The 112,943-nt window shown below is 61.4% G+C and carries 108 protein-coding genes and 1 other RNA gene (1 of these 109 running past the window's edge); 41 read left to right on the plus strand and 68 right to left on the minus strand.

The genetic code is table 11. From position 1 onward, the window contains the following. Positions 1 to 159: 159 nt before the first annotated feature. The gene (locus CKW25_RS19880; RefSeq protein WP_095081801.1) at positions 160 to 597 is read right to left on the minus strand and encodes a DUF4399 domain-containing protein; all 438 of its coding nucleotides are present in this window, start codon (positions 595 to 597) and stop codon (positions 160 to 162) included. A 132-nt stretch (positions 598 to 729) separates the two neighbouring features. Between CKW25_RS19880 and CKW25_RS19885 the strand changes: the two genes are divergently transcribed. Further along, the gene (locus CKW25_RS19885; RefSeq protein ID WP_095081802.1) at positions 730 to 1,503 is read left to right on the plus strand and encodes a transporter substrate-binding domain-containing protein; all 774 of its coding nucleotides are present in this window, start codon (positions 730 to 732) and stop codon (positions 1,501 to 1,503) included. Between the two features lie 168 nt (positions 1,504 to 1,671). Here CKW25_RS19885 and CKW25_RS19890 read toward each other — a convergent pair whose 3' ends face one another. Both CKW25_RS19890 and CKW25_RS19895 read right to left on the minus strand, forming a co-directional pair. Next, positions 1,672 to 2,157, minus strand: coding sequence for a DUF523 domain-containing protein (locus CKW25_RS19890; protein ID WP_095081804.1), 486 nt, complete (start codon positions 2,155 to 2,157; stop codon positions 1,672 to 1,674). Between the two features lie 2 nt (positions 2,158 to 2,159). Beyond that, positions 2,160 to 2,792, minus strand: coding sequence for a 2OG-Fe(II) oxygenase (locus tag CKW25_RS19895; RefSeq protein WP_172736580.1), 633 nt, complete (start codon positions 2,790 to 2,792; stop codon positions 2,160 to 2,162). Between the two features lie 132 nt (positions 2,793 to 2,924). On the opposite strand from CKW25_RS19895, the gene CKW25_RS19900 reads away from it, so the two are divergent. Continuing rightward, on the plus strand, positions 2,925 to 3,677 hold the full coding sequence (locus CKW25_RS19900; protein WP_095081807.1) for a DUF2059 domain-containing protein: 753 nt from the start codon (positions 2,925 to 2,927) through the stop codon (positions 3,675 to 3,677). Positions 3,678 to 3,721: 44 nt separating this feature from the next. Here CKW25_RS19900 and CKW25_RS19905 read toward each other — a convergent pair whose 3' ends face one another. Continuing rightward, entirely contained in the window at positions 3,722 to 4,669 is a 948-nt protein-coding gene (locus CKW25_RS19905) for an alpha/beta hydrolase (RefSeq protein ID WP_095081808.1), read from the minus strand. A gap of 109 nt (positions 4,670 to 4,778) precedes the next feature. On the opposite strand from CKW25_RS19905, the gene CKW25_RS19910 reads away from it, so the two are divergent. Together CKW25_RS19910 and CKW25_RS19915 are read left to right on the plus strand one after the other, a co-directional pair. Then, positions 4,779 to 5,357 carry a DUF6436 domain-containing protein gene (locus tag CKW25_RS19910; RefSeq protein WP_095081809.1) on the plus strand — a complete coding sequence of 193 codons (579 nt, stop codon included), beginning with the start codon at positions 4,779 to 4,781 and terminating at the stop codon, positions 5,355 to 5,357. Positions 5,358 to 5,460: 103 nt separating this feature from the next. Then, the gene (locus CKW25_RS19915) at positions 5,461 to 7,872 is read left to right on the plus strand and encodes a penicillin acylase family protein (protein WP_095081810.1); all 2,412 of its coding nucleotides are present in this window, start codon (positions 5,461 to 5,463) and stop codon (positions 7,870 to 7,872) included. 102 nt (positions 7,873 to 7,974) lie between these two features. Here the strand turns inward: CKW25_RS19915 and CKW25_RS19920 are convergent, their stop codons facing one another. The 8 genes from CKW25_RS19920 to CKW25_RS19955 all read right to left on the minus strand — a co-directional run bounded on the left by CKW25_RS19920 (position 7,975) and on the right by CKW25_RS19955 (position 17,169). Then, positions 7,975 to 8,865, minus strand: coding sequence for an ABC transporter permease subunit (locus CKW25_RS19920; RefSeq protein ID WP_095081811.1), 891 nt, complete (start codon positions 8,863 to 8,865; stop codon positions 7,975 to 7,977). Continuing rightward, a complete protein-coding gene (locus CKW25_RS19925) occupies positions 8,862 to 9,743 on the minus strand; it encodes an ABC transporter permease subunit (RefSeq protein WP_172736582.1) in 882 nt (293 codons plus the stop codon). Before CKW25_RS19925 ends, CKW25_RS19920 begins: the two co-directional genes overlap by 4 nt. 35 nt (positions 9,744 to 9,778) lie before the next feature. Further along, the gene (locus CKW25_RS19930) at positions 9,779 to 10,921 is read right to left on the minus strand and encodes an ABC transporter ATP-binding protein (RefSeq protein ID WP_095081814.1); all 1,143 of its coding nucleotides are present in this window, start codon (positions 10,919 to 10,921) and stop codon (positions 9,779 to 9,781) included. A 74-nt stretch (positions 10,922 to 10,995) separates the two neighbouring features. After that, positions 10,996 to 12,090, minus strand: coding sequence for a polyamine ABC transporter substrate-binding protein (locus CKW25_RS19935; RefSeq protein ID WP_095081815.1), 1,095 nt, complete (start codon positions 12,088 to 12,090; stop codon positions 10,996 to 10,998). 187 nt (positions 12,091 to 12,277) lie between these two features. After that, positions 12,278 to 13,390, minus strand: a complete 1,113-nt coding sequence (locus CKW25_RS19940) for a polyamine ABC transporter substrate-binding protein (RefSeq protein WP_095081816.1) — start codon at positions 13,388 to 13,390, stop codon at positions 12,278 to 12,280. Positions 13,391 to 13,562: 172 nt separating this feature from the next. Further along, a complete protein-coding gene (locus CKW25_RS19945; protein ID WP_095081818.1) occupies positions 13,563 to 14,927 on the minus strand; it encodes an aspartate aminotransferase family protein in 1,365 nt (454 codons plus the stop codon). Positions 14,928 to 14,980: 53 nt separating this feature from the next. Then, positions 14,981 to 16,339 (minus strand): glutamine synthetase family protein, encoded by a 1,359-nt coding sequence (locus CKW25_RS19950; protein ID WP_095081819.1) that lies wholly within the window; start codon positions 16,337 to 16,339, stop codon positions 14,981 to 14,983. Positions 16,340 to 16,377: 38 nt separating this feature from the next. Then, the gene (locus tag CKW25_RS19955; RefSeq protein WP_095081820.1) at positions 16,378 to 17,169 is read right to left on the minus strand and encodes a gamma-glutamyl-gamma-aminobutyrate hydrolase family protein; all 792 of its coding nucleotides are present in this window, start codon (positions 17,167 to 17,169) and stop codon (positions 16,378 to 16,380) included. Positions 17,170 to 17,447: 278 nt separating this feature from the next. Here CKW25_RS19955 and CKW25_RS19960 point away from each other — a divergent pair, with 278 nt between their 5' ends. The 3 genes from CKW25_RS19960 (at position 17,448) to CKW25_RS19970 (ending at position 20,518) form a co-directional block, all read left to right on the plus strand. Next, positions 17,448 to 18,824 carry a glutamine synthetase family protein gene (locus CKW25_RS19960; protein WP_095081821.1) on the plus strand — a complete coding sequence of 459 codons (1,377 nt, stop codon included), beginning with the start codon at positions 17,448 to 17,450 and terminating at the stop codon, positions 18,822 to 18,824. Positions 18,825 to 19,035: 211 nt separating this feature from the next. Beyond that, the gene (locus CKW25_RS19965) at positions 19,036 to 19,788 is read left to right on the plus strand and encodes a carbonic anhydrase (protein WP_095081823.1); all 753 of its coding nucleotides are present in this window, start codon (positions 19,036 to 19,038) and stop codon (positions 19,786 to 19,788) included. 91 nt (positions 19,789 to 19,879) lie between these two features. After that, positions 19,880 to 20,518: a TetR/AcrR family transcriptional regulator gene (locus CKW25_RS19970; protein WP_095081824.1), complete on the plus strand. Its 639-nt coding sequence runs from the start codon at positions 19,880 to 19,882 to the stop codon at positions 20,516 to 20,518. A 197-nt stretch (positions 20,519 to 20,715) separates the two neighbouring features. Here CKW25_RS19970 and CKW25_RS19975 read toward each other — a convergent pair whose 3' ends face one another. The 10 genes from CKW25_RS19975 to argE all read right to left on the minus strand — a co-directional run bounded on the left by CKW25_RS19975 (position 20,716) and on the right by argE (position 31,236). Continuing rightward, positions 20,716 to 20,931 carry a molybdopterin-binding protein gene (locus tag CKW25_RS19975; protein ID WP_003213899.1) on the minus strand — a complete coding sequence of 72 codons (216 nt, stop codon included), beginning with the start codon at positions 20,929 to 20,931 and terminating at the stop codon, positions 20,716 to 20,718. Positions 20,932 to 20,965: 34 nt separating this feature from the next. Then, on the minus strand, positions 20,966 to 21,772 hold the full coding sequence (ssuB, locus tag CKW25_RS19980; RefSeq protein ID WP_095081826.1) for an aliphatic sulfonates ABC transporter ATP-binding protein: 807 nt from the start codon (positions 21,770 to 21,772) through the stop codon (positions 20,966 to 20,968). Further along, complete coding sequence (gene ssuC, locus CKW25_RS19985; RefSeq protein WP_095081827.1) at positions 21,769 to 22,557, minus strand: aliphatic sulfonate ABC transporter permease SsuC; 789 nt, start codon at positions 22,555 to 22,557, stop codon at positions 21,769 to 21,771. The genes ssuB and ssuC overlap by 4 nt, the downstream gene beginning before the upstream one ends. An 8-nt stretch (positions 22,558 to 22,565) precedes the next feature. After that, on the minus strand, positions 22,566 to 23,714 hold the full coding sequence (gene ssuD / locus CKW25_RS19990; RefSeq protein ID WP_095081828.1) for an FMNH2-dependent alkanesulfonate monooxygenase: 1,149 nt from the start codon (positions 23,712 to 23,714) through the stop codon (positions 22,566 to 22,568). A 25-nt stretch (positions 23,715 to 23,739) separates the two neighbouring features. Next, a complete protein-coding gene (locus CKW25_RS19995) occupies positions 23,740 to 24,705 on the minus strand; it encodes a sulfonate ABC transporter substrate-binding protein (RefSeq protein WP_095081829.1) in 966 nt (321 codons plus the stop codon). 91 nt (positions 24,706 to 24,796) lie between these two features. Further along, complete coding sequence (gene ssuE, locus CKW25_RS20000; protein ID WP_095081831.1) at positions 24,797 to 25,390, minus strand: NADPH-dependent FMN reductase; 594 nt, start codon at positions 25,388 to 25,390, stop codon at positions 24,797 to 24,799. 479 nt (positions 25,391 to 25,869) lie between these two features. After that, positions 25,870 to 26,508: a peroxiredoxin gene (locus CKW25_RS20005; protein ID WP_095081832.1), complete on the minus strand. Its 639-nt coding sequence runs from the start codon at positions 26,506 to 26,508 to the stop codon at positions 25,870 to 25,872. A 283-nt stretch (positions 26,509 to 26,791) separates the two neighbouring features. Beyond that, complete coding sequence (locus CKW25_RS20010) at positions 26,792 to 28,159, minus strand: OprD family porin (RefSeq protein ID WP_095081833.1); 1,368 nt, start codon at positions 28,157 to 28,159, stop codon at positions 26,792 to 26,794. Positions 28,160 to 28,655: 496 nt separating this feature from the next. After that, on the minus strand, positions 28,656 to 29,954 hold the full coding sequence (argA, locus tag CKW25_RS20015; RefSeq protein WP_095081835.1) for an amino-acid N-acetyltransferase: 1,299 nt from the start codon (positions 29,952 to 29,954) through the stop codon (positions 28,656 to 28,658). A gap of 133 nt (positions 29,955 to 30,087) precedes the next feature. After that, positions 30,088 to 31,236: an acetylornithine deacetylase gene (gene argE, locus CKW25_RS20020; protein ID WP_095081836.1), complete on the minus strand. Its 1,149-nt coding sequence runs from the start codon at positions 31,234 to 31,236 to the stop codon at positions 30,088 to 30,090. 156 nt (positions 31,237 to 31,392) lie between these two features. Between argE and CKW25_RS20025 the strand changes: the two genes are divergently transcribed. Next, the gene (locus CKW25_RS20025) at positions 31,393 to 32,760 is read left to right on the plus strand and encodes an inorganic triphosphatase (RefSeq protein ID WP_095081837.1); all 1,368 of its coding nucleotides are present in this window, start codon (positions 31,393 to 31,395) and stop codon (positions 32,758 to 32,760) included. Between the two features lie 52 nt (positions 32,761 to 32,812). On the opposite strand, the gene CKW25_RS20030 is transcribed toward CKW25_RS20025, so the two are convergent. Continuing rightward, positions 32,813 to 33,283, minus strand: coding sequence for an Lrp/AsnC family transcriptional regulator (locus tag CKW25_RS20030; protein ID WP_095081839.1), 471 nt, complete (start codon positions 33,281 to 33,283; stop codon positions 32,813 to 32,815). 125 nt (positions 33,284 to 33,408) lie between these two features. Here CKW25_RS20030 and CKW25_RS20035 point away from each other — a divergent pair, with 125 nt between their 5' ends. The 5 genes from CKW25_RS20035 (at position 33,409) to CKW25_RS20055 (ending at position 37,505) form a co-directional block, all read left to right on the plus strand. After that, positions 33,409 to 33,747 carry a hypothetical protein gene (locus CKW25_RS20035; protein WP_095081840.1) on the plus strand — a complete coding sequence of 113 codons (339 nt, stop codon included), beginning with the start codon at positions 33,409 to 33,411 and terminating at the stop codon, positions 33,745 to 33,747. A 141-nt stretch (positions 33,748 to 33,888) separates the two neighbouring features. Beyond that, on the plus strand, positions 33,889 to 35,670 hold the full coding sequence (locus CKW25_RS20040) for a GspE/PulE family protein (RefSeq protein ID WP_095081841.1): 1,782 nt from the start codon (positions 33,889 to 33,891) through the stop codon (positions 35,668 to 35,670). Between the two features lie 70 nt (positions 35,671 to 35,740). Further along, positions 35,741 to 36,661 (plus strand): SPFH domain-containing protein, encoded by a 921-nt coding sequence (locus tag CKW25_RS20045; protein ID WP_095081842.1) that lies wholly within the window; start codon positions 35,741 to 35,743, stop codon positions 36,659 to 36,661. 10 nt (positions 36,662 to 36,671) lie between these two features. Further along, on the plus strand, positions 36,672 to 37,121 hold the full coding sequence (locus CKW25_RS20050; protein WP_095081844.1) for an NfeD family protein: 450 nt from the start codon (positions 36,672 to 36,674) through the stop codon (positions 37,119 to 37,121). A 66-nt stretch (positions 37,122 to 37,187) separates the two neighbouring features. Further along, entirely contained in the window at positions 37,188 to 37,505 is a 318-nt protein-coding gene (locus CKW25_RS20055; RefSeq protein WP_095081845.1) for a DUF2388 domain-containing protein, read from the plus strand. Between the two features lie 226 nt (positions 37,506 to 37,731). Here CKW25_RS20055 and gcvP read toward each other — a convergent pair whose 3' ends face one another. Further along, complete coding sequence (gene gcvP / locus CKW25_RS20060; RefSeq protein WP_095081846.1) at positions 37,732 to 40,605, minus strand: aminomethyl-transferring glycine dehydrogenase; 2,874 nt, start codon at positions 40,603 to 40,605, stop codon at positions 37,732 to 37,734. A gap of 157 nt (positions 40,606 to 40,762) precedes the next feature. Here gcvP and CKW25_RS20065 point away from each other — a divergent pair, with 157 nt between their 5' ends. After that, the gene (locus CKW25_RS20065) at positions 40,763 to 41,905 is read left to right on the plus strand and encodes a DegT/DnrJ/EryC1/StrS aminotransferase family protein (RefSeq protein WP_095081847.1); all 1,143 of its coding nucleotides are present in this window, start codon (positions 40,763 to 40,765) and stop codon (positions 41,903 to 41,905) included. 421 nt (positions 41,906 to 42,326) lie between these two features. Here the strand turns inward: CKW25_RS20065 and gcvH are convergent, their stop codons facing one another. From gcvH to CKW25_RS20105, 8 genes are all read right to left on the minus strand, one after another. Next, complete coding sequence (gcvH, locus tag CKW25_RS20070; protein ID WP_095081849.1) at positions 42,327 to 42,710, minus strand: glycine cleavage system protein GcvH; 384 nt, start codon at positions 42,708 to 42,710, stop codon at positions 42,327 to 42,329. A 49-nt stretch (positions 42,711 to 42,759) separates the two neighbouring features. Then, positions 42,760 to 43,842 carry a glycine cleavage system aminomethyltransferase GcvT gene (gene gcvT, locus CKW25_RS20075; RefSeq protein ID WP_095081851.1) on the minus strand — a complete coding sequence of 361 codons (1,083 nt, stop codon included), beginning with the start codon at positions 43,840 to 43,842 and terminating at the stop codon, positions 42,760 to 42,762. A 155-nt stretch (positions 43,843 to 43,997) separates the two neighbouring features. After that, complete coding sequence (locus tag CKW25_RS20080; protein ID WP_095081852.1) at positions 43,998 to 45,614, minus strand: iron ABC transporter permease; 1,617 nt, start codon at positions 45,612 to 45,614, stop codon at positions 43,998 to 44,000. 229 nt (positions 45,615 to 45,843) lie between these two features. Beyond that, positions 45,844 to 46,845 (minus strand): extracellular solute-binding protein, encoded by a 1,002-nt coding sequence (locus CKW25_RS20085; protein WP_095081854.1) that lies wholly within the window; start codon positions 46,843 to 46,845, stop codon positions 45,844 to 45,846. Positions 46,846 to 47,010: 165 nt separating this feature from the next. Continuing rightward, entirely contained in the window at positions 47,011 to 48,228 is a 1,218-nt protein-coding gene (locus CKW25_RS20090) for a 2-octaprenyl-3-methyl-6-methoxy-1,4-benzoquinol hydroxylase (RefSeq protein ID WP_172736584.1), read from the minus strand. A gap of 55 nt (positions 48,229 to 48,283) precedes the next feature. Continuing rightward, positions 48,284 to 49,471, minus strand: coding sequence for a 2-octaprenyl-6-methoxyphenyl hydroxylase (gene ubiH, locus CKW25_RS20095; RefSeq protein WP_095081856.1), 1,188 nt, complete (start codon positions 49,469 to 49,471; stop codon positions 48,284 to 48,286). Further along, on the minus strand, positions 49,468 to 50,802 hold the full coding sequence (gene pepP / locus CKW25_RS20100) for a Xaa-Pro aminopeptidase (RefSeq protein WP_095081858.1): 1,335 nt from the start codon (positions 50,800 to 50,802) through the stop codon (positions 49,468 to 49,470). Before pepP ends, ubiH begins: the two co-directional genes overlap by 4 nt. 28 nt (positions 50,803 to 50,830) lie before the next feature. Then, entirely contained in the window at positions 50,831 to 51,385 is a 555-nt protein-coding gene (locus CKW25_RS20105) for a YecA family protein (RefSeq protein WP_095081859.1), read from the minus strand. A 127-nt stretch (positions 51,386 to 51,512) separates the two neighbouring features. Between CKW25_RS20105 and CKW25_RS20110 the strand changes: the two genes are divergently transcribed. From CKW25_RS20110 to CKW25_RS20125, 4 genes are all read left to right on the plus strand, one after another. Continuing rightward, positions 51,513 to 51,722 carry a TIGR02449 family protein gene (locus tag CKW25_RS20110; protein ID WP_007982902.1) on the plus strand — a complete coding sequence of 70 codons (210 nt, stop codon included), beginning with the start codon at positions 51,513 to 51,515 and terminating at the stop codon, positions 51,720 to 51,722. Beyond that, a complete protein-coding gene (locus CKW25_RS20115; RefSeq protein WP_095081860.1) occupies positions 51,719 to 52,036 on the plus strand; it encodes a cell division protein ZapA in 318 nt (105 codons plus the stop codon). Before CKW25_RS20110 ends, CKW25_RS20115 begins: the two co-directional genes overlap by 4 nt. Positions 52,037 to 52,066: 30 nt before the next feature. Then, positions 52,067 to 52,245, plus strand: a non-coding RNA gene (ssrS, locus tag CKW25_RS20120) — 6S RNA. 87 nt (positions 52,246 to 52,332) lie between these two features. Further along, the gene (locus CKW25_RS20125) at positions 52,333 to 52,971 is read left to right on the plus strand and encodes a 5-formyltetrahydrofolate cyclo-ligase (RefSeq protein ID WP_095082001.1); all 639 of its coding nucleotides are present in this window, start codon (positions 52,333 to 52,335) and stop codon (positions 52,969 to 52,971) included. Between the two features lie 3 nt (positions 52,972 to 52,974). On the opposite strand, the gene CKW25_RS26690 is transcribed toward CKW25_RS20125, so the two are convergent. Further along, the gene (locus tag CKW25_RS26690) at positions 52,975 to 53,121 is read right to left on the minus strand and encodes a hypothetical protein (RefSeq protein ID WP_095081861.1); all 147 of its coding nucleotides are present in this window, start codon (positions 53,119 to 53,121) and stop codon (positions 52,975 to 52,977) included. Positions 53,122 to 53,318: 197 nt separating this feature from the next. On the opposite strand from CKW25_RS26690, the gene CKW25_RS20135 reads away from it, so the two are divergent. Then, complete coding sequence (locus CKW25_RS20135; RefSeq protein ID WP_095081863.1) at positions 53,319 to 53,771, plus strand: EVE domain-containing protein; 453 nt, start codon at positions 53,319 to 53,321, stop codon at positions 53,769 to 53,771. A gap of 46 nt (positions 53,772 to 53,817) precedes the next feature. Here CKW25_RS20135 and CKW25_RS20140 read toward each other — a convergent pair whose 3' ends face one another. Next, positions 53,818 to 54,225 (minus strand): flagellar basal body-associated protein FliL, encoded by a 408-nt coding sequence (locus tag CKW25_RS20140; protein WP_095081864.1) that lies wholly within the window; start codon positions 54,223 to 54,225, stop codon positions 53,818 to 53,820. Between the two features lie 158 nt (positions 54,226 to 54,383). Between CKW25_RS20140 and CKW25_RS20145 the strand changes: the two genes are divergently transcribed. Then, positions 54,384 to 55,361 carry an NADPH:quinone oxidoreductase family protein gene (locus CKW25_RS20145; protein WP_095081865.1) on the plus strand — a complete coding sequence of 326 codons (978 nt, stop codon included), beginning with the start codon at positions 54,384 to 54,386 and terminating at the stop codon, positions 55,359 to 55,361. A gap of 399 nt (positions 55,362 to 55,760) precedes the next feature. Continuing rightward, complete coding sequence (gene glpT, locus CKW25_RS20150) at positions 55,761 to 57,110, plus strand: glycerol-3-phosphate transporter (protein ID WP_095081867.1); 1,350 nt, start codon at positions 55,761 to 55,763, stop codon at positions 57,108 to 57,110. Here glpT and CKW25_RS20155 read toward each other — a convergent pair. The 5 genes from CKW25_RS20155 to trxA form a co-directional block, all read right to left on the minus strand. Further along, positions 57,086 to 57,754, minus strand: coding sequence for a gamma-glutamylcyclotransferase (locus CKW25_RS20155; RefSeq protein ID WP_095081868.1), 669 nt, complete (start codon positions 57,752 to 57,754; stop codon positions 57,086 to 57,088). The genes glpT and CKW25_RS20155 overlap by 25 nt on opposite strands. A gap of 246 nt (positions 57,755 to 58,000) precedes the next feature. Beyond that, positions 58,001 to 58,969: a CDP-6-deoxy-delta-3,4-glucoseen reductase gene (locus CKW25_RS20160; RefSeq protein WP_095081869.1), complete on the minus strand. Its 969-nt coding sequence runs from the start codon at positions 58,967 to 58,969 to the stop codon at positions 58,001 to 58,003. Continuing rightward, positions 58,969 to 60,435 carry a 4-hydroxy-3-polyprenylbenzoate decarboxylase gene (ubiD, locus tag CKW25_RS20165; RefSeq protein WP_095081871.1) on the minus strand — a complete coding sequence of 489 codons (1,467 nt, stop codon included), beginning with the start codon at positions 60,433 to 60,435 and terminating at the stop codon, positions 58,969 to 58,971. The genes CKW25_RS20160 and ubiD overlap by 1 nt, the downstream gene beginning before the upstream one ends. A 143-nt stretch (positions 60,436 to 60,578) precedes the next feature. Beyond that, on the minus strand, positions 60,579 to 61,838 hold the full coding sequence (gene rho, locus CKW25_RS20170) for a transcription termination factor Rho (RefSeq protein ID WP_020295939.1): 1,260 nt from the start codon (positions 61,836 to 61,838) through the stop codon (positions 60,579 to 60,581). 248 nt (positions 61,839 to 62,086) lie between these two features. Further along, positions 62,087 to 62,416, minus strand: a complete 330-nt coding sequence (gene trxA / locus CKW25_RS20175; RefSeq protein WP_003206727.1) for a thioredoxin TrxA — start codon at positions 62,414 to 62,416, stop codon at positions 62,087 to 62,089. A gap of 242 nt (positions 62,417 to 62,658) precedes the next feature. Between trxA and ppx the strand changes: the two genes are divergently transcribed. Beyond that, positions 62,659 to 64,161: an exopolyphosphatase gene (gene ppx, locus CKW25_RS20180; RefSeq protein ID WP_095081872.1), complete on the plus strand. Its 1,503-nt coding sequence runs from the start codon at positions 62,659 to 62,661 to the stop codon at positions 64,159 to 64,161. 55 nt (positions 64,162 to 64,216) lie between these two features. Here the strand turns inward: ppx and ppk1 are convergent, their stop codons facing one another. Both ppk1 and hemB read right to left on the minus strand, forming a co-directional pair. Continuing rightward, entirely contained in the window at positions 64,217 to 66,442 is a 2,226-nt protein-coding gene (ppk1, locus tag CKW25_RS20185; RefSeq protein WP_095081873.1) for a polyphosphate kinase 1, read from the minus strand. Between the two features lie 18 nt (positions 66,443 to 66,460). Then, positions 66,461 to 67,474, minus strand: a complete 1,014-nt coding sequence (gene hemB / locus CKW25_RS20190) for a porphobilinogen synthase (RefSeq protein WP_095081875.1) — start codon at positions 67,472 to 67,474, stop codon at positions 66,461 to 66,463. Between the two features lie 207 nt (positions 67,475 to 67,681). On the opposite strand from hemB, the gene CKW25_RS20195 reads away from it, so the two are divergent. Beyond that, positions 67,682 to 68,314 (plus strand): DedA family protein, encoded by a 633-nt coding sequence (locus CKW25_RS20195; RefSeq protein WP_095081876.1) that lies wholly within the window; start codon positions 67,682 to 67,684, stop codon positions 68,312 to 68,314. On the opposite strand, the gene CKW25_RS20200 is transcribed toward CKW25_RS20195, so the two are convergent. Continuing rightward, positions 68,295 to 69,530: a sterol desaturase family protein gene (locus CKW25_RS20200; protein ID WP_095081878.1), complete on the minus strand. Its 1,236-nt coding sequence runs from the start codon at positions 69,528 to 69,530 to the stop codon at positions 68,295 to 68,297. The two genes, CKW25_RS20195 and CKW25_RS20200, sit on opposite strands and share 20 nt — an antisense overlap. Positions 69,531 to 69,645: 115 nt before the next feature. Here CKW25_RS20200 and elbB point away from each other — a divergent pair, with 115 nt between their 5' ends. Beyond that, on the plus strand, positions 69,646 to 70,314 hold the full coding sequence (gene elbB / locus CKW25_RS20205; RefSeq protein WP_095081879.1) for an isoprenoid biosynthesis glyoxalase ElbB: 669 nt from the start codon (positions 69,646 to 69,648) through the stop codon (positions 70,312 to 70,314). Between the two features lie 131 nt (positions 70,315 to 70,445). Here the strand turns inward: elbB and CKW25_RS20210 are convergent, their stop codons facing one another. The 5 genes from CKW25_RS20210 to CKW25_RS20230 form a co-directional block, all read right to left on the minus strand. Beyond that, entirely contained in the window at positions 70,446 to 70,901 is a 456-nt protein-coding gene (locus CKW25_RS20210) for a YaiI/YqxD family protein (RefSeq protein ID WP_095081881.1), read from the minus strand. Positions 70,902 to 71,033: 132 nt separating this feature from the next. Then, positions 71,034 to 72,932, minus strand: coding sequence for an FTR1 family protein (locus CKW25_RS20215; RefSeq protein WP_095081882.1), 1,899 nt, complete (start codon positions 72,930 to 72,932; stop codon positions 71,034 to 71,036). Positions 72,933 to 73,080: 148 nt separating this feature from the next. Then, positions 73,081 to 73,713, minus strand: coding sequence for a LysE family transporter (locus tag CKW25_RS20220; RefSeq protein WP_095081885.1), 633 nt, complete (start codon positions 73,711 to 73,713; stop codon positions 73,081 to 73,083). Positions 73,714 to 73,828: 115 nt separating this feature from the next. Further along, the gene (locus CKW25_RS20225) at positions 73,829 to 74,410 is read right to left on the minus strand and encodes a mechanosensitive ion channel family protein (protein WP_095081887.1); all 582 of its coding nucleotides are present in this window, start codon (positions 74,408 to 74,410) and stop codon (positions 73,829 to 73,831) included. Beyond that, positions 74,410 to 76,320, minus strand: coding sequence for an ATP-binding cassette domain-containing protein (locus tag CKW25_RS20230; protein ID WP_095081889.1), 1,911 nt, complete (start codon positions 76,318 to 76,320; stop codon positions 74,410 to 74,412). The genes CKW25_RS20225 and CKW25_RS20230 overlap by 1 nt, the downstream gene beginning before the upstream one ends. A gap of 50 nt (positions 76,321 to 76,370) precedes the next feature. On the opposite strand from CKW25_RS20230, the gene CKW25_RS20235 reads away from it, so the two are divergent. Next, positions 76,371 to 76,835: a TIGR02444 family protein gene (locus tag CKW25_RS20235; RefSeq protein ID WP_095081891.1), complete on the plus strand. Its 465-nt coding sequence runs from the start codon at positions 76,371 to 76,373 to the stop codon at positions 76,833 to 76,835. Here the strand turns inward: CKW25_RS20235 and CKW25_RS20240 are convergent. Then, positions 76,832 to 77,719, minus strand: coding sequence for an AlgP family protein (locus CKW25_RS20240; protein ID WP_143497380.1), 888 nt, complete (start codon positions 77,717 to 77,719; stop codon positions 76,832 to 76,834). The genes CKW25_RS20235 and CKW25_RS20240 overlap by 4 nt on opposite strands. Positions 77,720 to 77,911: 192 nt before the next feature. Between CKW25_RS20240 and CKW25_RS20245 the strand changes: the two genes are divergently transcribed. After that, on the plus strand, positions 77,912 to 78,577 hold the full coding sequence (locus tag CKW25_RS20245; protein WP_095081893.1) for an FKBP-type peptidyl-prolyl cis-trans isomerase: 666 nt from the start codon (positions 77,912 to 77,914) through the stop codon (positions 78,575 to 78,577). 66 nt (positions 78,578 to 78,643) lie between these two features. On the opposite strand, the gene rsd is transcribed toward CKW25_RS20245, so the two are convergent. From rsd to CKW25_RS20280, 7 genes are all read right to left on the minus strand, one after another. Continuing rightward, a complete protein-coding gene (gene rsd / locus CKW25_RS20250) occupies positions 78,644 to 79,102 on the minus strand; it encodes a sigma D regulator (protein ID WP_095081895.1) in 459 nt (152 codons plus the stop codon). Between the two features lie 178 nt (positions 79,103 to 79,280). Continuing rightward, positions 79,281 to 79,832 carry a disulfide bond formation protein B gene (locus CKW25_RS20255; RefSeq protein WP_095081897.1) on the minus strand — a complete coding sequence of 184 codons (552 nt, stop codon included), beginning with the start codon at positions 79,830 to 79,832 and terminating at the stop codon, positions 79,281 to 79,283. A 229-nt stretch (positions 79,833 to 80,061) separates the two neighbouring features. Beyond that, a complete protein-coding gene (locus CKW25_RS20260) occupies positions 80,062 to 81,300 on the minus strand; it encodes a heme biosynthesis protein HemY (protein ID WP_095081898.1) in 1,239 nt (412 codons plus the stop codon). Next, positions 81,297 to 82,436: a uroporphyrinogen-III C-methyltransferase gene (locus CKW25_RS20265; RefSeq protein ID WP_095081900.1), complete on the minus strand. Its 1,140-nt coding sequence runs from the start codon at positions 82,434 to 82,436 to the stop codon at positions 81,297 to 81,299. Before CKW25_RS20265 ends, CKW25_RS20260 begins: the two co-directional genes overlap by 4 nt. A gap of 16 nt (positions 82,437 to 82,452) precedes the next feature. Further along, entirely contained in the window at positions 82,453 to 83,217 is a 765-nt protein-coding gene (locus tag CKW25_RS20270; RefSeq protein WP_095081902.1) for a uroporphyrinogen-III synthase, read from the minus strand. Then, positions 83,214 to 84,155, minus strand: coding sequence for a hydroxymethylbilane synthase (hemC, locus tag CKW25_RS20275; RefSeq protein WP_095081907.1), 942 nt, complete (start codon positions 84,153 to 84,155; stop codon positions 83,214 to 83,216). The genes CKW25_RS20270 and hemC overlap by 4 nt, the downstream gene beginning before the upstream one ends. Positions 84,156 to 84,293: 138 nt before the next feature. Then, positions 84,294 to 85,040 carry a LytTR family DNA-binding domain-containing protein gene (locus tag CKW25_RS20280; RefSeq protein ID WP_095081910.1) on the minus strand — a complete coding sequence of 249 codons (747 nt, stop codon included), beginning with the start codon at positions 85,038 to 85,040 and terminating at the stop codon, positions 84,294 to 84,296. Between the two features lie 477 nt (positions 85,041 to 85,517). Here CKW25_RS20280 and argH point away from each other — a divergent pair, with 477 nt between their 5' ends. After that, a complete protein-coding gene (gene argH / locus CKW25_RS20285; RefSeq protein ID WP_095081912.1) occupies positions 85,518 to 86,912 on the plus strand; it encodes an argininosuccinate lyase in 1,395 nt (464 codons plus the stop codon). Positions 86,913 to 86,978: 66 nt separating this feature from the next. On the opposite strand, the gene CKW25_RS20290 is transcribed toward argH, so the two are convergent. Then, positions 86,979 to 87,638, minus strand: a complete 660-nt coding sequence (locus tag CKW25_RS20290) for a glutathione S-transferase (protein ID WP_095081914.1) — start codon at positions 87,636 to 87,638, stop codon at positions 86,979 to 86,981. 127 nt (positions 87,639 to 87,765) lie between these two features. Between CKW25_RS20290 and CKW25_RS20295 the strand changes: the two genes are divergently transcribed. From CKW25_RS20295 to CKW25_RS20305, 3 genes are all read left to right on the plus strand, one after another. After that, complete coding sequence (locus CKW25_RS20295; protein ID WP_095081917.1) at positions 87,766 to 88,065, plus strand: hypothetical protein; 300 nt, start codon at positions 87,766 to 87,768, stop codon at positions 88,063 to 88,065. 179 nt (positions 88,066 to 88,244) lie between these two features. After that, positions 88,245 to 88,490, plus strand: a complete 246-nt coding sequence (locus CKW25_RS20300) for a TIGR02647 family protein (RefSeq protein WP_095081919.1) — start codon at positions 88,245 to 88,247, stop codon at positions 88,488 to 88,490. 183 nt (positions 88,491 to 88,673) lie between these two features. Continuing rightward, a complete protein-coding gene (locus CKW25_RS20305; protein WP_095081921.1) occupies positions 88,674 to 91,523 on the plus strand; it encodes a class I adenylate cyclase in 2,850 nt (949 codons plus the stop codon). Between the two features lie 7 nt (positions 91,524 to 91,530). Here CKW25_RS20305 and rnk read toward each other — a convergent pair whose 3' ends face one another. The 3 genes from rnk to cyaY form a co-directional block, all read right to left on the minus strand. Then, entirely contained in the window at positions 91,531 to 91,941 is a 411-nt protein-coding gene (gene rnk / locus CKW25_RS20310; protein WP_095081924.1) for a nucleoside diphosphate kinase regulator, read from the minus strand. A 152-nt stretch (positions 91,942 to 92,093) separates the two neighbouring features. Beyond that, positions 92,094 to 92,312 carry a DUF1289 domain-containing protein gene (locus tag CKW25_RS20315; protein ID WP_095081927.1) on the minus strand — a complete coding sequence of 73 codons (219 nt, stop codon included), beginning with the start codon at positions 92,310 to 92,312 and terminating at the stop codon, positions 92,094 to 92,096. 4 nt (positions 92,313 to 92,316) lie between these two features. Then, entirely contained in the window at positions 92,317 to 92,649 is a 333-nt protein-coding gene (gene cyaY / locus CKW25_RS20320; protein WP_095081928.1) for an iron donor protein CyaY, read from the minus strand. Positions 92,650 to 92,889: 240 nt separating this feature from the next. On the opposite strand from cyaY, the gene CKW25_RS20325 reads away from it, so the two are divergent. Genes CKW25_RS20325 through CKW25_RS20350 form a run of 6 tightly spaced genes read left to right on the plus strand, consistent with a single transcriptional unit; the run spans position 92,890 to position 97,512 of the window. Further along, positions 92,890 to 93,084 (plus strand): lipoprotein, encoded by a 195-nt coding sequence (locus tag CKW25_RS20325; RefSeq protein WP_095081930.1) that lies wholly within the window; start codon positions 92,890 to 92,892, stop codon positions 93,082 to 93,084. A 9-nt stretch (positions 93,085 to 93,093) separates the two neighbouring features. After that, the gene (lysA, locus tag CKW25_RS20330) at positions 93,094 to 94,341 is read left to right on the plus strand and encodes a diaminopimelate decarboxylase (protein ID WP_095081932.1); all 1,248 of its coding nucleotides are present in this window, start codon (positions 93,094 to 93,096) and stop codon (positions 94,339 to 94,341) included. 4 nt (positions 94,342 to 94,345) lie between these two features. Then, positions 94,346 to 95,176: a diaminopimelate epimerase gene (dapF, locus tag CKW25_RS20335; RefSeq protein WP_095081934.1), complete on the plus strand. Its 831-nt coding sequence runs from the start codon at positions 94,346 to 94,348 to the stop codon at positions 95,174 to 95,176. Between the two features lie 13 nt (positions 95,177 to 95,189). Further along, complete coding sequence (locus tag CKW25_RS20340) at positions 95,190 to 95,909, plus strand: DUF484 family protein (protein ID WP_095081936.1); 720 nt, start codon at positions 95,190 to 95,192, stop codon at positions 95,907 to 95,909. 2 nt (positions 95,910 to 95,911) lie between these two features. Next, a complete protein-coding gene (xerC, locus tag CKW25_RS20345) occupies positions 95,912 to 96,811 on the plus strand; it encodes a tyrosine recombinase XerC (RefSeq protein ID WP_095081938.1) in 900 nt (299 codons plus the stop codon). Then, a complete protein-coding gene (locus tag CKW25_RS20350) occupies positions 96,808 to 97,512 on the plus strand; it encodes an HAD family hydrolase (RefSeq protein WP_095081940.1) in 705 nt (234 codons plus the stop codon). The genes xerC and CKW25_RS20350 overlap by 4 nt, the downstream gene beginning before the upstream one ends. Positions 97,513 to 97,748: 236 nt before the next feature. On the opposite strand, the gene sutA is transcribed toward CKW25_RS20350, so the two are convergent. From sutA to glnK, 4 genes are all read right to left on the minus strand, one after another. Beyond that, positions 97,749 to 98,075 (minus strand): transcriptional regulator SutA, encoded by a 327-nt coding sequence (gene sutA, locus CKW25_RS20355; RefSeq protein ID WP_095081942.1) that lies wholly within the window; start codon positions 98,073 to 98,075, stop codon positions 97,749 to 97,751. A gap of 102 nt (positions 98,076 to 98,177) precedes the next feature. Continuing rightward, entirely contained in the window at positions 98,178 to 98,603 is a 426-nt protein-coding gene (locus CKW25_RS20360) for a secondary thiamine-phosphate synthase enzyme YjbQ (protein WP_095081944.1), read from the minus strand. Positions 98,604 to 98,815: 212 nt separating this feature from the next. Then, positions 98,816 to 100,153 (minus strand): ammonium transporter, encoded by a 1,338-nt coding sequence (locus CKW25_RS20365; RefSeq protein ID WP_095081946.1) that lies wholly within the window; start codon positions 100,151 to 100,153, stop codon positions 98,816 to 98,818. Positions 100,154 to 100,187: 34 nt separating this feature from the next. Further along, the gene (glnK, locus tag CKW25_RS20370) at positions 100,188 to 100,526 is read right to left on the minus strand and encodes a P-II family nitrogen regulator (RefSeq protein ID WP_002555808.1); all 339 of its coding nucleotides are present in this window, start codon (positions 100,524 to 100,526) and stop codon (positions 100,188 to 100,190) included. Positions 100,527 to 100,941: 415 nt separating this feature from the next. Here glnK and CKW25_RS20375 point away from each other — a divergent pair, with 415 nt between their 5' ends. After that, positions 100,942 to 101,202: an accessory factor UbiK family protein gene (locus tag CKW25_RS20375; RefSeq protein WP_095081948.1), complete on the plus strand. Its 261-nt coding sequence runs from the start codon at positions 100,942 to 100,944 to the stop codon at positions 101,200 to 101,202. Between the two features lie 245 nt (positions 101,203 to 101,447). Continuing rightward, positions 101,448 to 102,941, plus strand: coding sequence for a YifB family Mg chelatase-like AAA ATPase (locus tag CKW25_RS20380; RefSeq protein ID WP_095081950.1), 1,494 nt, complete (start codon positions 101,448 to 101,450; stop codon positions 102,939 to 102,941). A 13-nt stretch (positions 102,942 to 102,954) separates the two neighbouring features. On the opposite strand, the gene CKW25_RS20385 is transcribed toward CKW25_RS20380, so the two are convergent. Then, positions 102,955 to 103,875, minus strand: coding sequence for a LysR substrate-binding domain-containing protein (locus tag CKW25_RS20385; RefSeq protein ID WP_095081952.1), 921 nt, complete (start codon positions 103,873 to 103,875; stop codon positions 102,955 to 102,957). Positions 103,876 to 104,033: 158 nt separating this feature from the next. Between CKW25_RS20385 and CKW25_RS20390 the strand changes: the two genes are divergently transcribed. Further along, positions 104,034 to 105,431 (plus strand): NorM family multidrug efflux MATE transporter, encoded by a 1,398-nt coding sequence (locus tag CKW25_RS20390; RefSeq protein WP_095082003.1) that lies wholly within the window; start codon positions 104,034 to 104,036, stop codon positions 105,429 to 105,431. A gap of 60 nt (positions 105,432 to 105,491) precedes the next feature. Here the strand turns inward: CKW25_RS20390 and CKW25_RS20395 are convergent, their stop codons facing one another. Continuing rightward, complete coding sequence (locus CKW25_RS20395; protein WP_095081954.1) at positions 105,492 to 107,165, minus strand: bifunctional diguanylate cyclase/phosphodiesterase; 1,674 nt, start codon at positions 107,163 to 107,165, stop codon at positions 105,492 to 105,494. A gap of 265 nt (positions 107,166 to 107,430) precedes the next feature. Between CKW25_RS20395 and rep the strand changes: the two genes are divergently transcribed. Both rep and CKW25_RS20405 read left to right on the plus strand, forming a co-directional pair. Further along, a complete protein-coding gene (gene rep / locus CKW25_RS20400; RefSeq protein WP_095081956.1) occupies positions 107,431 to 109,440 on the plus strand; it encodes a DNA helicase Rep in 2,010 nt (669 codons plus the stop codon). A gap of 71 nt (positions 109,441 to 109,511) precedes the next feature. Next, the gene (locus tag CKW25_RS20405; RefSeq protein WP_095081958.1) at positions 109,512 to 110,084 is read left to right on the plus strand and encodes a xanthine phosphoribosyltransferase; all 573 of its coding nucleotides are present in this window, start codon (positions 109,512 to 109,514) and stop codon (positions 110,082 to 110,084) included. A 165-nt stretch (positions 110,085 to 110,249) separates the two neighbouring features. On the opposite strand, the gene CKW25_RS20410 is transcribed toward CKW25_RS20405, so the two are convergent. The 3 genes from CKW25_RS20410 to CKW25_RS20420 all read right to left on the minus strand — a co-directional run. Beyond that, a complete protein-coding gene (locus tag CKW25_RS20410) occupies positions 110,250 to 112,172 on the minus strand; it encodes an acetyl-CoA hydrolase/transferase C-terminal domain-containing protein (RefSeq protein ID WP_095081960.1) in 1,923 nt (640 codons plus the stop codon). Positions 112,173 to 112,305: 133 nt separating this feature from the next. Further along, on the minus strand, positions 112,306 to 112,719 hold the full coding sequence (locus tag CKW25_RS20415; RefSeq protein ID WP_095081962.1) for a cytochrome c5 family protein: 414 nt from the start codon (positions 112,717 to 112,719) through the stop codon (positions 112,306 to 112,308). 182 nt (positions 112,720 to 112,901) lie between these two features. Next, positions 112,902 to 112,943, minus strand: partial view of a cupin domain-containing protein gene (locus tag CKW25_RS20420; RefSeq protein ID WP_019694258.1) — the 3' end only. It continues 507 nt past the right edge of the window; only the last 42 of its 549 coding nucleotides appear in the window; its start codon lies beyond the right edge, outside the window — the gene reads right to left on this strand; it ends in the stop codon at positions 112,902 to 112,904.

Raw genomic sequence — 112,943 nt, forward strand, 5'->3', positions numbered from 1 at the left:
ACCCGTGGCGAGGGAGCTTGCTCCCGCTGGGCTGCGTAGCAGCCCAAAAACAGGGCCGCTTTGCGCCCCAGCGGGAGCAAGCTCCCTCGCCACGGGTTTCGTGTTCGGCTTTATTTCTCTTAACTGATCGGCATTAGCCCCCATCGGGGCTCCCTTTTTTTATTTCACCGTGACGGTGATTTTTTCCGAAAGGATCGGCGGGTCGAACGGCATGTGGTTCTTGTCCCCCAACTCCAGTTGCAAGGTGTGCTTGCCAGGCGCCAGGGTCACTTCGGTCTCGGTCTGGGCCTTGCCGAAGTGGATGTGCTGGGCGTCCGCCGGAATCGGCAGGTTCTCGGCTGGCAGCTTGTCGACATCGATCAGCAAATGGTGGTGCCCGGTGTGAGGGGTTTGATCACCCGCCGGAGCCAGGGAAATGTCACTGACACCGAACTTGACTTTAAAGGTCTTGGCCACGGTATCGCCGTTGACCGGGGTGACGATAAATACTTGCGCGTCCTGCGGTGCCTGAGTGCGTGGGATATCCGCCGCACTGGCCAGCATCGAAGCACTGAGCATCAAACCCGCCAGGGCTGCACGAGACAAAAAGGTTTTCATTCTTTTCTCCATTTTTCCGCTTAATCTCTACGAATGGGACAACTTCGTAGCAATTCGTTGTCGAAGGACCTCAACACCATAGCAAAGCGAGCCGCAACAGCGCGTCGCCTATAAATAAATCAAGGAGTGACCATGCGTTTTCTGCCTGGCCTGATCATGTTGCTACCCCTTCTGAGCCCTTTGGCTCACGCCGAACTGATCGATGAAGTCAATGACCGCGGGGAGCTGCGCATTGCACTTGAAGCCAATACGCCACCGTTCAACTTCAAGGAAGACGGCAAGCTGACCGGTTTCGAAGTCGAACTCGGCCAACTGCTGGCCAGCGAGCTGGATGTGCGCGCCGATTTCGTCGTCACCGATTCCACCGACCTGCTGCCGGGTGTTGAAAGCGGCAAGTACGACGTCGCGATCAATCACATAGCACTGACCCCGGAACTCAAGGATCGTTTCGACTTCAGCGAACCTTATAGCTATTCGAGTGCACAATTGATCGTGCGCGAGGAAGAACAGCGCCCGCTCGGCTCATTGCTGGCACTCAAGGGACAGGCCCTGGGCGTTGCGCAAGGCAGTCAGTTCGTCGATCAGGCACGTAGCGTCGAGGGCATTGACCTGCGCAGCTACCCCGACGCGCAACAGCCGCTCAAGGACGTGGCGGGAAAACAGCTCGACGCGGCCATCAGTGATCGCCTGCTGATTCCCTACGCCATTCGCGACAGCCGCTTGCCCGTCAAGGAAGGGGCCAGGGTCGGTCCGACCTTGAGCCTGGCGATTCCGTTTCAAAAGGGTAACCCGGCCTTCCAGGCCGGCATCGACCGAGCGTTGCAACGGATCAAGGCAGACGGCCGGCTGATGAAACTGTCGCAGAAGTGGTTCGGCATGGACGCAAGCCAGCCGCCAAAACTGTAAGAGCTCGAGTTCCTCCCCTGTGGCGAGGGAGCTTGCTCCCGCTGGGTCGCGTAGCGACCCTGAAACCTGCAATCGAGCTCTGTCAGGCACATCTCGCTCAATGGTTTTTGCGACTGCTACGCAGTCGAACGGGAGCAAGCTCCCTCGCCACAGGTTTTGTGCCTGGCGTCAATCCAGCTTCGCCAGTGCAGCCGCCGCCTCGGCCAGTTGCAACTCGCTGAACACCCGCACGCCATGCCGGGTCAACAAGGCTGCGGTGACCCCCTCGCCGCTGACCTTGACCCCGCTGAAGGTCCCGTCATAGGTCAGCAGGTTGCCGCAGGATGGGCTGTTGGCCTTGAGCACGGCAATACGGATGCCGTGCTGTTGCACCAACTCCAGTGCCTGGCGCGCGCCCGACAGGAACGCGTCACTGACGTCCTCGCCCTCAGTCGTGATCACTCGGGCCGTACCCTCGAGCACCTGGACACCCTGGCCGCCAGGAATCTCCGCCGCTGCCCGAGGCGTCGGCAAGCCGCCGGCGACTTCCGGGCACAAGGCAATCACCCGACCTTCGGCGATCCACTGCTCCAGTTGATTGAACGGCCCGCTGGCGCCGCCGTCGTAACGAACGCGGTGCCCCAGCAGACAACGACTCACAAGGATTTTTTGCATGATCAGAACGGCTCGTTGCCCCGCCGGCGAAACCAGCCGGTCAATGACAGGCGTTCGCGGGTCGCGGGCAGGACTTCATGGGGCACTTCGCCTGACAGGAACACCACCAGGCAGCCACCCGTGGGTACCACATCATGCCCGGCGTCCTCCTCCAGGTACATCCGCAACTGGCCGCCATGCTCCGGCAACCAGGCGTCATTGAGGTAGATCACCGCCGAGACCATGCGCCGGTCGTCGTCGCGAAAGCGGTCGACATGCTTGAGGTAGAACGCCCCGGGCGGGTACAGGGCGAAATGGCTTTCGAAATCCTCAAGGCCCAGGAACAGGCCGCGGTTCAATGCCTCGCGCAGGCTGTCCATCAAGCCCAGATAGTGGTCGCAGGCCTCGGCTTGCCCGGGCTCCAGCCACTGAATGTGATCGCCACGGATACCTTCGCGAATCTCCGAGAACGGCCCGCGCCCTACGGCAGCCGGCGCCAGTTCACCCTCGGCCGCACGCTTGCGGCATTCAGCCGCCAGCTCGGTGGTCAGCCCCTGAGGCAGGAAAATATTCTGCTGCGACCAGCCGCGCGCAGCCAGGTCGTCAACGATACGTAACAGCAGCGGGTGATCAGAGGGTATGTGCATGGCGCGCATAGTATTCCTGCGCCAGAAAATCCGACAGCACCGCATAGCGGAGGATCGTCGGATAAGCCGACGATCCTGATACGAATTCTCGACAACCTGTGTCTGGCCCCGGAGAATAGTCGCCTGCCGACAGGAGTCCTTATGCGCCGTTTGCTTTTTTCACTGTTGATGCTCTGCACTTTTCCCGCCTGGGCAGACGGCCACGACCAGTTATACAAGGTCGCCGGCTGGCCAGAACAGCGCGCGCATTTTAACGATGCCCTGACCGCCGCCCAGCAGCGCTACCAAAGCAGCTTGCCGCCTGCGGTATTCCAGGCCCTGGTCAATAACAGCAATCAACGCTTTGCGCCGCAGGCCATGGATCGCCGTGCCGAAGCGCAACTGCGCAAAAACCTCCCGGATCCGAAACCGGCGTTGAGCTTCTTCCAGTCACCGCTGGGGCGCAAGATCATTACCGCCGAGTTGCTCGCGACCCGCCGCGACCAGTTGGCGAAAAACGCCAAGGGCCTGCCGAAAATGGAAGCCAGCGACACCCGCCAGTTGATCATCGGGCACTTGGCCCAGGCCCTGCCTGCGCGCGAAGCCGGTGCCGAAGTCAGCCTGGCAATCGCCGGCGTGGCGGCGGACAGCCTGAGCCAGATGATCCCCGGCCTGCTCGGCGGCAGTCAGGCCCAAGGCATGTTGAACGGCCAGCGCCAGCGCTTGATGGAGCAAATTGGCAGCGACCTGAACAACACCTTGCTCTACGTGTATCGCGACCTGTCCGATCCTGAGCTTGAAGAGTTCGCCACGTTCGCCGAGTCGCCACAAGGCAAGGCTTACTATCAGGCGGCACTGGCGGCGATTCGCGCGGGGTTGGCAGTGGGCCAGAGCACCTCGAGCCTCAACCCGTAATCTTCGGTGCCCGGACGATCGCTGTCGGCGAATTGCAACAGGTGCTAGCGATTCCAGCCCTTCATCCGCTTGGTCAGAAACCCGAAATACTCCTGGCGCAACGCCTGGGTTTCGTTCGCCAGATGATGGCGGGCCGCGGGCAGCTTCAACACCTGCGGGCGTTCGAATTTGCCTGCCAGTACCTCAAGGTTGTGCTGCCAATCCACCGTCATGTCTGACTGCCCCTGCACGATCAACGGCGTGCGACTGCTGCGTGGGGCGGCTTCGATGCGTTTGATCCAGCGCGCCAGCGCCCCGACCCAGGCGGTCGGCAAGCGTTGCGGCTGCAGCGGGTCGGCCTGCAGGAAGGGCAAGAACGTCGGGTCGTTGGAGTTCTCGCTGAAGCGTCGGGCGATGCCTTTGACGAATGGCTTAAGCAGGTAATAACTGAACTGCGACCAGCCCCAGGCCCGTGGCCGCACCAGGGGCGACAGCAGAATTACCTGGCCCTGGGCCGGACTGTTCGCGCCCTGATTGAGCACATGATCGATCACGATCGCCCCGCCGGTACTCTGCCCGCACAGATGCCACGGCTGTGGCAGGTCAACGGATCGCGCCTCGGCGAACACCCCTTGCAACGTGTCCTGGTACTCGGCGAAATCCCGGATGCTGGCACGCTCGCCACTGGACAGTCCGTGCCCCGGCAGGTCGCAAGCGATCACGGCAAAACCCTGATCCAGTGCCCACTCGATCACATGCCGGTACAGCCCGGTGTGATCGTAGAAGCCGTGGAACAGAAACAACGTCGCCTTCGCCCCCTCGGGCCACCAGAGCTGGCTGACCAGTTCATAACCGTCCACCTCGAAACGGCCCAGCCCCGTGCGCAGCGTGCGCCCCGGAAAATCCAGCCCGTAGAAATGCTGGTAGGCCCGGGCCTCCACCGACAGCGGCTGCGCCTGTGCCAGGGGCCGCAGGCTGGCGCGCAGGTGATCGGGATCGAAGGTGGCAGGCATGGCGGGTTTCCAGGCAAAGCGCGGGGCGCGAAACAGACTTTATGGGCCTGCGATATTCATCTGTCGCGGCAAGCATGGCAAGCTACGCCACCTTCAAGGATGGTTTCGTATGCGCCCGAACTCCCGCACGACATTGCTTGCCGCCCTGCTCACCCTGATATGCGCCGGCGTGCTGTGGGCGGCGTACGACTGGTTTCAGGGGCGCTACCTGCGGGCATTCAGCTCGCACACGGCGGTGTTTTCCGGCGATCCCTTGCGCCTTCCCGAGCACCTGGCCGGCCCCGGCGCGATTCGCGTCGTGCACTTCTGGGACCCGGCGTGCCCATGTAACGTCGGCAATCAACAACACTTGGCCGAGCTGCTGACGCACTACGCACCCCAAGGCGTGCAGTTCTACGCGATCCAGAAGCCCGGCAGCCAGGGGCAGTTGCCCAGCACCCTGAGCGGCCTGAAAACCCTGGAAATCCTCCCAGGCTCGGAACAGATCCCCGCCAGCCCGGCGGTGGCGATCTGGGATCGCAGCGGCAAACTGGCGTACTTCGGGCCTTACAGCGAAGGCCTGACGTGCAACTCGAACAACAGTTTTATCGAACCCATCCTGCAAGCCCTCAGCGAAGACCGTCCCGTCAGCGCCACCCACACCCTGGCGGTGGGCTGCTATTGCCCATGGGCCAGTGAACCGCAGTAGGGCATTCAGGACTTTTCAAGGTAGGTGATGCCCGACGCACAAGGTCTGTGCTAAATGTGATCGCCTTGGCTGGCGGCACCCATAAAAAGAACAAGGAGTTCCCATGAAACGCGTCCTGACCCTACTGGCTGCATTGCTTGCGGCCCTCATCGTCGGCGCTGGCTGGTACGTGTACAGCAAGCTGCCTTCGCGTCAGGGCCAGGTGCAGTTGCAGCACCTGGAGGGGTCGGTGACGGTGCGTTACGACGAGCGCGGCGTGCCGCACATTCGCGCCGAAAGCGAACTCGACCTGTACCGCACCCTCGGCTATGTGCAGGCCCAGGACCGACTGTTCCAGATGGAAGCCATGCGCCGCCTGTCCCGGGGCGAACTGGCCGAAGTCCTCGGCCCCAAGCTGCTCGACACCGACAAGCTGTTTCGCAGCCTGCGCATCCGTGAGCGCGCCGACAGCTATGTGGCCGCGCTCGACAAGCAATCCCCGGCGTGGAAGGCCCTGCAAGCCTACCTGGACGGGATCAACCAGTATCAGGACACTCACGCCGCACCGGTGGAGTTCGACGTGCTGGGCATCCACAAGCGCCCGTTCACCGCGCAGGACAGCGTCAGCGTCGCCGGCTACATGGCCTACAGCTTTGCCGCGGCCTTTCGCACCGAACCGGTAATGACCTACGTGCGTGATCAGTTGGGCCACGACTACCTGAATATCTTCGACCTAGACTGGCAGCCCAAGGGCGTGCTGGCCCAGCAGCACACCCCCAATGCTCCAGCCCTCAGCGCCAGTGACTGGCAAGACCTCAACGCCATTGCCCGCCTGAGCGAGCAAGCGCTGGCCGACAACGGCCTGCCGCAATTCGAAGGCAGCAACGCCTGGGTGATTGCCGGCAACCACACCAAGAGTGGCAAGCCCTTGCTGGCCGGCGACCCGCACATTCGCTTCTCGACGCCGGCGGTGTGGTACGAAGCCCAGCTGTCGGCGCCGGGCCTGGAGCTCTACGGCCACCATCAGGCGCTGGTGCCCTTCGCATTCCTGGGTCACAACCTGGACTTCGGCTGGAGCCTGACGATGTTCCAGAACGACGACCTCGACCTGATCGCCGAGAAGGTCAACCCGGACAACCCCAATCAGGTCTGGTACCGCGACAAGTGGGTCGACCTGGTCACGACCGAGCAGCAGATTGCCGTGAAGGGCCAGGCGCCGGTCAACTTCACCCTGCGTCAGTCGCCCCACGGGCCGATCATCAACGACGTGCTCGGCGCCAACGCCGGCAAGACCCCGATCGCCATGTGGTGGGCGTTCCTCGACACCCAGAACCCGATCCTCGAAGGCTTCTACCAGCTCAATCGCGCCGACACCCTGGCCAAGGCCCGCGCCGCGTCCGCCAAGGTCCAGGCACCCGGGTTGAACATCGTCTGGGCCAACGCCAAGGGCGATATCGGCTGGTGGGCCGCGGCACAACTGCCCAAGCGTCCGGCCGGGGTCAAGCCAGGCTTCATCCTCGACGGCAGCACCCACCAGGCCGACAAAGAAGGCTTCTACCCGTTCAGCGCCAACCCGCAGGAAGAAAACCCGGCGCGCGGCTACATCGTCTCGGCCAACTTCCAGCCGGTCTCGCCGACAGGCATGGAGATTCCCGGCTACTACAACCTGGCCGACCGTGGCCAGCAACTCAACCTGCAGCTCAGCGACAAGAACCTGAAGTGGGACATCGACGCCACCCAGAAACTGCAACTGGGCACCACCACGGGCTACGGCCCTCGCCTCCTGGCGCCGTTGTTGCCGGTATTGCGTGAAGTGGTCAGCGACCCGCAAGAGCGCGAATGGGTGGAACAACTGGCACTGTGGAAAGGCGATTACCCGCTGGAGTCCGTCAGCGCCACGCTGTTCAACCAGTTGCTGTTCAACCTGGCCGACGGCGCACTGCACGATGAACTCGGCAACAGCTTTTTCGACACCCTGCTCTCGACCCGGGTGATCGATGCCGCACTGCCACGGTTGGCCGCGAACGCGGATTCACCGTGGTGGGACAACCGCGCCACACCGGTCAGGGAAACCCGTGCCGACGTGGTCAAGGCCGCCTGGAATGCCAGCCTGGCGCACCTGAAAACCACCCTCGGCCCGGATGCCTCCCAATGGCAATGGGGCAAGGCCCATACCCTGACCCATAACCATCCGCTGGGCACGCAAAAGCCCTTGGAGCGCATCTTCGACGTCGGCCCGTTCGAGGCCCCCGGCACTCATGAGGTGCCGAACAACCTCTCGGCCAAGATCGGACCCGCGCCGTGGCCCGTGACCTACGGCCCATCGACCCGACGCATCATCGACTTCGCCGACCCCGCCCACGGCCTGACCATCAACCCGGTCGGCCAAAGCGGCGTGCCGTTCGACCCGCACTACGCCGACCAGGCCGAAGCCTATGTCGAAGGCATCTACCATCAAGCGCACTACAGCGAAGAGGAAGTGACCGCCAATACCCGCAGCACCTTGAAACTGCTGCCGGCGCGGGGCGTGCAGTAACGACTGAAAACCTGCAATCCCATGGCATCGGATACACCAAACCGCAGACGTAAAAAAACCTCGCGCCCGATACCGGGAGCGAGGTTTTTTTGTACAGCGGGCTTAAGCCGCTTCCGGCGCCTGGGCCCGGCGCACGTCCGGTTGCTTCCAGGAGTCGGCGGCACTTTCCTCGATGGCTTGCTGGATCGCACGCTTGCGGTTTTCTTCGGCGCGACGGCTGAAGAACCACACCAGGAAGGTCACGATCGATACCGCCAGCAGGATCAGGCTGGCCACGGCGTTGATCTCGGGCTTCACGCCCAGGCGCACCGCCGAGAACACTTCCATCGGCAGGGTGGTGGAACCCGGGCCGGAGACGAAGCTGGCGAGCACCAGGTCATCCAGGGACAACGCAAAGGACATCATGCCGCCCGCCGCCAACGATGGCGCGATCATCGGGATGGTGATCAGGAAGAACACCTTCCACGGCTTCGCGCCCAGGTCCATGGCCGCCTCTTCGATGGACAGGTCCAGCTCGCGCAACCGCGCCGACACCACCACCGCCACATAGGCGGCACAGAACGTGGTGTGGGCAATCCAGATGGTGACGATGCCGCGTTCCTGCGGCCAGCCGATCATCTGCGCCATGGCCACGAACAGCAGCAACAGCGACAGACCGGTGATCACTTCCGGCATTACCAGCGGCGCGGTGACCAGGCCACCAAACAGCGTACGGCCCTTGAAGTGGGTAATCCGGGTCAGCACGAAGGCGGCCAGGGTGCCCAGCGCCACCGCTGCAATCGCGGTGTAGCAGGCGATTTCCAGCGAGCGCACCACCGAGCCCATCAGCTGGGAGTTGTCCAGCAGGCCGACGTACCACTTGATCGACCAGCCGCCCCAGACCGTTACCAGCTTCGAGGCGTTGAACGAGTAGATCACCAGGATCAGCATCGGCAGGTAGATGAACAACAGGCCCAACACCAGCATCAGGCTGGAGAAACGAAAGCGCTTCATTCTCTACCCTCCATTTCCTTGGCCTGACTGCGGTTGAACAGAATGATCGGCACAATCAGGATTGCCAGCATCACCACAGCCAAGGCAGACGCCACCGGCCAGTCACGGTTATTGAAGAACTCTTGCCAGAGCACTTTACCGATCATCAGGGTTTCCGGACCGCCCAGCAGTTCAGGGATCACGAACTCACCCACCACCGGGATGAACACCAGCATGGCGCCTGCGATGATGCCGTTTTTCGACAGCGGCACGGTGATCTTCCAGAAGCTGTTGAAGGTGCTCGACCCCAGGTCGGAGGCCGCTTCCAGCAGGCTGGTATCGTGCTTCACCAGGTTGGCGTACAACGGCAGGATCATGAACGGCAGGTAGGAGTACACCACGCCGATATAGACCGCCAGGTTGGTGTTGAGGATCTGCAGCGGTTCGTCGATCCAGCCCATGGTCATCAGGAAGCCATTGAGCAGCCCGTTGTTGCTGAGGATGCCCATCCACGCGTACACGCGGATCAGGATCGCGGTCCAGGTCGGCATCATGATCAGCAGCACCAGCACGGTCTGCATTTCCTTGCGCGCACTGGCAATGGCATAGGCCATCGGGTAGCCGATCAGCAAACAGAGGATGGTGCTGATCAGCGCCATCTTCAACGAGCCGAGGTAAGCGGCGATGTACAGCTCATCCTCGCTGAGCATCACGTAGTTGCCGAGGTTGAGCAGCAGCTGCAGCTTCTGCTCAACGTAGCTGTAGATCTCGGTGTACGGTGGAATGGCCACGTCCGCTTCGGCGAAGCTGATCTTCAACACGATGAAGAACGGCAACATGAAGAACAGGAACAGCCAGAGGAACGGAACCCCGATGACCAGCTGACGGCCACCGGGAATTATTCGACTGAGTCGGCGCTTGAGCTTTCGCATGTTCATGAGCGCAGTACCACGCCGCTGTCGTCTTCCCACCAGACGTAGACCTGGTCGCCCCAGGTCGGACGCTGCCCGCGACGTTCGGCGTTGGCCACGAACGACTGCACCAGCTTGCCGCTCGGCAGCTCGACGTAGAACACCGAGTGGCCACCCAGGTAGGCAATGTCATGCACCTTGCCGCTCGACCAGTTGTGTTCGCAGGTCGGCATTTCGGCGGTGACCAGCAGTTTTTCCGGGCGAATCGCGTAGGTCACCGACTTGTCCTGCACCGAGGTGCTGATGCCGTGCCCCACGTAGATGTTGCGATCCAGGTCCTTGCAGGTGATCAGCGCATGGCCCTCGGCGTCGTCCACCACTTCACCTTCGAAGATGTTGACGTTGCCGATGAATTCGCAGACCAGGCGGCTGGTAGGGGTTTCATAGATGTCGATCGGGCTGCCGATCTGGGCGATCCAGCCAAGGTGCATGATCGCGATGCGCTCGGCCATGGTCATGGCCTCTTCCTGGTCGTGGGTCACCATGACGCAGGTCACGCCCACGCGCTCGATGATCTCCACCAGTTCCAGCTGCATCTGCGAACGCAGTTTCTTGTCCAGCGCACCCATCGGTTCGTCGAGCAGCAACAGCTTCGGGCGCTTGGCCAGGGAGCGGGCCAGGGCCACACGCTGGCGCTGGCCGCCGGAGAGCTGGTGCGGCTTGCGCTTGGCGTACTGGCTCATCTGCACCAGCTTGAGCATCTCGGTCACGCGGGCGTCGACCTCGGCCGTCGGGATCTTGTCCTGCTTGAGGCCGAAGGCAATGTTCTGCGCCACCGTCATGTGCGGGAACAGGGCGTAGGACTGGAACATCATGTTGATCGGCCGCTCGTACGGCGGCATGTCCGTGATGTCCACGCCGTCGAGGAAAATGCGTCCCTCCGTAGGCCGTTCGAACCCTGCGAGCATGCGCAGCAAGGTCGATTTGCCCGATCCCGAACCGCCGAGCAGGGCGAAGATCTCGCCTTTCTTGATTTCCAGGGACACATCGTCCACGGCAATCGTCTCGTCGAACTTCTTCGTGACCCGGTCGATTTTGACCAGCACCTGCTTAGGTGTCTGGTCGCCCTCGAGGGCTTTCTTATAGGCGCCGGAGGCAACTGCCATTTACGAAACTCCCAACAAAAAGAGTGCAGTTCGCCCAATACGGGCGAAACCTTGGATAGGTTGAGCCTTTGTCACTATTTACCCGACTTGACCTTGGTCCAGCTGCGGGTCATCAAGCGTTGAATGTTCGGTGGCAGCTCGACCGACACGTAGGTCTTGTCGAGGACCACTTGCGGCGGATACACCGACTCGTCTTCGCGAATCGACTGATCCATCAGCTTGTCCGACGCAGGGTTCGGGTTGGCATAGCCGACGTAATCGCTGACCTGGGCAATCACCTCAGGCTTGAGCAAGTAGTTGATGAACGCATTGGCTTGCTTGACGTTGGACGAGTCCTTGGGGATCGCCAGCATGTCGAACCACAACGCGCCGCCTTCTTTCGGAATCGAGTACGCGATGTTCACGCCCTTGCCGGCTTCGGCTGCACGCGCCTTGGCCTGGAAGATGTCGCCGGAGAAACCGATCGCCACGCAAATATCGCCGTTGGCCAGGTCCGCAATGTATTTGGAGGAGTGGAAGTAGGTCACGTAAGGCCGTACCGCGAGCAGCTTGGCTTCCGCTTTCTTGTAATCCTCAGGGTTGGTGCTGTTGGCATTCAGGCCCATGTAGTTGAGGACCGTCGGCATCATTTCATCGGCGGAGTCCAGGAAGGCTACACCACAGCTTTGCAGCTTCTTGATGTTTTCCGGCTCGAACAGCACGCCCCAGGAGTCGATCTTGTCGACGCCCAGTACGGCCTTGACCTTGTCGACGTTGTAACCGATGCCGTTGGTGCCCCACAGGTACGGCACGGCATACAGGTTGCCCGGGTCGTTCTGTTCCAGGCGCTTGAGCAGCACCGGATCAAGATTGGCGTAGTTGGGCAACTGCGACTTGTCGAGTTTCTGGAATGCCCCGGCCTTGATCTGTTTGCCCAGGAAGTGGTTGGACGGCACGACCACGTCATAACCGGTACGCCCGGCCAGCAACTTGCCTTCCAGGGTTTCATTGGAGTCAAACACGTCATACACCGGCTTGATGCCCGTGGCTTTTTCGAAGTCCGCCAGGGTGTTTTCGCCGATGTAGTCCGACCAGTTATAAATATGCACGGTGGGTGCGGCTTGCACACTGACGGCGAGTGTCAGGCCGGCGCCAACCAGCATGGCTTTGCGAAACAAAGAAATAGGCAAGTGATGGTCCTCTTAAATAGTTGGGCCAAAGTTGCCCAGCGTTACATGACAGCCGTGGCTGCCCGGCAACAAAACCGGCGCGCAACTTACCCTCGATAAACCGATCCAGCAAAACTTTCTGTCATTTAATTGTTCCTGCTGCCGCCGTCAGCACGACGACGGCAACAGGACAGTACTTCAAATCGGCTTATTTACCGGATTTGATCTTGGTCCAGCTGCGGGTCATGATCCGCTGGGTAGCGGCCGGCAAGTCGGCAATCGCATACAGCTTGGCCAGTACATCCGCCGGTGGATAAACACCCGGGTCGCTGGTGATGTCTTTGTCGACCAGTGCCGTGGCTGCCGCGTTACCGTTCGGGAAACGTACGGCATTGGTGATTTCAGCCATGATTTCCGGCTTCATCAGGAAGGTCATGAACTTGTAGGCACCCTCGACGTTCTCGGCATCCTTGGGGATGGCGACCATGTCGTAGAAGCTGCCTGCACCTTCTTTCGGAATGTTGTAGCTGACCTTGACCTTGTCACCGGCTTCAGCTGCGCGGGCCTTGGCCTGGTAGATGTCGCCCGAGTAACCCACGGCCACGCAGATGTTGCCGTTGGCCAGGTCGGAGATGTACTTGGACGAGTGGAAGTAGCCCACCGAAGGACGGATCTTCAGGAACAGCGCTTCGGCTTCGGCCAGTTGTTTCTTGTCCTGGCTGTCGGTCGGATAGCCCAGGTAGTGCAACGCCACCGGGATCATCTCGGTGGGCGAGTCGAGGAAACTGATGCCACAGGATTTCAGCTTGGCCGCGTTTTCCGGCTTGAACAGCAGATCCCAGGAGTTGGTCGGTGCGTCGGCCCCCAGGGCGGCCTTGACCTTTTCGGCGTTGAAACCGATGCCGATCGAGCCCCACATGTACGGGAAGGCATGTTCGTTGCCCGGGTCGCTGACCGAGACGGCCTTGAGCAGGTCAGGGTTCAGGTTCTTCCAGTTAGGCAACTTGGACTTGTCCAGCTTCTGGTAGACGCCGGCCTTGATTTGCTTGGCCAGGAAGTTGTTCGAGGGTACGACGATGTCGTAGCCGGACTTGCCCGCCAGCAACTTGGCTTCCAGGGTCTCGTTGCTGTCGAAGACGTCGTAGACCACTTTGATGCCCGACTCGTCTTCGAACTTCTTGACGGTATCCGGTGCAATGTAGTCAGACCAGTTGTAAACGTGCAGTACCTTGTCATCAGCCTGGACCGCGCCAGCCATCAGCCCCAGCAGGGACATGGCGAGCAGTGTCTTGCCACCGAGCTTTTTACCTAGTGCCTTCATGCGTAATGCTCCAAATTGTTCTTTTTTGAACCACCTGTTCCGCGGCCGAACCCGGGCAACTGGAACTATGGCTAGTCTGGCAAGTTCAGTGGCGGTCTTTCAAGGAAAGGCCAAGCTTTCTGATCTCCCTGAGCGAAAGGGCCTACATTCCCTTTCGCTCAGAGCCTAGCACTTAGCGTTGCAATGCACTCAGGGTCAAGTCCAGGCACTGACGCGCCTTGGTCACCAGTTCGTCGATTTCCGCCGGTGTAATCACCAGGGGCGGCGAGATGATCATGGTGTCCCCCACTGCGCGCATGATCAGGCCGTTGTCGAAGCAGAACTGCCGGCAAATCATGCCGACGCCCTTACCCTCGTAACGCTTGCGCGTGGCCTTGTCCTGAACCAGTTCAATGGCACCCAACAGGCCGACGCCACGGACTTCGCCCACCAACGGGTGATCGTTCAGTTCCCGTAGACGCTTTTGCAAATACGGTGCCGTTTCTGCATGAACGCGCTCGATAATTTTCTCTTCGCGCAGAATGCGGATGTTCTCCAGCGCCACTGCCGCGGCAACCGGGTGACCGGAGTAGGTGAAGCCGTGGTTGAAGTCGCCGCCTTCGTTCAGCACCTCGACCACTTCATCGCGCACGATCAGGCCACCCATCGGGATGTAGCCGGAGGTCAGGCCCTTGGCGATGGTCATCATGTCGGGCTTGAGGTCGTAGAAATCGCTACCGAACCACTCACCCGTGCGGCCGAAACCACAGATCACTTCGTCGGCGACGAACAGGATGTCGTACTTGGCAAGGATTTCCTTGATGCGCGGCCAGTAGCTGTCTGGCGGAACGATCACGCCGCCAGCACCCTGGATCGGCTCGGCAATGAAGGCGCCGACGTTGTCGACGCCGACTTCGAGAATCTTGGCTTCCAGCTGGTTGGCCGCCCAGATACCGAACTCATCCGGTGTCATGTCGCCGCCTTCACCGAACCAGTACGGTTGCGGGATGTGCACGATGCCCGGGATCGGCAAGTCGCCCTGTTCGTGCATATAGGTCATGCCGCCCAAGCTGGCACCGGCCACGGTCGAACCGTGGTAACCGTTTTTACGGCTGATGATGACCTTCTTGTTCGGCTGGCCCTTGATCGCCCAGTAGTGGCGAACCATGCGCAGCATGGTGTCGTTGCCTTCGGAACCGGAACCGGTGAAGAACACGTGGTTCATGCCTTCCGGGGCGATGTCGGCGATGGCCTTGGCCAGTTCCAGCACCGGCGGGTGAGCGGTCTGGAAGAACAGGTTGTAGTACGGCAGCTCACGCATCTGCTTGCTGGCGGCATCGGCCAGCTCGTCGCGACCGTAACCGATGGCCACGCACCACAGGCCGGCCATGCCGTCGAGGATCTTGTTGCCTTCGCTGTCCCACAGGTAAACGCCCTTGGCGTGGGTGATGATGCGCGGGCCTTTCTCTTTAAGCTGCTTGAAGTCGCTGAACGGCGCCAGGTGGTGATCGTTGCTCAGGATTTGCCATTCACGGGTTTGCGGGTTGTGGCTGGTCATAAAGCTCTCCTAGTTAGGTGAGAGTGCGGCTTTTGAGGGCCGCACCCGGCGTATCAGACGGCGAACAACAGGAACTCCCGTTCCCACGAACTGATCACGCGCTTGAAGTTTTCATGCTCGGCCCGCTTGACCGCGACGTAGCCAGTGATGAATTTATTGCCCAGGTACTTCTCGATAGTGGCGCTGTTTTCCATGCGCTCCAGTGCGTCTTCGATGGTCAGCGGCAGACGCAGGTTGCGCCGCTCGTAACCCCGTCCAACCACGGGTGCACTTGGGTTGATGCCTTCGACCATGCCGATGTAGCCGCAGAGCAGGCTCGCGGCAATCGCCAGGTACGGGTTGGCGTCGGCGCCCGGCAGACGGTTTTCCACCCGACGGTTTTGCGGCCCGGCATCCGGCACCCGCAGGCCCACGGTACGGTTCTCTTCGCCCCACTCCACGTTCACCGGCGCCGAGGTGTCCGGCAGGAAGCGGCGGAACGAGTTGACGTTGGGCGCGAACAGCGGCAGCAACTCAGGGATGAACTTCTGCAAGCCACCGATGTGATTGAGGAACAGCTGGCTCATGGTCCCGTCTTCATTGGAGAAAACGTTCTTGCCTGTCTCGAGGTCGATGATGCTCTGGTGCAGGTGCATGGCACTGCCCGGCTCGCCGGTCATGGGTTTGGCCATGAAGGTCGCCGCCACGTTGTGCTTGAGCGCCGCTTCGCGCATGGTGCGCTTGAACACCAGGATCTGGTCGGCCAGGGACAGCGCGTCGCCATGACGGAAGTTGATTTCCATCTGCGCCGTGCCGTCTTCGTGGATCAGGGTGTCCAGATCCAGCTCTTGCAGTTCGCACCAGTCGTAGACGTCTTCGAACAATGGGTCGAATTCGTTGGCCGCTTCAATGGAGAAGGACTGGCGACCGGTTTCCGGGCGGCCGGAACGGCCAATTGGCGGTTGCAACGGGAAGTCCGGGTCTTCGCAACGCTTGGTCAGGTAAAACTCCATTTCCGGCGCCACGATTGGCTGCCAACCCCTGTCGGAATAGAGCTTGAGTACCTTTTTGAGCACGTTGCGCGGCGACAGCTCGATCGGGTTGCCTTGCTTGTCGTAGGTGTCGTGAATCACCTGGGCGGTCGGTTCGATGGCCCACGGCACGAGGAATACGGCGTTTTCGTCCGGACGGCAGATCATGTCGATGTCGGCCGGGTCGAGCAGTTCGTAATAGATGTCGTCTTCGACATAGTCGCCCGTTACTGTTTGCAGCAACACACTCTCGGGCAGGCGCATGCCTTTTTCGGCAATGAACTTGTTGGTTGGCGAAATCTTGCCACGGGTGATCCCCGTCAAGTCGCCAATCATGCATTCGACTTCTGTGATCTTGTGGTCTTTCAACCAATCGGTGAGCTGGTCGAGGTTGTTACTCATAAATGCCTCTGGGCTGGGTTTCCTGACTTCATTAAGAGTCAGGCGTTGTTTGACGCGTCCGCGTCGCGTTGTATTGCCCGCTTGCGACAGGCATCGCCAAATGCCTGGAAGATGGCAAGGTAGTGAGGGTTGGAGCTTACCTGCCATTCGGGGTGCCATTGCACCCCCAAGGCAAAAGCCTGGCCTCCCTCGATCTCTGCGTCCTTGACAGACAGCGCCTCGATCAATCCGTCGGGCGCCAACGCCTCGATTTGCAGGCCCGGCGCCAGACGTTCAACGCCCTGACCATGAATCGAATTGACTGAAATCACGCTCGGCAGGCCCAGGCCCGCAAGTACGCCACCCGGCTGGATATGCATCGGGTGGCTGGGGGCGTACTGTCCTTCCAGCGGCAGGCTGTCGTCTTCACGGTGATCCATGAAGGGACCGGCCTCGTGGACGCTCTGGTGCAGGCTGCCACCGAATGCGACGTTCATTTCCTGAAAGCCACGACAGATCCCCAGTACCGGGACGCCTGCGGCCACCGCGGCGCGAATCAGCGGCAGGGTGGTGGCATCGCGTGCAGGATCATGGGCGGTTCCCGGCGCACTCGCAGGACCGCTATAGTGAAAAGGTTCTACATTGGAAGGTGAGCCGGTAAACAGGATGCCATCCAGGCCGTCCAGAATTTCGGACGGGGACAGCAATTCCGGCAGCAACGGCACAATCACCGGCAAGCCTCTGGCTGCCGTGGCCACTGCACGAACGTACTTGTCGCCACTGATGTGATAAGCATGCAGACCGATCTGCCTGGAGCAGGCGGTGACGCCGATTAACGGCAGGCGAGACATGAAGCACCCCGGTATTATTGCTGTTATGGGTTTGAATCGAGCTTAGCCTTGTTCATTTTTTTACACAACACCCCCGTAAAAAATACAACACGGCCCGCTCAAACATGCTGTAGCAAAAGAAGTGAAAGGCATAAAAACGCCCCAAACTGCCTCAAAAATGCCATTCGAGCGCTTTTTTAGGGCAATTAAGGCCTCGCTTGACTTCGGCATGCCATTGGGGTTGACTGGAATCTGAAAAGATCAATGATTGATATTTTTAACAACAAAGGTGTTGCATCATGTCGGTACCCCCGCGTGCCGTTCAGCTTAACGAAGCGAACGCGTTCCTTAAGGAACATCCTGAGGTTCTGTACGTTGACCTTCTGATTGCGGATATGAATGGTGTGGTGCGCGGCAAGCGCATCGAACGCACCAGCCTCCACAAGGTTTACGAGAAAGGCATCAACCTGCCGGCCTCTCTATTTGCTCTGGATATCAATGGTTCGACGGTGGAAAGCACCGGCCTGGGCCTGGACATCGGCGATGCTGACCGAATCTGCTATCCAATCCCTGACACCCTGTGCAATGAGCCTTGGCAGAAGCGCCCTACCGCGCAACTGTTGATGACCATGCACGAACTCGAAGGTGAGCCATTCTTCGCCGACCCGCGTGAAGTGCTGGCCAATGTAGTGCGCAAGTTCGACGAGATGGGCCTGACCATCTGCGCCGCCTTCGAACTGGAGTTCTACCTGATCGACCAGGAGAACGTGAACGGTCGCCCGCAACCCCCTCGCTCGCCGGTTTCCGGTAAACGCCCGCACTCGACACAGGTCTACCTGATCGACGACCTCGACGAATACGTCGACTGCCTCCAGGACATCCTGGAAGGTGCGAAGGAGCAAGGCATCCCGGCCGACGCCATCGTCAAGGAAAGTGCTCCGGCGCAGTTCGAAGTGAACCTGCACCACGTTGCCGACCCGATCAAGGCCTGCGACTACGCGGTACTGCTCAAGCGTCTGATCAAAAACATCGCCTACGACCATGAGATGGACACCACCTTCATGGCCAAGCCTTACCCAGGCCAGGCGGGTAATGGTCTGCACGTCCACATCTCGATCCTTGATAAAGACGGCAAGAATATTTTTGCCAGTGAGGATCCCGAGCAGAACGCCGCACTGCGTCACGCGATCGGCGGTGTGCTCGAGACCCTACCGGCGCAGATGGCTTTCCTCTGCCCGAACGTCAACTCCTATCGTCGTTTCGGCGCACAGTTCTACGTGCCGAACTCGCCGTGCTGGGGCCTGGACAACCGCACTGTAGCGATTCGTGTGCCGACCGGTTCCTCCGATGCCGTGCGCATCGAACACCGTGTGGCCGGCGCCGATGCCAACCCGTACCTGCTGATGGCTTCGGTCCTGGCAGGCGTGCACCACGGTCTGGTCAACAAGATCGAGCCGGGTGCTCCGGTCGAAGGCAACAGCTACGAGCAGAACGAGCAAAGCCTGCCGAACAACCTGCGCGATGCACTGCGTGAGCTGGACGACAGCGAAGTCATGGCCAAGTACATCGATCCGAAATACATCGATATCTTCGTGGCCTGTAAAGAGAGCGAGCTGGAGGAGTTCGAACACTCCATCTCCGACCTCGAGTACAACTGGTACCTGCATACCGTGTAAGTGGGTTGCAGTAAAAACGAACGCCGTCAGCCTTGCAGCTGGCGGCGTTTTTTTGTGCCCGCCATCCATCGCTTGGTCTTACAGCCATTATCCGTGGATATATCTTACAAAACCGTCAGACACGGATTACATCGATTGCCTACCTGCAAGTTCACACTTCAGGCCCCCGGAATTTAACCGGTTTCCTACCTGACTGCTGAGAACAACAAGCATGACAAAACTGCTACCAGGCACAGCCATGACCCTGATCGCCGCCGGTTTGTGCGCTACCGCCTGGGCCAATACCGCCGACACTGCCGAATGGGGCTACACCGCACCCTCCGGCCCGGAAAGCTGGAGCGAACTGAAGAGCGAATTCAGACTCTGCACCTCCGGTAAAGAACAGTCGCCAATCGACATTCATGACGCGGTGAAGGCTGGAGTCGAGCCCCCAACCTTCACTTATCGCCCAAGCACAGCCGCCGTGCTGAACAACGGTCATACGATCCAGGTATCGCCGACGGACCCAGGTGGTATCACCCTGACCTCCGGTGCCTATTCGCTCGTGCAATTGCACTTCCATACGCCCAGCGAGGAAAAGATCCAGGGCCGCTCCTATCCGCTGAATGCGCATCTGGTTCATCGCAACACCGCAGGCGAACTGGCCGTTGTGGCCTTGCTGTTTGAAGAGGGCGCACATAACCCGACGCTCGAGTCGATCCTGGCAGCCATGCCAAAGGACGCGGGTGGCACGGCGACCCTGGAGACACTGAACATTGCCGATTTATTGCCCGCCACCCACAACGCCTATTCCTACATGGGTTCTCTGACTACCCCACCCTGTACTGAAGGCGTGCGCTGGAATGTGCTGACTACTGCGGTGCAGATATCCCGGGCACAACTGGAGGCTTTCCAGGCGCTGTATCCGATGAACGCACGTCCGGTCCAACCCTTGAATGGCCGGAGCGTGCAGGTCGACGGCTAAGCCACCCTGGCGGCCAAGCGGCGCAGTGGGCCTGTACAGACAAGGGGCGAGTCGCCTCGTACAATGCCCGCTGCCTTTGCAGGAGACTTCAATGACCCGGCCCGCCACTCTTCGTAAACCCCGCGCCCGCAGCCAGGCGCGAATCGATTCGATACTCGATGCCGCCCGCACACTGCTGGCCGCCGAGGGCGTGGCCAGTTTGTCGATCTACAGTGTCGCCGAGCGCGCGGAGATCCCGCCCTCCTCCGTCTACCATTTCTTCGCCAGCGTCCCGGCCCTGCTCGAAGCCTTGACGACCGACGTCCACGCCGCATTCCGCGCCTGCCTGCAAGCGCCTATCGACCACGGCACCCTCAGTGGCTGGCGTGACCTGTCGCGGCTGGTGGAACAGCGCATGCTCGCGATCTACAGCGAAGATGCCGCCGCCCGCCAACTGATCCTCGCCCAGCATGGCCTGACCGAGGTCACCCAGGCCGACCGTCAGCACGACATCGAACTGGGCGACCTGATGCACAAACTCTTCGACCACCACTTCGAACTACCGGCATTGCCCAGGGACGTCGACGTGTTTGCCCTGGCCATGGAGCTGGGCGACCGTGTTTACGCACGCTCGGTGCAGCAGCACGGGCAGATCACCCCGCGCATGGCGGAGGAAGGGATGCGGGTGTTCGATGCGTACCTTGGGTTGTATCTGCCGCCGTATTTGCCAAAGCGTGTAGTTCCAGCCTGATTTCTGTGCTGGCTTCACTGCACTCTTCGCGGGCAAGCCCGCTCCCACATTGGGCCCCCAGTAAATGTCAGGCCTGTGCGCGACGCCGCTCAAAGGCGGCAACGGGCTTGCCCGTGAAGGGCTCACCACCACACTGACTCACACGCACACAACCCCGAAGGGCTCACACCCTTCGGGGTTGCTCGTGGCGCACGCGCTTACAACTTGGCGATCGACACCTCGGTAGATTTCACGAAGGCGATGACTTCACTGCCAATCACCAACTCTAGCTCTTTGACCGAGCGCGTGGTGATCACCGAGGTGACGATGCCGGAGGCTGTCTGTACGTCGATTTCCGAGAGCACGTCGCCTTCGACGATTTCCTTGATGGTGCCTTTGAACTGGTTGCGAACGTTGATGGCCTTGATCGTCATGATGTTGATTCCTGTCGTTGGGATAAAACTGCAGTTATTGAGCCCAGCGCAATTGCGTGGGCAAGGGTGAAACAGGTTCAGGTTCCGGTGGCTGGCCAGGCAGTGACAGCACACGGTTGAGGACTTCGGTTTCCAGTGCCGCCAGTCGATGGGAGCCACGCGCCCGGGGGCGCGGCAAGTCGACGTGCAGGTCCAGGCCAATCTCGCCCTCCTCGATCAACAGCACCCGGTCGGCAATCGCCACGGCTTCACTGACGTCGTGGGTCACCAGCAACACGGTGAAGCCGTGCTGCTGCCAGAGCCGCTCGATCAGTTGCTGCATTTCAATGCGGGTCAGGGCATCCAGGGCGCCCAGCGGCTCATCCAGCAACAGCAAGCGCGGCTGGTGGATCAGCGCCCGGGCCAGGGCCACCCGTTGCTTCTGCCCGCCGGACAACGCCGCCGGCCATTCATTGGCGCGATCCGCCAACCCTACGGCATCCAGAGCGTCCAACGCTTTCTGGCGCCAGTCGCCCTTGAGGCCGAGGCCAACGTTGTCGATCACTTTCTTCCAGGGCAGCAGACGCGCTTCCTGAAACATCAGGCGGGTGTCTTCCCGCGCCTGGCTGAGCGCCGCGGATCCGGCCAACAGCTCGCCATCCGTCGGTTGATCGAGGCCGGCGAGCAAGCGCAGCAATGTGCTTTTACCGCAGCCGCTACGCCCCACCACCGCGACGAATTGACCGGCCGGAATGTGCACGTCTATGTCCCGCAGTACGTGCCGCGCACCAAAGGTCTTTTGCAGCTTGCGCACCGCCAGTGGAATCCCGCGCAGCAGGCGCGGTGGTTGCTGAGCCGTCATGCCGCACCTCCCTTGGCCACTTGATAGGCCGGATGCCAACGCAACCACACGCGTTCCAGCCCACGGGCAGCGAGGTCGGCCAGCTTGCCGAGCAGCGCATACAAAACTATCGCCAGCACCACCACATCGGTCTGCAGGAACTCCCGGGCGTTCATCGCCAGGTAACCGATACCGGAGCTGGCGGAAATGGTTTCTGCAACGATCAGGGTCAACCACATGAAGCCCAGGGCAAACCGCACCCCCACCAGAATCGACGGCAGCGCGCCCGGCAGAATCACCTGGCGGAACAGGCTGAAACCGCTCAAGCCATAACTGCGCGCCATCTCCACCAGGGCCGGGTCGACGTTGCGGATGCCGTGGTAGGTGTTGAGGTAGATCGGGAACAAGGTGCCCAGGGCCACCAGGAAAATCTTCGCCGACTCATCAATGCCGAACCACAGGATCACCAGTGGAATCAGCGCCAGGTGCGGCACGTTGCGGATCATCTGCACCGAACTGTCGAGCAGGCGCTCGCCCCACCTCGACAGCCCAGTGATGAACCCCAGCGCCAGGCCAAGGCCACCGCCGATCACGAAACCGATGCCGGCACGCCAGCCGCTGATCGCCAGGTGTTTCCAGATGTCGCCACTGCGCACCAGATCTACGCCTGCCTCGATGACCGCGCTGGGCGCCGGCAGTATCCGCGTCGACAGCCAACCCGCCGACACCGACAACTGCCATACCGCCAACAACAGCACCGGCAGTGCCCAGGGTGCGAGGCTGTGGATAAAGGTTCCCCTCTTCATGGCGCGCCTCAGCTCTGGGACACGGCTTTGGGAAGGATGTCGTTGGCTACCATTTCGCCAAACGGGCTGACGTAGCCACCGCTTTTGGGCAGCTCCGGGCGCTCGACGTCCAGGTGCGGGAACAACAAGTCGGCCACCCGGTAGGACTCCTCCAGATGGGGATAACCGGAGAAAATGAAGGTGTCGATGCCCAGCGCCGCATACTCCTTGACCCGTGCCGCCACGGTCGGACCATCGCCGACCAGCGCCGTCCCCGCCCCGCCACGCACCAGGCCCACCCCGGCCCACAGGTTCGGACTGACTTCCAGGTTGTCGCGGCTGCCGCCATGCAGGGCCGCCATGCGCTGCTGGCCCACCGAATCAAAGCGCGCCAGCGAGGCTTGAGCACGGGCAATGGTGTCGTCGTCCAGGTGGGAGATCAGGCGATCCGCCGCTTGCCAGGCTTCAGCCGTGGTTTCACGCACAATCACATGCAGGCGAATCCCAAAGCGCACGGTGCGTCCCAGCTTCGCGGCCTTGTCCCGGACCTGCTGGATTTTTTCGGCCACCGCAGCCGGCGGCTCGCCCCAGGTCAGGACCATCTCGACCTGTTCGGCGGCCAGATCCTGGGCCGCCTCCGAGGATCCTCCGAAATACAGCGGCGGACGTGGCTGCTGGATCGGCGGATAGAGCAGTTTCGCGCCCTTCACGCTGATGTGCTGACCGTCGTAGTCCACCGTCTCGCCCTCCAGCACTCGACGCCAGATCCGGGTGAATTCCACCGACGCCTGATAGCGCTCCTCGTGACTGAGGAACAAGCCATCACCGGCCAATTCTTCCGGGTCGCCCCCCGTCACCAGGTTGAACAGCGCCCGGCCACCGGACAACCGATCCAGGGTCGCGGCCTGACGCGCCGCCACCGTCGGGGAAATGATCCCGGGACGCAGCGCGACCAGAAACTTCAGGCGCTGGGTGACGGGGATCAGCGAGGCCGCCACCAGCCAGGAGTCTTCGCAGGAGCGTCCGGTGGGAATCAGCACCCCGCCAAAGCCCAGGCGATCCGCCGCCTGGGCGACTTGCTGCAGGTACCCGTGATCGACGGCGCGGGCGCCTTCGGCGGTGCCAAGGTAATGGCCGTCGCCATGGGTGGGCAGGAACCAGAAAATATTGAGGCTCATGGAGTGGTCTCCTTGGAAATTGGAATTACTGCGCGTTGGCAACAGTCGCCGGTGGTGTCCAGATCACGTCTTTGATGCTCAAGGGCTTGGGGATCAACTTGAGCTGGTAGAAGCTGTCGGCGATTTTCTGCTGCGCCGCGACGACGTCCGGGGTGACGAAGTGCGCGCCAAAGCCCTGGCGCTTCATGGAAGTCAGGGTGATGTCCGCCGGCAGGCCGATCAGTGGCGAGACCTGCCTGGTCACGTCCTCAGGGTTGGCTTTGGACCACTCGCCGATGGCGCGAACCTGCTCCACCAGGGTCTTGATCACGACCGGGTGCTGCTCGGCATAGGGCCTGGTCGCCAGATAGAACTGGTGGTTGTCGACGATGCCCTGGCCATCGCGCAGGGTGCGTGCTTGCAGTTGCTGTTCGGCAGCCGCCTGGTACGGGTCCCAGATCACCCAGGCATCGACGCTGCCGCGCTCGAAGGCGGCGCGGGCATCGGCCGGTGGCAGGAAGACGGTCTGGATGTCGGTGTACTTGAGGCCGGCGTCTTCCAGGGCGCGCACCAACAGGTAGTGCACGTTGGAGCCTTTGTTGAGCACGACCTTCTTGCCCTTGAGATCCTGCACCGACGTGATCGGGGAGTCCTTGGGCACCAGGATCGCTTCACTGTGGGGCGCGGGCGGCTCGTAGGCGACGTAGAGCAGGTCCGCGCCGGCGGCCTGGGCGAACACCGGCGGCGTTTCGCCGGTCACGCCGAAATCGATGGAGCCGACGTTCAAGCCTTCAAGCAACTGCGGGCCGCCGGGAAACTCCGTCCACTGCACGTCGACGCCTTGGGCGGCGAGGCTTTTTTCCAGGGTGCCGCGGGCTTTGAGCAGCACCAGGGTGCCGTATTTCTGATAGCCGATTCGTAAGGTCTCGGCCTGGGCTTGAGTAATGGCGCCGAAGGACACAGCCGCAGCAAACAGAGCGACCAGACCGCGACGCAAAATGACAGGGCGCATGGCGCTCTCCTTTTTGCAGTGGGGGTTATGGCTGCACCTGCTTGCCCGTTAGCGGGCGAGTAAGGCCAGTATTTCTACTTTCGGGTAAGGCTTAGATGCTCCAGCGAGCACTTAACAGACGATCATTGAGCAGGCCAGGATCCAGCGGCTTCGGCCGACGGGCCATGGCGCTGAAAAACTGCTCCAGCGCTTCATGCAGACGCTGCTCCAGTGCCGGTGTCAGCTGCGCCTGGGCGTTGCCCTGGCCGTATGCGATCTGACTGTCCTCGGCGAAGATGCCGTGGAGCATCTCCTGCGCCTTGAGCGCCGACAGCACCGGCTTGAGCGCATAATCCACCGCCAGCATATGGGCAATGCTGCCACCGGTAGCCATCGGCAATACGACCTTGTGGCTCAGGGCACGCTCGGGTAACAGGTCCAGCAGGGTTTTCAGCGCGCCGGAGAAAGACGCCTTGTAGACCGGCGTGGCAATCAACAGGCCATCGGCGTTTTCAATCTGTTGCAGCAGGTCGATCACCTTCGGGCTATCGAAGCGGGCGTGCAGCAAGTCTTCGGCCGGGAAGTCCCGTACCTGATAACTCACCACTTCCACTCCTTGTTGTTGCAACCAGCGTTGGGAGCGATCCAGCAGCACCCCGGAACGGGAGCGTTGGCTGGGACTTCCTCCGAGTGAGACGACCAGCATCGGGTTGATTCCTTGCGTGTTATGGACGATTCGCGGCTTGCGATCTCGCTTTGATTGAGGTGACCTTAACAGCTGATTTATATATCGATAAATCATATTTATTCATTTGTTTATTCTATAAAAGAATATGGTGACAGACTTTCCGCAGACCAAAAAAAGGCCGTCGAAACGGCCTGAAAACCCCTGCTTTGTGAATTGGTTCACTCTGGATCCCGTGGTGCCTTGAAAGTCGCCATCGCGGGCAGGCCAAACAATGTGTGCGTACGCACATGCAGAGCGCTTCCCGTGGCGAGCGAGCTTGCTCGCGCTGGGGTGCGCAGCAGCCCAAAATCGATCACCGGGCTTTGTCTGAAAGCCTGCGGGGCCTTGTTGGGGGCGCTTCGCACCCCAGCGCGAGCAAGCTCGCTCGCCACGGTGTACGGTGCTGTCCTACGTGGTGAGAACAAGCCATGCGGTCAAGACAGCATCCCGCTAATGAACTACCGGTTGGGCTGTGGCGTCAGGCGCAGGTAAGGCTTCACGGCGCGATAGCCTTTGGGGAAGCGTCTGTTGATTTCGTCTTCATCCTTGAGCGACGGCACGATCACCACCTCGTCACCGTCCTGCCAGTTGGCCGGCGTGGCCACCTTGTAGTGGTCGGTGAGTTGCAGAGAGTCGATCACCCGCAGGATCTCGTGGAAGTTGCGTCCGGTACTGGCCGGATAGGTGATGGTCAGCCGGACCTTTTTGCTCGGATCGATGACGAACAGCGAACGCACGGTCAGGGTGTCGTTGGCATTCGGATGGATCAGGTCGTAGAGGTCAGACACCTTGCGGTCGGCATCGGCGAGGATCGGGAAATTGACCAGGGTGTCCTGGGTTTCGTTGATGTCTTCAATCCATCGGTGGTGCGAGTCCACCGGGTCGACCGACAACGCAATGGCCTTGACCCCACGCCGGGCGAAGTCTTCCTTGAGCCTGGCGGTAAACCCCAGCTCCGTGGTGCACACCGGGGTGAAGTCCGCCGGATGGGAAAACAGCACGCCCCAGCTGTCGCCCAGCCACTCGTGGAAACGAATGGTACCGGCGCTGGAATCCTGTTCGAAATCGGGGGCGATGTCGCCCAGTCTGAGGCTCATGGTGCTGCTCCTGGTCAGTGCGTGATGAACCTACTGTGCCCGGTGTTCCAATACACTAAAAAGAATAAATAACTATCTGCTTAGATCATATGGAGATATTAAAAATCTATTCATTGGACGCGCCCGCGTGCAACGGCCACGCTGCGCCCCAGGTTCGAGAAGGCCTGAGTTGCTGTAGAGAGGGAAGCAAGGGAGGGTCTACGGGGGTAGACCTTTCTGAAACACAAAAGCCCCGCCAGGCTCACGCCTGGCGGGGCTTTTTTACAGCTGGAGAAGCGCGCTGTTACAACAGCGGAATCGAGTAGCTGACGATCAGGCGGTTTTCATCCTGGTCGCGTTGACCCGGGATGTCGTTGCGCCACATCGCGTTCTTCCAGGCCAGGCCCAGGTTTTTCAGCGGACCTTGCGGAATCACGTACGCCACGGTCAGGTCACGTTCCCACTCGCTCGCGCCAGTGGCGTTGACCTTGGTCTGGGTGGTACCCACCTTACCCGAGGTGTCGATATTGTCACCACGCAGGTAGACCACACCGGCGGTCAGGCCGGGTGCACCCAGTTTGGCGAAGTCATAGGCGTAGCGAGCTTGCCAGGTACGCTCTCCGGCACGGGCGAACTTGGAGATTTGCGAGTCAGTGGTCAGGTAAGCCGACGAGCCATCACCCTGGTTCAGCCAAGGGAAATCGCTGTCGCCGTTGCTGACCTGGTAACCGCCACCGAAGGTGTGGCCGGAAACGCTGTACAGGAACAGGCCGCTGAACAGGTTGTTGTCAACCTTGCCCTTGGTGATGCCCGTGCCGTAGTCACCGGTGGTGTAGTAGGCCGGATCATGGCCGTTGGCACCGTCATCGCCGCTGTTGAAGTAACGCAAGTCCGACTTCAATACGCCCGGACCGATCGACCAGTTGTGCACCAGGCCCAGGAAGTGTTGCTTGTAGAAGTCTTCCAGGTTGCCGTAGTAGTACTGCGCGGTCAGGTCCTTGGTGATCTTGTAGTCACCGCCGCCGTAGATGAACTTGTTGCTGTCGCGGCCCGAAGCGGTAGGGCTGTTGGCGCCCGCGATGGACAGCTCTTCGTTGTTGCTGGAGTTACGGCCTTTGGCGTGCTCGATCTGGCCACCGATCAGGGTCAGGTCCTTGATGTCGTTGGTGCTGATCTGGCCGCCCTGGAAGGTTTGCGGCAGCAGGCGACCGTCGTTGGTCACGATCACCGGCAGTTTCGGCTGCAGGGTGCCGAGCTTCAGTTCGGTCTGGGAAATCTTGGCTTTGGCTGTCAGGCCCAGGCTCGAGAAGTTATCAACGGCTTCACCGTTGGACTTGCTCGGGAACACGGTACCGCCGTACGAGGTAGCGGTCGCGCCGTTGGTGCCACCACCGGAATCCAGTTTCACGCCCAGCAGGCCGATGGCATCAAGACCAAAACCAACGGTGCCTTGGGTGTAACCCGAGGTGAAACGCAGATCGAAGCCTTGGCCCCACTCTTCGTTCTTGTTCTGTGCACCGGCAGCTTTGGTGCTGCTATCGCGGTTATCGGTGTTGATGTAGAAGTTACGCAGCCCCAGGGTGGCCTTGCTGTCTTCGATAAAACCGGCGGCGCCTGCCTGCTGCGCGACAACCCCTACGGCCACAGCCAGGGCCAAGGTGGACTTGTTCATGTTTCACTCCTCTCGTTTCTAATTTTTGTGTTTCTTTGGTCCAGGGTCTAACGCCCCGGATCCACAGCTGCGCGATTAGCGCCAGACCGTGACTGCCAAGTCAATCGTAACAAGGTGTGTCTACGACCATGGTCTAACCGCACTCATTGGGTCCGTTCAGGTTAATGAGTTTTCCATAAACCTAAAAAGAATTATTTCGTAGTTTTTCATGCGATTCGGAAATATACAAATCCATCTCAAGCAAACCGGATGCAGGGTATCGGCAATCCAATTAATTCCTAAATGGTATTTGTTTATGTTTTTTTAGATCGTTTGATGAAATCTGTCATTGATATTCGTCAAGGCCGATCAAAAAAGCGACGCCCGTTTGCCGAGCGCGCATCTTCCGGGGCAATTGTTACGGTTTATGTATCGATTCGTACTTTTCTGACATCCAGACGAACGAACGCCGCCAGCCTTCACCCTTGAGGCAAAGGCGAAGGCTGCAGCGATCCGTTCAGAGGGCTTTTTCGAAGATCTTCGAATTGCGCTGGTAGTTGTACAGCGAGGCCCGCGCCGATGGCAGGCGCTCTACGGTGCTCGGCACAAAGCCGCGCTCGCGGAACCAGTGCGCGGTGCGCGTGGTGAGGACAAACAGGGTTTTGAGCCCTTGGGCGCGAGCCCGGCTTTCGATCCGTTCCAACAGTTCATCGCCGCGACGACCGTGACGGTATTCCGGGTTCACGGCCAGGCAGGCCAGTTCACCGGCGTCCGAATCGGCGATCTGGTACAGCGCCGCACAGGCAATGATCATCCCTTCACGCTCGACCACGCTGAACTGCTCGATTTCGCGCTCCAGCACTTCACGCGAGCGGCGCACCAGAATCCCCTGCTCTTCCAGCGGACTGATCAGATCCAGCAAACCGCCAACGTCTTCGATGGCCGCCTCGCGCAGCAATTCGAATTGCTCCTGGGCCACCAGCGTACCGCCGCCGTCACGGGTGAACAGCTCGGTCAGCAGCGCACCGTTTTCGGCATAACTGACAATGTGGCTACGGCCAACACCGCCCCGGCAGGCTTCGGCGGCGGCATCCAGCAGTTCGGCCTGATAGTTGGCGCCCAGGCGCTGCAAGTGGGCCGGCACCTGTTGCGGACGCAGCTCGCGGACCAGGCGTCCGCTCTCGTCGATCAGGCCCCTCTCGGCGCCAAACAGCAGCAATTTGTCGGCCCCCAGGTCAATGGCGGCGCGGGTGGCGACGTCTTCGCAGGCCAGGTTGAAGATTTCCCCGGTGGGCGAGTAGCCCAACGGCGACAGCAGTACGATGGAGCGTTCGTCCAGCAGGCGGTTGATGCCCTTGCGGTCGACCCGGCGCACTTCACCGGTGTGGTGATAATCGACGCCTTCCAGCACGCCAATCGGCCGTGCCGTGACCAGATTGCCGCTCGCCACCCGCAGGCGCGAACCCTGCATCGGTGAGGACGCCATGTCCATCGACAGGCGGGCTTCGATGGCAATCCGCAGTTGACCCACCGCATCGATCACGCACTCCAGGGTGGCGGCATCGGTGATGCGCATCCCGTGGTGGTAGTGCGGGGTCAGGCCGCGCGCGGCGAGGCGGGTTTCGATTTGCGGGCGCGAACCGTGGACCAGCACCAGCCGCACCCCCAGGCTGTGCAGCAGCACCAGGTCGTGGACGATGTTGCCAAAGTTCGGATGCTCGACGCCGTCGCCAGGCAGCATGACGACGAACGTGCAATCGCGGTGAGCGTTGATGTAAGGGGACGCGTGACGAAGCCAGTTGACGTATTCGGGCATAACACCTGCACCTGTAATAAATAGCAGCCGAAAAAAAGACGAAGCAAGACGCACAGCGGGCTGATGGTTATCGTCGGAACAGGTTTGGCGACACGCGCGCGCTCCTCATGAATACGGGTGGATTGCCCCGGGATTAAGCCGGGACCAGGCAGTAATGTTCGATCAGTTGACGTAATAGATGCACGGTAGGCTGCAAACGTGACATTTCAAGGAATTCTCCCGGCTGGTGAGCGCAGGCGATATCGCCCGGGCCCAGCACCACGGTTTCGCAGCCAAGGCGCTGAAGATAAGGCGCTTCGGTGCCGAACGCCACTGCTTCGGCACTGTGGCCGGTCAATCGTTCGGCCACCCGCACCAATTCGCTGTCTTCGGACTGCTCGAATGGCGGCACTTCGGGGAACAGCGGCGCGTAGTCGATCTTCACCTGGTGGCGCTCGGCAATCGGCTCAAGCTTCTGCCGGATAGCCGCACGCAACGCCTGCGGGTCCATGCCCGGCAACGGTCGCAGGTCGAACTCCAGCGAGCACTGACCGCAGATCCGGTTCGGATTGTCGCCGCCGTGGATGCAGCCGAAGTTCAGCGTCGGTTGTGGCACGCCGAATTGCGGGTTATTGAACTCGCGTTGCCAGAGCAAGCGCAATCCACGCAACTCACCCATTGCATCGTGCATGGCCTCCAGCGCGCTGTGGCCCAGCCTGGGGTCAGAGGAATGGCCGCTTTGGCCAAGGATGTCGATACGTTCCATCATCACGCCCTTGTGCAGGCGGATCGGCTTGAGCCCCGTCGGCTCGCCGATCACCGCCGCCCTGCCCAACGGCCTGCCGGCCGCCGCCAGGGCCCGGGCACCGGACATCGAGCTTTCCTCGTCACAGGTGGCGAGAATCATCAGCGGTTGTTTGAACGGTTTATCCAGCAAGGGCAGCACGGCTTCGATGGCGAGGGCGAAAAAGCCCTTCATGTCACAGCTGCCCAGGCCGATCCAGCGCCCGTCGACTTCGGTCAGTTTCAGTGGGTCGGTCTGCCACAGGGCGCCATCGAATGGCACGGTGTCGCTGTGCCCGGCCAGCACCAGGCCGCCCGGGCCGGAACCGAAGCTGGCGAGCAAGTTGAATTTTCCGGGGCTGACCTGCTGGATCTCACAGGTAAAACCCAGGTCACCGAGCCAGGTGGCCAGCAGATCGATGACCGGACGGTTGGATTGGTCCAGATGGGCTTGGGTGCAACTGACGGACGGCGTGGCGATCAGTGCAGCGAACTGGTCTTTCATGGACGGCAAAGGCATCGCTGACTCCAACTCCCGAAGTGAAGTCCATCATAGAACCATCCGGTGACCGGAATAAACCGTCGCGGCGCGTAGGCCGGGTGAGTGCTGTACACTGCACGGCCTTGGCAGCCACACATTCCCCCGGCTGCGCTCCCGATCCTGGATTTTCCGGCCATGCAGAAAGAAACCGAAATCAAACTCCGCGTCAGCCGCGAAACCCTCGCCGCCCTGCGCGAGCATCCATTACTGAAGAAACGCAACAAAAGTGGCTGGGAACGCCGTGAGTTGATGAACCAGTACTTCGACACGCCAGAGCGTGACCTGGCCCTGGCCAAGGTTGCCCTGCGCCTGCGCCGTGACGGCGAAGAAGTGATTCAGACCCTCAAGACCCGCGGCCAGAGTGTCGCCGGCCTGTCCGAGCGGAACGAGCACAACTGGAACCTGCCCAAAGCCAAGCTCGACGTGAAGAAACTGGACGGCGAATGCTGGCCTGAAGAACTGGCCGAACTGGACAAAAAGACCCTCAAGCCGATCTTCACCACCGATTTCGTGCGCGAATACGCTGAAATTGCATGGGGCCGTGGCAAGGCCAAAGTCGTCATCGAAGCCGCTCTGGACCTGGGCCACGTGGTGGCGGGCAAGCAGAAGGAAGAGATCTGCGAGCTGGAACTGGAACTGCGCGAAGGCGAGCCGGCGGCGTTGCTGGAACTGGCCGCCGAGCTGGCCGCGACCCTGGCGCTGATGCCGTGTGACATCAGCAAGGCCGAACGCGGTTATCGCCTGTTCGACGCCAACAGCTACTCGCTGAGCTTGCCGGCGCCGGAACTGAGTTTCGAGATGCCACTGGACGACGCCTTCGCCGCCCTGAGCTGGCACTTGCTGGGCAGCAGCCAGCGTCTGGCCGAGCAATATCGCTTCAATGGCCACTGGCGCCTGCTGCTGGACTGGGTGGAGCACCTCGCCGAACTGCGCGCGTTGATCGCCAGCCTCGGCCAGGCGGCACCGCGCCAGTCGACCCACGACTTGCGTGTCGCACTGGATGCCCTGCTCGAAGACTGGCGTCCGCTGGTTCAAGCCGGCATGGACGATGAAGACGTGCGCAAGGCCGCGCCGGAGCAGTTCCTCGAAGAGCTCGAAGACCCACGCTGGGGCCAGTTCTCGCTGAACGCCTCGCGCTGGTTGCTGGCCCGCACCTGGACGACCGACCGCAACACCCGTGGCAATCGCCAGGGCGCCGCGCAACTGGGCAACTGGCTGCCACGCCTGCTGGGCGAAGAAGCGACCTCGCTGCAACTGCAACGCTACCAGCAACAGCCGGAAGACCTGGCCGAGCAACTGCCACGCATCGAGCGCATCCAGGCCTGGCTGCACCACGCCCGTGGCGTGCTGGACATCCCGGAAATGGACCGCCTGTACGGTGAACTGAACAAGCTGGCGCACCTGGCCAACGAGTCGATCACCGACGAGGTCCTCGATGCCCGCAAGCAGCAGGCGATTGCTGTGTACCAGAACCGCGCGTGGAAGACCTTGTTGCGTCTGTAATCAATCAACACCACCTGTGGCGAGGGAGCCAGCTCCCTCGCCATAAAAGCAATCAACGCACTACCGGCAGACTCGTCGTGGACTTGATTTCGGACAGGGCCACGATCGAGTTGACCTCCTGGATCCCCGGCACCATCGACAGCTTCTCGAAGAAGAAGCGCTCATAGGCCTCGATATCCGCCGTCACGATCCGCAGCAGAAAATCCACCGCCCCCATCAGCACATAACACTCCAGCACTTCCGGAAAACCGCGTATCGCATCGGTGAACTCGGTGAAGTTCGAACGCCCGTGGGCGTTGAGTTTGACCTCGGCGAAGATCTGCGTGTTGAGGCCGATTTTCTTGCGGTCGAGCAAGGTTACCTGCCCGCGAATCACACCCTCGTCCTTCATCCGCTGGATGCGCCGCCAGCACGGCGATTGCGATAGCCCGACCTGCTCGGCAATCTGCGCGCTGGACAGCGAAGCGTCCTCTTGCAGCAGTGCCAGAATCTTGCGGTCGTACGTATCCAGCTCGCTATGCATAAAAAAACCTTAAAATCAGTGACGGACGAATCGAACAATTCTATAAATCAGCAATAACGCCCATCATAGATAAGAAATACCCGGCACCGAATGTAAAAATTTCTCCATTGATCTGGAGAACGACCATGCCCCCGCTCGAAGCCGTCAGCCCTTGCTCCCCCCGTGCCGACGTCTGGAACGTCAACAACGCCCATTGCCGCGTGCACTACCAATTGCTCGCCGAAGCCGAACCGGACCTGCTGTGCCGGGCATTGAACCTGTTTGCGCTGCAGTTCCTGGTGCCACAAGCGGTCAACGTAGAGCGCCGGGACGACCTGCTGGCACTCGATATCGTCATGGATGGCTTGAGCTGGCACCGCGCCCAGGTGATCGCGGAAAAACTGCGTAACCTGATCAGTGTGTGCTCGGTAGACCTGCAAGCGGCCGACACACACTGGGCGCAGCCCGTGCAGGCCGCGGGCTGAAACACGCCGGCAAAATCCCGCAATGCTTGCTTGGGCAGCGGCCGAACGGTCGGTACCGACGGGGACTATTCTTGGCAATCCGTGGTCAGAGACACACCTCTCTACACCCCAGGTGCAGGATCGTTTCTCTAAGGAGTCCGGATGTCCGTTCAACTCGCCACTCAGGATCGCTGGCTGGATCTCAATGACCTGCTGCGCGACCTGGTCGCCCAGGGTTTCATCAGCCAGGACACCGCCGAACAGGCGCTCGGCGCTCGGCGCAACGCCGCCAACAGCCAACTGCACCCGCTGGAATTCCTCGCCAGCCAACACTTCGACGACCTGCACCGCCCCGGCAAGCGCCTGGACCTGGAAAGCCTGACCCTGTGGCTGTCGCAACAGGCCGGCCAGCCGTACCTGCGCATCGACCCGCTGAAAATCAACGTCGCGCACATCACCCCGCTGATGTCCTACGCCTTTGCCCAACGGCACAAGATTCTGGCCGTCGCCATCGACCGCGACGCCGTGGTGGTCGCCAGCGCACAGCCTTATGTACGCGGTTGGGAAGCCGACCTGGTGCACGTGCTGCAGCGCCCGATCAAACGCGTGGTGGCGAGCCCGACCGACATCCAGCGCTATTGCGTGGAATTTTATCGCCTGGCCAAATCGGTCAGTGGCGCCAGCCACGCCGACCAGCAGGCCAACAGCCTGGGCAACTTCGAACAGCTGCTCAAGCTCGGCGCCAGCGACCAGGAGCCGGACGCCAACGATGCGCACATCGTCAACATCGTCGACTGGCTGTTCCAGTACGCGTTCGGCCAACGCGCCAGCGATATCCACATCGAGCCCCGGCGCGAGCAAGGTACCGTGCGCTTTCGCATCGACGGTGTACTGCATAACGTCTATCAGTTCCCGCCACAGGTCACCGTGGCCATGGTCAGCCGCCTGAAAAGCCTGGGGCGAATGAATGTCGCCGAGAAACGCAAACCCCAGGACGGCCGGGTCAAGACCAGGACCCCGGACGGCGGTGAAGTGGAACTGCGGCTGTCGACACTGCCCACCGCCTTCGGGGAAAAGCTGGTCATGCGGATCTTCGACCCACAGGTGCTGCTCAAGGATTTCGACCAACTGGGGTTTTCCGTCGACGACCTGCGCCGCTGGCAGGACATGACTCGCCAGCCCAACGGCATCATTCTGGTCACCGGCCCCACCGGCTCAGGCAAGACCACCACGCTCTACACCACCCTGAAGAAACTCGCGACGCCAGAGGTCAACCTGTGCACCATCGAGGACCCGATCGAGATGGTGGAACCTGCGTTCAATCAGATGCAGGTCCAGCACAACATTGACCTGACCTTTGCCAGTGGCGTGCGCGCCCTGATGCGGCAGGATCCGGACATCATCATGATTGGCGAGATCCGTGACCTGGAAACCGCTGAGATGGCCATACAGGCGGCACTCACCGGCCACCTGGTGCTCTCGACCCTGCACACCAATGACGCCCCGGGCGCCATCAGCCGCCTGCTGGAGCTGGGCATACCGCACTACCTGATCAAGGCCACCGTGCTCGGGGTCATGGCCCAACGCCTGGTGCGAACCTTATGCCCGCACTGCAAGGCCCCCTTGAGCCTCACCGAAGACGACTGGCACACTCTGACGCGCCCCTGGCAAGCGCCCTTGCCCAGCAACGCCCAGCGCGCCGTCGGCTGCCCGGAATGCCGCGATACCGGCTATCACGGCCGCGCCGGGGTCTACGAAATCATGCCACTGACCGACGCCCTCAAAGCCCTGATCACCCCAGACACCGACCTACTGGCCATCCGTCGCCAGGCGTATCAGGACGGCATGCGCAGCCTGCGGCTGTCCGGTGCGCAGAAAGTGGCGGCGGGGCTGACGACGGTTGAAGAAGTGCTGCGGGTAACGCAACAAAGTGAACAGAAGTAATAGGTCCCAACTGGCCATCACGCCGCTACACTCAGGCCTACCCCTTCATTGACTTGAACAAGGACTTTTCATGCAGATCGGCAGTGTACTTTTGCTGTTCCTCGCCCTGGTGGTCGCCATCCTGCTCATGGGCTTCAAGGTTGTGCCCCAGGGCTATCAATGGACGGTCGAACGATTCGGCCGCTACACCACCACCCTCAACCCCGGCCTGAACGTCATCATCCCGGTGATGGACCGCATCGGGCGCAAGATCAACATGATGGAGAGCGTGCTGGACATCCCGCCGCAGGAAGTCATCACCGCCGACAACGCCACGGTGCAGATCGATGCCGTGTGCTTCTTCCAGGTGGTCAATACCGCGCAGGCCGCCTATGAGGTGAACAACCTCGAACATGCGGTACGCAACCTGCTGCAAACCAACATCCGTACCGTGCTCGGCTCGATGGAGCTGGATGCGATGCTCAGTCAGCGTGACGCCATCAACGAACGACTGCTGCGCACGGTCGACGAAGCCACCGCACCGTGGGGTATCAAGATTACCCGGATCGAGATCAAGGACATCAGCCCGCCCGCCGACCTGATGGCGGCAATGTCCGGGCAGATGAAAGCCGAGCGGATCAAGCGCGCGCAAATCCTCGAAGCCGAAGGCCTGCGAGCCTCGGCCATCCTGACCGCCGAGGGCAAGAAGCAGGCGCAGATCCTCGAAGCCGAAGGCAGCCGTCAGGCAGCGTTCCTGGAGTCCGAGGCCCGTGAACGTCAGGCCGAAGCGGAAGCCAAGGCGACCCGGGTGGTGTCCGAAGCGATTGCCACCGGCAACGTGCAGGCGGTGAACTACTTCGTCGCACAGAAGTACATCGATGCCCTGGGCCAACTGGCCTCGGCCAACAACAGCAAAGTGATCCTGATGCCGCTCGAAGCCAGCCAGATGATTGGCGCGATAGGTGGTATCGGCGAGATCGTCAAAGCCACGTTCGACAGCAAAAAGGCCTGAGGCACGCGTTATGTGGGCATTTCTACAACACCTGTCGTATTGGGACTGGCTGGCGCTGGGTACGCTCCTGCTGATCCTGGAAGTGTTCGGTGCCGGCGGTTACCTGCTGTGGATCGGGCTCGCCGCAGCGGCAGTGGGTGTGCTGACCTTTGTCATGCCCCAGCTGTCCTGGGAATTGCAGCTCCTGCTGTTCGGCGTGCTGTCGATCCTGACCGCCCTGTACTGGTGGCGCCGCCAGCACAGTGTGGTTCGGGTCAGCGATCAACCCCACCTCAACCTGCGCGGACAGGAGTTGGTCGGCAACGTCTTTGTGGTGCATGAGGCGATCGTCGACGGCCGCGGCAAGATCAAGGTGGCAGATGGTGTCTGGATCGCCAAGGGGCCTGATTCACCCACAGGCACCAGGGTTCGGGTGGTGGGTCTGGAGGGGGTGATGCTCAAGGTTGAACACGCCGATTGAAGGCACGGAACTCGTTTGGGGTAACTGCAATCAAAGCCGCCAGTTAACCCAAACTGGAGTCACCCCATGCGTTTCAAACTGGCCACTGCCACCCTCGCCATGCTGTCCCTGTCTGCAGGGTCTGCAATGGCTGATAGCTTCTGGCAGGAAGTCATTTCCTCCGGTGCGACCACTGCGTCCACCTACCTGACCTTCAAGGATCACAAGATGATCGTCGCCGCCCAGGACGATGCCGGCAGCTTTGTCGCCAGTGACGGCAACATTCGCGGGCCGTTCCTGGAGTCCGCGATGCAGAAAGTCCGCGCCGACAACCCGGGCCTGAAGGCCACCGACATGGAGTTGGCCAACGCGATCCTGGCGAAGAGCGCCGTCGCACAACAGTGATTCATTGATGCAATACAGAATGCCGCTCACATGAGCGGCATTTTTTTTCCGCTGAAATCGACTTCAGACCGTGGCGAGGGAGCTTGCTCCCGCCGGGGTGCGAAGCGCCCCCGACAGGACTATTGCAGGCTGCAGATACAACTCGGCGCCGGCTTTGGGGCTGCTGCGCAGCCCAGCGCGAGCAAGCTCGCTCGCCACAGGGCACGTGTTCGGCATCCCGTGCCATTCAGCGGTACTCATCCACCGGCACACAGGCACAGAACAGATTCCGATCGCCGTAGACGTTGTCCACCCGGTTCACCGTCGGCCAATACTTGTGGGCCCTGGTGTGCGCATCCGGGGTCACTGCCTGTTCGATACTGTAGGGCCGATCCCAGACACCGATGAGGTCCGCCAGGGTATGGGGCGCGCGTTTGAGCGGGTTGTCTTCGGCGGACCAGTTGCCGTTCTGCACCTCGGAGATTTCCGCCCGAATGCTCAGCATCGCGCCGATAAAGCGATCCAGTTCCGCCTTGGATTCGCTCTCGGTGGGTTCGACCATCAAGGTGCCCGGCACTGGAAAGGACATGGTCGGCGCGTGGAAGCCGTAATCCATCAAGCGCTTGGCCACGTCTTCTTCACTGATCCCGGTCAGCGCCTTGAGCGGTCGCAGGTCGAGGATGCATTCATGGGCTACCCGCCCGTTACGCCCGCTGAAGAGTACCGGGAACGCCCCGGACAAATGCTCTGCCAGGTAATTGGCCGAGAGGATCGCCACTTCGCTGGCATCGGCCAGTTGCGGGCCCATCATGGCGATGTACATCCAGCTGATCGGCAGAATGCTCGCACTGCCCCACGGCGCGGCGCTGACCGCGCCGTTTTGCGGGTCCGGCCCTTCAATCGGTACCACCGGGTGATTGGCCACGAAGGGCGCGAGGTGGGCGCGGACACCGATCGGTCCCATGCCCGGCCCCCCACCCCCGTGAGGAATGCAGAAGGTCTTGTGCAGGTTCATGTGGGAAACGTCGGCGCCGATGTCCGCCGGGCGCGCCAGCCCCACCTGAGCATTGAGATTGGCGCCATCCATGTACACCTGGCCGCCATGGCTGTGGATCACTTCGCAGATTTCGCTGATGCCTTCTTCGTACACGCCATGGGTCGAGGGGTACGTGGCCATCAGGCAGGCAAGCTTGTCGCCGGACTCCATCGCCTTGGCTTTCAAATCCTCGAGGTCGACGTTGCCGGCCTCGTCGCAATCGACAATCACCACCTGCATGCCGGCCATCTGCGCCGACGCCGGGTTGGTGCCGTGGGCTGAAGCCGGGATCAGACAGATGTCCCGTGAGCCCTGTTGACGGCTTTCATGGTACTTGCGGATCGCCAGCAACCCGGCGTATTCACCCTGGGCGCCAGAGTTGGGCTGCATGCAAATCGCGTCGAAACCGGTGATCGCACACAACCAACGCTCGAGCTCCTCGATCATCAACCCGTAGCCCAACGCCTGTTCCTTGGGTGCAAAGGGATGCAGGTTGGCGAATTCGGGCCAGGTGATGGGGATCATTTCGCTGGTGGCATTGAGTTTCATGGTGCAGGAGCCCAGCGGGATCATCGACTGGTTGAGCGCCAGGTCCTTGTTCTCCAGCTGCTTGAGGTAACGCAGCATCTCGGTTTCGCTGTGATGGGCATTGAACACCGGATGACGCAAATACGGCGTCGTGCGCATCAGCCCCTGGGGAATCCCGGACGGCAGCGGCTCGCTATCCAACTCGGCCACCTCCAGCCCATGATCGGCCCCGAGAAGTACATCGAACAGCTTCGCCACGGTGCTTTCATCACACCGCTCGTCGAGGCTCAAGCCGATCTGCCCGCGCCCGAGAATGCGCAGGTTGATCTGCGCGGCCTTGGCACTTTCGATGATTGCGGTCTGGCTGCCACCGACTTCCAGGGTCAGGGTGTCGAAGAACTGTGGATTGAGCCGGCTCACACCTTTGCGCTCAAGTCCCGCGGCGAGAATGCACGTCAGCCGATGGACCCGCTGCGCGATGCGCTTGAGCCCCTGCGGGCCATGGTAGACCGCGTAAAAACTGGCAATGTTGGCCAACAGCACCTGTGCGGTGCAGATGTTCGAGTTGGCCTTCTCGCGGCGAATGTGTTGTTCACGCGTTTGCAGGGCCATGCGCAGCGCGACGTTGCCGCGAGCGTCTTTCGAGACGCCGATAATCCGCCCGGGAATCGCCCGCTTGTACTCATCACGGCTGGCAAAGAACGCCGCGTGCGGACCGCCATAACCCATTGGCACGCCAAACCGCTGGGACGAGCCGAACACCACGTCCGCGCCCATTTCGCCCGGAGGAGTCAGCACCAGCAGGCTCAACAAGTCAGCTGCCACGCAGGCCAATGCCTGCTGCGCGTGCAAGTGATCGATCAGGGGGCGCAGGTCACGGATCTCGCCGTGGGTATCGGGGTACTGCAGCAGCGCACCGAACACCTGGTGCTGCTTGAGGTTATCCACTGAATCGACGATCAGTTCGAAGCCAAAGCCCTCGGCCCGGGTCCGCACCACGGAGATGGTCTGTGGATGGCAGTGTTCGTCGACGAAGAACAGATTGCTTTTCGACTTGGCCATGCGCTTGGCCAGTGCCATGGCCTCGGCCGCCGCCGTGGCTTCATCGAGCAACGATGCGTTGGCCAGCTCCAGGCCCGTCAGGTCGATGGTCAACTGCTGGAAATTGAGCAGGGCTTCGAGTCGCCCTTGGGCGATCTCCGGTTGGTACGGGGTATAGGCGGTGTACCAGCCCGGATTTTCCAGCACGTTGCGCAGGATTACCGCGGGCGTCAGGGTGCCGTGGTAGCCCATGCCGATCAGGCTGGTCCAGACCTGGTTCTGATCGGCATAACCGCGCAGTTTTGCCAGCGCGGCCTCTTCATCCAGCGCTGGCGGCAACTCCAGTTCGCGATTCAGGAGAATCCCCGGCGGTACGGTCTGCTCGATCAGCTCGATCCGGCTGCCAAGCCCCAGGCTGTCGAGCATCGCCTGCTGTTCGGCGGTGTCCGGCCCAAGGTGGCGGCGCAGAAAGACATTGGGGTCGCGTAACTGACTCAAAGTGGGCAGCTGGGACATGACGGGCTCTCTCTTGATTGGCGCTCAGCGTCGATGCGATACGGTCAAACCAGCATAGCTCTCCCTGCGCGCGGGGCATGGCGTCTTTACCGCTTACGGCTCATCATCATGGGCCGCGCGTTTCACTACCCTTCACCACTCGGGTCCACTGATCTTCATGAGCCAACTGCCTTTTTTGCCGTTTTCCAAACCTGTTATCGATGAAGCCACCATCAGCGCTGTCGGTGATGTACTGCGCTCTGGCTGGATTACCAGCGGTCCCAGGGTTCAGGCCTTCGAAGCCCAATTGTCGGAGTTTTTTGGCGGGCGCCCGGTGCGCACGTTCAACTCGGGCACCTGCACCATGGAGATCGCCCTGCGCATCGCCGGGATCGGTGCCGGTGACGAAGTGATCACCACGCCCATATCCTGGGTAGCCACTGCCAATGTCATCCTCGAAGTGGGCGCCACCCCAGTGTTTGCCGACATCGACCCGATCACCCGCAACATCGATCTGGACAGGCTCGAAGCGGCCATTACCCCGCGCACCCGGGCCATCATTCCGGTTTACCTGGCCGGATTGCCGCTGGACATGCAGCGTTTGTACGGGATCGCCAGGAAACATGGTCTGCGCGTCGTCGAAGATGCCGCCCAGGCATTGGGCTCAAGCTGGAACGGCCAACGCATTGGCGCCACGGGCGACCTGGTGTCGTTCAGCTTCCAGGCCAACAAGAACGTCACCTGCTCGGAGGGCGGTTGCCTGGTGCTGAGCAACGCGGATGAAGTGCGGCTGGCGGAGAAGTATCGCCTGCAAGGCGTGACCCGCAGCGGCTTCGATGGACTGGACGTGGATGTACTGGGCGGCAAATTCAACATGACCGATGTGGCAGCGGCCATTGGCCTGGGCCAATTCGCGCACATTGAAGCCATCACCGCTCATCGCCGTGAACTGGCTAAACATTACTTCGCCAGTTTCGGCAGCGACTTCGAGGCCAAATACGGTGCGCAACTGCCACCGGCAGACTTTACCAACAGCAACTGGCACTTGTTCCAGTTGGTGCTGCCTGAACGCAAGGACGGCAAACCGGCCCGTGCGACCTTCATGGAGCAGATGCAGGAATTGGGTGTCGGCATCGGTTACCACTACCCGCCGATCCACCTGCTGAGCCTGTACCGCGAACGCGGTTTCAAGCAAGGCATGTTCCCGGTGGCTGAACGCGTCGGACGGCTGATCGTTTCACTGCCGATGTTTTCCACCATGCGCAAGAGCGATGTCGAGCGCTCGGTAGCAGCGGTAAAAGCTGTTTTACAGGGTGCTTGATCCTGCCCGGCCCTGAAAAATACATCTGGAACGCCCATGCCCTGCATTGGGCGTTTTTTATTGCAGCAATAACCACAATTACCAATAGTTATACGTAGAGAGTACGGCGCTTATTGCTCTGCGCCAAAAACTACCCCCCAGCGCTATTTCCAACGCGTACGTCGTAACCGATGGGGAATCCCAAACGATCACTTCAACAATAGTGGCGCGTGGGTTTCTGGTGAACCGGAAAAACGCCTGGCCGCAGATGCAGTCATGTCCCTGAATGCCAGAGTGAACAACGTTCTAGCCATCGGAAGAAAACGTTAGGCCGGCCTGCATCGGGCTACAGAGGCTGTATGCACGGCGTTGAACGAAAAACACCGCGTTCCCCGGCCAGGGATACGCGGCGCTCTTGCAGAGAATTCGCTGACGGCGTTGATTATTCGCCGATAGCGTTCTTGTAGCCAGTGGGGTCGAGCAACTTGTCCAGCTCAGTGGTATCACTTGGCTCGAGCTTGAAAAACCAGCTGTCGTATGGCGCGCTGTTGACCAACTCCGGGTTGTCGGCCAACGCTTCGTTAATGGCAATGACTGTACCGGAGACTGGCGAGTAGATATCCGAAGCGGCCTTGACCGACTCGACTACACCCGCAGCATCGCCGGCGGCGAACACTTTGCCGATTTCTGGCAGCTCGACGAACACGACATCACCCAAGGCTTCCTGAGCATGGTCTGAAATCCCCACTTTCACGCCGCCATCCTCATCCAGGCGGGCCCATTCATGACTTTCGGCATAACGCAGGTCGGTTGGGATATCGCTCATGTTCTGTATCCTCAAAAAAATGGCAGCGGTCGTTGTCCGCCAGAAAAGGTTAGATCAAGGTTTTGCCATGACGCACGAAGGTCGGTTTAACCACCCGGACCGGGTACCACTTGCCACGGATTTCCACTTCTGCCCGGTCGGCGGTTGCCATCGGCACCCGTGCCAGGGCGATCGATTTGCTCAGCGTAGGAGAGAAACTACCACTGGTGATCTCCCCTTCGCCAACATCGGCGATACGCACCACCTGATGCGCACGCAAAACCCCACGCTCTTCGAGCACCAGGCCCACCAGTTTTTGTTGCACGCCAGCGGCCTGTTCGGCTTCCAGCGCGGCGCGACCGATGAACTGACGAGTGGTCGGCTCCCAGGCGATGCTCCAGGCCATGTTGGAGGCCAGCGGTGAAACATCCTGGTGAATGTCCTGGCCGTACAGGTTCATGCCGGCCTCAAGGCGCAGTGTGTCGCGGGCACCGAGGCCAATCGGCGAGATACCGGCACCCACCAGGTCGTTGAAGAATGCAGGGGCCTGATCGGCCGGCAGGGCAATCTCCAGGCCATCTTCACCGGTGTAGCCGGTACGGGCAATGAACCAGTCACCGTCGCACTGGCCTTCGAAGGGTTTGAGTTGCTGGATCAGGGCGCCACGTGACTGGGTCACCAGTTCGGCGATCTTTTGCCGGGCGTGCGGGCCTTGAATCGCCAGCATCGCCAATTCGCTGCGCTCATGCAGTTGCACGTGAAAGTCGCCGAGCTGGGCGTGCATCCAGGCCAGGTCCTGATCGCGGGTGGCGGCGTTCACCACCAGGCGGTAAGTGCCTTCCAGGCGATAGACGATCATGTCGTCGACCACCCCGCCGCGCTCATTGAGCATGGTGCTGTACAAGGCACGGCCATTGCTGTGCAGGCGTTCGACATCATTGGCCAGCAAATGCTGGAGCCAGGCCTTGGCTTGGGGGCCGCTGACATCGATCACGGTCATATGGGATACATCGAAAACCCCGCAATCGCGGCGCACCTGATGGTGTTCCTCGACCTGCGAGCCGTAATGCAGTGGCATATCCCAACCGCCAAAATCGACCATCTTCGCGCCGAGTGCGAGATGAAGGTCATACAGAGGCGTACGCTGTCCCATGGGTTTCTCCTTCCGGGCTTGGCGAAGGTGCGGACAGGCACTGCGTGAGTTAAAGCCTTGAAATATAAGGCTTTCAACCAGTTTCAGTTACCCGGTCTGAAGGACGATCCGCACCGAATGCCGCGCATTGTAGCCGCAAGGTGTAGGACTGACACCTAACCGATGCGATGAGCCGAGCGACGGATCAAGCCGATGACCGGTAACAGGCCCACCAGAATCAGGGTCAAGGCCGGCAATGAAGCCCGTGCCCACTCGCCTTCACTGGTCATTTCAAAGACCCGTACCGCCAGCGTGTCCCAGCCAAACGGGCGCATCAGCAAGGTAGCAGGCATTTCCTTGAGCACATCGACAAACACCAGCAACGCTGCACTCAAGGTGCCCGGCAGCAGCAACGGCAGATACACTTTGAAAAACAGTCGCGGTCCGCTGACCCCCAGACTGCGGGCCGCTTCAGGCAGCGACGGCCGGATCCGCGCCAGGCTGTTTTCCAGCGGCCCATAGGCCACTGCAATGAACCGCACCAGATAGGCCAGCAGCAGCGCCGACAGGCTGCCGAGCAGCAACGGCTTACCGGCACCGCCCAGCCAACCCGACAGCGGCACCACCAGTTCGCGGTCCAGGTAACTGAACGCAAGCATGATCGAGACCGCCAGCACCGAACCGGGCAACGCGTAGCCGATGTTGGCCACGCTGATCCCCGAGCGAATCGTCCGGGTCGGCGCCAGGCGCCGGGCAAACGCCAGCAACAATGCGACGCAGACCGTGATCAGCGCGGCCATGGCCCCCAGGTACAAGGTGTGCAGGATCAGCCCGGCATACCGTTCATCGAGGTCGAAACGACCGCGTTGCCAGAACCACGCCAGCAGTTGCAGCAGCGGAATCACGAACGCACAGGCAAACACCAGGCCGCACCAGGTGGTCGCGGCCAGCGCCTTGAGCCCGCGCAGGTGATAGAGCGCCTGGCCTCGCGGACGCTCATTGGTGGCCCGCACAGCCCCCCGGGCACGGCGCTCGCCATACAGCAGCAGCATCACCACCAACAGCAACAGGCTGGCCAGTTGCGCCGCGCTCGACAGGCTGAAGAAGCCGTACCAGGTCTTGTAGATCGCGGTGGTGAAAGTGTCGAAGTTGAACACCGATACCGCACCGAAATCCGCCAGCGTCTCCATCAAGGCCAGGGCCACGCCCGCGCCGATGGCCGGGCGCGCCATGGGCAGGGCCACGTGCCAGAACGCCTGCCACGGCGATTGGCCCAACACCCGTGCCGCCTCCATCAGGCCCTTGCCCTGGGCCAGGAACGCCGTGCGCGCCAGCAGGTAGACATAGGGATAGAACACCAGCACCAGCACCAGGATCACGCCACCGGTAGAGCGCACCCGTGGCAGTCGCAAGCCACTGCCCAACCATTCCCGCAGCAAGGTTTGCACCGGTCCGGAAAAATCCAGCAAGCCGACGAATACGAACGCCAGCACGTAGGCCGGGATCGCAAACGGCAGCATCAGCGCCCAATCCAGCCAGCGGCGTCCGGGGAACTCGCACAGGCTGGTCAGCCACGCCAGGCTCACCCCCAGCAGCGTGACACCCACGCCGACGCCAAGGATCAGGGTCAGGGTGTTGCCCAGCAACCGGGGCATCTGGGTGTCCCACAGGTGGGACCAGATTTGCAGGTCGACGGTTTGCCACGACAGCAGCAACACGCTCAGCGGTAGCAGGACCAACGCGGCGATGGCGAAGACCAGGGGGTACCAGCGGCGTTGGGCGGGATGGGCCAAAAAACTGTCTCTCAAATGATTGTGCCCACGCTCTGCGTGGGCACATGGCCGGTGACGCTCAGCGTCACGCTTGAAAGGGTTCGATGCCAAGCGTCTGGGGATGCGTTCCCACGCAACGTGTGGGAACGATCAACTCATATGGGGCTCGAACGCGTCCGACGCATTCGGGGTCGCCTCGCGCCCCAGCGGGAGCAAGCTCCCTCGCCACCCGCGCAGTATACCGGGTCGATCAGTTCCAGCCAGCACGGTCCATCAAGCGAATGGCTTCGGCCTGGCGCAGGCCGGCCACTTCAACCGGCAAGGTGTCGGGGATGAACTTGCCCCAGGCTTCGACTTCCGCCGATGGCTTCACGCTCGGGTTGGCCGGGAATTCCTGGTTGACGTCGGCGAAGATCTTTTGCGCGTCCGGGGTGGTCATCCATTCCACCAGGGCCTTGGCGGCTTCCGGGTGCGGTGCGTACTTGGTCAGGCCGATGCCCGACAGGTTCACGTGGACGCCACGGTCGGCCTGGTTCGGCCAGAACAGTTTGACCGGCAGGTCCGGCTTCTGCTTGTGCAGGCGACCGTAGTAGTAGGTGTTGACGATACCGACGTCGCACTGCCCGGCAGCGATGGCTTCCAGCACGGCGGTGTCATCGGAAAACACGTCAGTGGCGAGGTTGTTGACCCAGCCTTTGATGATTTCTTCGGTCTTGGCCGCGCCATGGGTTTCGATCAGGGTGGCGGTCAGCGACTGGTTGTAAACCTTCTTCGCGGTGCGCAGGCACAGCCGGCCTTCCCACTGCTTGTCCGCCAGCGCTTCGTAGGTGGTCATTTCCGAAGGTTTTACCCGCTCAGTGGAGTAGGCCAGGGTACGGGCGCGCAGGCTCAAACCGGTCCAGGCATGCGACGCGGCGCGGTATTGCAACGGGATGTTGGTGTCGATGACCTTGGAGGTAAACGGCTGCAGGATGCCCATTTGCTCGGCTTGCCACAGGTTGCCGGCATCGACGGTCAGCAGGAGGTCGGCGGTGGCGTTTTCACCTTCGGCCTTGATGCGCTGCATCAGCGGCGCTTCCTTGTCGGTGATGAACTTCACCTTCACACCGGTTTTCTCGGTGTAGGCATCGAAGACGGGCTTGATCAGCTCATCGATACGCGAGGAGTAGACCACTACCTCGTCGGCGGCCTGCGCCGCGGTACCAATCAGGGTCAGGGCAATGGCTGTCAGTAGACGCTTCGGTGCCAACATGGGAGCGGTCTCTCGATATTTGAAGTGAGTCGAAATGATAAGGACTCACATTTGCCTTCTCAACTGATCCCTCCGCGCAGGCGTTACCAAATGTTGCGCGACAGGCGTGTCGTGATGAATGTTCGTCGCCCCATCGCGAGCCTGCTCGCGATGAAGTCATTAGCCTCAAGCCTTGGCCAGCTCCGGCAGGTCACCGCTCAAGCCCAGCGCCTGGCGCACGAACAGCGCCTTGGCTTCAGGCATCTGGTCGACCACTTTCAAGCCGGTATTGCGCAACCAGCGCAACGGCAGCGGGTCGGCCTGGAACAAGCGCTCGAACCCTTCCATCGCCGCCATCAGCGCCAGGTTGTGGGGCATGCGCCGGCGCTCATAGCGACTGAGGACTTTAACGTCCGCCAGGCGCTCGCCACGACTGGCCGCTTGCAACAACACCTCAGCCAGCACCGCCGCATCGAGGAACCCCAGGTTGACGCCCTGCCCGGCCAGCGGGTGGATGGTGTGGGCCGCATCGCCGATCAGGGCCAGGCCCTCGGCCACATAGCGTTTGGCATGGCGCTGGCGCAACGGCACGCAGAGGCGCGGGTCGGCACTCAGCACCGTGCCCAGGCGGCCCTCGAAGGCACGCTCCAGCTCGTGACAGAAGCCTTGGTCATCCAGCGCCATCAAGCGCTCGGCTTCGGTCGGGGTGGTCGACCAGACGATCGAGCACCAGTCCTGCTGCCCATCACGCTCCAGGGGCAGGAACGCCAGCGGACCTTGATCGGTAAAGCGTTGCCAGGCCGTCATCTGGTGCGCCAGCGAACTGCGAACGCTGGTGACGATGGCATGATGCAGGTAATCCCACTCCCGGGTCGCGACGCCGGTCAGGCGACGCACCGCCGAGTTGGCGCCATCCGCCGCGATCACCAGCGGAGCCCGCAGCGTACGGCCGTCGGCCAGGGTCAGCAGCCAGTCATCACCGGAACGGCGCATCTGCTCCAGACGGGCATTGGCCAGCAGGCCCAGGTCGCAATCGTGCAGGCGCTCGAGCAGCGCATCCTGAACCACCCGGTTCTCGACGATATGCCCCAGGGCTTGGGCATGAACGCTGGCGGCCGAGAAATGGATCTGCCCGGTACCGCTGCCGTCCCAGACCTGCATGTCCGAGTAAGGGCTGCAGCGGCGTTTGACAACACCTTCCCACACGCCCAGGCGCTCGAGGATCCGCTGGCTGGCGGCCGACAAGGCGCTCACCCGCGGTTCGAACGGCGACTGCGCATCGAACGGCTTGACGCTCAGGGGGCTGCCATCGAGCAGCAGGACTTCCAGCCCACTGTTCTGTAACGCCAGCGCCAAGGCACTCCCGACCATTCCGGCCCCGACAATCAGCAGATCTGCGCGCATGTCCATGCTTTAAGCCTGTCTCGCTTGCGGCTTGAGCCGCACGTAAAGGGTTTTCTTAAACATCGGAACGTGTTCCCAGGCCCATGGCCTGCCGGGCGAACCAGCGTTTGGCCGGCGGCAACAGGTCCAGGCCCAACAGGCCGATGTTGCGGCCCAGGGACACCAGCGGCTGAGTGCTGCCGAACAAGCGGGTCACCTGGTCGGAGAAGCCCACGGTCAGGTTCTGGTCCAGCCGCTGGCGTTCGCGATAAGCCTGCAACGTGGCGAAATCACCCGGGGAGCCCGGGTTGGCGAGCAAGGCTTCAGCCAGCGCCTGGGCATCGCGCAACGACAGGTTGAATCCCTGGCCGGCAATCGGGTGCAGGCTGTGGGCGGCATTGCCCAGCACAGCCAGGTGCGGACGTACCTGCTCTTCGGCCTCGATCAGCGACAAGGGGTAGAGATGCCGGGCACCCACCTGCTTCAACGTGCCCAGGCGGTAGCCGAACACACTTTGCAGCTCGCTGAGGAAACTGCGTTCATCCAGGTCGGCCAGGCGTTGCGCGTCCATGCCCTGACGGGTCCAGACCAGCGCGCAGCGGTTTTCCGGCAGCGGCAACAGGGCCATCGGGCCATCATCGGTGAAGCGTTCGAAGGCCATGCCGTTGTGCGCTTCGCTCGGGGTGATGTTGGCAATCAACGCGCTCTGGTTATACGGGCGTTTCTTGACGCCGATCCCCAGTTGCTCACGCAGCCCCGAACGGCCGCCATCAGCCAATACCGCGAGGTCGCATTCAAGGCAGGTTTCATCATTGAGGGTCAGGCGATAGCCGTCTTCCAGCGGTTCCATGCGCGTGACTTCGGCCGGGCAGCGCCAGCTGATCACGTCCTTGTCCAGGCCTTGCCAGAGGCATTGGCCCAGCCAGGCGTTCTCCACCACATAACCGAGGGCCGGAACGCCCTCTTCCATGGCCGACAGCCGCGCGGTCGAAAAACGTCCACGGTCGGAAACATGGATTTGCTTGATCGGCTCGGCGCGACGGGAAATTTCCTGCCACAGGCCCAGCCGTTGATAAATCTGCCGGGCGCCAAACGACAACGCCGACGAGCGCGCGTCATAGCTGGGCTGGTAGCTGTCGCCGGGCGCAAAGGGTTCGATCAGCACGATCTTCCAGCCACGGCTCTTGGCCCCGGCCTGCAAGGCCAGCGCCAGGCTGGCACCGACCAGGCCGCCACCAATGATTGCCAGATTGACGCGACTCATGCGGCTTGGGTCCGTGCCGCGGCCATCAGGGCCTCGATTTCGGCGACCGTTTTCGGCACGCCCCGGGTCAGGATTTCACAGCCTTGTCTGGTTACCACCACGTCATCCTCGATGCGCACGCCAATGCCGCGCCATTTCTTCGCCACGTTCAGGTTGCCCGGGGCAATGTAGATGCCCGGTTCGACGGTCAAGGCCATGCCGACTTCCAGCACCCGCCATTCACCGCCGACCTTGTACTCGCCAACATCATGGACATCCATGCCCAGCCAATGGCCGGCGCGGTGCATGTAAAACGCCTTGTAGGCTTCGTTGGCGATCAACTCGTCGACATCGCCGTGCAACAGACCGAGCCGCACCAGGCCGGCCGTAATCACTTGAACCGTCGCCTCGTGCGCCTGGTTCCAGTGTTTGTTCGGTGCAATCTGGGCGAATGCGGCTTCCTGCGATGCCAGCACCAGCTCGTAGATCGCTTTCTGCTCTGCTGAAAACTTACCGTTGACCGGCCAGGTGCGGGTGATATCGCTGGCGTAGCAGTCGATCTCGCAACCGGCGTCGATCAGCACCAGGTCCCCGTCCTTGAGCAGTGCGTCATTGCTCTGGTAATGCAGGATGCAGGTGTTGCGCCCGCTGGCGACGATCGAGCCATAGGCCGGCATTTTCGCCCCGCCCTTGCGGAACTCGTAGTCGAGCTCCGCTTCCAGGCTGAACTCGTGCAAACCGGCACGGCTGGCCTGCATCGCACGGATATGCGCTTGCGCGGAAATCCGCGCGGCTTCGCGCATCACCTTCACTTCTGCCGCCGATTTATACAGGCGCATGTCATGCAGCAGATGATCCAGGGCAACGAATTCGTTCGGCGGCTGGGCACCCAGGTGCGCTTTCGAGCGGATCACGTTGATCCAGTCCATCAGGTGCCGATCGAACTCCGGGTTGCTGCCCATGGCCGAATACACCCGGTCACGGCCTTCGATCAGGCCCGGCAGGATGTCGTCGATGTCGGTAATCGGGAAGGCGTCGTCGGCACCGTACTCACGGATGGCGCCTTCCTGTCCGGCCCGCAGGCCGTCCCACAGTTCGCGTTCGGCGTTGCGCTCGCGGCAGAACAGAATGTATTCGCCATGTTCCCGGCCAGGCATCAGGACGATGACGGCCTGAGGCTCGGGAAAACCGCTGAGGTACTGAAAGTCGCTGTCCTGCCGGTAGACGTGCTCGACGTCGCGATTGCGGATCGCCACGGCGGCGGCCGGCAGGATTGCAATACTGTTGGGTTCCATCTGCGCCATCAGCGCCTTGCGGCGACGGGTGTATTCCGATTTCGGGATATGGATCATGGGCAGGTGGAGGTCCCTTGCAGGCGGATCAGTGCAGAGAAGGCTTGGCAGCGGGTGCCGCCTTGCTGGTCTCGGTGAACAGCAGCAATGGGGCAACCCGCAGGTACTCCATGACTTCCATGTAGTCGCTTTCGCCGTCGTCGGACTCTTCCAGGGCGTCTTGCACCTGAGCGATGGCCGCCAGGTCCTGCAACACTTCGCTGGCTTCGGTGCTCAGCGCGCTGCTGTCACGGCAGTTCAGGCCAAACCCGCTGAGGAAGCCCTGGCACCACTGGCCCAGTGCGGCCGCGCGCTCGGTGAGCGGCGCGTCGTCGGACGGCAGCAGCAGAACGACGGTCATGTCGTCGCCGGTCAGCTCGCCCTTGACCATCTCCTGCAAGCCGATCAGGGCGTTGCGAACGTTGTCTTGTGGTTCACCTTCGAGCAGTTCAGCGGCATCGACCAGCCAGCCGTCCACTTCGAAGCCGGCGCCGGCGCAGCTGCGACCGAGTAGCAGGCCGTGCAGTTCGGCGGGCGAGACGGGATGACCGCTGGAATTCAGCAGGGTGGCGAAGGCTTGATACGGAGAATTCTGAATGGGCATGGGCAGCTAGGCGCCAAGCGGCGCTATGTCTAGAATGAAGCCCTGTATCCTACATCGACAGACACGCCAAGACTATTAAAGGCTGACCGCCAGTTACCGCCCATCAGACAAATCCTGTGGAACACGTATGGAAGACACCGACCTGCAAGCGCTGATGGCTAGACTCGAACTGCTAATTACTCGAGTCGAGCAACTTAAGAGTCAAAACGGACTCTTACTAGCTCAGGAAAAAACCTGGCGCGAGGAACGCGCGCACCTCATTGAAAAAAACGAAATCGCCCGGCGTAAGGTCGAATCGATGATTTCGCGCCTCAAGGCCCTGGAGCAAGACTCATGAGTTCAAGCAATAGCGTCACCGTGCAGATCCTCGACAAAGAATACTCGATCATTTGCCCCCAGGAAGAGCGCAGCAATCTGGTGAGCGCCGCCCGTTACCTGGACGGCAAGATGCGCGAAATCCGCAGCAGCGGCAAAGTCATCGGGGCCGACCGCATTGCCGTGATGGCCGCGCTGAACATCACTCACGACCTGCTGCACAGCCAGGAACGACCGGACGTGCAGGCCAGCGCCTCGACCCGCGAGCAAGTGCGTGACCTGCTCGATCGCGTGGACCTGGCGCTGTCCAGCGATACGGATGTCAGCAAGGGCTGATTCCTGAGGGTGGTTGCGGTATACTCGCGCCACTCCCTGGGGTTCTTGCCAGTTGACGATGTCCCTGAGCCGATTCGCACTACCCTGGAGGTTGCACGTTGGGCTGGTGTGCATGTCCGCTAGACGGAAAGCCTTAAAGCCTACTGCATCTTCCACCTTGAACTTTCGGGTTCAAGGGCCAAGTTGACAGCGGTTCATCCGGGGAGCCTGATTCAAGCCGATGCGGGTTATTGCCGGCATCGGCTTTTTACGACGTCACCGTCCTGGTGCCCTCGACACTCGAACAGCCCATGACGATGACCGAACCTGCGCCGCTTTCCCGCCCGCAACTTCGACGCATGCTGCGCACGGCCCGCCGCGCCCTGTCGCGCAGCGAGCAACGCCAGGCCGCTCGAGGGCTATATCGGCAGTTGGCGCAACAACCACTGTTTCGTCGAGCCAGACATATTTCCCTGTACCTGCCCACCGACGGTGAAATCGATCCGCGCTTGCTGCTGCGCGAAGCACAACGCCGGGGCAAGGCGACCTACCTGCCGGTGCTCAGCGCCTGGCCGCGAACCAAAATGGTTTTCCAGCGTGTTCGCCCCGGCGAAAAGCTGCGGTCCAATCGTTTCCGCATCCCCGAGCCACGGGTCAACCCGGCCCGGCAACGCAAGGTCTGGGCGCTGGACCTGGTGTTGTTACCGTTGGTCGGTTTTGACGAAAGCGGTGGACGACTGGGGATGGGCGGCGGCTTCTATGACCGCAGCCTGGCCTATCTGGCGCGCCGCAAGAATTGGCGCAAGCCGATCCTGCTGGGGCTGGCCCATGAATGCCAGAAAGTCGAGAAATTGGCTCAAGCGAGCTGGGACGTACCCTTGCAGGCAACGGTGACTGATAGGCGATGGTATTTTGCAGACCAGGCGCCACCGAAGGCCGCGACACCTGTTAGTTGAGCATCAGCGATTGAAGGGTGGTACCTGTTGCGCGACTTCGATCGGCGCATCGGTCTTGTTCGCCCACAGGCTTTGCGCGTAACCGGTGGTCACGACGCCCAAACCGAACACAATCACCAAAACCCATAGTAAATCCGGTTTGCGTTTCATCGATTGCCCCCCTCAAGGCATATCACACACGATGTCAGCAGCGGTGTCCGTTACAGGCCGTGCTTGCCGCGTCTTGCTTAAAAGTCCGGCATTCTGCGGTAACGTGCAGCGACACGCAAACGCTGGCGCCAACCGACTGTCGGTTTGTCATAAAATGGCCGAACGACTTTCCCAGCGCCCTTTTCGGAGCATAAAAGATGGCCTATTGGCTGATGAAATCCGAGCCCGACGAGCTCTCGATCAAAGGCCTTGAACGGCTCGGCGAAGCCCGCTGGGACGGCGTTCGCAACTACCAGGCACGCAACTTCCTGCGGGCCATGGCGGTCGGCGACGAGTTTTTCTTTTACCACTCCAGCTGCCCCGAGCCCGGGATTGCCGGGATTGGCCGGATCGTCGAAGCCGCCTATCCGGATCCGACGGCGCTTGAGCCTGAAAGCCATTACTACGACCCAAAAGCCACGCCCGAAAAAAACGCCTGGAGCGCGATCAATGTCGCGCACGTCGAGACGTTTCCCCGCGTGCTCAAACTCGATTACCTCAAACAACAAACCGCACTGGCCGACATGCCGCTGGTACAGAAAGGCTCCCGGCTATCGGTGATGCCGGTGACAGCCGAACAGTGGGCGGCAGTGCTGGCCTTGCGTTCGTAAGCCACGCGGCGACTGCACACAGGCAGTCGCCGGCAAGCAACACGCCTTATTGAATGATCAGGTTGTTGAACAACAGATCCTCGACCACCGGCTTACCGGTTTCGTCGTTCATTACCTGCTGGGTCTGCTTCAAGGCTTCCTGGCGCAGCTTCTCTTTGGCTTCGGTGTTGTTCATGGTCTCGGTGGTTTGCTGAGCGAACAGCGCGACCAATTGGTTGCGGATCAACGGTTCGTTGGCCTTCACTGCCTTGGCCGCTTCATCACCCGTCACCCGTAGCGCCACGTCGGCCTTGTAGACCTTGAGTTTGGGTGTGCCATCCAGGCCGTAGTTACCCACGAACGGCGGGCTCAGGCTGATGTAGCTGACTTTCGGCGCCTCGCCCTCTTTGGCTTCTTCGGCCATCGCTGCCACAGGCAGAGACAGGGCCAGCAACAACATGATCCACGCTTTCACAATTCGCTCCTTATCCGGTTTGCGGCCCAGCATAGCGACCCACCCCGACAAGCCCAAGCGCAAAGCTTATGGCTGGCTATCAGGGCGGGGCATGCTCGTTGACCGCTTGACTCACACACCTACACTTATCGGCCATCACTCCCAAAGGAATAGCCCTGATGAAAGCCGTGCTGTGCAAAGCCTTCGGCCCCGCCGAATCGCTGGTGCTGGAAGAAGTCGCCAGTCCTGTCGCCAAGAAGAACGAAATCCTGCTGGACGTGCACGCCGCCGGGGTCAACTTTCCGGACACGCTGATCATCGAGGGCAAGTACCAGTTCAAGCCGCCCTTCCCGTTTTCCCCGGGCGGTGAGGCGGCGGGCGTGGTCAGCGCGGTCGGCGAAAAGGTCAGCCACCTCAAAGTGGGCGACCGGGTCATGGCGCTGACAGGCTGGGGCAGCTTTGCCGAGCAGGTGGCGGTGCCGGGCTACAACGTGTTGCCGATCCCGCCGTCCATGGACTTCAACACCGCCGCGGCCTTCAGCATGACCTACGGCACCTCGATGCATGCCCTGAAACAGCGTGGCCAGTTGCAACCCGGCGAGACCTTGCTGGTGCTCGGCGCGTCCGGTGGCGTGGGCCTGGCCGCCGTGGAAATCGGCAAGGCCATGGGCGCCCGGGTCATCGCCGCGGCGAGCAGCGCCGAGAAACTTGCCGTGGCCAAGGCCGCCGGTGCCGATGAGCTGATCAACTACAGCGAAAACAGCCTCAAGGACGAAATCAAGCGCCTGACCGATGGCCAGGGTGCCGACGTGATCTACGACCCGGTCGGCGGCGACCTGTTCGACCAGGCGGTTCGCGCCATCGCCTGGAACGGTCGGCTGCTGGTGGTGGGCTTTGCCAGCGGCCGCATCCCGGAACTGCCCGTGAACCTGGCCCTGCTCAAGGGCGCAGCCGTGGTGGGGGTGTTCTGGGGCTCGTTCGCCCAGCGCCAGCCACACGACAACGCGGCGAACTTCCAGCAGTTGTTCGGCTGGTTGGCCGAAGGCAAATTGAAGCCGCTGGTGTCCCAGGTGTACCCACTCGGCAATGCCGCGCAAGCCATCAACGATCTTGGCCAGCGCAAGGCGGTCGGGAAAATAGTGGTACAGGTCCGCTAGATTGCCCCAGCGACCCGAATACCGGCGGAGGATGTCCGGGTCGCTTTCTCCCCTCGCGCTATAGAGCAACTTGCGAGTTTCCGCAGGGACCACTCGTTTGTACCTGAGCGATGGATTGTCGCGCGCGTGATCGTCGCTCCGGCACTCCTTTCCCCGCTTCCGATCCAAGCGCGGGAAACGTCCCAAAGCCTCGCCCATTCTTCTACGCGTAGACCCGGTTGATGTCGGCCGAGGCAAAACACCCTACGCCGCCTACTTATATCTGAGCGACATGTTCATAAAAGAATGTGCGACTTTGTTCATTTACGCCTTTTTAGCAGATGAGAAGCAGTGCTATTTTCGGTAACGAAACTGTAACATTCGCATCCGCAGTCAAAACAAGAATTCTGGAGCTCTTGAATGTTTGCTTTCTTTCGCCCTGCCGCACATCAGGCGCCATTGCCTGAAGAAGACGTAGACAGCACGTACCGGCGCCTGCGCTGGCAAATCTTCGCCGGGATTTTCATTGGGTATGCGGGTTACTACCTGCTGCGCAAGAACTTCTCCCTGGCCATGCCCTACCTGATTGAAGAAGGCTATACCCGCGGTCAACTGGGCCTGGCGATGTCGGCGATCGCGATTTCCTATGGCCTGTCGAAGTTCCTGATGGGGCTGGTGTCCGACCGCTCCAACCCGCGTTACTTCCTGCCATTCGGCCTGCTGGTGTCGGCCGGGGTGATGTTCGTGTTCGGTTTCGCACCTTGGGCGACGTCCAGCGTGACCATGATGTTCATCCTGCTGTTCATCAACGGCTGGGCCCAGGGCATGGGCTGGCCGCCAAGCGGGCGGACCATGGTGCACTGGTGGTCGCAGAAGGAGCGCGGTGGCGTGGTGTCGGTATGGAACGTCGCGCACAACGTCGGTGGCGGCCTGATCGGCCCGTTGTTCCTGATCGGCATGGGCCTGTTCAACGACTGGCACGCGGCGTTCTACGTGCCTGCCGCCGTGGCACTGCTGGTCGCGGTGTTTGCCTTTATCGTGATGCGCGACACCCCGCAATCGATGGGCCTGCCGCCGATCGAGAAGTACAAGAACGACTACCCGCACGGCTACGATGACAGCCACGAAGAAGAATTCAGCGCCAAGGACATCTTCGTCAAATACGTGCTGCGCAACAAAATGCTGTGGTACATCGCCCTGGCCAACGTATTCGTCTACCTGCTGCGCTACGGCGTACTGGACTGGGCACCGACCTACCTCAAGGAAGCCAAGCACTTCACCGTCGACAAGACGTCCTGGGCGTACTTCCTCTACGAGTGGGCCGGCATTCCGGGCACCCTGCTCTGCGGCTGGCTGTCGGACAAGGTGTTCCGTGGCAATCGTGGCCTGACCGGCATGGTGTTCATGGCGCTGGTGACCGTCGCCACCCTGGTTTACTGGCTGAACCCGGCCGGCAACCCGACAGTCGACATGATCGCACTGGTGTCGATCGGCTTCCTGATCTATGGCCCGGTGATGCTGATCGGCCTGCAGGCGCTGGAACTCGCGCCGAAGAAAGCCGCTGGCACGGCGGCAGGCTTCACCGGTCTGTTTGGCTACCTGGGCGGCTCGGTCGCGGCCAGTGCCGCCATGGGCTACACCGTGGACCACTTCGGCTGGGATGGCGGTTTCGTGCTGCTGATCGGCGCATGCCTGCTGGCCATGGCGTTCCTCGCGCCGACCCTGTGGCACAAGCAAGTAGCCAGTCAGGGCCGTGAAGCGATCGCTTGATCCTTCGATGACCCGCAACGCTTGAGCCGCGCCTCCAGATTCCGGTCTGGCATGGCGTGGCTACGCAGGGCGTTGGCGGTCTGCTCGACATAATCGCGAGTGGTGCCGTAGCGCCCGCAAGCGTTTTCGAACACCTGGCTCAGCACGTGATCCGGCAAGTTGCCGGCATAACTGGGCAAGTGTCGCTCCAATACAAACCCCAATGCCTGAACCTTGCTGCCATCTGCCAACCGGCAGGTGAGCCAGTGCGGACGATAGGACGGCACCGGCATTTCGCGCTGCCAAAGGGCATAGAGCGAAGCCTCCAGTTGCTCTTCGGGCAGGCGGTAGGCAAAGCCACTGCACGAACCACCCCGATCCAGGCCAAACACCAGGCCCGGCAACTCCGGCGTGCCACGGTGTTCGTGGGACCACAGGTACAAGCCGCGATGGTAGCCATGCACACGTGCGCGCACCCGCTCGACCGCCGTGCATTCCGGGCGCCAGATCAATGAGCCATAAGCGAACAACCACACCGGTCCGCCCTTGTGTCGGGCCAAGGTGCTTTGCATGGAGTGAAGCAATTGCTCGTGCGTCAGTTGCGGCCCAAGATCGAGCCGCGGAGGGTACGCCAGATTCAAGAAAGCAGATTCAATGGCTGTCATGGCGAATAGCGTTCAGCTCCCCGCGGGTAAACAATTACTCAATAGAACGCACGGGCGTAACAATAAGGCACATTTGTTTCAAGGCAACTTGAGTGCCATGGCATGGTTCTGAACGGGATGCCGGAATGACATATAGCCGATCGGTATTTATCCAATTGGATGAATACCGATGGGCTATATAGAGAGTTGTAACTAAGGCGTTTCGATTAACGAATGCGGATCAAGATCGAGGCTCAAGAGCGTGGATCAAGATCGCGGCGCATATGCAAATACGTCGGCGCGCATTTGATGGGCATCCATCCCGGCGTCGACCAGCGCATCCAGCGTGCCGTAGACCATGGCGGGCGAGCCGCTGGCGTAGACGTGCAGGGCCTTGAGATCAGGGAAATCCTGGCAGACCGCCTCGTGCAACATGCCGCAGCGCCCTTCCCAGCCGCACAGGTCGCTGACGACCTGGTGCAGGAACAGGTTGGGCAGCTTCATCCACTCATCCCAGTGTTCCATCTGGTAAAAATCCTCAGGACGGCGCACGCCCCAATACAGATGCACCGGGTACTTGAAGCCTTTGGCCCGGCAATGCTCGAGCAGGCTGTGGATCTGCCCCATGCCGGTGCCTGCGGCGATCAGTACCAGCGGCCCTTCCGGCAGTTCCGCCAGGTGGGTGTCACCGAACGGCAACTGGACCCGCGCCATGCGATTGCGCTGCAACTGCTCGATCAGACGCAGTGCGCTGGCTTCGCGCGCCAGCACATGAATCTCCAGGTCGCGACCGGAATGGGGAGCCGAGGCCAGGGAAAAGGCCGATTTCTCGCCATTCTCACGTTCGATCATCAGGTACTGGCCGGCGTGATAGCGTGGCGGTTTGCCGGCCGGTGCCCGCAGGCGAACCCGCCAGGTATCCCCGCCGACGTCCTTGCACTCAATGACCTGACACGACAAGGTGCGCACCGGCAACTCTCCCAGCGCAAGGACGCCATCCCACAATACGATGCAGTCTTCCAGCGGCTCTGCAATGCAAGTGTAGAACTCGCCGTGGTCACGCACATTGCCGGACTGCTCGACCCGACCTTCGACCAACAGCGCCGCACAAACGTGGCAGTTGCCGTTACGGCAGCTCTGCGGGCATTCGTAGCCCAGGCGCCGCGCCCCATCGAGAATCCGCTCGCCGGGCAGTATCTCTAGCACTGCTCCGGACGGCTGCAAGGTTACACGCATCAATCTATTCCTAATTGATTCCAGATGGCATCGATCCGGCGTGTCACCGCCTCATCCTTGACGATTACCCGGCCCCACTCGCGGGTGGTTTCACCAGGCCACTTATGCGTGGCATCGAGTCCCATCTTCGACCCCAGGCCGGAAATCGGCGAGGCGAAGTCGAGGTAGTCGATTGGCGTGTTATCGATCATCACCGTATCGCGCTTGGGGTCCATGCGCGTGGTGATGGCCCAGATCACGTCGTTCCAGTCGCGGGCGTTGATATCGTCGTCTGTGACGATAACGAACTTGGTGTACATGAACTGTCGCAAAAACGACCAGACACCCAGCATTACCCGCTTCGCGTGGCCCGGGTACTGCTTCTTCATGGTCACGATGGCCATGCGGTACGAGCAGCCTTCGGGCGGCAGGTAGAAATCGGTGATCTCCGGGAACTGCTTTTGCAGGATCGGCACGAACACTTCGTTCAACGCCACACCGAGGATCGCCGGTTCATCCGGTGGACGGCCGGTGTAGGTGCTGTGGTAGATCGGCTTGATGCGATGGGTGATGCGCTCGACGGTGAACACCGGGAAGCTGTCGACTTCGTTGTAATAGCCGGTGTGGTCCCCGTAAGGACCTTCGTCGGCCATCTCGCCCGGATGGATCACGCCTTCCAGGATGATCTCGGCAGTGGCCGGTACTTGCAGGTCGTTGCCACGGCACTTCACCAGCTCGGTACGGTTGCCGCGCAAGAGGCCGGCGAAGGCGTACTCGGACAGGCTGTCCGGCACGGGCGTCACGGCCCCCAGAATGGTTGCCGGGTCGGCGCCCAGCGCCACGGACACCGGGAACGGCTGGCCCGGGTGCTTCTCGCACCACTCGCGGTAGTCCAGCGCGCCGCCACGGTGACTCAACCAGCGCATGATGACCTTGTTGCGGCCAATCACCTGCTGGCGATAAATGCCGAGGTTCTGCCGGTCCTTGTTCGGACCCTTGGTCACCGTCAGGCCCCAGGTGATCAGCGGGCCGACATCGCCCGGCCAGCAGGTTTGCACCGGCAGCATCGCCAGGTCGACGTCGTCGCCTTCAATGACCACTTCCTGGCAGACGGCGTCTTTGACGACCTTGGGCGCCATCGAGATGATCTTGCGGAAGATCGGCAGCTTGGACCAGGCGTCTTTCAGGCCCTTGGGCGGCTCGGGCTCCTTGAGAAAGGCCAGCAGCTTGCCAATCTCGCGCAGCTCGCTGACCGCTTCGGCCCCCATGCCCAGGGCTACGCGCTCTGGCGTGCCGAACAGGTTGCCAAGCACCGGGATGTCATAGCCGGTGGGATTCTCGAACAGCAGCGCCGGGCCTTTGGCCCGCAAGGTGCGGTCGCAGACCTCGGTCATTTCCAGCACTGGGGACACCGGAACCTGGATGCGCTTGAGTTCGCCGCGCTGTTCCAGACCGCTGATAAAGTCGCGCAAGTCGCGATACTGCATGCGTGAGCCTCGTATTGGCCGTGGCGTTCGGGGCTGGCAGTTTAGCGCCGAACCCCGGGGTTCAGAACACTGAACTGCCAGTTCATCAATAATCAGATAACAAAAAGCCGGGTTTCCCCGGCTTTTTGTTGAGCCTTGTCGACTTACTTGCGTTTCATCGACAGGAAGAACTCATCGTTGGTCTTGGTCTGTTTCAGCTTGTCGATCAGGAACTCGATGGCCGCCACTTCATCCATCGGATGCAGGAGCTTGCGCAGGATCCACATGCGCTGCAACTCGTCGTCAGCCGTCAGCAACTCTTCACGGCGGGTACCGGAACGGTTGATGTTGATGGCCGGGAAGACGCGTTTTTCAGCGATACGACGATCCAGTGGCAGCTCCATGTTGCCGGTGCCCTTGAATTCCTCGTAGATCACTTCGTCCATCTTCGAGCCGGTTTCAACCAGCGCGGTGGCGATGATGGTCAGCGAGCCGCCTTCCTCGATGTTCCGTGCAGCACCGAAGAAACGCTTTGGTTTCTCCAGGGCGTGAGCATCGACACCACCGGTCAGTACCTTGCCGGAGCTCGGGATCACGGTGTTGTAGGCACGTGCCAGACGAGTGATGGAGTCGAGCAGGATGACCACGTCTTTCTTGTGTTCAACCAGGCGCTTGGCCTTCTCGATCACCATTTCGGCAACCTGCACGTGGCGGGTTGGCGGCTCATCGAACGTCGAGGCAACCACTTCGCCGCGCACGGTGCGCTGCATTTCCGTCACTTCTTCAGGACGTTCGTCGATCAACAGCACGATCAGATGAACTTCCGGGTTGTTACGGGTGATATTGGCTGCGATGTTCTGCAGCATGATCGTTTTACCGGCCTTTGGCGGCGCAACGATCAGACCACGCTGGCCTTTGCCGATAGGTGCGCACAGGTCGATGACACGACCGGTCAGGTCTTCCGTGGAACCGTTGCCGGCTTCCATCTTCATGCGCACGGTCGGGAACAGCGGGGTCAGGTTCTCGAAGAGAATCTTGTTCTTCGCGTTCTCGGGACGATCGTAGTTGATCGTGTCGACCTTGAGCAGTGCGAAGTAACGCTCGCCTTCTTTCGGCGGGCGGATCTTGCCAACGATGGTGTCACCGGTGCGCAAGTTGAAACGACGGATCTGGCTTGGCGAGACGTAGATATCGTCCGGGCCGGCCAGGTAGGAAGCGTCCGAGGAGCGCAGGAAGCCGAAGCCGTCCTGGAGGATCTCCAGCACGCCATCACCGGAGATTTCCTCGCCGCTTTTCGCGTGCTTTTTGAGCAAGGAGAAAATCACGTCCTGCTTGCGCGAACGGGCCATATTTTCTATGCCCATCTGTTCGGCCAATTCGAGCAGTTCGGTAATCGGCTTTTGCTTGAGTTCAGTCAGATTCATATAGGAATGACGTAATCATTTATGGAGGGGGGGAAATTAAGCTTTCGGCTTAATGAGGCCGCGCCGCGGAGAAGGCGACAGGATCGCGTACTTATTCGAAAAGGAGAGCGTCGGCGACGGCTTGCAGGGGGCACTGGAGGAACCAGTGCGGGACCGAATGTAACACCTGAGTTTAGGAGCGTCTAGCCCTGAATAACGAAAAAGCCCCGCAATTTACGGGGCTTTTTGGGTGACACTTGCAACGACGCTTAGATGTTGGCGTCGAGGAAGGCAGCCAGTTGCGACTTCGACAGCGCGCCGACCTTGGTGGCTTCGACGTTGCCGTTCTTGAACAGCATCAGCGTCGGGATACCACGCACGCCGTGCTTGGCCGGGGTTTCCTGGTTCTCGTCGATGTTCAGCTTGGCAACGGTCAGCTTGCCTTTGTAGGTCTCAGCGATTTCGTCCAGGACCGGAGCGATCATCTTGCATGGACCGCACCACTCAGCCCAGTAGTCGACCAGTACAGCACCTTCGGCCTTGAGTACGTCAGCTTCGAAGCTAGCGTCGCTAACGTGTTTGATAAGATCGCTGCTCATGGAAGTCTCCAGGTTGTAAGCAAAAAAACGTGGCCCATCATAGCTGCCCTTCCCTCGTTCAGGAAGCCGCAGATGATTGAGCCTCGCTATGGCGGCCCATGACTTTGGGTATAGCTCAAGTCAAGTGATGGCGCGCCCCCTTGCCACAGAGGTTGCCTGGATCAAGGCATTCAGCGCTGCGCGTTGGCGGCGGCGGTTGATCGTGGCACGATGGGCGGGTTATCGACCGAGACCCCCAGACCATGCCCCAATCCCAAGCCAAGAATCTGTCCCTGATCGCCGCTATCGACCTGGGCTCCAACAGCTTTCATATGGTCGTGGCCAAAGCTCACCACAATGAAATCCGGATACTCGAGCGACTTGGCGAGAAGGTTCAACTGGCTGCCGGGATCGACGAAGAGCGCCAGCTCAGCGAAGAGTCCATGCAGCGCGGGCTCGACTGCCTGAAGCGCTTTGCCCAACTGATCAACGGTCTGCCCCAGGGTGCCGTGCGGATCGTGGGCACCAACGCCCTGCGCGAAGCACGCAACCGTGCCGAATTCATCCGCCGGGCCGAAGAAATCCTCGGCCACCCGGTAGAAGTCATCTCCGGCCGTGAAGAAGCACGCCTGATCTACCTGGGCGTCTCCCACACGCTCGCCGACACCCCGGGCAAGCGCCTGGTGGCCGACATTGGCGGTGGCAGCACCGAGTTCATCATCGGCCAGCGCTTTGAACCGCTGCTGCGCGAGAGCCTGCAAATGGGCTGCGTGAGCTACACCCAGCGCTATTTCAAGGACGGCAAGATCACCCCGGCCCGCTACGCCCAGGCGTACACCGCGGCACGGCTGGAGATCATGAGCATCGAACATGCCCTGCACCGCCTGACCTGGGATGAAGCCATCGGTTCCTCGGGCACTATCCGCGCCATTGGCCTGGCACTGAAAGCGGGCGGCCATGGCACCGGCGAGGTCAACGCCGAAGGGCTGGCCTGGCTCAAGCGCAAGCTGTTCAAACTCGGCGACGCCGAGAAAATCGACTTTGAAGGCATCAAGCCCGACCGTCGCGCCATCTTCCCCGCCGGCCTGGCGATTCTCGAAGCGATTTTCGACGCGCTTGAGCTGCAACGCATGGACCACTGCGAGGGCGCCCTGCGCGAAGGCGTGCTCTACGACCTGCTGGGCCGTCATCACCATGAAGACGTCCGTGAACGCACCCTGGGCTCGCTCATGGAGCGCTACCATGCCGACCTGGAGCAAGCCGCACGCGTCGAGCGCAAGGCCCTGCATGCGTTCGACCAGGTTGCAGCGGACTGGGACCTGGACGACGGTGTCTGGCGCGAATTGCTGGGCTGGGCGGCCAAGGTCCATGAAGTCGGGCTGGACATCGCTCACTACCAGTACCACAAGCACGGCGCCTACCTGATCGAGCACTCCGACCTCGCCGGCTTCTCCCGTGAAGACCAGCTGATGCTGGCACTGCTGGTGCGCGGCCACCGCCGCAATATCCCCAAGGACAAGTTCGCCGAGTTCGGCGATGACGGCATCAAGCTGATTCGCCTGTGCGTGCTCTTGCGCTTTGCGATTCTGTTTCATCACATCCGTGGCACCCAGGCGATGCCGCAGGTCACGCTGCATGCCAAGGGCGACAACCTGGATGTGCAGTTCCCGGAGCACTGGCTGGACGAAAACCAGCTGACCCAGGCCGACTTCGCACTGGAGGCCGATTGGCTGACCCGGGTGGGCGTGGTGCTGAACGTTCGCTGAAAACAAAAATGGCGATCCACACGGATCGCCATTTTTTTTGCCCGATGCCAGCGCGTTAGTTGCTGACGGTCAGGATCGGACTGCCCAATCGCTCCAGCAGGGTCGCCTGGGCGCTGCGCGGGTTCTGGTTGCCGGTCGGCGTATTGCGCACGTAACGACCGTCCGACTGCAGGCTCCAGCTGTGGGTGTTATCGGTCAGATACAGCTCCAGCTCTTTCTTGACCCGCGTGATCAGCTTCTTGCCTTCCACCGGGAAACAGGTCTCGACGCGCTTGTCGAGGTTGCGCTCCATCCAGTCGGCACTGGACAGGAACATCTGCTCTTCGCCGCCATTGAGGAAGTAGAAGACCCGCGTGTGCTCCAGGAAGCGACCGATGATCGAGCGCACATGAATATTGTGCGAAACCCCGGCGATGCCTGGGCGCAGGCAGCACATGCCACGCACCACCAGGTCGATACGCACCCCTGACTGACTGGCCTTGTACAGCGCGCGAATGATCTTCGGATCGGTCAGCGAGTTGAACTTGGCGATGATGTGCGCCGGCTTGCCCTCGACGGCGAACTGGGTTTCGCGGGCAATCATGTCGAGCATGCCCTTTTTCAGGGTAAAAGGCGCATGCAGCAGTTTTTTCATGCGCAGGGTCTTGCCCATGCCGATCAACTGGCTGAACAGCTTGCCAACGTCTTCGCACAGGGCGTCGTCGGAGGTCAGCAGGCTGTAGTCGGTGTACAGGCGGGCGTTACCGGCGTGGTAGTTGCCGGTACCCAGGTGCGCGTAACGAACAATCTCGCCGGCCTCGCGACGCAGGATCAGCATCATCTTGGCGTGGGTCTTGAAACCGACCACACCATAGATCACCACGGCACCTGCCGCTTGCAGGCGGCTGGCCAGTTGCAGGTTGGACTCTTCGTCGAACCGGGCGCGCAATTCGATCACCGCGGTGACTTCCTTGCCGTTACGCGCCGCGTCGACCAGTGCATCGACGATCTCCGAGTTCGCGCCGCTGCGGTACAGGGTCTGACGGACCGCCAGCACATGGGGGTCTTTCGCGGCCTGGCGCAGCAGGTCGACCACCGGCGTGAACGACTCGAACGGGTGCAGCAGCAAGATGTCCTGCTTGCTGACCACGCTGAAAACGTTCTCGCTGTTTTGCAGCAGTTTCGGGATCTGCGGGGTAAACGGCGTGTATTGCAGCTCCGGATGGCTATCCAGCCCGGTGATGCTGAACAGGCGCGTCAGGTTGACCGGGCCATTGACCTGATACAACTCGGTCTCGCTCAGGTTGAACTGCTTGAGCAGGTAGTCGGACAGGTGTTTCGGGCAGGTGTCGGCCACTTCCAGGCGCACCGCGTCCCCGTAGCGACGGGAGAACAGTTCGCCGCGCAGGGCGCGCGCCAGGTCTTCGACGTCTTCGGTGTCCACCGCCAGGTCGGCGTTCCGGGTCAGGCGGAACTGGTAGCAGCCCTTGACCTTCATGCCCTGGAACAGGTCATCGGCGTGCGCGTGGATCATCGACGACAGGAACACATAGTTGTCGCCCGTGCCGCCGACTTCTTCCGGCACCTTGATGACACGTGGCAGCAGCCGTGGCGCCGGGATGATCGCCAGGCCGGAATCGCGACCGAAGGCATCGATACCTTCAAGCTCGACGATGAAGTTCAGGCTTTTGTTCACCAGCAACGGGAACGGGTGCGTCGGGTCGAGGCCGATCGGGGTAATGATCGGGGCAATCTCGTCGCGGAAGTAGCGGCGCACCCAGGTCTTGATCTTGGTGGTCCAATGGCGCCGACGAATGAAGCGCACCTGATGCTTTTCCAGCTCCGGCAACAGGATGTCGTTGAGGATCGCGTACTGGCGATCAACCTGGCCATGCACCAGGTCGCTGATGCGTGCCAGTGCCTGATGCGGTTGCAGGCCATCGGCACCCGCCTGTTCACGGGCGAAGGTGATCTGTTTTTTCAGCCCGGCCACACGAATCTCGAAGAACTCGTCCAGGTTGCTGGAGAAGATCAACAGGAACTTCAGCCGCTCCAGCAATGGATAGGACTCGTCCAGCGCCTGTTCCAGCACGCGGATGTTGAACTGCAGTTGCGACAGCTCGCGATGGATGTACAGGCTGCTGTCATCCAGACCGGGAACAGCGATCGCCGGTACCACGGGCGCCACGTCGACCACCACCGCAGGCGGAGCAGGCTCCAGCTCCAGCGGGGGTTCGACGACTGGCTCGACCACGGGTTGAGCTTCTTTTACGGCAACTTCAGTGAGGCCTTCGGTATTCATCGAGTGTTCCTGGGAGGGCTATTTTTGCTCTCGTAACAATTGGGCGGCACGTACGGCAAAGTAAGTGAGGATGCCATCAGCACCGGCACGTTTAAAAGCGGTCAGGGACTCAAGAATAACCCCTTCGCTCAACCAGCCATTCTGGATTGCCGCCATGTGCATGGCGTATTCACCGCTGACCTGATAGACAAAGGTCGGCACTTTGAATTCTTCTTTGACCCGGTAAAGAATGTCCAGGTATGGCATGCCAGGCTTGACCATGACCATATCCGCACCTTCTGACAAGTCGCTAGCCACTTCGTGCAACGCTTCGTTGCCGTTGGCCGGGTCCATTTGATAGGACGCCTTGTTCGCCTTGCCCAGGTTCAGCGCCGAACCGACGGCATCGCGGAACGGGCCGTAGTAGGCACTGGCGTACTTGGCCGAGTAGGCCATGATTCGCACGTTGACATGACCTGCCAGCTCCAGCGCTTCACGGATGGCCTGGATGCGGCCGTCCATCATGTCCGACGGGGCGACCACCTGGGCACCGGCAGCGGCATGGGACAGGGCTTGCTTGACCAGTGCATCGACGGTGATGTCGTTCTGCACGTAGCCTTCTTCATCCAGAATACCGTCCTGGCCGTGAGTGGTGAACGGATCCAGCGCAACGTCGGTGATCACCCCCAGCTCCGGGAAACGTGCACGCAGGGCACGCGTGGCGCGCTGGGCGATGCCGTCCGGGTTCCAGGCTTGCGCCGCGTCGAGGGACTTGAGTTCGGTCGGCGTCACCGGAAACAGGGCGACGGCCGGAATACCCAGCTCGACCCAACCGGCCGCCTCTTCCAGCAACAGGTCGATGGTCAGGCGCTCGACGCCAGGCATCGAGGCCACCGCTTCGCGACGGTTCTCACCGTCCAGCACAAATACCGGCAGAATCAGGTCATTGGTGCTCAGCACGTTTTCACGTACCAGACGACGCGAAAACTCGTCACGACGATTGCGACGCAGGCGGGTTGCAGGAAACAAACGGTTGGCGGGGGTAAAGCTCACGACAGACTCCTGAGCCCGCATTGGCAGGCGAGCGTGACAGTTATAAGCATCCATTATGACCAACAGATTACAGTTATGTGCACCCCCGTGACCGGTAGTCGCATCCATTGTCCTTGTAGGAAATGTTCACGTCGAGACACATTTGGATACTTTCCTCCATGGGCCTGAAGGGTTAGGCTGCGCGTTCATTTCGCCAGCACCCAGACAATGCTCCAACAATTCCTGAATGATTTTGGCTACTTTGCCCTCTTTCTCGGCACGTTCTTCGAAGGCGAAACCATTCTGGTGCTCGCCGGCTTCCTTGCGTTCCGTGGATACATGGACATCAACATCGTGGTGGTCGTGGCCTTCCTCGGCAGCTATGCCGGCGATCAACTGTGGTACTTCCTGGGGCGCAAGCACGGCCGCAAACTGCTGGCACGCAAACCGCGCTGGCAATTGATGGGCGACCGGGCGCTGGAGCACATTCGCAAGCATCCGGACATCTGGGTACTGAGTTTTCGCTTCGTCTACGGTTTGCGCACGGTCATGCCCGTGGCCATTGGCCTTTCGGGTTATCCGCCAGGCCGCTACCTGCTGCTCAACGGTATCGGTGCCGCCATCTGGGCCACCGCGCTGGCGGCGGCCGCCTATCACTTCGGTGCAGTGCTCGAGGGCATGCTGGGCAGCGTCAAGAAGTACGAGCTGTGGGTACTGGGCGCGTTGCTGGTGCTGGGCCTCATCCTGTGGCTGCGCCGGCGCTTCAAGAATGCTCGCCTGGCCAAGAAGATTTATGCCGACGAACAAGCCTTGAAGGCCGAAAAGGCCAAGGCTGGCGAACCTACGACGCCAGCCGAGTGATGCGGCTTGCGCAGCAGTAGAGGCCGATCCCGCTGAGCACGCTGTAACCGAGCAGGCCAACCCAGCCTGCCGTGCTGGCCGGCCATAGCCCGACCAGCGATGCCAGCCCCGCCAGCGGCAGGTTCGACGCCAGCCGCAACACCTCCAGCCTGAACGCTTGCGGGCGATTCTCCAGCATCGCCCCCAGCACAAACAGACCCCATGCCACCGCTCCCCAGCCCACTGCCAGGGCGGCCGTTGGCAGCTCGTGCTCCAGGCCCATCAGGTAACTGCCCAGCGCGATGTACAGGCAAAACTGCACCGCGACATACCCTTGCAGACGGCCGTCCAGCAGCACTTCGAATTTGCGGAACCGGCTCAGGTCCGGCTTGTTCATCGGGTACTTCGCCGCCACGTCCGCCGGGCGCCAACCGGTGCGCATGAACCAGATCCGCAGCTTGTCCCAGCCGCTCTGTGCGCGGCATGCATCCGTCCACAGTTGCACATAGAACTGCACATTCGCCCATAACGGGTTCCAGCTCGCCAGCGGCGTGGTCACGCCGAAAATCACCGGTTCGTTGTCGTCCTCTTCCTGAAACGTACCGAACAACCGGTCCCAGATAATGAACACCCCACCGTAGTTGCGATCCATATAGAGAGCATTCTGCGCATGGTGGGCGCGATGATTGGACGGCGTCACGAAGCACCATTCGAGCCAGCCCAGCTTGGGAATATGCTTGGTGTGAACCCAGAACTGATAGAGCAGGTTCAGCGCCGCGACGCTGACGAACACCAGCAGCGGCACGCCGAGCACGGCCATCGGCAGGTAGAAAATCCAGCCCAGCAGGAAGCCGGTACTGGTCTGGCGCAGCGCGGTGGAGAGGTTGTAGTCCTCGCTTTGATGGTGCACCGAGTGCGCCGCCCACAGGATGTTGCGTTCATGTCCCATGCGGTGCAGCCAGTAATAGCAAAAATCATAGAGCACAAAGGCAAGCACCCACACCCACAGGCGCTCGGCCGGCAGCTCGAACAGCGCCAGGTGCTTGAGGGCAAATGCGTACGTCACCAGCCCGACGCCCTTGGTCAGCAGCCCCGTGGTGGTCGACAACACACCCGTACTGAGGCTGTTGATAGCGTCTGCCACCCGGTAATTGCTCACCCCGCGCCAGCGGTCCGCCAACAACTCGATGGCGATCAGCAGAAAGAAAAACGGCACGGCATACAAAACGAAATTCATGACCCGGCCCACGTGCAATGGATTGTCAAAAGATTAGGCGCAACCGCCAGACTCCCCTATGGCAACGCGTGACAAATTAGTGGACATTTAACGCCATGTATCTGGAGAAGAACCCATGAGCAAAAAAGTTGCAGTGATACTTTCCGGCTGTGGCGTCTATGACGGCGCCGAGATCCATGAAAGCGTGATTACCCTGCTGCGCCTCGGCCAGCGTGGCGCTCAGGTCCAGTGCTTTGCCCCTGACATCGCGCAAATGCATGTGGTCAACCACCTGACGGGCGAAGAAATGCCCGAGTCGCGCAACGTGCTGGTGGAGTCGGCGCGCATTGCCCGGGGGAACATCAAGGACATCCGCGAAGCGAACGTCGAAGACTTCGACGCCCTGATCGTGCCTGGTGGTTTTGGCGCCGCCAAGAACCTGTCCAACTTTGCCGTCGAAGGCGCCGCCTGCACCATGCAACCGGACGTTCTGGCCCTGACGGAAGCTTTTGCCGAAGCAGGCAAGCCAGTCGGCCTGATCTGCATCTCGCCAGCCCTGGCCGCGAAGATCTATGGCCCGGGCGTGATCTGCACCATCGGCAACGACGCCGACACTGCCGCTGCCTTGGACAAGATGGGCGCCATCCACGCGGACTGTGCCGTGACCGAGATTGTTGAGGACAAGGCGCGCAAACTGGTCAGCACCCCCGCCTACATGCTGGCGCAGTCGATCAGTGAAGCGGCTTCGGGAATCAACAAGCTGGTTGACCGGGTGCTGGAGCTGACCCACGAAAACGATGCGTGACCTTGGCTGACATGTCTTGATCGTTCCCCACACTCGGTGCGGGAGTGATCAAGTAGCACAGGACCGGGGGCCTTGGGGTCGCTCCGCAACCCAGCGCGAGCAAGCACCCTCGCCACAGGAAGGTGTGTATCTCAGGGCTTGCGGGACAACCGCGTCAATATCCGGTCCAGCGCATTGGCGAACGCCTGCTTGTCACGTTCGCCAAACGGCGCAGGGCCGCCGCCCGCCTGGCCCTGCTCACGCAAATCGGTGAACAGGTTACGCACCGCCAGGCGATCGCCCATGTTCTGTGTGTCGAACTCCTTGCCCCGAGGGTCCAGCGCCGCGACCCCCTTCTTCACCAGACGGTCGGCCAGCGGCACATCGCTGCAGATCACCAGTTCACCCGGTACCGCATGCTCCACCAGGTAATCGTCGGCCGCATCCGGACCGCTGGGCACCACGATCAGCTTCACCAGGGCCAGGCCCGGCTTGATCTGTGGTTGACCGGCCACCAGCACCACCTCGAACTGACGCTTGAGGGCGAACTTCACCACCAGGTCCTTCGCGGCCCTCGGACAGGCGTCGGCATCGATCCATACGCGCATTACGTTTTTCCTCTTTTAGAAGCCTCGTCGGATCGCCGCCCGGAGCGAACCCGCCCCCACAGGTTTGGCGTCAACCTTATGGGAGTGGGTCGGGTGGCGCCGCGCGTCCGTAAATAAGCGCAGCGAACAGGGTCAAGCGGCTGGCACCCGGCGCTTCTCGGCCATGCGACTGCGACTGTACAGCACGATGATCGCCAGGATCGCCAGCACCTGCGCACTCAACGAGTAAGCGTCGGCATGAATCCCCAGCCAGTCGAAATCAAAGAACGGCACCGGCCGTGTGCCAAAGATCCCGGCTTCCTGCAAGGCTTTCACCCCATGCCCGGCGAACACCACCGACAATGCACACAGCAAGCCGGCGTTGATGCTGAAGAACAGGGCCAGCGGCAGTTTCGCCGAGCCGCGCAAAATCACCCAGGCCAAGCCCACCAACAGCACCAGTGCTGTCACGCCACCCGCCAGTACCGCCTCATGACCCGCCGGGCCGGCTTGTAGCCACAGGGTTTCGTAGAACAGGATCACTTCGAACAGCTCACGGTACACCGAGAAGAACGCCAGGATCGCAAACCCGAAGCGCCCACCGCCGCCCACCAGGCTGCTCTTGATGTAATCCTGCCAGGCCGCCGCATGGCGACGGTCGTGCATCCAGACCCCAAGCCACAACACCATGACGCTGGCAAACAGCGCCGTCGCACCTTCCAACAGCTCTCGCTGGGAACCGCTGACGTCGATCACATACGCCGCGAGCGCCCAGGTGCCCAGGCCGGCCAGCAGCGCCAACCCCCATCCGACGTTGACACTGCGCACCGCCGATTGCTGACCGGTGTTGCGCAGGAAGGCGAGGATTGCCGCCAGCACCAGGATCGCTTCCAGGCCTTCGCGCAGCAGAATCAACAGACCCGAGATGTAACTCAGGGACCAGCTGAGGCCATCGCTGCCCAGCAGGCCGGCGGACTCCTTCAGTTTCGCCTTGGCCACGTCCAGTCGCTGTTCAGCCTGCTCGACCGGTAAGCCGTCCTGCAACGCCTGACGGTAGGCCATCAGGGATTTTTCAGTGTCTTTGCGCACGACCGCGTCAACGTTATCGAGGGAGCTTTCAACCAGCTCGAAGCCTTCCAGATACGCGGCCACCGACAGGTCGTATGCCTGATCGTGCTCACCGGCTCGATACGCGGCGATACTCTTGTCCAGTGTCGCGGCGGTGTAATCGAGCAGTTGCGCCGGCCCGCGCTTGACCTGCGGTGGCTGGGCACGCTGCGCACGGAAGGTTGCCGCCGCCTCGGGACCTTCGGCCGCCAGCACCTCGGCCGGCGTCTGGCGCGCCAGGTCGGCAAGGTTGTAGGTCTTCTCGCTTTTTGCCGCTGCCGGGTCGGCACTGAAACTGGCGATGTAGGTGGCCAGGTCCCAACGCTGCCGCTCGTCGAGCTGATCAGCGAACGACGGCATGTCCGTGCCCTCAATGCCCTGCCCAAGGGTGCTGTAGATCGCGTAGAGGCTCAGGCGGTCCTGGCGTGCGCTATCACGCAGGTTCGCGGGCGCAGGCTCCAGGCCAACGCCTGCGGGGCCATCGCCAGCGCCACTGTCGCCGTGGCACACCGAGCAGTGCTGTGCATACAGCGGTGCGCCCCGCGTGGGGTCCGGGGTAATGATCGGGGCCTGGCTGACCTCGTAGGCCACTGCCAGTTTCGCCCCCAGCTGTCGTGCCTGACGGGCGACGCTCGCACCGTCCTGGCGTTCGTCGACAGCCTTGCGCAGGGCCGATACGCCCTGCTCCAGCTCAGCCTTCTGCGGCTTGGCCGGCAGCGACGCGACAAAGCCTTGCAGCGCCTTTAAAAACTCAACCTGCTCCTGGTACTCGGCCGCATCGATCACCTTGCCCGCCGCTACCGTAGCCGGGTAATCCGCACCCACGTAGTCGAGTACATGCAGGGCTTGAGGGGCGCCTTCCACGGTGTCGGCCAGCAGGTTGAAACTGCACAGTGCAAACAACGGAAAGACCAACCAGGCCAGAAAACGGGACGGCGCAGTCATGAATGAGTCTCAAATGGAAATACGAAGTTACACATTGTTCACTCTCAATGCCCTTCGCTCAAGCTTTGTCGTCTTTACGTTCAGGATTTCAGTGCGCACAAACAAAAAAGGCGACCTGATCAGGTCGCCTTGATTAACCGCTGACGGCTTACACCGCGGCCTTGCGAATGGTTGCCAGCAAACCGGCTGCACCGACAAACAAACCGGCGAACGCGCGGTTCATCCGGCGCTGTTGCTTGGGCGTGCGCAGCAGACGCAGGACCTTGGAGGCCAAGCCCGTGTAGCCGGCCATGACGATCAGGTCGACGCAGATCATGGTCACGCCCAGGATCAGGTACTGCGCCACCAGCGGTGCATGGGGGTCAATGAACTGCGGCAGCACGGCCAGCATGAACACCAGTGCCTTGGGGTTGCTGATGTTGACCAGGAAGCCGCGGAACACCAATGCCAGTGGCTTGCCGATCGGGCGGATGGCGGCGTCATCGCTCAGGTCGCTGGGCAGCGCACGCCATTGCTTGACCGCCAGGTAGACCAGGTAGGCCACGCCGAACCATTTGATCGCGTAGAACGCCGTGGACGAAGCGGCGAGGATCGCACCAACACCAGCGGCGACAATCGCAATCTGCATCGCCAGCCCCAATTGCAGGCCAAGGGCGTTCCAGTAGCCGCGCCAAAAACCGTACTGCAGGCCGCAGGACATCGACGCAATGGCGCCGGCGCCCGGGGAAAGACTGATCACCCAGCAGGCGGCAAAAAACGCCAGCCATGTCTCAAGCACCATTGCACACCTCGACTCAGACTCGTGTTAGGCGTCTAAGCTAATGCGCCGGCCAGCGAATGACTATCGATTTTTTGCAGGAAACGGCCGCTGCCGACCAGCGTTGTCGCTCACCCGGTTATTTTTCAAAGCCGCTGGAAGGCAAGACGTCGCTGCCGCGCCAGCGTCGAACCGAGCGCTGGAAGAACAGACTGTTAGGCACTTGCACCATGGCGCTGCCGGTACCCAGTTCTTCGGCCTCGATCAGCGTGGTGTACAGCAGGTTGATCGCCACGACCCGACCTTTGACGCCGGGCTTGTCGGTGGTGTCCACCAACTCGACCACGTCGCCAAGCCGGAACGGGCCGACCGTGAAGATCAGGATCGCGCACAACAGGTTGGACAGCACGCTCCACATGGCGAAGAACGCCACGGCGGCCACCGCCACAAAGCCGGACAGGGCTGTCCACAGTACCGTGGCGGAAACACCCAGGCGCTCCAGCACAAAGATCAGCGCACTGCCCATGATCAGCCAGCGCAAACCACCCCGTAGCGGCATCAGCAACTGCGGCGGGAACGGATAGCGCTCGCCCAGGCGGGTCAGGCCCTTGGCTACGAAGCGCTGGGTCAGGTAACCCGCCAACAGGATCAGCAGAATCTGCACGCCGAGCCAGATCGGCTCGACCCACACCGCCGGCAGCGGCAGCTTGAAGGCCTCCATCAGGACAGCGCCTCCAGCTCCGCCTGCATGTTCTCAAGAAGTTCCAGAGATTCCATCCAGGCCTCTTCCAGCTCGGCTTCCCGGACCTTCAGCTTCGCTTGCTCGGCCAGCAGATCACGCAGTTCGTTCTTGCGCGCCGGTTCGTAAATATCGCTGTCGCCGAGGCTGGCATCGACCTTCGCCAGCTTCTCGTGCAGCTTGCCCAACTCGGCTTCCAGCTTGTCGGCCTCGCGCTTGTGCGGTGCCAGTTGCTGGCGCAACGCGGCAGCGGCCTGGCGCTGGGCTTTCTTGTCGGTCTTGTCCGGATTGACCGGCGTGGTGTTCACCGGCGCGTTGCGCTGACGGTACTCGACCAGCCAACGGGCATAGTCTTCCAGATCGCCGTCGAACTCTTCGACCTTGCCATCGGCCACCAGGAAGAAGTTATCGGTGGTGCTCTTGAGCAGATGACGGTCGTGAGAAACCACCAGCACCGCGCCACTGAACTCCTGCAGGGCCATGGTCAGCGCCAGGCGCATTTCCAGGTCCAGGTGGTTGGTCGGTTCGTCGAGCAACAGCAGGTTCGGGCGATCCCAGGCGATCAACGCCAGCGCCAGGCGAGCCTTTTCGCCCCCCGAGAAATTCAGCACCGGCTCATCGATCCGCGCACCGCGGAAGTCGAATCCACCAAGGAAGTCGCGCAACGCCTGTTCACGCTCGGTCGGTGCCAGGCGCTGCAAATGCAGCAACGGGCTGGCTTTCGAATCCAGCGAGTCCAACTGATGCTGGGCAAAGTAGCCCACCACCGTGTTCTCGCCACGGGTCAAGCGGCCGGCCAAAGGCTCCAGCTCACCGGAGAGGTTTTTGATCAGGGTCGATTTGCCCGCACCGTTAGGACCAAGCAGGCCGATCCGCGCACCCGGGGTCAGTTGCAGCTTGACCTTCTCCAGCACGGTTTTCTCGCCATAGCCCAGACGGGCGTCGGACAGGTCGATCAGCGGGCTGGAAATCTTCGTCGACTCACGGAAGACGAAATCGAACGGCGAATCGACGTGGGCGGCAGACAGCTCTTCCATCCGCTCCAGCGCCTTGATCCGGCTCTGGGCCTGGCGGGCCTTGGTGGCCTGGGCCTTGAAGCGGGCAATGTAGCTTTCCATGTGCGCGCGTTGCGCCTGCTGCTTCTCGTAGGCTTGTTGCTGCTGGGCCAGACGCTCGGCACGGGCCCGTTCGAACGCCGAGTAGCCACCGCGGTACAGCGTAATCTTGCGTTGATCGACGTGAGCCACGTGATCGACCACGGCATCGAGGAAATCCCGGTCGTGGGAAATCAGCAGCAAGGTCCCCGGGTAGCCCTTGAGCCACTCTTCCAGCCAGATAATGGCATCGAGGTCCAAGTGGTTGGTAGGTTCGTCGAGCAGCAACAGGTCCGACGGACACATCAATGCCTGCGCCAGGTTCAGACGCATCCGCCAGCCACCGGAGAAATCTCCGACCTGACGATCCATCTGTTCATTCGTGAACCCCAACCCCGCGAGCAGCTTGCGGGCGCGAGCGTCGGCCGTATAGCCATCGGCGCTGTCGAGCTCCGAATGCAGGCGCGCCTGGGCGGCACCGTCATGGGCCGCTTCGGCCGCGGCGAGGTCGCGTTGCACCTCACGCAGGCGCAGGTCACCATCGAGCACGTAGTCGACCGCCAGGCGTTCGAGCGTGTCGATCTCCTGGCGCATGTGGGCGATGCGCCAGTCGGCCGGCAGGAAGCAATCACCCGAGTCCGGGTGCAGGTCACCCAGGAGCAAGGCGAACAGGCTCGATTTGCCGGCGCCGTTGGCACCGATGAGGCCGGCTTTATGGCCGGCGTGCAGGATCAGCTCGGCGTCTTCTAGCAGACGTTGCGGGCCACGCTGTAAAGTCAGGTTCTGAAGTCGAATCATAATGGCGGCGGAGTCTACCAGCTTCGCTCGCAACTGGCGCGAGTAGCACTATGTCCTCTGACCTGTGGAGCTTTTCCCTCAGCACTTACGCCCGCCCGGGTGTAGAGGACGCCTGCCTGGCACTGCAAGCGGCGGGTGCCAACGTCTGCTTGCTGCTCTGCGCCTGCTGGCTCGGCGAACGCGGCGTGGCGTGCAACCCGCAACGCCTGCAACAGCTCCTGCTACTGGCGGAGCCCTGGGACTCACAGGTGGTGCAGCCGCTACGACAGTTACGCCTGCAATGGAAAGCCGCTGCGGCTGCGGACGCACCACTCGGCATCCTGCGAGCGCAAGTCAAGGCATTGGAGTTGGAGGCCGAGCGGCAATTGTTGTTGCGACTGGAACAGTCGGCGCGGGAGTGGCCGACGGGTCAAGCGAACGACTTGGCCGCGTGGCAGGAAGGATTGGCGGCAAGCGCCGCCAACCTGAGTCGCGACGCGCTGCATCAGCTGCGCGTCGCGATGACCGATGCTTAGGAAGCGCTGGTCGAGGTGCTGGTTGCAGCTGCCGGTGCAGACGAAGCCGCCGGGGTGCTTGCCGCTGGGGCAGGTGTAGCCGGTGCCGCAGGTTTCGCTGCTACTGGTGCGGCGGCAGGTTTTTTCACCGCAGGCTTCGCAGCCGGTTTCGCAGCAACAGGTTTCGCAACCGGTTTGGCGGCGGCAGGCCTGACGGGCGCTTTGGCGACTGGCTTGGCGGCGACTTTAGCGGCAGCAGGTCTGGCGGCCGGTTTCGCGGCTACAGGTTTGGCAGCCGGCTTGGCGGCGGCTGTTTTAGCAACAGGCTTGGCAGCGGGTCTGGCCGCAGCCGGTTTCGCGGCGCTGGCGGCAACCGGTTTTTTCGCTGCTGGCTTGGCAGGTGCCTTGGCAGCAGGTTTGGCGGCGGCTTTCACGGGCGCCTTGGCAGCAGCCGGTTTGGCTGCTGGTTTTTTTGTGGCCGTCGCGGCAGCGGCAGGCTTGGCCGAACGCTGGGTCAGTAGCTTGCCGACAGCTTCCTTCACACGACCAACACCCTGGGCCAGTTTCAGGCTTTCCTGGGCGTCGCGCTTGAGTTGCAGAATGTAGTTGCGCGTCTCGGACTGACGATCCTTGAGTGCGTCGAGCAGCTCTTCAAGTTCTTGTACCGCACCTTTGGCCTTGGCCTGTGCCTTGGCTTTGCCGGCCGCCGCAGCGTCCTGCAATTTGGTGCGAGAATTGTGCAGTTTTTCCTGTGCTTTTCCGCGCTGCTTTTCCAGCTTGGCGAGCAGTTTTTCAGCATCAGCCAAGGCTTGGGAGCAAGCATTTTCCAAGTGCTCGAGCAGGCTGCCCGTGAGATTCTGGAGTAAGTGCAACGGAGTATTTACAGGCTTCTTATTGGCCGACATGGTTTACCTCCTGGCTGACGTGGGTGCGGCTCATACTAGACCTCTGCTGCTACCGCCGCTAGGGCATGTTGACAGTATCGATGGCCGTGCGTTGCACCAAACTGAAAATGTTCTGCACACCTCTCAAAGCAGTTCACCGGCCATGCCATTCTCGCTGGCATAATCCACCGCATTCCAGACTGGAGAACGCCCATGTCGCGTTACCTGTTGTTGCCCTTGTGCGTGGTATTTTCGACGGTGTATGCCACTGAGAAAAACCCGAACAATGATGCCCACGATCTTGCCTACAGCCTCGGCGCCAGCCTGGGCGAGCGCTTGCGCCAAGAGGTTCCGCAGTTGCAGATTCAAGCACTGGTAGAAGGCCTGCAACAGGCCTACCAGGGCAAGCCGCTGGCGCTCAAGGATGAGCGAATCGAACAGATCCTGGCCGAGCACGAAGCACAGATTGCCGAGCAGCCCGCGCTGCCACAAAGCGAGATAGCCCTGGAAAAAGAGCGCCGTTTCTTGACCACTGAAAAAGCCAGGCCCGGCGTCCGGGAACTGGCCGATGGCATCCTGCTGACCGAGCTGGTTGCAGGTAATGGGACCAAGGCCGGAGCCAATGGCAAGGTACAGGTTCGCTACATCGGCAGGCTGCCCGACGGCACGGTGTTCGACCAGAACGATCAGGCCCAATGGTTCAGCCTCGACAGCGTGATCAACGGCTGGCGCAGCGCATTGCAGCAAATGCCGGTCGGGGCAAAATGGCGCCTGGTGATCCCGTCGGCGCAGGCCTATGGTGCCGACGGTGCGGGGGACCTGATCGCACCGTTCACGCCGCTGGTGTTTGAAGTGGAACTGCTCGGGGCAACAGGCTGAACAAACTGCCCAAACGAAAAACGGTGCGCAAGGCGCACCGTTTTGCAGTTTGCTCGCGATCGAGGCTCAGGCCTGCGCGGGCACTTCTTCCTTGTGAGCCGTGTGCAGCACTTCGATCAGGCAGTCTTCAAGTTCGAAGCGCTCATGCAGCAAACCACCCAGCTCCTTGAACTTCTCGGCAACGCACTTGCCGGCATCGCACAGGTCGTTGAACGCCAGCAGCTTTTCCGTGATGACGTCGATGCGCGGGTAAATCGTATCGGCCAGTTCCAGCCCGCGCTTGTCACCAAACGCCTTGGCCTCACCGGTGAGTTGCTCATAGATCTCGAAATGACCGGCAGACACATAGTCGACCAGGACACCACAGAACTCCTGCAACGGCTTTCGGTCTTCGCCTAGAGCCTCAGGCTTGGCGCCGAGAGCATCATAGGCTCGAACCAGTTCGTGACGCTCCTGCAACCAGCGATCGATCAGCAGATGCACTCCACCCCAGCGTTCCTGAGCATTCTGACAACTTTCGAGCATGGTGATCTCTCTTCCCTTATGGGTAATGTCGCCCGCACTCGCCGCAAGACTTGAAGCCTCAGGCTCCGGCCAGGCAAAGCACCATCGAGCAACATAAATCCAATGATACGTGCGGGCCAGATTATGCTCGCACGCCAATGGCTTCAAGGTACGCAGGAGACAAAGTTCATACAAGTGTTTAATCGCCTCCCGGCCCCCGGTGCGACGACTCGCCGCTGGACGGTCGCCCAAAGGCGTGCCAGACAAGCAGCAGGATCTGGTAACCCGCGAGAATCATGACCGCCACAAAGAACAGCAGGCTCCACTCGGGGATGCTCAGATCAAGCAGCGACCAGGAAATTTGCGCACAAACTTCCGTGCCATCAAACGCCTGCTTCAGGAGGCACAGCAACGGCAGGTTTGCGGGGTCCTCCAGCGCACCGGGATAGCAGGCCACCAACTGCTGCACCGGATCGCTTTGCAACATCACCTGTCGCCAGGCGAGGGCCATGCCGGCAACGGCCCAGGCCAGGCTCAACAGCCAGTACAGCAAACAGCCTGCCCGTTGCGGGCCATGCAGTGAAGCGACCATGCATACGACGGTGAACAGCATCAGGAAAAAACGCTGCAACATGCACAGGCCGCAGAGCGTGAGCCCGATGGCGTACTCCAGGTAATACGACGCCCCCAACGCCACGGCACCTGCAACAAAGGCCATGAAAAACAGGGAGCGAGAGCAGGCCAGGAACATGGCTTATCCGTAAAAAAAGAGACCGGTATTTACGGTAGAGGAAAGCGCTGGGACCTTACAAGACGGGCCAGTGGAGAGACTTCGCCGCAGCGGTAAGGAATTCCCGATAGAAGCGACGGGACCGAGTGTAGTCACCTGTAGGATGATGCCTAGGCCAAGCCTTTCAGATGAATATCCGGCGCGACCAACAGCAGGCCCTCCCCCTACGGAAGAGCCTGCAAGCCGACGCTCAAGCGCGTGTCGGCACCGGTAACGGTGAAGCCAACAGACGCTCGTCCAGCAGGCCCAAACCCTCCTGGAACAACTGATTGCTACGCTCGGTATCGCCCAGTTGAGCGAGCAAGCGGGCAAGCTCGGCACAGGCTTCAGGGTTACGCTGAAGCCTGAGGCTGCCCTCCAGATAATCCCGCGCCTTGCCCCACAGACTGGCTTGCAAGCACAAGCGCCCCAGGGTCAACAGCAAGCTCGGGTCATTGGGATGGGCCTTCAACCAGCCCTCGGCGGTTTGCAGTTGACGCGACGGATCACTGCCGCGCAGCAACCCGTACAACCGCGCAAGGTGGCTGTCGTATTGTCGCTTGAGTGCTGTACGCAGGACCTCCTCGGCCTCGACCTCCGCGCCGAGCTGGCGCAACTGTTCGGCGTAGGCCAATACCAGTTGCGGCTCCTGACGCTGAGCGGACGTCAGTTGTTGCCAGGCGCGATTGAGCGACTGCAGGCCCACCGCTTCGCCTTCCTCCTGACGGGCCGCCAACGTCAGGTTTTCACCCCAGGCCCGACGCTCCAGTTCGGCCAGTTCGCTGGCTGGCAGCGCTTTGTCCTTGCGCAGCTCCGGCAACAGGCGAATCACCGAGGACCAGTCACCACGCTGCTGATACAAACGCTGCAATTGGCGCAGTACCTGGACACTGTGAGGATGCCGTTCGCGCATGGCCGAGAGCGTGGTCAGCGCACCGTCGGTATCACCGCGGTCGGTCTGCAATTGTGCATGACTCAAGGCAATCGCCAGCTCGGCCTGCGGCTGGCGCTCCAGCGCACGCTCCAACAGGCTGTCGCATTCGTCGTAGCGCCCTTGCTCATTCGCCGCACGGGCCGCGCCCAGGTAGTAGAGCAGCGGCTGGCGCTCAGCTTCGGCGGCACGCTGCAGGTGACGCTGGGCACTGGCCCAGCGACCTTCCGCGAGATCCAGCTGGCCGTGCTCGATTGCGACCTGAACCCGCCGGCTGCGATTGCGGTTCGACCATGGGTTGACCACCCCGCTGGAGACCGCGACCAGCTCGATCAAGGCCTTGATCCCCCACAACACCAACCAGATCACGGCCACCAGCAGCAGCGTCGCCCACAGGCTCGACTCATAGCGGAAGGTCTTGTAGGCGATCAACACGTATCCCGAGTGCTGGGCAATCGCCAGCCCCATAGCGCCAGCGACGGCGATGATCAGGAACACAATCACATAGAGTCGCTTCATGGGCTGGTCTCCGGCGTGGTGCCAGTGCCCGCCTTGACGGCAGGCTTGACCGACTCCTCGGCATTGACGTTACGTCGCTCCAGATAGCCCTGCACCACACTCAAGGTCATCGCCAGGTCGGGCGTCACCACAGTGACCGGTTGCTTGCTCAACCCGGCCAATTGCTCAAGCATGACTTTGCTTTGCGGGTTGTCCTGGTTGAAGCTGCCCTTGAGTACATCCCGCGCCTCGTCCAGCGCCTGGGTGTACACCGGCGCCTGGCCATTGAGCGCGGCCCATTGAGCCTGCTCGAGCGCCAGGCTCAGGGCCAGGCGCACCTGCGTCAGGCTCTGCCCGGCGAGCAGTGGGCGGATATTTTTATCGGCATCGAAGTCAATGCGGATGTAGCGCGAAATCTGCTCCCACCATTGCGCCCAGCGACTGGCACCATCGCCATCGGCGGTCAGTCGTTGCAGGGAGTCGCCACGCTCATGAAACTCGGGAGCCAGCTCGGTGAGTTCGGCCACTTGATCGCGCAAGGCGCCTAGCTGCAGGAACAAGCCGGTGCGGTCCGGTTGTTCGGTGCTGCGCAATGCCGCCAGCGTCTTGGCAATTTGCTCGCGGGCCGCGAAGGCGCCAGGATCATTCTGCTCGCGCAGAATTTCGTCGGCGCCTTGCACCAGGGCCTGGGCGCTGCTGATGTCCTGCAACGCCGAAAGGCGCAGGCTGGCCAGACGCAACAAGTGCTCGGCTTCGGCCAGACGCCAGTCCTTGCGGCTAGCACCCAGGACGGTTTCCAGGCGCTGGTTCAAGCGTTGCTGATCGCCTTGCAACTGGGCCACCAGACGTCGGCGCTCTTCCAGCTCTTCGGCTGCCGGCATTTGCTCAAGCCGCGCCGTCAGACGCTGCTCATTGAGCTTGAGACTTTGCGCCTGATCGCCCAACGCCTGCAATTGTCCCAACTGCTGCTGAGTGCTGGCCTGCAGGGTACGCACCTGCCAGATACCCCAGCCGCCGACGGCAACACCGGCGGCACCGACCAGCAGTGCAAAAATCGCCAGCCCGTTGCCCCGGCGCGGTTCTGGGTTGCTTACAGTTTCAACCGGCGCATCGAGCGCAGGCTGGACGTCATCTTTAGGCAAGGCTGTTTCGCTCACGTATCCATCCTTTGCATTAGAAAGCGGGGCGGGTTTCCCGCAACGCCGCTAGCAAAGCCGTGGCACTGGCACCACGACAATCCACAACTGTTTGGGCGCCTGCCGCCAGCGCCATCTCGGCGACCCGAGGGCTTGGCACAAACAAGGGCAACCGCGCCAACTCAGGCCAGGCATTGCCGGCCAACTGACGCAGGTGCTCAAAACCCTGTCCACTGCTGACCACCAGGCCGTTCAAGCGTTCCGCTTCAATCCGCTCAGGCAAGGCGTCCTCGGCATACTGCGGCAAGCCGCGACGGTACACCTCCAGATACTCGACACTAGCACCTTGCTCGCGCAAGCGCTCAGCCAGTAGCTCGCGCCCACCCTCGCCACGCAGGATCAACACGCGCGCACCTGGCCGCGCGATAGCCTCGCGCAACGGTGCCAGTCCAAGCAAGGCTTCGCTGTCATCGCCGCGCTCCGGGAAGCTGACATCCAGCCCGTGCTCCTGGAGGACCTGCGCCGTTGCCGCGCCCACACTGAACCACTTCAAACCCGGCGATTGCGGCCCATACCGCTCGACCAGGCCCATGCCGATCCGGGCGGCGGGCTTGCTGACCACGATCACCGCGCAGTAGCGATCCAGCCCCTGGATCACCTCGCGCATGGTCGCAGAGTCAGGGATCGGCTCTATTTCCAAAAGCGGCAAGCAGCTGCTGAAAATCCCCTGTTCGGCCAAAAAAACCGCCAGTGCCGCCGAATCGTCCAGCGGACGCGTCAGCAGCAAGCGCCACCCAGTCACTCGTGACCTGCCTCGCCGTAGACTGCCTTCAGGATCGTGTCGGCGCCCTGGCGCAGAAGGTCTTCGGCCACTTGCACACCCAAGGCCTCGGCGTCGCTGCGTGGTGCACGCGCCTGGGCACTGAGCAGCAGGCCGCCGCTCGGATCACCCACCAGGCCACGCAACCAGAGCTGCTCACCTTCCAGCACCGCATAGCAGGCGATCGGCACCTGGCAGCCGCCATTGAGATGTTTGTTCAGTGCGCGCTCGGCCGTGACCCGCGTGGCGGTGTCCTGATGATGCAGTGGTGCCAGCAACGCGTGAATTTCACTGTCTGCGCTGCGGCATTCGATACCGACCGCCCCTTGGCCACCTGCCGGCAGGCTGTCGTCGACGCTGATCGAAGAGCTGATGCGATCCTCGAAACCCAGGCGAATCAAACCGGCCGCCGCGAGGATGATCGCGTCGTACTCACCGGCATCCAGCTTGGCCAGGCGGGTATTGACGTTGCCACGCAGAAAGCGGATTTGCAGGTCCGGACGACGGCTCAGCAGTTGTGCCTGACGGCGCAGGCTGGAAGTGCCAACCACACTGCCCTGAGGCAGCGCGTCCAGGCTGGCGTAAGTGTTGGACACAAAGGCATCGCGCGGGTCTTCGCGCTCACAGATACAGAACAGGCCCAGGCCTTGCGGGAAGTCCATGGGCACGTCCTTCATGGAGTGCACGGCGATGTCGGCTTCGTTTTCCAGCAACGCGGTTTCCAGTTCTTTGACGAACAGGCCCTTGCCACCGATTTTCGAAAGCGGGGAGTCAAGCAGCTTGTCGCCGCGGCTGACCATGGGCACCAGCGTCACGACCAGCCCCGGATGGGCCTGCTCCAGACGAGCCTTGACGTATTCGGCCTGCCACAAGGCCAGGGCACTTTTGCGGGTAGCGATGCGAATTTCGCGAGGGGACATGGATCAATCCGTACTGAATAGATATGACGGATAATAACAGCTCAGCCAAATCCACTTTGACTTGTATCAGAAACAGCGTGGCCTCCCTGGCCTCACCTGCCCCGCAAAGGGGCGTTGAGTTGGTGTGCGAACAGCCAACTAGAGCTGTTGCATCATCTTGCGCACACCCGCGACGTGGCGTCTGCTGACAATCAGTGCATCTCCGTTCAGGCCTTTGAGAAACAGCTGGAAGTGCCCAAGCGGCGTGCGCTGCAGGCGCTCGATGCGCTCGCGAGCCACCAATGCATTGCGATGGATCCGCACGAAGCGGTCACCGAATTCGTCCTCGAGGGCTTTCAACGGCTCATCCAGCAGGACTTCGCCACCTTCGTGGCGCAAAGTCACGTATTTGTGGTCGGCAATGAAGTAGACCACCTGGGCCAATGGAATCAGTTCAATGCCTTTGCGGGTGCGGGCGCTGATATGGCTGCGTGGACCGCTGCCGCTTTCGGCCGCCGGCCGGGTCAGGGCAGCGAGCTGTACACGATTGGGGCGTTCGGCCTTTTTCAAGGCTTCGTGCAGCAGTTCGGCGCGTACCGGCTTGACCAGATAACCCACGGAACTGGCCTGCAAGGCCTCTATGGCAAACTCATCCTGAGCCGCACAAAACACCACGGCGGGCGGGGTTTCACGCTCACACAACCGGGCGGCGACCTGTAAACCATCCAGGCCGGGCATGCGGATATCGAGCAGCACGATATCGGGTTTCAGGCTGTCGATCAGGGTCAACGCCTCATCGCCATTGGTGGCGCTGGGCTCCAGGACATTGTATCCCTCAAGCTCGCCGACCATACGGCTCAGGCGCTCGCGGGCTAGGGGTTCGTCATCAACGATCAGGACATTCATATTGCACTGGCTTCCTGCGTGAGTCTCGCACAAGGATAGCGTAGACAGGTGAAGTGACGTCCGTCACCGCGATCCACGCTAAGACTAGCGCGAGGGCGAAAAAGTGCCGCACGTCGGACTGCAATATTTATCGGTACCGGCATCGCTGCCTGCGAAGACTGGCCTGGCGAGGCGTCACCGTAAGCAAAGCTGATATCCAATATGAACACTCCGCTCTTTTGTAGTCGGCGTCGAGGCTGACCGCATCACGCCTTGATTGGACATTTGCGCAGCCCCTAACGTCCAACTGTAGACGCTCGCTGCGCCAAAAGTGCTCATTTGACAAATATCGTTGCGTAAACGCAGGGACAGCCCTGGAGTATGGCCTTGTAAACAGCAAAAACGTATCGACCAGCGACACCGACTCGATTGGCAACCCTGTTATTATCCACGGCAGGTTTTTACGCCATCTTCCTTCAGCCGATCACGAGCGAATTCATGAGCACTGACAAGACCAATCAGTCCTGGGGCGGCCGCTTCAGTGAACCCGTCGACGCCTTCGTCGCCCGCTTCACCGCCTCCGTCACTTTCGACCAGCGCCTGTATCGCCACGACATCATGGGCTCCGTTGCCCACGCCACCATGCTGGCCAAGGTCGGCGTGCTGACCGATGCCGAGCGCGACAGCATCATCGATGGCCTGACCGTCATTCAGGGCGAGATCGAGGCCGGTACCTTCGACTGGCGCATCGACCTTGAAGACGTGCACATGAACATCGAAGCGCGCCTGACCGACCGCATTGGCGTTACCGGCAAGAAGCTGCACACCGGTCGTAGCCGTAACGACCAGGTGGCCACCGATATCCGCCTGTGGCTGCGCGACGAGATCGACCTGATCCTGGGTGAAATCACTCGCCTGCAAAAAGGCCTGCTGGAACAGGCAGAGCGCGAATCCGATACCATCATGCCGGGCTTCACCCACCTGCAAACCGCACAGCCGGTGACCTTCGGTCATCACATGCTGGCCTGGTTCGAAATGCTCAGCCGCGACTACGAGCGCCTGGTCGACTGCCGCAAGCGTACCAACCGCATGCCATTGGGCAGCGCCGCGCTGGCCGGCACCACCTACCCGATCGATCGCGAGCTGACCGCGCAACTGCTGGGCTTCGACGCCGTAGGCGGCAACTCGCTGGACAACGTGTCGGATCGTGATTTCGCCATTGAATTCTGCTCGGCCGCCAGCATCGCGATGATGCACCTGTCGCGCTTCTCCGAAGAGCTGGTGCTGTGGACCAGTGCGCAGTTCCAGTTCATCGATTTGCCTGACCGTTTCTGCACCGGCAGCTCGATCATGCCGCAAAAGAAAAACCCTGACGTTCCGGAACTGGTTCGCGGCAAAAGCGGCCGGGTCTTCGGCGCGCTGATGGGCCTGCTGACCCTGATGAAAGGCCAGCCGCTGGCCTACAACAAGGACAACCAGGAAGACAAGGAACCGCTGTTCGACGCCGCCGACACCTTGCGCGACTCGCTGCGGGCCTTTGCCGACATGATCCCGGCCATCAAGCCAAAGCACGCCATCATGCGCGAAGCGGCCCTGCGCGGCTTCTCCACCGCCACTGACCTGGCGGACTACCTGGTTCGCCGTGGCCTGCCGTTCCGCGACTGCCACGAAATCGTCGGCCACGCGGTGAAGTACGGCGTGGAAAGCGCCAAGGACCTGGCGGAGATGAGCCTGCAAGAGCTGCGTCAGTTCAGCGACCAGATCGAGCAGGACGTGTTTGCCGTGCTGACGCTGGAAGGTTCGGTCAATGCCCGCAACCACATCGGCGGCACCGCACCGGCCCAGGTCAAGGCGGCGGTGATTCGCGGCCAGGCGCTGTTAGCCTCCCGCTAAACCGTTGAATGCATCGCGGGCAACAGCCAGTTGCCCGCGAATGCAGGGATGAGAAACGCTACATACCTACCGCCTGGACGCAATCATCGCCAGAAACGCCGGCATTGCCTCATCCTTGTCAGCCGCAATACGCCTGGCTATGGGCGTCTGCTCCAACCGTTCCAGCAAGGCCCTGGCCGCCGGCAGCTCCGCCAACAGATCCAGATCGAAGAGCTTCTCGCCGACCGCGCACGCCAGGCTGACGCTGTACTGGAAGTACAGGTCCGCCACGCTCAGACTGTCGCCCGCCACGTACGGTGCAAACTTGCCGTGACGCCCCAGGGACGCAAACCCCAGCAACAGCTCGGCCCTGGCCTTCTCCTTGATCGCCTCCGGTACCGTCATGCCGAAAAACGCTTCAGCAAAACAGGTCCGCGCCGGCAGTTCGATGTACAGCTCGATTTCCTTGGCCAGTGCCAGCACCTGAGCGCGCTCGAACGGCGTCCTGGGCAGCAGTGGCGTGCCTGTCTGGGTGTCTTCGATGTATTGCAGGATCACGCCGGTTTCGTTGACAAAACCTTGCTCGGCACCCAGCACCGGGACCTTGCCGCGAGGACTGATGGCCAGTGCCTCGGGGCTTTGGCCGGCGTAAAACGGCACCTCCTCGAAAGGCACCCCCTTCTCCATCAGTGCGTGTTTGACCATGTTGTAGTAGTTGCTGACTGCAAATCCATAAAGCTTGAGCATCACGAAGCCTCCAGGCCGCTCAGGGGGGTTGGCGAGCGTTTGTTATAGAACGTCCGGGCCACTCTCGCCAGCAGCATCACGGCGTTGAATGCAGGTAAACTGACCACCTTTCCTACAGGAGCCTGTCATGAGCGAGCCAACACCCGGCACCCACGAAAACGACGACAACGACGAAGAGGCGTTCGCCGAAACCACTCTGATCGAAGCGATCGAAAACCAGATCGAGAGCGACAACCCGCCAGCGGCCAAGGCGACCTTCAACAAGTTGACCCTGGTGGGTTACGAGCGCGAAGAAATCCTCAACCTGATGGCCCACGTACTGGCCGTTGAAATCGACGCAATCCTCGAAGAAGACCGCGCGTTCGACACACAATGGTATGAAGCCGCACTGCGCGCCCTGCCCGAGTTGCCGCCGGAAAAGAAGTAAACAGCCCCTTTTACGGGCGAGTTGCAACGGGAAGGGGGCTCTCTCCCCTCCCCACAGGGTTTTACATCGCCAACCCTGCCCGGGACTAAAAAGCCTGTTGCGAGCACTGGACATGCCGGCCGAGTGCGTTCACCTTAGGTGACGCTATCGTCCCAATTCCTAGAAAGTCTGGAGTCCCTATGTCGCTTACCCCTGAGTTGGTTGCCGAACTGGAAATCCTTGCGCTCTTCAACCTGGACAGTTCCCAGGAAGGTTTGAAAATTCATCAGACCGCAGCCCCGAAAGCCATTGCCGCCGCACAACGACTGTTCGAAAAAGAACTGATCGACCAACCCGATGGCGGTTACCTGACCAGCCTGGGTCGTGATGCCGCGCAGCACGCGCAGAGTCTGCTGACCATCCTGTCCGTCGAAGAAACCGCATAACCCCCTCTGTATCGCCCACGGGAACCCCTCTACGGGATTTCCGCGGGCAAGCTGTCGCCCGTCGATAGTAATTTGACGCCAGAAACCAACAATCAGCTTAAAAGTCATGGGCGCGAGGCTGTAAACTGGCCCTCGACCTGAGACTTTCCCACATTCGTTGACTGCGAGCCGGTTTGAGCTGACATGACCCGCACCCATGAAATTCGCCCCGATCTGGACGAGGGAATCGACCGCAAGGTTCTCAGTCAATTACGCGCGCGCTTTCTGAAACTCAATGACGGCCGCCTGGCCCGCGCCATGGAAGGGCTGTCGCCACGCCAGCAAACGGTGCTGACGCTGTTGCCGCTGTTTTTCCACGTCAATCATCCCCTGTTGCCCGGCTATGTTTCTGGCAGCACGCCCGCGGGCTTGTCGAATTACGAACCCGACGCTCCAGCCCTCGCCGAAGCTCAACGCCTGACGCGCTCCTTCTCCTACAAGGCCCGTCACGGCAACCCGCCACGCCCCATTCACGGCCTGTTCCTGATGGGCAGCCTCGGCACACTGGCCCAGGCGGACCAGAGCGACATGGACCTGTGGGTCTGCCACGCCCCGGACCTGAGCGAAAGCGAACTCGCGGAGCTGGGTAAAAAGTGCCAATTACTGGAAGCCTGGGCCGCCAGCCAAGGCGCCGAAGCGCATTGCTTTCTGATCGACCCGCAGCGTTTCATACGCGGCGAACGGGACAAGCCGCTCAGCTCCGAAGACTGTGGCACCACCCAGCATTATCTGTTGCTGGATGAGTTCTACCGCACCGCGATCTGGCTGGCCGGGCGCACACCCATCTGGTGGCTGGTGCCGGTGTACGAAGAAGCCGGTTACGACCTGTACACCCATACCCTGCTGTCCAAGCGTTTTATCCGTGCCGATGAAGTCCTCGACCTTGGCCACCTGGCGCATATTCCGCCCGGCGAGTTCATCGGTGCCGGCCTCTGGCAGTTGTTCAAAGGCATCGAGTCGCCCTACAAGTCAGTACTCAAATTGCTGCTGACCGAGGTCTACGCCAGCGAACACCCGCACGTCGAATGCCTGAGCCTGCGTTTCAAGCAGGCGGTGTTCGCCAATCGCCTGGACCTGGATGAGCTGGACCCCTACATCGTGGTCTATCGCCGTATCGAGGAATACCTCGCGTCCCGCGGCGAGCCGGAGCGCCTTGAGCTGGTCCGGCGCGCCCTGTACCTCAAGGTCAACCGCAAGCTCACCGGCAACAATGGCCAACGCAACAGCAGCTGGCAGCGCCTGTTGCTGGAGAAACTGGCCCACGAATGGGGCTGGGACCGCCGACAGCTGGCGATGCTCGACAGTCGCAGCCAATGGAAGGTCCGCCAGGTCGCCGCCGAGCGCCGCGCGCTGGTGAACGAACTCAACTACAGCTACCGCTTCCTGACCCAGTTCGCCCGCACCGAACAGAGTGTCAGCCTGATCAACAAACGCGACCTCAATGTGCTGGGCCGCAGGCTGTATGCCGCCTTCGAACGCAAGGCCGACAAGATCGAGTTCATCAACCCGGGCATCGCCCCGGACCTTGCCGAAGACACCCTGACACTGGTCCAGTCGGCGAACAAAAAAGAGCCCGGACAGACCCATTGGGGCCTGTACAACGGCAACCTGGGCAATCTGGAGTGGGAGCATTTCGCGCCGATCAAACGCTGTCGCGAACTGCTGGAATTGCTGACCTGGTGCCACCGCAATGGTGTGATCGACAGCAGCACCCGCCTGGCGTTGCACCCCGGCAGCAGCGACCTGAGCGAATTCGAGCTATTCAATCTGCTGGGCAGCGTGCAGCAGACTATCGCCCTGCCGTTGACCGACGTCAGCGAGGAGCAACTGCTGCGCGCCAGCGTGCCGAGTGAAGTGCTGATCCTGGTGAATGTGGGCATCGATCCGCTCAAGCATCACCGCGACCTGAACATTCTGATGACCACTGAACGCACCGACTCGCTGAGCTATGCGGGCGTGCGCGAAAACCTGGTACTGACCCTCGACCAGGTCACGCTCAACAGCTGGAACGAAGTGTTGGTCAACCGCTACGACGGTGCTCACGCCCTGCTCGACTGCCTGCGCGACTACCTCAACGCCCTGCCCAAGGGCCCTCGGCAGCCACAGCTGCGGGTGCATTGCTTCTGTCACAACCGCGCGCAGTTCATCGCCCGGCGCGTGGAGGACATCCTCGATACTGCGCAGAATCTGTTACTCAGCCACCTCAATCATCGCTACCTGATCCAGGTCCAGCAGCATTACCACGTGCTGGAACTGGTGCCCGGCCAGGTCCGCCACGTGGCGCTGAACAACCTGTCGGCGCTGCTGGATTACCTGGGCAAGGAGCGGACCGACTACAGTCCGTTGCACCTTGACCCGATGGCGCTGGAAGACCAGGACCTGGCGCTGATCCTGCCCATGGGCCAGCCCGGCTGCATTCAGGTGTTCTACCGCACCCTGGACACCGGTGCCGAGCTCTACGTGCTGGATGAGTTCAACGCCCTGTGGCAACAGCGCCAGCCCTATCACGATGAGCAGAGCCTGTTGGTGCCACTGCAACGCTTCCTGCAGTCGATCCTGTATCGCCGCGAGGCATTACTGCCCATGGACACCGCACAACCGGTGGCCCCACTGGAGGTGGTGTACTGCCAACTGCTGCCATCAGGCAGCGGACGGGCACGCCGGGTCGAACCACGGCCAGCGCCCCGGACACCGGTGGACAAAGCCTTCTATGATGTCCAGGCGATCATCGGCAAAGCCGCTCCCGGGAAGGTGCAGGTCACTCTCTATTGCAATCAGCGGGAGTTCAGCGAACTGGAACACGGCGACCAGCTCTATGCCGTGGTGGCGCAGGAGATTGTCGGGCAACGCCGAGAGACCCAACGCTACCGCTGCTACATCACCGACCTGGACCTGTCGGGTGTACTCGGCGATGGCCAGGGCTCAAGCAATCTTTACCTGCGCTACAAGGCAGACCTGGAGCGCGCTTTGAACAAGGCGCTCGGACAGGCCTGAGAAAACGTCAGACCGGGAAATCACCGCCATTGGCAGGCTGCGACTCGACTTCCAGCAGGGTCAACTTCAGGGTCTTGCCACCCGGTGCCGGCCAGTCGATGTGCTGCCCCACCCGCAGACCCAGCAGGGCGCTGCCGACCGGTGCAAGAATGGAAATCCGGCCTTCGTCGGCATTGGCATCCTTGGGATAAACCAGGGTCAGGTGATAGTCCTTGCCACTGCTTTCTTCACGGCAATGAACGCGCGAGTTCATGGTCACGACATCGGCAGGCACTTCATCGTGACCGACCAGGGTGTCGGCGCGATCCAGTTCGGTTTGCAGCGCGATAACGCCCGGCAACGAATCGTCCAGGGTCTCGATCAACCGCTCCAGACGTTGCACGTCAAGGCGGGTAAGGATGATGGAAGGTGCGGTCATGATTCAGGCAGACTCCTTTCTTCTGCACAAAAAAGCAAAACCCCGCCAAAAATAGACGGGGTTTTCACGCGCCTCGATGGGTTGAGGCGTAACCGGACACTATCACAGCTCAAAAAATATACAAGCCATGGACTCCAGGCCACAGTGCCTGGTCAGACTGAAGACTTTCGCTCGGCCGCCTGGTCACAGATCACCCGGCGGCGCTCGTCGTCGGCCGAACGCCACTCGCGAATATCTTCGACATGACGAAAGCAGCCCAGGCAAACCTTGTGCTCATCCAGCCGGCAAACGCCGGAGCACGGCGACGGCACCGCCCCGCTGACATTGCTGTACAGCGGCTTGGGTGGGCGAACGGGGACGGGCTGGGTCACGGAATCACAGGCCTTCGAAATCGAGCTTGGTGCCAGCTTGCTCCCAGACGATGCGCTCAAGCATTTCACCCAACTGCTCTTCAGACTTGTCGCACATCCAGCGCTCGCTTTCTTCGTCGTAGTCGAAGTGGAAGCCACCGGAGACTGCCGCCAGCCACAGCTGACGCAAGGGTTCCTGACGACTGAAAATCAACTGGCTGCCGCCTTCGAACTTGACGGTGAGTACACCGGCCGAGCTTTCCAGATCTACATCCAGGCCACTCTCGTCGAAAACATCCTCCAGCGTCTGCTGGGTAGCATCGACCAGATCGTGGAAACGGGCTTCAGTCAAACTCATTGCGGCAACCTCAAAAAGTGTCTACTTACGCTCAAGCGCCGCAAGATACGGGCGCGCCCGGGTGATTGCAAAGGATACCGACCAAGCGCCGAACGCAATGAGGGGAAAACCCGGGCACCACCTGCCAATAGATTAGACGCCTCTGGCAAAGCCCCGCCGGACGGGTGGCCCGTCGCATAGGCAAGCTGCCGGGTGGCCGGTATACTCCGGCGCAATTAACGCATTTTCAAGGATTTCGCCATGAAGCGCCTGATCTCTTCCCTTGCTGCGCTCGCTTCGCTCGTCGCTTTTACCTGCTTATTATCGGCCTGTGGTCAAAAAGGTCCGCTGTATCTGCCCGATGACAGCCAGTCCCCTGAAGAGCAGGCGAAGTCGTCGCAGTCCAAAGCGCACCAGCACGACACCACGAACAGCACCAGCACCAGCACCTACTAAGGGAACATCATGGACGCTTTTAACTACCGTGACGGGGAGCTGTTCGCGGAAGGTGTTGCCTTGTCCGCCATTGCCGAGCGCTTTGGCACGCCTACCTACGTTTACTCCCGCGCGCACATCGAAGCCCAGTACCTGGCCTACGCCGATGCGCTGGCGGGCACGCAGCACCTGGTCTGCTTCGCGGTCAAGGCCAACTCCAACCTGGGTGTACTGAATGTCCTGGCGCGCCTGGGCGCCGGTTTCGACATCGTCTCCCGTGGCGAGCTGGAGCGCGTGCTGGCCGCAGGCGGTTCGGCGGACAAGATTGTATTCTCCGGCGTCGGCAAGACCCGCGACGACATGCGTCGCGCCCTGGAAGTCGGCGTGCACTGCTTCAACGTCGAATCCACCGACGAACTGGAGCGCCTGCAAGTAGTGGCCGCCGAGCTGGGTGTTCGCGCACCGGTTTCGCTGCGCGTGAACCCGGACGTCGATGCTGGCACCCACCCGTACATTTCCACCGGCTTGAAAGAGAACAAGTTCGGCATCGCCATCGCCGATGCCGAAGACGTCTACGTACGCGCCGCGCAATTGCCGAACCTGGAAGTGATCGGTGTCGATTGCCACATCGGCTCGCAACTGACCACCCTGCCGCCATTCATTGATGCCCTCGACCGCCTGCTGGCGCTGATCGATCGCCTGAGCGATTGCGGCATCTACCTGCGCCACATCGACCTCGGCGGCGGCCTGGGCGTGCGTTATCGCGACGAAGAGCCGCCATTGGCTGCCGACTACATCAAGGCCGTACGCGAGCGTCTCGACGGTCGTGACCTGGCGCTGGTGTTCGAGCCGGGCCGCTTCATTGTCGCCAACGCCGGCGTACTGCTGACCCAGGTCGAGTACCTCAAGCACACCGAACACAAAGATTTCGCCATTGTCGACGCGGCCATGAACGACCTGATCCGCCCGGCCCTGTACCAGGCCTGGATGGACGTCAGCGCCGTGCGCCCTCGCGAGACCGCAGCCCGCGCCTACGACATCGTCGGCCCGATCTGCGAAACCGGCGATTTCCTGGCCAAGGACCGTCAGCTGGCGCTTGAAGAAGGCGACCTGCTGGCCGTGCATTCGGCCGGTGCCTACGGGTTTGTCATGAGCTCCAACTACAACACGCGCGGCCGTTGCGCCGAAGTGCTGGTAGATGGCGACCAGGCAGTTGAAGTGCGTCGCCGCGAGACGGTAGCCGAGTTGTTTGCTGGCGAAAGCCTGCTGCCGGAGTAATCCCATGCTGCTGCGTTTTACCAAGATGCACGGCCTGGGCAATGACTTCATGGTCCTCGACCTGGTCAGCCAGCACGCACACATCCTGCCCAAGCACGCCAAGCAATGGGGCGACCGGCACACGGGTGTCGGTTTCGACCAGCTGCTGATCGTCGAGGCGCCGAGCAACCCGGACGTGGACTTCCGTTACCGGATCTTCAATTCCGATGGCTCGGAAGTCGAGCAATGCGGCAACGGTGCGCGCTGCTTCGCGCGCTTTGTGCTGGACAAGCGCCTGACGGCCAAACGGCAGATTCGTGTCGAGACCAAGAGCGGCATCATCGAACTCGATGTCCGCAACGACGGTCAGATCAGCGTCAACATGGGCGCCCCGCGCCTGGTGCCGGCCGAGATCCCGTTCCAGGCCGACGCGCAAGCGACAAGCTACAAGGTCGAGGTCGACGGCCAGACCGTCGAACTGGCCGCCGTTTCCATGGGCAACCCCCATGCCGTATTGCGCGTGAACGACATCAACAACGCGCCGGTGCATGAACTGGGACCGAAAATCGAACATCACCCGCGCTTCCCGGCCCGGGTCAACGTCGGTTTTCTCCAGGTCATCGACCGCAACCGGGCGCAATTGCGCGTCTGGGAACGCGGTGCCGGGGAAACCCAGGCCTGCGGTACCGGTGCCTGTGCGGCAGCAGTGGCCGCGATCAGCCAGGGGTGGATGGATTCGCCGCTATTGATCGACCTGCCCGGCGGGCGCTTGTCCATTGAGTGGGCAGGCCCGGGCCAACCGGTGATGATGACCGGTCCGGCAGTACGCGTATATGAAGGACAAGTGCGTCTTTGAGTGAGCCAAATCCATGACTGATCAGCCTCAGGTTCCAGCCCCACAGCCCGACGAATCCCCTTCCGAAAGCCTGGAGGCGGCGGCGATTGCCGCGTACCTGGAGGCTCATCCGGATTTTTTCGTCGAACACGATGACCTGCTTTCGGTCTTGCGCATTCCGCACCAGCGCGGCGATACCGTCTCGCTGGTCGAGCGGCAGCTGAAGATCCTGCGCGAACGCAACATCGAGATGCGCCACCGCCTCTCGCAATTGATGGATGTCGCCCGCGACAACGATCGACTGTTCGACAAGACCCGCCGCCTGATCCTTGCCCTGATGGACGCCAGCAGCCTGGATGACGTGGTCATCAGCGTCGAAGACAGTCTGCGCCAGGACTTCCAGGTACCCTTTGTCAGCCTGATCCTGTTCAGCGAAGAGCCGTTGCCGGTTGGGCGCTCGGTGACCGCGGCCGAGGCCCAGAAAGCCATCGGCGGCCTGCTCTCGGAAGACAAGAGCGTCAGTGGCAGCCTGCGTGAACACGAGCTGGACTTCCTGTTTGGCGAAGAGCAACGCAAGCAAATCGGCTCTACCGCCGTGGTTACCCTCGGCGGCCTGCAGGGCGTGCTGGCCATCGCCAGCCGTGATCCGCAGCACTACAAGAGCTCGGTGGGTACGCTGTTCCTCGGCTACATCGCTGAAGTCATGGGTCGCGTGCTGCCACGGGTCAACACCACCCTGCGCTCGGTACGCTGATCATGGAACGGCAACTGGACGCCTACTGCGAGCATCTGCGCAGTGAGCGCCAGGTGTCGCCCCACACCCTTGAAGCCTATCGCCGTGACCTGAACAAGGTTCTCGCACACTGCAACAAACAAGGCATCGGCGATTGGGCCAGCCTGGACATCCAGCGCCTGCGGCACCTGATCGCGCGCCTGCACTCGCAAGGCCAGTCATCGCGCAGCCTGGCCCGCCTGCTCTCGGCGGTACGCGGCCTCTACCACTACCTGATCCGCGAAGGCCTGTGCGACCACGACCCGGCCAACGGCCTGGCGCCCCCCAAAGGTGAACGCCGACTGCCGAAAACCCTCGACACCGACCGCACCCTGCAACTGCTCGATGGCGCCGTTGAAGACGACTTCATGGCCCGCCGTGACCAAGCCATCCTGGAGCTGCTCTACTCCTCCGGCTTGCGCCTGTCGGAGCTGACCGGGCTCAATCTCGACCAGCTGGATCTGGCGGATGGACTGGTGCAAGTGCTCGGAAAGGGCAGCAAGACCCGGGTACTGCCCATCGGCAGGAAGGCCCGTGAAGCCCTGGCGCTATGGCTGCCGCTGCGCGAACTGGCCAACCCGGTAGACGATGCGGTGTTCGTCAGCCAGAAAGGCCGGCGGATTGGCTCGCGGGCGGTCCAGGCTCGGGTCAAGGCCGCCGGCGAGCGCGAGCTGGGGCAAAACCTGCACCCGCATATGCTGCGACATTCCTTCGCCAGCCATTTGCTGGAATCTTCCCAGGACCTGCGCGCCGTGCAAGAGTTGCTCGGTCACTCGGACATCAAGACCACGCAGATCTACACCCACCTGGACTTCCAGCACCTGGCCTCGGTCTACGACAGCGCCCATCCACGGGCCAAACGCATCAAAGGCGATGAGCAATGACCCTCCAACTGATCACCTTCGACCTCGACGACACCCTGTGGGACACCGCCCCGGTCATCGTCAGTGCGGAAGCCGTACTGCGCCAGTGGCTGGCCGAGCATGCCCCCAGCCTGGGCGCCTTGCCGGTGGACCACTTGTGGGCCATTCGCGAGCGCGTGCTGAGCAGTGAACCCCAGCTCAAGCATCGCATCAGCGCCCTGCGCCGACGGGTACTGTTCCACGCCCTGGAAGAAGCCGGCTACACCCACGAGCGAGCGCTTGAGATGGCCGATCAAGGCTTCGAGGTGTTCCTGCAGGCGCGGCATCAGCTGGACATCTTTCCCGAGGTGCAACCAACGCTGGAGATCCTGGCCAACCACTATGCCTTGGGTGTCGTCACCAACGGCAACGCCGACGTACGCCGATTGGGGCTGGCGGACTACTTCAAGTTTGCCTTGTGCGCCGAAGACATCGGCATCGCCAAGCCCGATGCACGGCTGTTCCACGAAGCCCTGAAACGGGGAGGTGCAACCGCTGCAACCGCCGTGCATATCGGCGACCACCCGGGTGATGACATTGCCGGTGCGCAGCAGGCGGGGTTGAGGGCGATCTGGTTCAACCCGGCAGGCAAGCCCTGGGAGGCCAGCCAGGCGCCGGACGCCGAGATTCGTTGCCTGACCGAATTGCCGGCGTTGCTGGCACGCTGGAACTCAGCACCCTGACTGCCTGAGAACCGCTTTTGTGGCGAGGGAGCTTGCTCCCGCTGGCCCGCGAAGCGGGTCTAAAACCAGCGCACGCGTTTTTCAAGTAGCCCGCGATACCCGGATTGCGACTGCTACGCAGCCGAGCGGGAGCAAGCTCCCTCGCCACCGGTCTTGCGATCAACTCCCTATTTCCTTACCCCCATGAAAAAGCCCGCAGCGACGGCGGGCTTTTTCAGCAAGCACAGGGCAAGTCCTTAGATAGGACGGCTGCCGTACTTGTTATCTGGCTTCTTTGGTGGATCAGCCACCACGTTGGCCTCTACTTCCTGAACCTTGCCGCCTTTGGCCAGGAACTCTTCCATCGCGCGCGCCAGGGCATCACGCTCTTTGTTCTTGGCTTCAACGCTCGGCAGTTCGTCTACCGACACAGCAGCCTTGGCCTTGCCTTTGGCTGCCGGGACCGGAGTGTCGTCACCGCCATCGTCGTCAGCAACGTCTTCGACTGCTGCTTCAAGGCCTTCTTCGGTCTCGTCTTCGTCGCCTACTTCGAGGTCGTCGTTTTCCAGATCATCGTCGCTCATGTTCTACCTCATGACTTGCGAAAAGCAGATTAGTTATAGCCCAGCTTCGTCGTCTGTCGACGACTGCCAGAAAAAATTCAACATCCGCTGGTAACCAGCGGTTTATGCCCCTTCACCGTGCACGGTGGCGAGGACTTTGCGAGCACCGCCTTGATCACGGTGCTCGCCCAGATAAACACCTTGCCAACTACCTAACGCCAATCGGCCCGCCGTGATCGGCAAACTCAACTGACAGCCTAGCAAACTGGCCTTGAAGTGCGCCGGGAGGTCGTCCAGGCCTTCGTCGTTATGCTCATAGCCGGCTGCGCCTTGTGGGATCAGCCGGTTGAAAAACCGTTCGAAGTCGCGGCGTACCGCCGGATCGGCGTTCTCGTTGATGGTCAACGACGCCGAGGTATGCTGCAGCCACAAATGCAACAGACCCACCCGACATGCCTTGAGTTCAGGCAGGCCGGCGAGCAACTCGTCCGTTACCAGATGAAAGCCCCGAGGCCTTGCCCGCAGGGTAATCAGAGTCTGTTGCCACATACAGTTCTCCGCACGTTCGGGGCGCATTCTAGCGCGCTCTGGGAAAAAACAAAGAGCCTAATATTCCTGCAATGCTGTAAGCCATCGACCCTACAAAATCGTTTGGCGCAAAGGCTACAAAATACGCCTGAAAAAACCTTTCAGCCCGCTCCTCACGGTCAAATGCCAGGCAGAAAAAAGCCCGGCAAGCCGGGCGATTTCTTTGCGTTGGCTTACAAGTTGTAGCCACGCTCGTTGTGTTGTGCCAGATCGAGGCCAACCGCTTCTTCCTCTTCGGTAATCCGCAGCCCCATGACCGCATCCAGCACCTTGAGAATGATGAAGGTCGCGATGGCGGTGTAGATCACCGTGAAGCCCACGCCTTTGCACTGAATCCAGACTTGTGCGGCGATGTCGGTCACGGTGCCGAAGCCACCCAGCGAAGGGGCCGCGAATACACCGGTGAGGATGGCGCCGAGGATACCGCCGATCCCGTGTACGCCAAAGGCGTCGAGGGAGTCGTCATAGCCCAGTTTGCGTTTCAGGGTCGTGGCGCAGAAGAAGCACACCACACCCGCCGCCAGACCGATCACCAGGGCCCCCATCGGACCCACGGTGCCCGCGGCTGGAGTAATGGCCACCAGGCCGGCGACGACACCCGAGGCGATACCCAGGGCGCTGGGTTTGCCGTGGGTCAGCCATTCAGCCAGCATCCAGCCCAGGGCAGCAGCGGCGGTCGCGATCTGAGTGACCAGCATCGCCATGCCGGCGGTGCCATTGGCCGCCAGGGCGGAGCCGGCGTTGAAGCCGAACCAGCCCACCCACAGCATCGCAGCACCCATCAGGGTGTAACCCAGGTTGTGCGGAGCCATGGGGGTGGTCGGGAAGCCTTTGCGCTTGCCCAGTACCAGGCACGCCACCAGGCCGGCAATACCGGCGTTGATGTGCACCACGGTGCCGCCCGCGAAGTCCAGCACGCCCCAGTCCCACATCAGGCCGCCGTTGCCCGACCAGACCATGTGGGCAATCGGTGCGTAGACCAGGGTGAACCACACGCCCATGAAGATCAGCATGGCGGAGAACTTCATCCGCTCGGCAAAGGCACCGACGATCAGCGCAGGGGTGATGATGGCGAATGTCATCTGGAAGGTGATGAACACCGCCTCAGGGAACAGTGCCGTCGGCCCTGTCACGCTCGCTGGCGTGACACCGGCGAGGAACGCCTTGCCCATGCCGCCGACGAACGAGTTGAGATTGACGACGCCCTGCTCCATGCCGGTGGTGTCGAACGCAATGCTGTAGCCATAAATGACCCACAGGATGCTGATCAGACCGGTAATGGCGAAGCACTGCATCATCACGGAAAGAATGTTTTTGGAGCGCACCATGCCGCCGTAGAACAACGCGAGGCCTGGAATGGTCATGAAAAGCACAAGGGCAGTAGCGGTCAACATCCAGGCGGTGTCGCCGGCGTTGAGGACCGGGGCCGCCACTTCGTCTGCCGCCATGGCCAGGCTGGGCATTACGAAGGACAACAGGGCGCCTAGCCCTGCGAATTTACGCAGAGTCATATTGTTTTCTCCTGGGGCGTTGGGGTTTGGCGGCTTAGATTGCGTCGGTATCGGTTTCGCCGGTACGGATGCGAATAGCCTGTTCCAGATTGACCACGAAGATCTTGCCGTCACCAATCTTGCCGGTGTTGGCCGCCTTGGTTATCGCCTCGATAACCCGGTCAAGATCCTTGTCGTCGATGGCGACATCGATCTTCACCTTGGGCAGGAAATCGACCACGTACTCCGCGCCGCGATACAGCTCGGTGTGACCCTTCTGCCGACCGAAGCCTTTGACCTCTGTGACGGTAATGCCCTGCACGCCGATCTCGGACAACGACTCGCGTACGTCATCCAGTTTGAACGGCTTGATGATGGCAGTGACTAGCTTCATGAAAACTCTCTCCCGAATTGGTGGACTTGCCCCAGGAAAACAAACCCGTCTCAAGTCTAAGCGCAGTGCCTGGCTTTGTAACGCATCGTCGGCCTTACCTGCCCGACTGACGCCAGTTAACCGCTCCTGACGAAACTCCCCGCTCCGCCTGCCGCACTGCATTCGTCACAGCGACTGCATCAGTGCATGGGTTACTCAAGTCTTAGCAGAAAGCTTGCCATCTCCTGAAAAGTCACTGATTTCAATCTCTTGCCTGCGACCGTGAACGCTTGCCCCGATTCCCCCTCATCGATACGCACAATAACAGTGCGCCGACGGGCGGCCATGTGCACGAAAACCGTGCGGCCCGGTGCGCACAAATGACCATAGACGCTGCGTGATACACTGCCAGCCATCAGTTTTAAGGACCCTTACCATGCTCGCGCCCAAAGACCTCCTCGACGCCCTGAGCGGCCACGCCTCCCGCCTGTTCAGCGGCGAAACCCCGCTGCCGAAAAGCGAAATCGAAAGCCAGTTCAAAGCCCTGCTGCAAAGCGGCTTCAGCAAACTGGACCTGGTGAGCCGGGAAGAATTCGACAGCCAGATGGTTGTACTGGCGCGCACCCGGGCACGGCTGGAGAGCCTTGAGGCAAAAGTGGCGGAACTGGAAGCGAAGCTCAACCCGCCCGCCGAGTGAGCCCCTTACAGTAGGAGCAGCCGCTCGATGCTCGAGCGCTCGCGATGGGCGTCAACGATTACGCGTGCTGTCTGAATAGACGCGACGCTCTTGCGTTCATCGCGAGCGCGCTCGCGCCTACAAATGTCCCCCCGCCCGCAACATTCTGCGAACGTTTGCCCGCCCTCGCGCAGCGCTAAAACACCCCCGCGCAACTACCCTTGAACAACCGCAGGAAGCGGCTTTCTTTCGCTCAAGGAATGACCATGTCCCTCTCTATCGTCCACAGTCGCGCCCAAGTGGGCGTCGAGGCGCCTGCCGTTACCGTCGAAGTCCACCTGGCCAATGGCTTGCCGTCGCTGACGATGGTCGGCTTGCCCGAAGCGGCGGTGAAGGAAAGCAAGGACCGGGTGCGCAGTGCGATCATCAATTCAGGGCTGCAGTTTCCGGCGCGGCGCATCACGCTGAACCTCGCCCCTGCTGATTTGCCGAAGGATGGCGGGCGGTTCGACCTGGCGATAGCCTTGGGAATCCTGTCGGCCAGCGTGCAAGTGCCGACGTTGACCCTCGATGATGTGGAGTGCCTGGGAGAGCTGGCACTTTCCGGTGAGGTGCGGGCGGTTCGCGGGGTATTGCCGGCGGCTCTCGCGGCGCGCAAGGCCGGACGCGCGCTGGTGGTGCCGTGGGCGAATGCCGAGGAGGCTTGCCTGGCCTCCGGACTGAAGGTGATTGCGGTGAATCACCTGCTGGAAGCGGTCGCGCACTTCAATGGTCACACGCCCGTCGAACCCTATACCTCCGATGGCTTGCTCCATGCCAGCAAGCCCTATCCCGACCTGAATGAAGTGCAGGGCCAGATTGCGGCCAAGCGGGCGTTGCTGATTGCTGCCGCGGGGGCGCATAACCTGTTGTTCAGCGGGCCACCGGGCACGGGAAAAACCTTGTTGGCGAGTCGTTTGCCAGGGCTGTTGCCCCCCCTGGCGGAGAGCGAAGCACTGGAAGTGGCGGCGATTCAATCGGTCGCCAGTTGCGTGCCCTTGAGTCATTGGCCGCAACGGCCCTTCAGGCAACCCCATCACTCGGCTTCCGGCCCGGCGCTGGTCGGCGGCGGCTCGAAACCACAGCCCGGCGAAATCACCCTGGCCCATCACGGCGTGCTGTTCCTGGATGAGCTGCCGGAGTTCGACCGCAAGGTATTGGAGGTGTTGCGCGAGCCGCTGGAATCCGGCCAGATTGTGATCTCGCGGGCCCGGGATCGCGTGCGTTTCCCCGCCCGCTTCCAGTTGGTGGCGGCCATGAACCCCTGCCCCTGTGGCTACCTGGGCGACCCCAGTGGCCGCTGTTCCTGCACGCCGGACATGGTCCAGCGCTACCGCAACAAACTCTCCGGCCCCCTGCTTGACCGCATCGACCTGCACCTGACCGTCGCCCGCGAGGCCACCGCGCTCAACCCCGCCATCCAACCCGGCGACAACACCGCCAGCGCCGCCGAGCGCGTCGCCCACGCCCGGGAGCGCCAGCATAAGCGCCAGGGTTGCGCGAACGCCTTTCTCGATCTACCCGGCCTGCGCCAGCACTGCAGATTGTCCAAGGCTGACGAACACTGGCTGGAAAGCGCCTGCGAACGGTTGACCCTGTCCCTCAGGGCGGCCCATCGCTTGCTCAAGGTCGCGCGCACCCTGGCGGACCTTGAACAGGTGGAGCACATCCAGCGCGAACACCTGGCCGAGGCACTGCACTATCGACCTTCGAGCCAGTGAACGGCGCACCGGCTCAGTCCAGGCGCTGGACGTCCGGCAGCTCCATGGCCTGAACTTCACCCTGCAGGAAGTCACTCAGACGACGCAAACGCTCGCCTCCCGGACGGGTTTTCGGCCAGACCAGATAGTAATTCAGGCCGCTGGCAACAGCGGTCGGCCACGGCAGGCTCAAGCGCCCTTGAGCCACGTCCTCGGCCACCATCAACAAGTCACCCATCGATACGCCATACCCACGGGCGGCGGCAATCATCCCCAGCTCCAGGGTGTCGAACACCTGCCCGCCCTTGAGCGACACCCGCTCGGACAGGCCCATGCGCTCCAGCCAACTGCGCCAGTCGCGGCGATCCGGGGTCGGGTGGAGCAATTCGGTACTGGCCAGGCGCTCGACGTCCCAGGGCTGATCGTTCAACAGGTTCGGCGCGCCCACCGGGATCAACAACTCCGGAAACAGATAACTGGCTTCCCAGTCTGGTGGAAAATGCCCATTGCTCAGCAATACGGCACAGTCGAAAGGCTCGTGATTGAAGTCCACCGAGTCGATATCCATCCAGGCGCTGGTCAACTGCACCTCATTACCCGGCTGCAGATGCCGGAAGCGACTCAGACGCGCCAGCAGCCAGCGCATGGTCAAGGTCGAAGGGGCTTTCATGCGCAAGATGTCGTCTTCGGCGCGCAAGGTATTGCAGGCCCGCTCCAATGCACCAAAACCTTCGCGCACCCCCGGCAACAGCAACCGTGCGGCCTCAGTCAATTGCAGATGGCGTCCGCTGCGTTGAAACAACCGGCAGGCAAAGTGATCCTCCAGCGTGCGTATATGTCGGCTGACGGCACTTTGGGTGATCGACAACTCTTCGGCGGCGCGGGTAAACGAACTGTGTCGCGCGGCGGCTTCGAATGCGCGAAGGGCATACAGCGGTGGAAGACGACGAGACATCGATAGAGCTCCTGCAACGCAATGGGCCAACCCTAGCAGAATCTCTCCAGCATGAGTTTTAATCATGCCAGTGATCGTTTTTATCCCTTTGTGTAAACACCTCGGAGCGCCGAGAATCAGCCGTTCCCACATCTTCTGACGAAACGAGCGTGATGACCATGCAGCATCCAGCAAGGACCGAACTCTGGGCTATCCTGCGGCTGGCGGGGCCGCTGATCGCCTCGCAGTTGGCGCACATGCTGATGGTCCTCACCGACACCCTGATGATGGCCAAGCTCAGTCCGGAAGCATTGGCCGGTGGCGGCCTGGGCGCGGCGACCTACTCGTTCGTGTCGATTTTCTGCATCGGTGTGATCGCCGCGGTCGGCACCCTGGTGGCGATCCGTCAGGGTGCCGGCGACATCGAGGGCGCTGCACGGCTGACCCAGGCCGGACTCTGGCTGGCGTGGTTGATGGCACTGGTGGCAGGCTTGCTGCTGTGGAACCTCAAGCCGGTGTTGCTGCTGTTCGGGCAGACGGAAAGCAACGTACACATGGCCGGGCAGTTCCTGCTGCTCCTGCCGTTCGCCCTGCCCGGCTACCTGAGCTTCATGGCACTGCGCGGGTTCACCAGCGCCATCGGCCGGGCCACGCCAGTGATGGTCATCAGCGTGGTCGGCACCGTGGCCAACTTCCTGCTCAACTACGCGCTGATCACCGGTATGTTCGGCCTGCCGAAAATGGGCCTGGTGGGCATCGGGCTGGTCACGGCCATTGTCGCCAACTGCATGGCGCTGGGCCTGGCCTGGCATATCCGCCGGCACCCGGCGTATGACGCCTATCCACTCCGCAACGGCCTGTCACGCCCCAATCGCCGGTATCTGCGAGAGCTCTGGCGGCTGGGCCTGCCTATCGGCGGCACCTACGCGGTAGAAGTCGGGTTGTTTGCGTTCGCCGCGTTGTGCATGGGCACCATGGGCAGCACGCAATTGGGCGCGCATCAGATCGCCCTGCAAATCGTCTCGGTGGCGTTCATGGTGCCGGCCGGGATGTCTTATGCAATCACGATGCGCATCGGCCAACACTACGGCGCCGGGCAATTGCTCGACGCACGCCTGGCCGGGCGGGTCGGGATCGGATTTGGTGCGTTGGCGATGCTCGGCTTTGCCATGGTGTTCTGGCTGCTGCCCAACCAGTTGGTCGGGCTGTTCCTGGACCATGACGACCCGGCGTTCGCCGAGGTGATTGCCCTCGCGGTGAGCCTGTTGGCCGTCGCGGCCTGGTTCGAGCTGTTCGATGGTGTACAGACCATCGCCATGGGTTGCATACGCGGCCTGAAAGACGCCAAGACCACCTTCCTGGTGGGGCTGGGTTGCTACTGGCTGATCGGCGCACCCGCAGCCTGGTGGATGGCCTTCCACCTCGACTGGGGGCCGACGGGCGTCTGGTGGGGGCTTGCCTCGGGGCTGGCGTGTGCGGCGGTGAGCCTGACGCTGGCGTTTGAGTGGAAAATGAAGCGGATGATTCGCCTGGAGCCAACGCCAGAGCAGCATTTGCGGAACGCCCAGACAGACTGAGGTCTCAGTGGGAGCGAGCAGGCGGAACGCTGCCCGGCTCTCTCCCACATTGGCTTGCGGTCAGCTCACGACGTCCATTCTCGCCTGCTGGCTGCAGCCGAAGGTCAGGTACTCCACCAACTCTGCCAACGGCAGCGGCTTGCTGATCAGGTAGCCCTGCACCTGGTCGCAACCAAACCCCTGCAACAGCTCCAGCTGCTCCGGGGTTTCAACGCCCTCGGCAACCACTTCCAGATGGAGGTTGTGCGCCAGGTTGATCATGGCGTGGACCAGCTTGCGATTCTCCTCGCGCTGTTCCATGCCACCGACAAAGCTCTTGTCGATCTTCAGCAAGGTAATCGGCAGGCTGTTGAGGTGCACGAACGATGAGAACCCGGTGCCGAAGTCATCCAGGGAAAAGCGCACACCCAGCCGCCCCAGCGCGTCCATGGTCTGCTTGACCAGGTCACTGCGGCGCATCACCGCGGTTTCGGTCAGCTCGAACTCCAGCCACTGCGCGTCGACGCCGCGCTCGGCGATCAGCCGGCTCAAGGTCGGCAGCAGCTGGCTGTCCTGGAACTGGCGAAACGACAGGTTCACCGCCATATGCAACGCCGGCAAGCCGAGTTCACGCAGCGCTTGCATGTCACGCAGGGCCCGGGAAATGACCCAGTACCCCAGTGGCACGATCAAGCCGCTCTGCTCGGCCAGCGGCACGAACTCACTCGGTGGCAACAAGCCGCGCTCGGTGTGTCGCCAGCGCACCAGGGCTTCGAGGCCGACGATCTGCCCGTCATCCAGGTTCAATCGCGGCTGGTAATGCAGTTCCAGTTCATCGCGACGCAAGGCGCGGCGCAGTTCACTTTCCAGGTCAGCCATGCTGCGGGCGTTACGGTTGATGCGTTCGTTGAAAATATGAAAGGTGCAGCCCTGGGTACTCTTGGCCTGCTGCATCGCAATGTGTGCATGCCACATCAGTGGGTCGGCACCCGCCTGGGCCCGGGCATGGGCAATCCCCAGGCTGGAGCCGATCAACAGGCTTTCACCGTCCACCCAGTAGGGCTCGGACAACGCTTCGGTAATGCGCTCGGCCATCCATTCGGCGCGTTGTGGCGCGCGACGGGTGTCGATCAGCAAGGCAAATTCATCGCTGCCCAGGCGTGCCAGTTGATCGCCGGCCTCAAGCTGGCTCTTGAGCCGCGAGACCACCTGCAGGATCAATCGGTCGCCGGCCTGATGGCCAAGGGCATCGTTGGCATGACGAAAGTTATCGAGGTCCAGGTGCCCCAACGCCAGGCCGCGGCCTTCGTTTTCCGCCAGGCGTGCCGCCAGCAGGGTCTGGAACCCCTGGCGGTTGGCAATACCGGTCAGCGGGTCCTGCTCGGCTAGCCGCTGCAGGGTGTTTTCCAGCACCCCGCGCTCACGTACGTGGCGCAAGCAGCGCCGCAAGGTATCGGCATCCAGGACATCGCGCACCAGCCAGTCACTGACACCGACCGGTGGCAGGGAAGGTTCATGCTCGAGCAACAATACCGTCGGCAGGCTGCACCGGCCCGGCTCCGGTTGCAGGGATGGAACCGTCAGCAGCACCGCACTGTGGCTTTCGGTGAATAGGCTATTCACCGACTCCCAGGTCGGTGCACTGATCAGCACAGCCGAGCTCCCCATGGGAACCAGACACTCGCGCAACAACGCTGCCCACGCTGGCTCGGGTGCCAGTAGCAGCAAACGCAAGGGTTCGACAGGCGTAGACAAGCTAGCTCCCTAGACTCTGCAAAATATGTTGGCGGCGGGCATTATGACGCGCAGATAATCAGGAGCAAATGGTATTGATTATCAAACACTATGTTGTACCGCTCTAAATCGAACATTAGACGCAAATTCAGCACGCATCCTGCGCGAAAGTAACAAAACCGGCAAATTTAGATCGCGTGGTACGTCACAAGTCGGAGAGAGGCGGCAGAATCCGTGCATCCTGTTAAAATGCCCGCCCTTTTCGTAACCGACCCTTTTTTCCGTCATGTCCCGACTCAATCCCCGGCAGCAAGAAGCCGTGAGCTACGTCGGCGGCCCTCTTTTGGTGCTCGCCGGTGCAGGCTCCGGCAAGACCAGCGTGATCACCCGCAAAATTGCCCACCTGATCCAGAGCTGCGGCATTCGTGCCCAGTACATCGTCGCCATGACCTTTACCAACAAGGCCGCGCGCGAGATGAAGGAGCGGGTTGGCACATTGCTCAAGGGTGGCGAAGGGCGCGGCCTGACGGTCTGCACCTTCCACAACCTGGGGCTGAACATCATCCGCAAGGAGCATGTGCGCCTGGGCTACAAGCCCGGTTTCTCGATTTTCGACGAGACCGACGTCAAAGCCCTGATGACCGACATCATGCAGAAGGAATATTCGGGCGACGACGGCGTCGACGAGATCAAGAACATGATCGGCGCCTGGAAGAACGACCTGATCCTGCCGCCCGAAGCATTGGAAAACGCCCGCAATCCCAAGGAACAAACCGCCGCCATCGTCTACACCCACTACCAGCGCACGCTCAAGGCGTTCAACGCAGTGGACTTCGACGACCTGATCCTGCTGCCGGTCAAGCTGTTCCAGGAACACGCCGACATCCTCGAAAAGTGGCAGAACAAAGTCCGCTACCTGCTGGTGGACGAATACCAGGACACCAACGCCAGCCAGTATTTGCTGGTGAAACTGCTGATCGGCATACGCAACCAGTTCACCGTGGTCGGTGACGACGACCAGTCGATCTACGCCTGGCGTGGCGCCCGCCCGGAAAACCTGATGTTGCTCAAGGACGACTACCCGTCCTTGAAGGTGGTGATGCTGGAGCAAAACTACCGCTCCACCAGCCGTATCCTGCGCTGCGCCAACGTGCTGATCTCGAACAACCCCCACGAGTTTGAAAAACAACTGTGGAGCGAGATGGGCCATGGTGACGAAATCCGCGTCATCCGCTGCCGCAACGAAGACGCCGAAGCCGAGCGCGTGGCCGTGGAAATCCTCAGCCTGCACCTGCGCACCGACCGCCCATACAGCGATTTCGCGATCCTCTACCGCGGCAACTACCAGGCCAAGCTGATCGAGCTGAAGCTGCAACACCACCAGGTGCCCTATCGCCTGTCGGGCGGCAACAGCTTCTTCGGACGCCAGGAAGTCAAAGACCTGATGGCCTACTTCCGCCTGATCGTGAACCCGGATGACGACAACGCCTTCCTGCGGGTGATCAACGTCCCGCGCCGGGAAATCGGTTCGACCACCCTGGAAAAACTCGGCAACTACGCCACCGAACGCAAGATCTCGATGTACGCCGCCACCGACGAAATCGGCCTGGGCGAACACCTGGACAACCGCTTCACCGACCGCCTGGCGCGCTTCAAGCGCTTCATGGACAAGGTGCGCGAGCAGTGCGCCGGTGAAGACCCGATCTCGGCCCTGCGCAGCATGGTCATGGACATCGACTATGAAAACTGGCTGCGCACCAACAGCTCCAGCGACAAGGCTGCCGACTACCGCATGGGTAACGTCTGGTTCCTGATCGAGGCGTTGAAAAACACCCTTGAGAAAGACGAAGAGGGTGAAATGACCGTCGAAGACGCAATCGGCAAACTGGTGCTGCGCGACATGCTCGAGCGGCAGCAGGAAGAGGAAGACGGTGCCGAGGGCGTGCAGATGATGACCCTGCATGCCTCCAAGGGCCTGGAGTTCCCCTACGTGTTCATCATGGGCATGGAAGAGGAAATCCTTCCCCACCGCTCCAGCATCGAAGCCGACACCATCGAAGAAGAACGCCGCCTGGCCTATGTCGGGATCACCCGCGCGCGCCAGACCCTGGCCTTTACCTTTGCCGCCAAGCGCAAGCAGTACGGCGAGATCATCGACTGCTCCCCGAGCCGTTTTCTCGATGAGCTGCCGCCGGACGACCTGGCCTGGGAAGGCAACGACGACACCCCGACCGAAGTGAAAGCCGTGCGTGGCAATAGCGCATTGGCGGATATACGCGCGATGTTAAAGCGCTAGAATTGACTACTTTTTAACCGAACTCTTTTTAATTGAGCTTAGGCGCATGTAGCGCCATCAGAGGAAGCTTCATGGAAGCACTGCACAAGAAAATTCGCGAAGAAGGCATCGTGCTTTCCGACCAGGTCCTGAAAGTCGACGCCTTTCTGAACCACCAGATCGACCCGGCCCTGATGAAGCTGATCGGCGACGAATTCGCCGCGCTGTTCAAGGACTCGGGCATCACCAAGATCGTCACCATCGAAGCCTCGGGTATTGCCCCGGCGATCATGACCGGCCTGAACCTGGGCGTTCCGGTGATCTTCGCCCGCAAGCACCAGTCCCTGACCCTGACTGAAAACCTGCTGTCGGCGACCGTGTACTCGTTCACCAAGCAGACCGAAAGCACCGTGGCGATCTCCCCGCGCCACCTGACCAGCAGCGACCGCGTGCTGATCATCGACGACTTCCTGGCCAACGGTAAGGCCTCGCAAGCGCTGATCTCGATCATCAAGCAGGCCGGCGCCACCGTGGCAGGCCTGGGGATCGTGATCGAGAAGTCGTTCCAGGGTGGCCGCGCCGAACTGGACTCGCAAGGCTACCGCGTCGAATCCCTGGCCCGGGTCAAATCCCTGGCGGGCGGCGTCGTGACCTTTATCGAATAAGGGCAGCTTCAAGCCTTGAGCTGCAAGCCCACTCCCACAGGCATACCACTCTGTCTGTGGGAGCGGGCTTGCTCGCGAAAGCGGCTTGTCAGTCGCATCGATACTGGATGTACCGCCGTATTCGCGAGCAAGCCCGCTCCCACATTAGTTAATCTCGACTAGCTGTTATTGCACGGTGGCCTTCAGCCCCGCCAGCAGCAATCGCTGATACAAGTCCTCCTTCAGCCCTTCTGGATTGGCCAGCTGCATCCGCGCGAGATGAGCCGGGTAATGCGACGGCTCCGGTGCGTCCAGCGCAGCCTTGCCCAACTCGAGTATCTCGGTCAGCTTGAACTTGCTCTTGAGCCAGTTCAGCGCCCGCAATAAATCCCGCTCCTCGCTCGAGAAATCACTGCCCAGCGGATACTCCGGAAACAGCTGCGGGTGTCGCGCCGCAATCGCCTGCAGGCGCTGCGGGGTGTTGTCGGTAAAGCGCGGTTCTAGGCTGAATTCCTTTGGCAGCTTGCCGACCTTCTGTGCCTGCTCGATCAGGCCCGGCTGGAAGCGCGAGTCGCTGATACTCAACAGCGCCTCGATCACCTTGGCATCGGTTTTACCCCGCAGGTCGGCGATGCCGTACTCGGTGATCACGATATCGCGCAAATGCCGCGGGATGGTGCAGTGCCCGTATTCCCAGACAATATTGGAGCTGACCTCGCCCCCCGACTCGCGCCAGCTGCGCAGGATCAGAATCGAGCGCGCACCTTCCAGCGCATGGCCCTGGGCAACAAAGTTGTACTGCCCGCCCACGCCACTCAGCACCCGCCCATCCTCCAGCTGATCGGCCACTCCAGCCCCCATCAGCGTCACCGTGAAGGCGCTGTTGATGAAGCGCGCATCCACACGTTGCAAGCGCTTGAGCGCCTCGTGACCATACAGCTCGTTGATGTAACTGATGGCGGTCATGTTGAACTCGGCGAGTTTGCCGTGGGGCAAATCACGCAACCGCTGATAGAAACTGCGCGGCCCGAGGAAGAACCCGCCGTGCACCGAGACGCCGCCTTGCTGTGACGATTCGTCGAGGGTGCCGGCGTTGGCTTGCAGTTGCAGGGCAACGTTCGGATAAACCTTACGGCGTACGATCCCGGCGTCGGACAACGCCAACAGGCCGTTGACGAACATCTCGCTGCAACCATAAAGCCCCTTGGCAAACGGCTCCACACCGCCTTCACGGCTGATCAGCGGCGCCCAGTAGTGGACATCGAGGTCCGTCAGCAGCGCGCGATAACCGTCGTTATCGGCCTGGCGCGCCAACAACGCAGCCGTCAGCGCATCCCCCATGGAGCCGATGCCGATCTGCAGGGTGCCGCCGTCGCGCACCAGGGTGCTGGCGTGCAGGCCAATGCAGTGATCCTGCAAGCCCACCGGCATGTTCGGCGTGGAGAACAGCGTGCTGCCCTCCTCTTCGTCGAGCAGCAGGTCAAACGCCTCGCGCCCCAATTCCGAGTCGCCGGGCATGTACGGCAGGTCGCTGTGCACCTGGCCCACCAGCAAGATGGTTTCTCCTGCGGCCCGGCGCCTGGCGATCATCGGCAGCAGGTCGAGGGTGATGTCCGGGTTGCAGCTCAGGCTCAGGCGAGCCGGCTGCCGCGGATCATGCGCCACCAGTTGCGCCACCAGGTTCAACCCTGCCGCATTGATGTCGCGGGCGGCATGGCTGTAGTTGCTGCTGACATAGTCCTGCTGCGCCGGCGCACTGTGCAACAGGCTGCCGGGCTGCATGAAAAACTGTTCGATGTGAATGTTGGAGGGCAGCGTGTCGCGATGCAGGTCGGCGAGGTAATCCAGCTCGGGGTAATCGCCAAACACGCGTTCAACGAAAGGTGCCAGGAAACGCCGCTGCAACCCGTCGCCCAATGACGGGCGCCCCAGGCTCAATGCCGTATAGACCGTCAGCTGCCGTTCGGGCAGTTGGGCAATGCGTTGATAAAGCGCATTGACGAAGCGGTTGGGCTTGCCCAGCCCCAGGGGCAGGCCAAGGTGAATGTGCGCTGGCAACCGCGCGAGCACATCATCGACTGCCTGTTCGATTGAAACGGACTGCACCATCAGAGCCTCCCGACCTATCCATGAGTTGAGGTCGTTCGAGCTTGCCGGGTCTGGCCGGTGATGACCAGCCTCCAGATCAGATCGCAGGCACAAAAAAGCCGCTCGAAAGCGGCTTTTTCGCTGAAGATGGGGCTTACTTCAAGCCGGACATCTTCTGGATAGCGCCTTTCAGATCAGCGTCGGAGCAATCTGCGCAGGTGCCTTTAGGGGGCATTGCGTTGATGCCGGTGATCGCCTTGGCCAGGATGCCGTCAAGGCCGCCCTGGTGATCGGCACGCTCTTTCCAGGCAGCGGTATCACCGACTTTCGGTGCGCCCAGCAAGCCCGAACCATGGCAAGCATTGCAATGCTTGGCAATGATCTCGTCCGGTGTTTTCGCTCCACCGCCGCCTGCCGAAGCAGCGACTTCCATCCCTTTGCACTCTTTACCTTGCACACAGACCTGGCCGACTGGTTCAAGGCGTTTAGCAATATCGTCGGTAGTCGCAGCTTGAGCGCTGACTGCCCAAAGGGCCAATACGGTTGCTGGTGCGGCCAGCATTTTCATAATTAGGTTCACGCGTACACCCTCAATGGTGGCTAGTCACGCCCACGGCCACGGTTTCGCAGGCGGGCGCAAGTATAACGGTTAGCCCGCCACACTGAAACAACCCTAAAGTCCAAGGGGTATTAAGTAATGACGAAAAACGGCTCGGGCGGCTCGCAAAACCTCGGCGGACGCCTCTTTTCTTAAAAGTTCGCGGGTGTGGCTGCGCTGATTAGTCGCGCCGG

Origin of the sequence: Pseudomonas sp. Irchel s3h17 (assembly GCF_900187505.1) — a bacterium.
Taxonomy (GTDB): Bacteria; Pseudomonadota; Gammaproteobacteria; order Pseudomonadales; family Pseudomonadaceae; genus Aquipseudomonas.

Bases quoted from the DNA above. Each gene is read 5' to 3' on its own strand.
- CKW25_RS19945 (WP_095081818.1), bottom strand. From the start codon at position 14,927: ATGACCAGCCACAACCCGCAAACCCGTGAATGGCAAATCCTGAGCAAC.
- CKW25_RS20235 (WP_095081891.1), top strand. From the start codon at position 76,371: ATGTCCTCTGACCTGTGGAGCTTTTCCCTCAGCACTTACGCCCGCCCG.
- CKW25_RS20210 (WP_095081881.1), bottom strand. From the start codon at position 70,901: ATGCGCGTATGGATCGATGCCGACGCCTGTCCGAGGGCCGCGAAGGAC.
- CKW25_RS20385 (WP_095081952.1), bottom strand. From the start codon at position 103,875: ATGTCTCGTCGTCTTCCACCGCTGTATGCCCTTCGCGCATTCGAAGCC.
- CKW25_RS20160 (WP_095081869.1), bottom strand. From the start codon at position 58,969: ATGCGTGTAACCTTGCAGCCGTCCGGAGCAGTGCTAGAGATACTGCCC.
- CKW25_RS20360 (WP_095081944.1), bottom strand. From the start codon at position 98,603: ATGTGGCAACAGACTCTGATTACCCTGCGGGCAAGGCCTCGGGGCTTT.
- CKW25_RS20105 (WP_095081859.1), bottom strand. From the start codon at position 51,385: ATGCCCATTCAGAATTCTCCGTATCAAGCCTTCGCCACCCTGCTGAAT.
- CKW25_RS20220 (WP_095081885.1), bottom strand. From the start codon at position 73,713: ATGGTGCTTGAGACATGGCTGGCGTTTTTTGCCGCCTGCTGGGTGATC.
- ssuD (WP_095081828.1), bottom strand. From the start codon at position 23,714: ATGAGCCTCAATATTTTCTGGTTCCTGCCCACCCATGGCGACGGCCAT.
- CKW25_RS20040 (WP_095081841.1), top strand. From the start codon at position 33,889: ATGTCCGTTCAACTCGCCACTCAGGATCGCTGGCTGGATCTCAATGAC.
- CKW25_RS20255 (WP_095081897.1), bottom strand. From the start codon at position 79,832: ATGTTCCTGGCCTGCTCTCGCTCCCTGTTTTTCATGGCCTTTGTTGCA.
- CKW25_RS20245 (WP_095081893.1), top strand. From the start codon at position 77,912: ATGTCGCGTTACCTGTTGTTGCCCTTGTGCGTGGTATTTTCGACGGTG.
- CKW25_RS20090 (WP_172736584.1), bottom strand. From the start codon at position 48,228: ATGCGCGCAGATCTGCTGATTGTCGGGGCCGGAATGGTCGGGAGTGCC.
- ubiH (WP_095081856.1), bottom strand. From the start codon at position 49,471: ATGAGTCGCGTCAATCTGGCAATCATTGGTGGCGGCCTGGTCGGTGCC.
- cyaY (WP_095081928.1), bottom strand. From the start codon at position 92,649: ATGAGTTTGACTGAAGCCCGTTTCCACGATCTGGTCGATGCTACCCAG.
- ubiD (WP_095081871.1), bottom strand. From the start codon at position 60,435: ATGCAGTATCGCGACTTGCGCGACTTTATCAGCGGTCTGGAACAGCGC.
- trxA (WP_003206727.1), bottom strand. From the start codon at position 62,416: ATGAGCAGCGATCTTATCAAACACGTTAGCGACGCTAGCTTCGAAGCT.
- CKW25_RS20230 (WP_095081889.1), bottom strand. From the start codon at position 76,320: ATGATTCGACTTCAGAACCTGACTTTACAGCGTGGCCCGCAACGTCTG.
- CKW25_RS19965 (WP_095081823.1), top strand. From the start codon at position 19,036: ATGACAAAACTGCTACCAGGCACAGCCATGACCCTGATCGCCGCCGGT.
- CKW25_RS19895 (WP_172736580.1), bottom strand. From the start codon at position 2,792: ATGCGCGCCATGCACATACCCTCTGATCACCCGCTGCTGTTACGTATC.
- CKW25_RS20155 (WP_095081868.1), bottom strand. From the start codon at position 57,754: ATGACAGCCATTGAATCTGCTTTCTTGAATCTGGCGTACCCTCCGCGG.
- ppx (WP_095081872.1), top strand. From the start codon at position 62,659: ATGCCCCAATCCCAAGCCAAGAATCTGTCCCTGATCGCCGCTATCGAC.
- CKW25_RS20200 (WP_095081878.1), bottom strand. From the start codon at position 69,530: ATGAATTTCGTTTTGTATGCCGTGCCGTTTTTCTTTCTGCTGATCGCC.
- CKW25_RS19950 (WP_095081819.1), bottom strand. From the start codon at position 16,339: ATGAGTAACAACCTCGACCAGCTCACCGATTGGTTGAAAGACCACAAG.
- CKW25_RS20225 (WP_095081887.1), bottom strand. From the start codon at position 74,410: ATGGAGGCCTTCAAGCTGCCGCTGCCGGCGGTGTGGGTCGAGCCGATC.
- CKW25_RS20005 (WP_095081832.1), bottom strand. From the start codon at position 26,508: ATGAGCCTCAGACTGGGCGACATCGCCCCCGATTTCGAACAGGATTCC.
- ppk1 (WP_095081873.1), bottom strand. From the start codon at position 66,442: ATGAATACCGAAGGCCTCACTGAAGTTGCCGTAAAAGAAGCTCAACCC.
- CKW25_RS19915 (WP_095081810.1), top strand. From the start codon at position 5,461: ATGAAACGCGTCCTGACCCTACTGGCTGCATTGCTTGCGGCCCTCATC.
- xerC (WP_095081938.1), top strand. From the start codon at position 95,912: ATGGAACGGCAACTGGACGCCTACTGCGAGCATCTGCGCAGTGAGCGC.
- CKW25_RS20035 (WP_095081840.1), top strand. From the start codon at position 33,409: ATGCCCCCGCTCGAAGCCGTCAGCCCTTGCTCCCCCCGTGCCGACGTC.
- hemC (WP_095081907.1), bottom strand. From the start codon at position 84,155: ATGTCCCCTCGCGAAATTCGCATCGCTACCCGCAAAAGTGCCCTGGCC.
- CKW25_RS20390 (WP_095082003.1), top strand. From the start codon at position 104,034: ATGCAGCATCCAGCAAGGACCGAACTCTGGGCTATCCTGCGGCTGGCG.
- CKW25_RS20280 (WP_095081910.1), bottom strand. From the start codon at position 85,040: ATGAATGTCCTGATCGTTGATGACGAACCCCTAGCCCGCGAGCGCCTG.
- sutA (WP_095081942.1), bottom strand. From the start codon at position 98,075: ATGAGCGACGATGATCTGGAAAACGACGACCTCGAAGTAGGCGACGAA.
- rsd (WP_095081895.1), bottom strand. From the start codon at position 79,102: ATGCTCGAAAGTTGTCAGAATGCTCAGGAACGCTGGGGTGGAGTGCAT.
- CKW25_RS20325 (WP_095081930.1), top strand. From the start codon at position 92,890: ATGAAGCGCCTGATCTCTTCCCTTGCTGCGCTCGCTTCGCTCGTCGCT.
- CKW25_RS19920 (WP_095081811.1), bottom strand. From the start codon at position 8,865: ATGAAGCGCTTTCGTTTCTCCAGCCTGATGCTGGTGTTGGGCCTGTTG.
- CKW25_RS20290 (WP_095081914.1), bottom strand. From the start codon at position 87,638: ATGCTCAAGCTTTATGGATTTGCAGTCAGCAACTACTACAACATGGTC.
- CKW25_RS20195 (WP_095081876.1), top strand. From the start codon at position 67,682: ATGCTCCAACAATTCCTGAATGATTTTGGCTACTTTGCCCTCTTTCTC.
- CKW25_RS20115 (WP_095081860.1), top strand. From the start codon at position 51,719: ATGAGTTCAAGCAATAGCGTCACCGTGCAGATCCTCGACAAAGAATAC.
- CKW25_RS19905 (WP_095081808.1), bottom strand. From the start codon at position 4,669: ATGCCTGCCACCTTCGATCCCGATCACCTGCGCGCCAGCCTGCGGCCC.
- CKW25_RS20410 (WP_095081960.1), bottom strand. From the start codon at position 112,172: ATGGTGCAGTCCGTTTCAATCGAACAGGCAGTCGATGATGTGCTCGCG.
- CKW25_RS20050 (WP_095081844.1), top strand. From the start codon at position 36,672: ATGTGGGCATTTCTACAACACCTGTCGTATTGGGACTGGCTGGCGCTG.
- elbB (WP_095081879.1), top strand. From the start codon at position 69,646: ATGAGCAAAAAAGTTGCAGTGATACTTTCCGGCTGTGGCGTCTATGAC.
- ssuB (WP_095081826.1), bottom strand. From the start codon at position 21,772: ATGACGGCTCAGCAACCACCGCGCCTGCTGCGCGGGATTCCACTGGCG.
- CKW25_RS20085 (WP_095081854.1), bottom strand. From the start codon at position 46,845: ATGTTGGCACCGAAGCGTCTACTGACAGCCATTGCCCTGACCCTGATT.
- CKW25_RS20365 (WP_095081946.1), bottom strand. From the start codon at position 100,153: ATGACTCTGCGTAAATTCGCAGGGCTAGGCGCCCTGTTGTCCTTCGTA.
- argH (WP_095081912.1), top strand. From the start codon at position 85,518: ATGAGCACTGACAAGACCAATCAGTCCTGGGGCGGCCGCTTCAGTGAA.
- argA (WP_095081835.1), bottom strand. From the start codon at position 29,954: ATGCCCGAATACGTCAACTGGCTTCGTCACGCGTCCCCTTACATCAAC.
- CKW25_RS20030 (WP_095081839.1), bottom strand. From the start codon at position 33,283: ATGCATAGCGAGCTGGATACGTACGACCGCAAGATTCTGGCACTGCTG.
- CKW25_RS20110 (WP_007982902.1), top strand. From the start codon at position 51,513: ATGGAAGACACCGACCTGCAAGCGCTGATGGCTAGACTCGAACTGCTA.
- CKW25_RS19995 (WP_095081829.1), bottom strand. From the start codon at position 24,705: ATGCGCCCTGTCATTTTGCGTCGCGGTCTGGTCGCTCTGTTTGCTGCG.
- rho (WP_020295939.1), bottom strand. From the start codon at position 61,838: ATGAATCTGACTGAACTCAAGCAAAAGCCGATTACCGAACTGCTCGAA.
- CKW25_RS19975 (WP_003213899.1), bottom strand. From the start codon at position 20,931: ATGACGATCAAGGCCATCAACGTTCGCAACCAGTTCAAAGGCACCATC.
- dapF (WP_095081934.1), top strand. From the start codon at position 94,346: ATGCTGCTGCGTTTTACCAAGATGCACGGCCTGGGCAATGACTTCATG.
- CKW25_RS20300 (WP_095081919.1), top strand. From the start codon at position 88,245: ATGTCGCTTACCCCTGAGTTGGTTGCCGAACTGGAAATCCTTGCGCTC.
- argE (WP_095081836.1), bottom strand. From the start codon at position 31,236: ATGCCTTTGCCGTCCATGAAAGACCAGTTCGCTGCACTGATCGCCACG.
- CKW25_RS20415 (WP_095081962.1), bottom strand. From the start codon at position 112,719: ATGAAAATGCTGGCCGCACCAGCAACCGTATTGGCCCTTTGGGCAGTC.
- glnK (WP_002555808.1), bottom strand. From the start codon at position 100,526: ATGAAGCTAGTCACTGCCATCATCAAGCCGTTCAAACTGGATGACGTA.
- CKW25_RS20350 (WP_095081940.1), top strand. From the start codon at position 96,808: ATGACCCTCCAACTGATCACCTTCGACCTCGACGACACCCTGTGGGAC.
- ssuE (WP_095081831.1), bottom strand. From the start codon at position 25,390: ATGCTGGTCGTCTCACTCGGAGGAAGTCCCAGCCAACGCTCCCGTTCC.
- CKW25_RS20375 (WP_095081948.1), top strand. From the start codon at position 100,942: ATGCTCGCGCCCAAAGACCTCCTCGACGCCCTGAGCGGCCACGCCTCC.
- rep (WP_095081956.1), top strand. From the start codon at position 107,431: ATGTCCCGACTCAATCCCCGGCAGCAAGAAGCCGTGAGCTACGTCGGC.
- CKW25_RS20340 (WP_095081936.1), top strand. From the start codon at position 95,190: ATGACTGATCAGCCTCAGGTTCCAGCCCCACAGCCCGACGAATCCCCT.
- CKW25_RS19955 (WP_095081820.1), bottom strand. From the start codon at position 17,169: ATGTCTCGCCTGCCGTTAATCGGCGTCACCGCCTGCTCCAGGCAGATC.
- CKW25_RS19930 (WP_095081814.1), bottom strand. From the start codon at position 10,921: ATGGCAGTTGCCTCCGGCGCCTATAAGAAAGCCCTCGAGGGCGACCAG.
- CKW25_RS20405 (WP_095081958.1), top strand. From the start codon at position 109,512: ATGGAAGCACTGCACAAGAAAATTCGCGAAGAAGGCATCGTGCTTTCC.
- gcvT (WP_095081851.1), bottom strand. From the start codon at position 43,842: ATGGGACAGCGTACGCCTCTGTATGACCTTCATCTCGCACTCGGCGCG.
- gcvP (WP_095081846.1), bottom strand. From the start codon at position 40,605: ATGTCCCAGCTGCCCACTTTGAGTCAGTTACGCGACCCCAATGTCTTT.
- CKW25_RS20045 (WP_095081842.1), top strand. From the start codon at position 35,741: ATGCAGATCGGCAGTGTACTTTTGCTGTTCCTCGCCCTGGTGGTCGCC.
- CKW25_RS19960 (WP_095081821.1), top strand. From the start codon at position 17,448: ATGTCGGTACCCCCGCGTGCCGTTCAGCTTAACGAAGCGAACGCGTTC.
- CKW25_RS20215 (WP_095081882.1), bottom strand. From the start codon at position 72,932: ATGACTGCGCCGTCCCGTTTTCTGGCCTGGTTGGTCTTTCCGTTGTTT.
- CKW25_RS19940 (WP_095081816.1), bottom strand. From the start codon at position 13,390: ATGAAGGCACTAGGTAAAAAGCTCGGTGGCAAGACACTGCTCGCCATG.
- CKW25_RS20260 (WP_095081898.1), bottom strand. From the start codon at position 81,300: ATGAAGCGACTCTATGTGATTGTGTTCCTGATCATCGCCGTCGCTGGC.
- CKW25_RS19910 (WP_095081809.1), top strand. From the start codon at position 4,779: ATGCGCCCGAACTCCCGCACGACATTGCTTGCCGCCCTGCTCACCCTG.
- CKW25_RS19885 (WP_095081802.1), top strand. From the start codon at position 730: ATGCGTTTTCTGCCTGGCCTGATCATGTTGCTACCCCTTCTGAGCCCT.
- CKW25_RS19880 (WP_095081801.1), bottom strand. From the start codon at position 597: ATGAAAACCTTTTTGTCTCGTGCAGCCCTGGCGGGTTTGATGCTCAGT.
- pepP (WP_095081858.1), bottom strand. From the start codon at position 50,802: ATGATCCATATCCCGAAATCGGAATACACCCGTCGCCGCAAGGCGCTG.
- CKW25_RS20305 (WP_095081921.1), top strand. From the start codon at position 88,674: ATGACCCGCACCCATGAAATTCGCCCCGATCTGGACGAGGGAATCGAC.
- lysA (WP_095081932.1), top strand. From the start codon at position 93,094: ATGGACGCTTTTAACTACCGTGACGGGGAGCTGTTCGCGGAAGGTGTT.
- rnk (WP_095081924.1), bottom strand. From the start codon at position 91,941: ATGACCGCACCTTCCATCATCCTTACCCGCCTTGACGTGCAACGTCTG.
- CKW25_RS20125 (WP_095082001.1), top strand. From the start codon at position 52,333: ATGACCGAACCTGCGCCGCTTTCCCGCCCGCAACTTCGACGCATGCTG.
- glpT (WP_095081867.1), top strand. From the start codon at position 55,761: ATGTTTGCTTTCTTTCGCCCTGCCGCACATCAGGCGCCATTGCCTGAA.
- CKW25_RS20055 (WP_095081845.1), top strand. From the start codon at position 37,188: ATGCGTTTCAAACTGGCCACTGCCACCCTCGCCATGCTGTCCCTGTCT.
- CKW25_RS20145 (WP_095081865.1), top strand. From the start codon at position 54,384: ATGAAAGCCGTGCTGTGCAAAGCCTTCGGCCCCGCCGAATCGCTGGTG.
- gcvH (WP_095081849.1), bottom strand. From the start codon at position 42,710: ATGAGCGATATCCCAACCGACCTGCGTTATGCCGAAAGTCATGAATGG.
- CKW25_RS20295 (WP_095081917.1), top strand. From the start codon at position 87,766: ATGAGCGAGCCAACACCCGGCACCCACGAAAACGACGACAACGACGAA.
- CKW25_RS20065 (WP_095081847.1), top strand. From the start codon at position 40,763: ATGAGCCAACTGCCTTTTTTGCCGTTTTCCAAACCTGTTATCGATGAA.
- CKW25_RS19900 (WP_095081807.1), top strand. From the start codon at position 2,925: ATGCGCCGTTTGCTTTTTTCACTGTTGATGCTCTGCACTTTTCCCGCC.
- CKW25_RS20135 (WP_095081863.1), top strand. From the start codon at position 53,319: ATGGCCTATTGGCTGATGAAATCCGAGCCCGACGAGCTCTCGATCAAA.
- CKW25_RS26690 (WP_095081861.1), bottom strand. From the start codon at position 53,121: ATGAAACGCAAACCGGATTTACTATGGGTTTTGGTGATTGTGTTCGGT.
- CKW25_RS19970 (WP_095081824.1), top strand. From the start codon at position 19,880: ATGACCCGGCCCGCCACTCTTCGTAAACCCCGCGCCCGCAGCCAGGCG.
- CKW25_RS20025 (WP_095081837.1), top strand. From the start codon at position 31,393: ATGCAGAAAGAAACCGAAATCAAACTCCGCGTCAGCCGCGAAACCCTC.
- CKW25_RS20010 (WP_095081833.1), bottom strand. From the start codon at position 28,159: ATGAACAAGTCCACCTTGGCCCTGGCTGTGGCCGTAGGGGTTGTCGCG.
- CKW25_RS19890 (WP_095081804.1), bottom strand. From the start codon at position 2,157: ATGCAAAAAATCCTTGTGAGTCGTTGTCTGCTGGGGCACCGCGTTCGT.
- ssuC (WP_095081827.1), bottom strand. From the start codon at position 22,557: ATGAAGAGGGGAACCTTTATCCACAGCCTCGCACCCTGGGCACTGCCG.
- CKW25_RS20240 (WP_143497380.1), bottom strand. From the start codon at position 77,719: ATGTCGGCCAATAAGAAGCCTGTAAATACTCCGTTGCACTTACTCCAG.
- CKW25_RS20380 (WP_095081950.1), top strand. From the start codon at position 101,448: ATGTCCCTCTCTATCGTCCACAGTCGCGCCCAAGTGGGCGTCGAGGCG.